At 34.3% G+C, this 115,343-nt stretch carries 126 protein-coding genes, 2 tRNA genes, 5 pseudogenes and 1 riboswitch (2 of these 134 running past the window's edge); of the genes and pseudogenes, 99 read left to right on the top strand and 34 right to left on the bottom strand.

What is annotated here, in order from left to right; all coding sequences use genetic code 11:
- On the top strand, nt 1-329 hold the end of the coding sequence (locus tag A4G25_RS04990) for an MFS transporter (RefSeq protein ID WP_047131671.1). The gene continues 910 nt to the left of window position 1, outside the view; the window shows 329 of its 1,239 coding nt (coding positions 911-1,239); its start codon lies beyond the left edge, outside the window; its stop codon occupies nt 327-329.
- A 32-nt stretch (nt 330-361) separates the two neighbouring features.
- Here A4G25_RS04990 and A4G25_RS04985 read toward each other — a convergent pair whose 3' ends face one another.
- Complete coding sequence (locus A4G25_RS04985) at nt 362-736, bottom strand: DUF3899 domain-containing protein (RefSeq protein WP_047131672.1); 375 nt, start codon at nt 734-736, stop codon at nt 362-364.
- A 270-nt stretch (nt 737-1,006) separates the two neighbouring features.
- Here A4G25_RS04985 and opp3b point away from each other — a divergent pair, with 270 nt between their 5' ends.
- The 7 genes from opp3b (at nt 1,007) to thiC (ending at nt 10,096) form a co-directional block, all read left to right on the top strand.
- Entirely contained in the window at nt 1,007-1,933 is a 927-nt protein-coding gene (gene opp3b / locus A4G25_RS04980; protein ID WP_047131673.1) for an oligopeptide ABC transporter permease, read from the top strand.
- A complete protein-coding gene (opp3C, locus tag A4G25_RS04975) occupies nt 1,933-2,997 on the top strand; it encodes an oligopeptide ABC transporter permease (RefSeq protein ID WP_047131674.1) in 1,065 nt (354 codons plus the stop codon). The genes opp3b and opp3C overlap by 1 nt, the downstream gene beginning before the upstream one ends.
- A gap of 14 nt (nt 2,998-3,011) precedes the next feature.
- A complete protein-coding gene (locus A4G25_RS04970) occupies nt 3,012-4,094 on the top strand; it encodes an ABC transporter ATP-binding protein (protein WP_047131675.1) in 1,083 nt (360 codons plus the stop codon).
- Nucleotides 4,084-5,130 (top strand): ABC transporter ATP-binding protein, encoded by a 1,047-nt coding sequence (locus A4G25_RS04965; RefSeq protein WP_232011930.1) that lies wholly within the window; start codon nt 4,084-4,086, stop codon nt 5,128-5,130. Before A4G25_RS04970 ends, A4G25_RS04965 begins: the two co-directional genes overlap by 11 nt.
- Nucleotides 5,131-5,145: 15 nt before the next feature.
- Nucleotides 5,146-6,810 (top strand): peptide ABC transporter substrate-binding protein, encoded by a 1,665-nt coding sequence (locus A4G25_RS04960; RefSeq protein ID WP_047131676.1) that lies wholly within the window; start codon nt 5,146-5,148, stop codon nt 6,808-6,810.
- 160 nt (nt 6,811-6,970) lie between these two features.
- Nucleotides 6,971-7,963, top strand: coding sequence for an MsnO8 family LLM class oxidoreductase (locus A4G25_RS04955; RefSeq protein ID WP_047131677.1), 993 nt, complete (start codon nt 6,971-6,973; stop codon nt 7,961-7,963).
- Nucleotides 7,964-8,068: 105 nt separating this feature from the next.
- Nucleotides 8,069-8,167, top strand: a riboswitch (TPP riboswitch).
- 183 nt (nt 8,168-8,350) lie between these two features.
- Complete coding sequence (gene thiC / locus A4G25_RS04950; protein WP_047131678.1) at nt 8,351-10,096, top strand: phosphomethylpyrimidine synthase ThiC; 1,746 nt, start codon at nt 8,351-8,353, stop codon at nt 10,094-10,096.
- Between the two features lie 523 nt (nt 10,097-10,619).
- On the opposite strand, the gene trpS is transcribed toward thiC, so the two are convergent.
- A complete protein-coding gene (gene trpS, locus A4G25_RS04945; protein WP_047131679.1) occupies nt 10,620-11,615 on the bottom strand; it encodes a tryptophan--tRNA ligase in 996 nt (331 codons plus the stop codon).
- Nucleotides 11,616-12,011: 396 nt separating this feature from the next.
- Here trpS and spxA point away from each other — a divergent pair, with 396 nt between their 5' ends.
- The 3 genes from spxA to pepF all read left to right on the top strand — a co-directional run bounded on the left by spxA (nt 12,012) and on the right by pepF (nt 15,526).
- Entirely contained in the window at nt 12,012-12,410 is a 399-nt protein-coding gene (gene spxA, locus A4G25_RS04940; RefSeq protein ID WP_002481951.1) for a transcriptional regulator SpxA, read from the top strand.
- 303 nt (nt 12,411-12,713) lie between these two features.
- Nucleotides 12,714-13,430: an adaptor protein MecA gene (mecA, locus tag A4G25_RS04935; RefSeq protein ID WP_047131680.1), complete on the top strand. Its 717-nt coding sequence runs from the start codon at nt 12,714-12,716 to the stop codon at nt 13,428-13,430.
- 287 nt (nt 13,431-13,717) lie between these two features.
- Nucleotides 13,718-15,526, top strand: coding sequence for an oligoendopeptidase F (pepF, locus tag A4G25_RS04930; RefSeq protein WP_047131681.1), 1,809 nt, complete (start codon nt 13,718-13,720; stop codon nt 15,524-15,526).
- A 322-nt stretch (nt 15,527-15,848) separates the two neighbouring features.
- Here the strand turns inward: pepF and A4G25_RS04925 are convergent, their stop codons facing one another.
- The 5 genes and pseudogenes from A4G25_RS04925 to A4G25_RS04905 form a co-directional block, all read right to left on the bottom strand.
- A complete protein-coding gene (locus A4G25_RS04925) occupies nt 15,849-16,178 on the bottom strand; it encodes a cysteine protease inhibitor staphostatin B (RefSeq protein WP_047131682.1) in 330 nt (109 codons plus the stop codon).
- A 30-nt stretch (nt 16,179-16,208) separates the two neighbouring features.
- Entirely contained in the window at nt 16,209-17,390 is a 1,182-nt protein-coding gene (locus tag A4G25_RS04920; protein WP_047131683.1) for a C47 family peptidase, read from the bottom strand.
- Between the two features lie 384 nt (nt 17,391-17,774).
- Nucleotides 17,775-18,560, bottom strand: a complete 786-nt coding sequence (gene yjbH / locus A4G25_RS04915) for a protease adaptor protein YjbH (RefSeq protein ID WP_047131684.1) — start codon at nt 18,558-18,560, stop codon at nt 17,775-17,777.
- A gap of 15 nt (nt 18,561-18,575) precedes the next feature.
- Nucleotides 18,576-18,948 (bottom strand): annotated as a pseudogene (locus tag A4G25_RS04910) (truncated hemoglobin YjbI).
- Between the two features lie 102 nt (nt 18,949-19,050).
- Entirely contained in the window at nt 19,051-19,623 is a 573-nt protein-coding gene (locus tag A4G25_RS04905; protein ID WP_047131685.1) for a CYTH domain-containing protein, read from the bottom strand.
- A 152-nt stretch (nt 19,624-19,775) separates the two neighbouring features.
- Between A4G25_RS04905 and A4G25_RS04900 the strand changes: the two genes are divergently transcribed.
- From A4G25_RS04900 to A4G25_RS04865, 8 genes are all read left to right on the top strand, one after another.
- A complete protein-coding gene (locus A4G25_RS04900) occupies nt 19,776-20,123 on the top strand; it encodes a UPF0738 family protein (RefSeq protein WP_047131686.1) in 348 nt (115 codons plus the stop codon).
- A 16-nt stretch (nt 20,124-20,139) separates the two neighbouring features.
- The gene (gene yjbM / locus A4G25_RS04895; protein ID WP_047131687.1) at nt 20,140-20,775 is read left to right on the top strand and encodes a GTP diphosphokinase; all 636 of its coding nucleotides are present in this window, start codon (nt 20,140-20,142) and stop codon (nt 20,773-20,775) included.
- An 8-nt stretch (nt 20,776-20,783) separates the two neighbouring features.
- Nucleotides 20,784-21,593, top strand: a complete 810-nt coding sequence (locus A4G25_RS04890) for an NAD kinase (protein WP_047131688.1) — start codon at nt 20,784-20,786, stop codon at nt 21,591-21,593.
- Nucleotides 21,593-22,483 carry an RluA family pseudouridine synthase gene (locus A4G25_RS04885; protein WP_047131689.1) on the top strand — a complete coding sequence of 297 codons (891 nt, stop codon included), beginning with the start codon at nt 21,593-21,595 and terminating at the stop codon, nt 22,481-22,483. Before A4G25_RS04890 ends, A4G25_RS04885 begins: the two co-directional genes overlap by 1 nt.
- 37 nt (nt 22,484-22,520) lie before the next feature.
- Nucleotides 22,521-23,879, top strand: coding sequence for a magnesium transporter (gene mgtE / locus A4G25_RS04880; RefSeq protein WP_103163173.1), 1,359 nt, complete (start codon nt 22,521-22,523; stop codon nt 23,877-23,879).
- 10 nt (nt 23,880-23,889) lie between these two features.
- The gene (locus A4G25_RS04875) at nt 23,890-25,746 is read left to right on the top strand and encodes a monovalent cation:proton antiporter family protein (RefSeq protein WP_047131691.1); all 1,857 of its coding nucleotides are present in this window, start codon (nt 23,890-23,892) and stop codon (nt 25,744-25,746) included.
- Nucleotides 25,747-25,957: 211 nt separating this feature from the next.
- The gene (gene fabI, locus A4G25_RS04870; protein ID WP_047131692.1) at nt 25,958-26,728 is read left to right on the top strand and encodes an enoyl-ACP reductase FabI; all 771 of its coding nucleotides are present in this window, start codon (nt 25,958-25,960) and stop codon (nt 26,726-26,728) included.
- A gap of 142 nt (nt 26,729-26,870) precedes the next feature.
- Complete coding sequence (locus A4G25_RS04865; protein ID WP_047131693.1) at nt 26,871-28,109, top strand: MFS transporter; 1,239 nt, start codon at nt 26,871-26,873, stop codon at nt 28,107-28,109.
- Between the two features lie 130 nt (nt 28,110-28,239).
- On the opposite strand, the gene cozEa is transcribed toward A4G25_RS04865, so the two are convergent.
- The gene (cozEa, locus tag A4G25_RS04860; protein WP_047131694.1) at nt 28,240-29,325 is read right to left on the bottom strand and encodes a lipoteichoic acid biosynthesis protein CozEa; all 1,086 of its coding nucleotides are present in this window, start codon (nt 29,323-29,325) and stop codon (nt 28,240-28,242) included.
- Nucleotides 29,326-29,571: 246 nt separating this feature from the next.
- Entirely contained in the window at nt 29,572-31,218 is a 1,647-nt protein-coding gene (locus tag A4G25_RS04855) for an alanine/glycine:cation symporter family protein (RefSeq protein ID WP_047131695.1), read from the bottom strand.
- 306 nt (nt 31,219-31,524) lie between these two features.
- Here A4G25_RS04855 and A4G25_RS04850 point away from each other — a divergent pair, with 306 nt between their 5' ends.
- A complete protein-coding gene (locus A4G25_RS04850) occupies nt 31,525-32,259 on the top strand; it encodes an esterase family protein (RefSeq protein ID WP_047131696.1) in 735 nt (244 codons plus the stop codon).
- A gap of 96 nt (nt 32,260-32,355) precedes the next feature.
- Nucleotides 32,356-32,865 carry a YjcG family protein gene (locus A4G25_RS04845; RefSeq protein ID WP_047131697.1) on the top strand — a complete coding sequence of 170 codons (510 nt, stop codon included), beginning with the start codon at nt 32,356-32,358 and terminating at the stop codon, nt 32,863-32,865.
- A 201-nt stretch (nt 32,866-33,066) separates the two neighbouring features.
- Here the strand turns inward: A4G25_RS04845 and ltaA are convergent, their stop codons facing one another.
- A complete protein-coding gene (gene ltaA / locus A4G25_RS04840; protein ID WP_047131698.1) occupies nt 33,067-34,272 on the bottom strand; it encodes a lipoteichoic acid biosynthesis MFS flippase LtaA in 1,206 nt (401 codons plus the stop codon).
- Entirely contained in the window at nt 34,250-35,425 is a 1,176-nt protein-coding gene (locus A4G25_RS04835; protein WP_047131699.1) for a diglucosyl diacylglycerol synthase, read from the bottom strand. The genes ltaA and A4G25_RS04835 overlap by 23 nt, the downstream gene beginning before the upstream one ends.
- Before the next feature lie 395 nt (nt 35,426-35,820).
- Here A4G25_RS04835 and A4G25_RS04830 point away from each other — a divergent pair, with 395 nt between their 5' ends.
- The 8 genes from A4G25_RS04830 to merA all read left to right on the top strand — a co-directional run bounded on the left by A4G25_RS04830 (nt 35,821) and on the right by merA (nt 45,513).
- On the top strand, nt 35,821-37,305 hold the full coding sequence (locus A4G25_RS04830; RefSeq protein ID WP_047131700.1) for a UDP-N-acetylmuramoyl-L-alanyl-D-glutamate--L-lysine ligase: 1,485 nt from the start codon (nt 35,821-35,823) through the stop codon (nt 37,303-37,305).
- Entirely contained in the window at nt 37,286-37,549 is a 264-nt protein-coding gene (locus A4G25_RS04825) for a YueH family protein (RefSeq protein ID WP_047131701.1), read from the top strand. The genes A4G25_RS04830 and A4G25_RS04825 overlap by 20 nt, the downstream gene beginning before the upstream one ends.
- The gene (locus A4G25_RS04820) at nt 37,539-39,101 is read left to right on the top strand and encodes a peptide chain release factor 3 (RefSeq protein ID WP_047131702.1); all 1,563 of its coding nucleotides are present in this window, start codon (nt 37,539-37,541) and stop codon (nt 39,099-39,101) included. Before A4G25_RS04825 ends, A4G25_RS04820 begins: the two co-directional genes overlap by 11 nt.
- Before the next feature lie 248 nt (nt 39,102-39,349).
- Complete coding sequence (locus A4G25_RS04815) at nt 39,350-40,189, top strand: TerC family protein (RefSeq protein ID WP_103163172.1); 840 nt, start codon at nt 39,350-39,352, stop codon at nt 40,187-40,189.
- A gap of 173 nt (nt 40,190-40,362) precedes the next feature.
- Nucleotides 40,363-42,102: a S1C family serine protease gene (locus A4G25_RS04810; RefSeq protein ID WP_047131704.1), complete on the top strand. Its 1,740-nt coding sequence runs from the start codon at nt 40,363-40,365 to the stop codon at nt 42,100-42,102.
- Nucleotides 42,103-42,119: 17 nt separating this feature from the next.
- Entirely contained in the window at nt 42,120-43,478 is a 1,359-nt protein-coding gene (locus A4G25_RS04805; protein WP_047131705.1) for a TrkH family potassium uptake protein, read from the top strand.
- Nucleotides 43,479-43,741: 263 nt separating this feature from the next.
- Nucleotides 43,742-44,161: a redox-sensitive transcriptional regulator HypR gene (gene hypR, locus A4G25_RS04800; protein WP_047131745.1), complete on the top strand. Its 420-nt coding sequence runs from the start codon at nt 43,742-43,744 to the stop codon at nt 44,159-44,161.
- Between the two features lie 29 nt (nt 44,162-44,190).
- Nucleotides 44,191-45,513 (top strand): hypothiocyanous acid reductase MerA, encoded by a 1,323-nt coding sequence (merA, locus tag A4G25_RS04795; protein WP_047131706.1) that lies wholly within the window; start codon nt 44,191-44,193, stop codon nt 45,511-45,513.
- A gap of 63 nt (nt 45,514-45,576) precedes the next feature.
- On the opposite strand, the gene hisIE is transcribed toward merA, so the two are convergent.
- From hisIE to A4G25_RS04745, 10 genes and pseudogenes are all read right to left on the bottom strand, one after another.
- A complete protein-coding gene (gene hisIE, locus A4G25_RS04790) occupies nt 45,577-46,206 on the bottom strand; it encodes a bifunctional phosphoribosyl-AMP cyclohydrolase/phosphoribosyl-ATP diphosphatase HisIE (RefSeq protein ID WP_047131707.1) in 630 nt (209 codons plus the stop codon).
- Complete coding sequence (gene hisF, locus A4G25_RS04785) at nt 46,197-46,961, bottom strand: imidazole glycerol phosphate synthase subunit HisF (protein ID WP_047131708.1); 765 nt, start codon at nt 46,959-46,961, stop codon at nt 46,197-46,199. The genes hisIE and hisF overlap by 10 nt, the downstream gene beginning before the upstream one ends.
- Nucleotides 46,958-47,661 (bottom strand): annotated as a pseudogene (gene hisA, locus A4G25_RS04780) (1-(5-phosphoribosyl)-5-((5-phosphoribosylamino)methylideneamino)imidazole-4-carboxamide isomerase). Before hisA ends, hisF begins: the two are co-directional and overlap by 4 nt.
- Nucleotides 47,654-48,235, bottom strand: coding sequence for an imidazole glycerol phosphate synthase subunit HisH (gene hisH, locus A4G25_RS04775; protein WP_047131709.1), 582 nt, complete (start codon nt 48,233-48,235; stop codon nt 47,654-47,656). Before hisH ends, hisA begins: the two are co-directional and overlap by 8 nt.
- Complete coding sequence (gene hisB, locus A4G25_RS04770) at nt 48,232-48,813, bottom strand: imidazoleglycerol-phosphate dehydratase HisB (protein WP_047131710.1); 582 nt, start codon at nt 48,811-48,813, stop codon at nt 48,232-48,234. Before hisB ends, hisH begins: the two co-directional genes overlap by 4 nt.
- Entirely contained in the window at nt 48,791-49,795 is a 1,005-nt protein-coding gene (locus A4G25_RS04765; RefSeq protein ID WP_047131711.1) for a pyridoxal phosphate-dependent aminotransferase, read from the bottom strand. Before A4G25_RS04765 ends, hisB begins: the two co-directional genes overlap by 23 nt.
- On the bottom strand, nt 49,792-51,051 hold the full coding sequence (gene hisD, locus A4G25_RS04760) for a histidinol dehydrogenase (protein WP_047131712.1): 1,260 nt from the start codon (nt 51,049-51,051) through the stop codon (nt 49,792-49,794). Before hisD ends, A4G25_RS04765 begins: the two co-directional genes overlap by 4 nt.
- Nucleotides 51,041-51,658 carry an ATP phosphoribosyltransferase gene (hisG, locus tag A4G25_RS04755; RefSeq protein ID WP_047131713.1) on the bottom strand — a complete coding sequence of 206 codons (618 nt, stop codon included), beginning with the start codon at nt 51,656-51,658 and terminating at the stop codon, nt 51,041-51,043. Before hisG ends, hisD begins: the two co-directional genes overlap by 11 nt.
- Before the next feature lie 12 nt (nt 51,659-51,670).
- The gene (locus A4G25_RS04750) at nt 51,671-52,501 is read right to left on the bottom strand and encodes an ATP phosphoribosyltransferase regulatory subunit (RefSeq protein WP_047131714.1); all 831 of its coding nucleotides are present in this window, start codon (nt 52,499-52,501) and stop codon (nt 51,671-51,673) included.
- A gap of 172 nt (nt 52,502-52,673) precedes the next feature.
- A complete protein-coding gene (locus tag A4G25_RS04745; RefSeq protein ID WP_047131715.1) occupies nt 52,674-53,489 on the bottom strand; it encodes an alpha/beta fold hydrolase in 816 nt (271 codons plus the stop codon).
- A gap of 195 nt (nt 53,490-53,684) precedes the next feature.
- On the opposite strand from A4G25_RS04745, the gene A4G25_RS04740 reads away from it, so the two are divergent.
- Both A4G25_RS04740 and A4G25_RS04735 read left to right on the top strand, forming a co-directional pair.
- Nucleotides 53,685-54,233, top strand: coding sequence for a TetR/AcrR family transcriptional regulator C-terminal domain-containing protein (locus A4G25_RS04740; RefSeq protein ID WP_052766742.1), 549 nt, complete (start codon nt 53,685-53,687; stop codon nt 54,231-54,233).
- Between the two features lie 86 nt (nt 54,234-54,319).
- Nucleotides 54,320-55,039: a Fic family protein gene (locus tag A4G25_RS04735; RefSeq protein ID WP_047131716.1), complete on the top strand. Its 720-nt coding sequence runs from the start codon at nt 54,320-54,322 to the stop codon at nt 55,037-55,039.
- Nucleotides 55,040-55,723: 684 nt separating this feature from the next.
- On the opposite strand, the gene A4G25_RS04730 is transcribed toward A4G25_RS04735, so the two are convergent.
- The 3 genes from A4G25_RS04730 to A4G25_RS04720 all read right to left on the bottom strand — a co-directional run bounded on the left by A4G25_RS04730 (nt 55,724) and on the right by A4G25_RS04720 (nt 56,608).
- A tRNA-Ser gene (locus A4G25_RS04730) sits at nt 55,724-55,812 on the bottom strand.
- A 1-nt stretch (nt 55,813) separates the two neighbouring features.
- Nucleotides 55,814-55,888, bottom strand: a tRNA-Asn gene (locus A4G25_RS04725).
- 147 nt (nt 55,889-56,035) lie between these two features.
- The gene (locus A4G25_RS04720) at nt 56,036-56,608 is read right to left on the bottom strand and encodes a competence protein ComK (protein WP_047131717.1); all 573 of its coding nucleotides are present in this window, start codon (nt 56,606-56,608) and stop codon (nt 56,036-56,038) included.
- 211 nt (nt 56,609-56,819) lie between these two features.
- Between A4G25_RS04720 and A4G25_RS04715 the strand changes: the two genes are divergently transcribed.
- Complete coding sequence (locus A4G25_RS04715; protein WP_047131718.1) at nt 56,820-57,038, top strand: IDEAL domain-containing protein; 219 nt, start codon at nt 56,820-56,822, stop codon at nt 57,036-57,038.
- Nucleotides 57,039-57,115: 77 nt separating this feature from the next.
- Here A4G25_RS04715 and A4G25_RS04710 read toward each other — a convergent pair whose 3' ends face one another.
- Nucleotides 57,116-58,102 (bottom strand): lipoate--protein ligase, encoded by a 987-nt coding sequence (locus A4G25_RS04710; RefSeq protein WP_047131719.1) that lies wholly within the window; start codon nt 58,100-58,102, stop codon nt 57,116-57,118.
- A 199-nt stretch (nt 58,103-58,301) separates the two neighbouring features.
- Between A4G25_RS04710 and A4G25_RS04705 the strand changes: the two genes are divergently transcribed.
- Together A4G25_RS04705 and A4G25_RS04700 are read left to right on the top strand one after the other, a co-directional pair.
- A complete protein-coding gene (locus A4G25_RS04705; RefSeq protein ID WP_015899900.1) occupies nt 58,302-58,487 on the top strand; it encodes a YkvS family protein in 186 nt (61 codons plus the stop codon).
- 6 nt (nt 58,488-58,493) lie between these two features.
- The gene (locus A4G25_RS04700; protein ID WP_047131720.1) at nt 58,494-59,096 is read left to right on the top strand and encodes a CPBP family glutamic-type intramembrane protease; all 603 of its coding nucleotides are present in this window, start codon (nt 58,494-58,496) and stop codon (nt 59,094-59,096) included.
- A 58-nt stretch (nt 59,097-59,154) separates the two neighbouring features.
- Here the strand turns inward: A4G25_RS04700 and A4G25_RS04695 are convergent, their stop codons facing one another.
- Nucleotides 59,155-59,361, bottom strand: coding sequence for a hypothetical protein (locus A4G25_RS04695; RefSeq protein ID WP_047131721.1), 207 nt, complete (start codon nt 59,359-59,361; stop codon nt 59,155-59,157).
- Between the two features lie 12 nt (nt 59,362-59,373).
- Nucleotides 59,374-59,583, bottom strand: coding sequence for a TM2 domain-containing protein (locus tag A4G25_RS04690; RefSeq protein WP_047131722.1), 210 nt, complete (start codon nt 59,581-59,583; stop codon nt 59,374-59,376).
- A gap of 238 nt (nt 59,584-59,821) precedes the next feature.
- Between A4G25_RS04690 and A4G25_RS04685 the strand changes: the two genes are divergently transcribed.
- Entirely contained in the window at nt 59,822-60,391 is a 570-nt protein-coding gene (locus tag A4G25_RS04685) for a GNAT family N-acetyltransferase (protein ID WP_047131723.1), read from the top strand.
- Between the two features lie 28 nt (nt 60,392-60,419).
- Here A4G25_RS04685 and A4G25_RS04680 read toward each other — a convergent pair whose 3' ends face one another.
- The gene (locus A4G25_RS04680; protein WP_047131724.1) at nt 60,420-61,358 is read right to left on the bottom strand and encodes a 1,4-dihydroxy-2-naphthoate polyprenyltransferase; all 939 of its coding nucleotides are present in this window, start codon (nt 61,356-61,358) and stop codon (nt 60,420-60,422) included.
- A 221-nt stretch (nt 61,359-61,579) separates the two neighbouring features.
- On the opposite strand from A4G25_RS04680, the gene A4G25_RS04675 reads away from it, so the two are divergent.
- The 5 genes from A4G25_RS04675 to A4G25_RS04655 all read left to right on the top strand — a co-directional run bounded on the left by A4G25_RS04675 (nt 61,580) and on the right by A4G25_RS04655 (nt 66,962).
- Nucleotides 61,580-62,932 carry an isochorismate synthase gene (locus A4G25_RS04675; protein WP_047131725.1) on the top strand — a complete coding sequence of 451 codons (1,353 nt, stop codon included), beginning with the start codon at nt 61,580-61,582 and terminating at the stop codon, nt 62,930-62,932.
- Nucleotides 62,925-64,592: a 2-succinyl-5-enolpyruvyl-6-hydroxy-3-cyclohexene-1-carboxylic-acid synthase gene (gene menD, locus A4G25_RS04670; protein WP_047131726.1), complete on the top strand. Its 1,668-nt coding sequence runs from the start codon at nt 62,925-62,927 to the stop codon at nt 64,590-64,592. Before A4G25_RS04675 ends, menD begins: the two co-directional genes overlap by 8 nt.
- A complete protein-coding gene (menH, locus tag A4G25_RS04665; protein WP_047131727.1) occupies nt 64,585-65,400 on the top strand; it encodes a 2-succinyl-6-hydroxy-2,4-cyclohexadiene-1-carboxylate synthase in 816 nt (271 codons plus the stop codon). The genes menD and menH overlap by 8 nt, the downstream gene beginning before the upstream one ends.
- Complete coding sequence (gene menB / locus A4G25_RS04660; protein ID WP_047131728.1) at nt 65,393-66,211, top strand: 1,4-dihydroxy-2-naphthoyl-CoA synthase; 819 nt, start codon at nt 65,393-65,395, stop codon at nt 66,209-66,211. Before menH ends, menB begins: the two co-directional genes overlap by 8 nt.
- Nucleotides 66,212-66,521: 310 nt before the next feature.
- Nucleotides 66,522-66,962 (top strand): MarR family winged helix-turn-helix transcriptional regulator, encoded by a 441-nt coding sequence (locus A4G25_RS04655; protein WP_047131729.1) that lies wholly within the window; start codon nt 66,522-66,524, stop codon nt 66,960-66,962.
- 141 nt (nt 66,963-67,103) lie between these two features.
- Here the strand turns inward: A4G25_RS04655 and A4G25_RS04650 are convergent, their stop codons facing one another.
- Both A4G25_RS04650 and A4G25_RS04645 read right to left on the bottom strand, forming a co-directional pair.
- Entirely contained in the window at nt 67,104-68,267 is a 1,164-nt protein-coding gene (locus tag A4G25_RS04650; RefSeq protein ID WP_047131730.1) for an aminotransferase class I/II-fold pyridoxal phosphate-dependent enzyme, read from the bottom strand.
- 148 nt (nt 68,268-68,415) lie between these two features.
- A complete protein-coding gene (locus tag A4G25_RS04645) occupies nt 68,416-69,420 on the bottom strand; it encodes an acyltransferase family protein (protein WP_047131731.1) in 1,005 nt (334 codons plus the stop codon).
- Nucleotides 69,421-69,770: 350 nt separating this feature from the next.
- Between A4G25_RS04645 and A4G25_RS04640 the strand changes: the two genes are divergently transcribed.
- Nucleotides 69,771-70,190 carry a MarR family transcriptional regulator gene (locus A4G25_RS04640; protein ID WP_047131732.1) on the top strand — a complete coding sequence of 140 codons (420 nt, stop codon included), beginning with the start codon at nt 69,771-69,773 and terminating at the stop codon, nt 70,188-70,190.
- 108 nt (nt 70,191-70,298) lie between these two features.
- Here A4G25_RS04640 and A4G25_RS04635 read toward each other — a convergent pair whose 3' ends face one another.
- The 4 genes from A4G25_RS04635 to A4G25_RS04620 form a co-directional block, all read right to left on the bottom strand.
- Complete coding sequence (locus tag A4G25_RS04635) at nt 70,299-74,327, bottom strand: glucosaminidase domain-containing protein (protein WP_047131733.1); 4,029 nt, start codon at nt 74,325-74,327, stop codon at nt 70,299-70,301.
- Nucleotides 74,328-74,796: 469 nt separating this feature from the next.
- The gene (locus tag A4G25_RS04630; RefSeq protein WP_047131734.1) at nt 74,797-75,219 is read right to left on the bottom strand and encodes a GNAT family N-acetyltransferase; all 423 of its coding nucleotides are present in this window, start codon (nt 75,217-75,219) and stop codon (nt 74,797-74,799) included.
- A gap of 105 nt (nt 75,220-75,324) precedes the next feature.
- Nucleotides 75,325-75,795, bottom strand: a complete 471-nt coding sequence (locus A4G25_RS04625; RefSeq protein ID WP_047131735.1) for a DUF2538 family protein — start codon at nt 75,793-75,795, stop codon at nt 75,325-75,327.
- A gap of 21 nt (nt 75,796-75,816) precedes the next feature.
- A complete protein-coding gene (locus tag A4G25_RS04620; RefSeq protein WP_047131736.1) occupies nt 75,817-77,118 on the bottom strand; it encodes an LCP family protein in 1,302 nt (433 codons plus the stop codon).
- Between the two features lie 401 nt (nt 77,119-77,519).
- Here A4G25_RS04620 and A4G25_RS04615 point away from each other — a divergent pair, with 401 nt between their 5' ends.
- The 58 genes and pseudogenes from A4G25_RS04615 to A4G25_RS04365 form a co-directional block, all read left to right on the top strand.
- Complete coding sequence (locus tag A4G25_RS04615) at nt 77,520-79,172, top strand: phospho-sugar mutase (protein ID WP_047131737.1); 1,653 nt, start codon at nt 77,520-77,522, stop codon at nt 79,170-79,172.
- Nucleotides 79,173-79,235: 63 nt separating this feature from the next.
- Nucleotides 79,236-80,363 (top strand): serine hydrolase domain-containing protein, encoded by a 1,128-nt coding sequence (locus A4G25_RS04610; protein ID WP_047131738.1) that lies wholly within the window; start codon nt 79,236-79,238, stop codon nt 80,361-80,363.
- A gap of 189 nt (nt 80,364-80,552) precedes the next feature.
- Complete coding sequence (locus tag A4G25_RS04605) at nt 80,553-81,167, top strand: PepSY domain-containing protein (protein WP_047131739.1); 615 nt, start codon at nt 80,553-80,555, stop codon at nt 81,165-81,167.
- Nucleotides 81,168-81,467: 300 nt separating this feature from the next.
- On the top strand, nt 81,468-81,797 hold the full coding sequence (locus A4G25_RS04600; RefSeq protein WP_047131740.1) for a PTS lactose/cellobiose transporter subunit IIA: 330 nt from the start codon (nt 81,468-81,470) through the stop codon (nt 81,795-81,797).
- A gap of 15 nt (nt 81,798-81,812) precedes the next feature.
- A pseudogene (locus tag A4G25_RS04595) lies at nt 81,813-82,247 on the top strand (PTS transporter subunit EIIC); the annotation flags it as partial.
- A 45-nt stretch (nt 82,248-82,292) separates the two neighbouring features.
- Nucleotides 82,293-82,514: pseudogene (locus A4G25_RS13150) on the top strand (RusA family crossover junction endodeoxyribonuclease); the annotation flags it as partial.
- Nucleotides 82,511-82,687, top strand: coding sequence for a hypothetical protein (locus A4G25_RS12975; RefSeq protein WP_156483158.1), 177 nt, complete (start codon nt 82,511-82,513; stop codon nt 82,685-82,687). The pseudogene A4G25_RS13150 and the gene A4G25_RS12975, both read left to right, overlap by 4 nt.
- Before the next feature lie 5 nt (nt 82,688-82,692).
- Nucleotides 82,693-83,283: a hypothetical protein gene (locus A4G25_RS04590; RefSeq protein ID WP_047131742.1), complete on the top strand. Its 591-nt coding sequence runs from the start codon at nt 82,693-82,695 to the stop codon at nt 83,281-83,283.
- Nucleotides 83,274-83,516 carry a hypothetical protein gene (locus tag A4G25_RS04585; RefSeq protein WP_052766743.1) on the top strand — a complete coding sequence of 81 codons (243 nt, stop codon included), beginning with the start codon at nt 83,274-83,276 and terminating at the stop codon, nt 83,514-83,516. The genes A4G25_RS04590 and A4G25_RS04585 overlap by 10 nt, the downstream gene beginning before the upstream one ends.
- A gap of 22 nt (nt 83,517-83,538) precedes the next feature.
- Nucleotides 83,539-84,261, top strand: coding sequence for an HNH endonuclease (locus A4G25_RS04580; RefSeq protein ID WP_047131743.1), 723 nt, complete (start codon nt 83,539-83,541; stop codon nt 84,259-84,261).
- A complete protein-coding gene (locus tag A4G25_RS04575) occupies nt 84,248-84,442 on the top strand; it encodes a hypothetical protein (protein ID WP_063164622.1) in 195 nt (64 codons plus the stop codon). The genes A4G25_RS04580 and A4G25_RS04575 overlap by 14 nt, the downstream gene beginning before the upstream one ends.
- The gene (locus tag A4G25_RS04570) at nt 84,429-84,839 is read left to right on the top strand and encodes a hypothetical protein (RefSeq protein WP_047133049.1); all 411 of its coding nucleotides are present in this window, start codon (nt 84,429-84,431) and stop codon (nt 84,837-84,839) included. Before A4G25_RS04575 ends, A4G25_RS04570 begins: the two co-directional genes overlap by 14 nt.
- Complete coding sequence (locus A4G25_RS04565) at nt 84,836-85,240, top strand: YopX family protein (protein WP_063164621.1); 405 nt, start codon at nt 84,836-84,838, stop codon at nt 85,238-85,240. The genes A4G25_RS04570 and A4G25_RS04565 overlap by 4 nt, the downstream gene beginning before the upstream one ends.
- A complete protein-coding gene (locus tag A4G25_RS04560; RefSeq protein WP_047132963.1) occupies nt 85,230-85,424 on the top strand; it encodes a hypothetical protein in 195 nt (64 codons plus the stop codon). The genes A4G25_RS04565 and A4G25_RS04560 overlap by 11 nt, the downstream gene beginning before the upstream one ends.
- On the top strand, nt 85,421-85,663 hold the full coding sequence (locus tag A4G25_RS04555; protein WP_047132962.1) for a hypothetical protein: 243 nt from the start codon (nt 85,421-85,423) through the stop codon (nt 85,661-85,663). Before A4G25_RS04560 ends, A4G25_RS04555 begins: the two co-directional genes overlap by 4 nt.
- Entirely contained in the window at nt 85,664-85,885 is a 222-nt protein-coding gene (locus A4G25_RS04550; protein ID WP_047132961.1) for a hypothetical protein, read from the top strand. It abuts the gene before it with no gap.
- Entirely contained in the window at nt 85,878-86,177 is a 300-nt protein-coding gene (locus A4G25_RS04545) for a MazG-like family protein (RefSeq protein WP_063164620.1), read from the top strand. The genes A4G25_RS04550 and A4G25_RS04545 overlap by 8 nt, the downstream gene beginning before the upstream one ends.
- Nucleotides 86,178-86,221: 44 nt before the next feature.
- On the top strand, nt 86,222-86,395 hold the full coding sequence (gene rinB, locus A4G25_RS12970) for a transcriptional activator RinB (RefSeq protein ID WP_103163170.1): 174 nt from the start codon (nt 86,222-86,224) through the stop codon (nt 86,393-86,395).
- A 62-nt stretch (nt 86,396-86,457) separates the two neighbouring features.
- Nucleotides 86,458-86,781: a hypothetical protein gene (locus A4G25_RS04540; protein ID WP_126498525.1), complete on the top strand. Its 324-nt coding sequence runs from the start codon at nt 86,458-86,460 to the stop codon at nt 86,779-86,781.
- Between the two features lie 11 nt (nt 86,782-86,792).
- Nucleotides 86,793-87,176: pseudogene (locus tag A4G25_RS13200) on the top strand (RusA family crossover junction endodeoxyribonuclease).
- Nucleotides 87,177-87,314, top strand: a complete 138-nt coding sequence (locus A4G25_RS12965) for a hypothetical protein (RefSeq protein WP_156483157.1) — start codon at nt 87,177-87,179, stop codon at nt 87,312-87,314.
- A 15-nt stretch (nt 87,315-87,329) separates the two neighbouring features.
- Nucleotides 87,330-87,734, top strand: a complete 405-nt coding sequence (locus A4G25_RS04530; protein ID WP_052766777.1) for a sigma-70 RNA polymerase sigma factor region 4 domain-containing protein — start codon at nt 87,330-87,332, stop codon at nt 87,732-87,734.
- 246 nt (nt 87,735-87,980) lie between these two features.
- Nucleotides 87,981-88,202 carry a hypothetical protein gene (locus tag A4G25_RS04525; protein ID WP_047132635.1) on the top strand — a complete coding sequence of 74 codons (222 nt, stop codon included), beginning with the start codon at nt 87,981-87,983 and terminating at the stop codon, nt 88,200-88,202.
- Nucleotides 88,203-88,224: 22 nt separating this feature from the next.
- The gene (locus A4G25_RS04520) at nt 88,225-88,494 is read left to right on the top strand and encodes a hypothetical protein (RefSeq protein WP_047132636.1); all 270 of its coding nucleotides are present in this window, start codon (nt 88,225-88,227) and stop codon (nt 88,492-88,494) included.
- 88 nt (nt 88,495-88,582) lie between these two features.
- Entirely contained in the window at nt 88,583-89,014 is a 432-nt protein-coding gene (locus A4G25_RS04515) for a terminase small subunit (protein ID WP_047132637.1), read from the top strand.
- Nucleotides 89,011-90,267 carry a PBSX family phage terminase large subunit gene (locus A4G25_RS04510; protein WP_047132638.1) on the top strand — a complete coding sequence of 419 codons (1,257 nt, stop codon included), beginning with the start codon at nt 89,011-89,013 and terminating at the stop codon, nt 90,265-90,267. The genes A4G25_RS04515 and A4G25_RS04510 overlap by 4 nt, the downstream gene beginning before the upstream one ends.
- Nucleotides 90,268-90,272: 5 nt before the next feature.
- Nucleotides 90,273-91,679, top strand: a complete 1,407-nt coding sequence (locus A4G25_RS04505) for a phage portal protein (RefSeq protein WP_047132639.1) — start codon at nt 90,273-90,275, stop codon at nt 91,677-91,679.
- The gene (locus A4G25_RS04500) at nt 91,651-92,595 is read left to right on the top strand and encodes a phage head morphogenesis protein (protein ID WP_047132640.1); all 945 of its coding nucleotides are present in this window, start codon (nt 91,651-91,653) and stop codon (nt 92,593-92,595) included. Before A4G25_RS04505 ends, A4G25_RS04500 begins: the two co-directional genes overlap by 29 nt.
- Nucleotides 92,596-92,721: 126 nt before the next feature.
- Nucleotides 92,722-93,315, top strand: coding sequence for a phage scaffolding protein (locus tag A4G25_RS04495; protein WP_047132641.1), 594 nt, complete (start codon nt 92,722-92,724; stop codon nt 93,313-93,315).
- An 18-nt stretch (nt 93,316-93,333) separates the two neighbouring features.
- Nucleotides 93,334-94,158, top strand: a complete 825-nt coding sequence (locus A4G25_RS04490) for a N4-gp56 family major capsid protein (protein WP_015978113.1) — start codon at nt 93,334-93,336, stop codon at nt 94,156-94,158.
- Between the two features lie 12 nt (nt 94,159-94,170).
- Entirely contained in the window at nt 94,171-94,452 is a 282-nt protein-coding gene (locus tag A4G25_RS04485) for a Rho termination factor N-terminal domain-containing protein (protein WP_015978146.1), read from the top strand.
- Nucleotides 94,452-94,748 carry a phage head-tail connector protein gene (locus A4G25_RS04480; protein WP_002480801.1) on the top strand — a complete coding sequence of 99 codons (297 nt, stop codon included), beginning with the start codon at nt 94,452-94,454 and terminating at the stop codon, nt 94,746-94,748. The genes A4G25_RS04485 and A4G25_RS04480 overlap by 1 nt, the downstream gene beginning before the upstream one ends.
- Nucleotide 94,749: 1 nt before the next feature.
- Nucleotides 94,750-95,085, top strand: coding sequence for a phage head closure protein (locus tag A4G25_RS04475; protein ID WP_047132642.1), 336 nt, complete (start codon nt 94,750-94,752; stop codon nt 95,083-95,085).
- A complete protein-coding gene (locus A4G25_RS04470) occupies nt 95,072-95,485 on the top strand; it encodes an HK97-gp10 family putative phage morphogenesis protein (protein ID WP_047132643.1) in 414 nt (137 codons plus the stop codon). The genes A4G25_RS04475 and A4G25_RS04470 overlap by 14 nt, the downstream gene beginning before the upstream one ends.
- Nucleotides 95,486-95,495: 10 nt before the next feature.
- The gene (locus A4G25_RS04465) at nt 95,496-95,918 is read left to right on the top strand and encodes a DUF3168 domain-containing protein (RefSeq protein WP_047132644.1); all 423 of its coding nucleotides are present in this window, start codon (nt 95,496-95,498) and stop codon (nt 95,916-95,918) included.
- 3 nt (nt 95,919-95,921) lie between these two features.
- Entirely contained in the window at nt 95,922-96,485 is a 564-nt protein-coding gene (locus A4G25_RS04460; RefSeq protein ID WP_047132645.1) for a phage major tail protein, TP901-1 family, read from the top strand.
- Nucleotides 96,486-96,542: 57 nt separating this feature from the next.
- The gene (locus tag A4G25_RS04455; RefSeq protein WP_002480806.1) at nt 96,543-97,040 is read left to right on the top strand and encodes a tail assembly chaperone; all 498 of its coding nucleotides are present in this window, start codon (nt 96,543-96,545) and stop codon (nt 97,038-97,040) included.
- A 65-nt stretch (nt 97,041-97,105) separates the two neighbouring features.
- The gene (locus A4G25_RS04450; RefSeq protein ID WP_047132646.1) at nt 97,106-97,381 is read left to right on the top strand and encodes a hypothetical protein; all 276 of its coding nucleotides are present in this window, start codon (nt 97,106-97,108) and stop codon (nt 97,379-97,381) included.
- Nucleotides 97,382-97,391: 10 nt separating this feature from the next.
- Entirely contained in the window at nt 97,392-100,397 is a 3,006-nt protein-coding gene (locus A4G25_RS04445; protein WP_047132647.1) for a phage tail protein, read from the top strand.
- A gap of 18 nt (nt 100,398-100,415) precedes the next feature.
- Nucleotides 100,416-101,330: a phage tail family protein gene (locus A4G25_RS04440; protein ID WP_047132648.1), complete on the top strand. Its 915-nt coding sequence runs from the start codon at nt 100,416-100,418 to the stop codon at nt 101,328-101,330.
- A gap of 8 nt (nt 101,331-101,338) precedes the next feature.
- Nucleotides 101,339-102,841, top strand: a complete 1,503-nt coding sequence (locus A4G25_RS04435) for a tail tube TT1 domain-containing protein (protein ID WP_047132649.1) — start codon at nt 101,339-101,341, stop codon at nt 102,839-102,841.
- A 2-nt stretch (nt 102,842-102,843) separates the two neighbouring features.
- Nucleotides 102,844-104,922, top strand: coding sequence for a tail fiber domain-containing protein (locus A4G25_RS04430; RefSeq protein ID WP_047132650.1), 2,079 nt, complete (start codon nt 102,844-102,846; stop codon nt 104,920-104,922).
- Nucleotides 104,919-106,355, top strand: a complete 1,437-nt coding sequence (locus A4G25_RS04425) for a BppU family phage baseplate upper protein (protein WP_052766778.1) — start codon at nt 104,919-104,921, stop codon at nt 106,353-106,355. The genes A4G25_RS04430 and A4G25_RS04425 overlap by 4 nt, the downstream gene beginning before the upstream one ends.
- A gap of 10 nt (nt 106,356-106,365) precedes the next feature.
- Nucleotides 106,366-106,740 (top strand): hypothetical protein, encoded by a 375-nt coding sequence (locus tag A4G25_RS04420; RefSeq protein ID WP_052766779.1) that lies wholly within the window; start codon nt 106,366-106,368, stop codon nt 106,738-106,740.
- On the top strand, nt 106,733-106,864 hold the full coding sequence (locus A4G25_RS12825) for an XkdX family protein (protein ID WP_103163171.1): 132 nt from the start codon (nt 106,733-106,735) through the stop codon (nt 106,862-106,864). Before A4G25_RS04420 ends, A4G25_RS12825 begins: the two co-directional genes overlap by 8 nt.
- An 11-nt stretch (nt 106,865-106,875) precedes the next feature.
- Nucleotides 106,876-107,319 (top strand): hypothetical protein, encoded by a 444-nt coding sequence (locus A4G25_RS04415; protein ID WP_047132651.1) that lies wholly within the window; start codon nt 106,876-106,878, stop codon nt 107,317-107,319.
- Nucleotides 107,312-107,701 carry a hypothetical protein gene (locus A4G25_RS04410; RefSeq protein ID WP_015978139.1) on the top strand — a complete coding sequence of 130 codons (390 nt, stop codon included), beginning with the start codon at nt 107,312-107,314 and terminating at the stop codon, nt 107,699-107,701. Before A4G25_RS04415 ends, A4G25_RS04410 begins: the two co-directional genes overlap by 8 nt.
- Before the next feature lie 49 nt (nt 107,702-107,750).
- The gene (locus A4G25_RS04405) at nt 107,751-109,670 is read left to right on the top strand and encodes a glucosaminidase domain-containing protein (protein ID WP_047132652.1); all 1,920 of its coding nucleotides are present in this window, start codon (nt 107,751-107,753) and stop codon (nt 109,668-109,670) included.
- A gap of 12 nt (nt 109,671-109,682) precedes the next feature.
- Nucleotides 109,683-111,023: a BppU family phage baseplate upper protein gene (locus tag A4G25_RS13145; protein ID WP_052766780.1), complete on the top strand. Its 1,341-nt coding sequence runs from the start codon at nt 109,683-109,685 to the stop codon at nt 111,021-111,023.
- 11 nt (nt 111,024-111,034) lie between these two features.
- Complete coding sequence (locus tag A4G25_RS04395) at nt 111,035-111,535, top strand: hypothetical protein (RefSeq protein WP_052766781.1); 501 nt, start codon at nt 111,035-111,037, stop codon at nt 111,533-111,535.
- 1 nt (nt 111,536) lies between these two features.
- Nucleotides 111,537-111,677 (top strand): XkdX family protein, encoded by a 141-nt coding sequence (locus A4G25_RS12820; RefSeq protein WP_075140968.1) that lies wholly within the window; start codon nt 111,537-111,539, stop codon nt 111,675-111,677.
- Between the two features lie 37 nt (nt 111,678-111,714).
- Complete coding sequence (locus A4G25_RS04390; RefSeq protein ID WP_063164619.1) at nt 111,715-111,897, top strand: hypothetical protein; 183 nt, start codon at nt 111,715-111,717, stop codon at nt 111,895-111,897.
- Between the two features lie 77 nt (nt 111,898-111,974).
- Nucleotides 111,975-112,502, top strand: a complete 528-nt coding sequence (locus A4G25_RS04385) for a S1 family serine peptidase (protein WP_063164618.1) — start codon at nt 111,975-111,977, stop codon at nt 112,500-112,502.
- Nucleotides 112,502-112,669, top strand: coding sequence for a hypothetical protein (locus A4G25_RS12955; protein WP_156483156.1), 168 nt, complete (start codon nt 112,502-112,504; stop codon nt 112,667-112,669). The genes A4G25_RS04385 and A4G25_RS12955 overlap by 1 nt, the downstream gene beginning before the upstream one ends.
- A 250-nt stretch (nt 112,670-112,919) precedes the next feature.
- Entirely contained in the window at nt 112,920-113,165 is a 246-nt protein-coding gene (locus A4G25_RS13195) for a hypothetical protein (protein WP_232011929.1), read from the top strand.
- The gene (locus A4G25_RS04375) at nt 113,152-113,550 is read left to right on the top strand and encodes a hypothetical protein (RefSeq protein ID WP_063164617.1); all 399 of its coding nucleotides are present in this window, start codon (nt 113,152-113,154) and stop codon (nt 113,548-113,550) included. Before A4G25_RS13195 ends, A4G25_RS04375 begins: the two co-directional genes overlap by 14 nt.
- Nucleotides 113,551-113,597: 47 nt before the next feature.
- The gene (locus A4G25_RS04370) at nt 113,598-114,074 is read left to right on the top strand and encodes a phage holin (RefSeq protein ID WP_047133038.1); all 477 of its coding nucleotides are present in this window, start codon (nt 113,598-113,600) and stop codon (nt 114,072-114,074) included.
- Nucleotides 114,071-115,343, top strand: partial view of an SH3 domain-containing protein gene (locus tag A4G25_RS04365; protein ID WP_063164616.1) — the 5' portion only. It continues 194 nt past the right edge of the window; 1,273 of the gene's 1,467 nt are visible here — the first part of the coding sequence; the start codon lies at nt 114,071-114,073; its stop codon lies off the right edge, out of view. Before A4G25_RS04370 ends, A4G25_RS04365 begins: the two co-directional genes overlap by 4 nt.

Here is a 115,343-nt window from a genome sequence, read left to right as displayed (position 1 = left end):
TTGGTTATGTCATGATCACATCAGCTAATGTCTTATTTTTTATTTTAGTTTTTGCATTTATTGCAACAATTGGTGAAATTATTTATTCACCAATTTATAACTCAGAAAGATTTGCATTAACACCAGAACATGCTAGAGGTGTGTATAGTTCAATCAGTTCATTAGGTTTTACTACTGCAAAAGTACTTTCTCAATTAGGTTTAGTGATTGGCGTATTCTTAACACCATGGATGATGTCTGTTTATACTGGTGTAATTGTATTAATTGGTTTTGCGTTAATGTATCTCGTGCTGTTTAAAATGCCGAAGATACAACAAGTTAAAGAATAATAAATTAAAAACGGCGACGCTAGTTGCCGTTTTTAAAAAGTAAATATTGCGCATAAACATAAAAGAATTAAAACTGCATTGATAATTGTCATTCTTTTTGCCCATGCCTCTACTAAATAAAAGTCTCTTTTTGCTTGCTTAGGGTTCATAAATTCATCATCTTCCCAAGCCTTACGATGCTTTTTTCCTCCCATTTGATAACGGATACGTCTGAATCCATAGCTTGTCGCATCAAAAATCCCATCTTGAACTAGGATTACTACGAATCCTGCAATAAACAAAATCATACTTACAATAAATAAAATATCTATATAATTTGACCAAGTATGTGTTCTGAATCCCCATATTATTAAACTGAGAACAGGTGCAAACAACACCCAAATTAACCATTGTAAATATTTGTTCATATTTTTCTCCTAAATTAAAAATTATATACTTTTCCAACTATTAACCATATCTATAAATATTTTTTTAATAAAAAACTGACGTTAGAAAGTAGAAAATACCTTGTTAATACTAAGTTTATTATACATGTTTTACGGAACATTTTGTTGCAACAATTAAAATATTCTAAAAATTGTGTTGATTTAGAATGCAAATTATAGCTATAATAATATTAAAATATTTCTGAAAATTTTGAAGGAATGTTTATTTTGAATTCATAAGGGGGATTGTCTATGTTTAGATATATACTCAAACGTTTTGGATATATGCTGATCTCTTTGTTCATCATTATGACTATCACTTTCTTCTTAATGAAACTGATGCCAGGTTCACCATTTAATGATGCAAAGTTAAGTGCAGACCAAAAGGAAATTTTAAACGAGACATATGGTTTAAATGATCCAGTTATTGTTCAGTATCTGCATTATCTTAAAAATGTTGTGACAGGAGATTTTGGGGTGTCATTCCAATATCATAACCAACCGGTTTGGGATTTAATCCAACCTCGTCTAATACCATCGATGGAAATGGGATTAACGGCAATGGTTATTGGAGTTATTTTAGGATTAATTTTAGGGGTTGCTGCTGCAACGAAACAAAATACTTGGGTGGACTACTCTTCTACAGTTATTTCAGTTATTGCTGTATCAGTTCCATCATTCGTTTTAGCAGTATTATTACAATATGTTTTCTCAGTAAGATTGAGATGGTTCCCAGTAGCAGATTGGGAAGGTATTTCAACAGCCATCTTGCCATCACTTGCACTTTCAGCGAGCGTACTTGCGACAGTCGCACGATACATACGGGCGGAAATGATTGAAGTGTTGAGTTCAGATTATATTTTATTGGCAAGAGCTAAAGGTAACTCTATGATGCGTGTACTTTTCGGTCATGCACTTAGAAATGCGCTTATTCCAGTTATTACAATTATCGTTCCGATGTTAGCAGGTATTTTAACAGGGACACTAACAATCGAGAATATCTTCGGGGTTCCAGGACTAGGGGATCAATTCGTCAGATCGATTCAAACGAACGATTTCTCTGTCATTATGGCCACTACACTGTTATTCAGTACGTTATTCATTGTATCGATTTTCATTGTAGATATTTTATATGGAATTATCGATCCGCGTATTAGGGTGCAAGGAGGTAAAAAATAATGGCAGAAAATAAAGATCATTTGCATGGAGACTATTCCAATGCAGCACTCACACATACAACTGATGGGGAAAATGCACCGGATTTTTTACTTGTTGAACAAGATATTGAAAGAGAACCAGAAATTCAACGTGAAAGCAAAAACTTCTGGCAAGATGCTTGGAGTCAGTTAAGACGTAATAAATTAGCAGTTATCGGTATGATCGGCTTAATACTCATTATTATTATGGCTCTAGTTGGACCATTGATGAGCGGTCATGATTATGCAGAACAAGATGTAGACCGACGTAACCTTCCAGCTAAAATTCCAGTACTTGATAAGATTCCATTTTTACCATTTGATGGACAAGGTGCAGATGGAACAAATGCTTATAAAGATGCAGGAGTAAAAGAAAACTTCTGGTTCGGTACAGACCAATTAGGTCGTGATTTATGGTCACGTACATGGCAAGGTGCGCAAGTTTCACTATTTATCGGTGTAGTAGCTGCAGCACTAGATATTTTCATAGGAGTGGTTTATGGCGCAATATCCGGCTTCTTTGGCGGCAGGGTTGATGACATAATGCAAAGGATTATTGAAATCATCGCTTCTATACCAAACTTGATTGTCGTAATTTTATTCGTATTAATTTTTGAACCATCTATTTGGACAATTATTATTGCGATGGCAATTACAGGTTGGATAGGAATGAGTCGTGTGGTACGTGGTGAATTTTTAAAATTAAAAGGACAAGAATTTGTTTTAGCATCTCGTACATTAGGTGCTTCAAAAACTAAATTGATTTTTAGACATATTTTGCCGAATACATTAGGTGCAATTGTTGTAACTTCAATGTTTACTGTACCAAGTGCGATTTTCTTCGAGGCTTTCTTAAGTTTCATCGGAATCGGGGTACCAGCACCGAAAACATCGCTCGGTTCATTAGTAAATGATGGGCGTGCCATGTTATTGATTCATCCACATGAATTATTTATTCCGGCATTAATTTTAAGCTTATTAATCTTATTCTTCTACTTGTTCAGTGATGGATTGCGTGATGCATTCGATCCGAAAATGCGTAAATAAGGGAGGCAGTTCGTATGGCAGAAAGAATATTAGAAGTAAACGACTTGCATGTCTCCTTTGATATTGACGCAGGAGAAGTGCAAGCAGTTCGAGGAGTAGATTTTTATTTAGACAAAGGGGAGACACTTGCAATTGTAGGTGAATCTGGCTCTGGTAAGTCTGTGACTACAAAAGCTTTGACAAAATTATTCCAAGGTGATGTTGGTCGCATCAAGAAAGGCAAAATCAACTTTTTAGGAGAAGACTTAGTTGAAAAACCAGAAAAAGAATTAATTAAATTAAGAGGAAAAGATATTTCAATGATTTTCCAAGATCCAATGACTTCTTTGAATCCTACGATGCAAATTGGAAAACAAGTCATGGAACCGCTTATGAAGCATCGTGGATATAGTAAATCGCAAGCTAAAAAAAGAGCGTTAGAAATTTTGGATATGGTTGGATTGCCGAATGCTAAAGAGCGTTTTAAAGCATATCCTCACCAATTCTCTGGAGGACAAAGACAGCGTATCGTTATTGCTACAGCCCTTGCTTGTGAGCCGAAAGTATTAATCGCAGATGAACCAACAACAGCTTTAGATGTTACAATGCAAGCTCAAATTTTAGATTTAATGAAAGAGCTGCAAAAGAAAATCGATACGGCTATTATCTTTATCACACATGACTTAGGTGTCGTTGCAAATATTGCGGATAGAGTTGCTGTAATGTATGGAGGTCAAATGGTAGAAACAGGCGATGTTGATGAAATCTTCTATGATCCGCAACATCCTTATACATGGGGACTATTATCGTCAATGCCTGATTTAGAAACTGGTACTGAAACAGAACTTGTAGCTATACCAGGTACACCACCTGATTTATTGCATCCGCCAAAAGGTGATGCATTCGCAGCTAGAAGTCAATATGCTTTAGGTATTGATTTTAAAGAAGCACCTCCATGGTTCCAAGTTTCACCGACACATTTTGTAAAATCGTGGTTGTTAGATGAACGTTCTCCTAAAGTACAGCCGCCTGAATTGGTTGTGAGACGTCAAAGAGAAATGCCGAATAAATTTGAGCACGCTGAACGTGTAGAAAGGGTGGCGTTCAATGAAGGATAACCAAAATAAAGATTTTGAAGAAACAAGCGGTGCATTAGAAAAGCAAAATGAGATTGAAAAAGAACAATCAGAATTAAACGCACAACGTCAACAACCTGCTGGAGATAAAGAAGTATTAGTAAGTGTTAAAAATTTAAAACAATACTTTAATGTCGGAAAGCGTAATGAAGTTCGTGCAATAGAAGATATTTCTTTCGATATTCTCAAAGGGGAAACATTTGGCTTAGTTGGAGAATCTGGTTGTGGCAAGTCTACAACAGGAAAAGCATTAATTAAACTAAATGATGCAACAAGCGGAGAAGTGTATTACGAAGGGGTTAATATTCAGGATATTAAAAACCGCAAAGATATGTTGAAGTTTAATAAGAAAATTCAAATGATTTTCCAAGATCCATATGCTTCACTTAATCCAAGATTAAAAGTAATGGATATTATTGCGGAAGGTATTGATATTCATAAATTAGCAAAAAGTACAAAAGAACGTAAAAAACGAGTGTATGACTTGTTAGAAACAGTAGGATTAAAAAAAGAACATGCCAACCGATATCCGCATGAGTTCTCAGGAGGACAAAGACAACGTATCGGTATCGCACGTGCATTAGCAGTTGAACCAGAATTTATTATTGCAGACGAACCGATTTCAGCATTAGACGTTTCGATTCAAGCACAAGTTGTTAATTTACTGTTGAAATTGCAACGCGAAAAGAATATTACATTCTTATTCATTGCGCATGACTTATCTATGGTTAAATATATTTCAGACCGTATTGCTGTGATGCACTTTGGAAAAATTGTAGAAATCGGTTCAGCGGATGAAATTTATAACCATCCTTTACATCCTTATACACAATCTTTGTTGTCAGCAGTGCCACAACCTGATCCGGAAAGTGAACGTACAAGAACACGTATTACTTATAAAGAAAATGCTGAAGAAAATCCAAACCGTTCTTTACAAGAGATCAAACCAGATCATTATGTATTTGTGACAGATAAAGAAGCGGAAGAATTGAAACAAAGATTAAAACAAACGGTGTAAAGGGGGAGAAGCATTATGAAGAAAAAATTAATTTCATTCGCCTTAATGCTTGGAATTGCAGCGTTAGTTTTAAGCGGGTGCAGCCAAGGCGGCGGTATTTATGATGGGAAAGGACAAGTGTATCGTTCAGTATTATCACAAGATATGAGTACATTAGACACTGTTCTTGCAACAGATACAGTTTCGTTCAATGTTTATAATCAAGTTTACGAAGGTCTATATTCTTTAGACAAAAAAGACCAAGCTGTTCCAGCAATTGCTAAAGGAATGCCTAAGAAAAGTGATGGCGGTAAAACATTAACAATCAAAATGCGTAAAAATGCAAAATGGTCAAACGGTGATCCAGTTACTGCCAACGATTTCGTGTATGCTTGGCGTAAGGCATTAGATCCTAAAACAGCTTCTGAATATGCATATATCATGTATGATATTAAAAATGCACAAAAAATTAATGAAGGTAAAATGCCTGTTAATAAATTGGGTGCAAAAGCGTTAGACAAATATACAGTACAGATTAAACTGAACAAGCCGTTACCATACTTCAACCAAATGTTAGCATTCGGTACATATATGCCGCAAAATGAAAAAGTTGCGAAAAAATACGGCAAACAATATGGAACGACAGCTGATAAAGCAGTATACAATGGTCCATTTGAACTGACAGATTGGAAAGTTGAAGACAAAATTTTGATGAAAAAGAATCCGAAGTATTGGGATAAAAAAGCTGTTAAGTTAGATAAAATCAATTTCAAAATTTTGAAAGACCAACAAGCAGGTGCATCTTTATATGATACAGGTTCAGTAGATAATGCTGGTATTACATCTGAACAAGTTGATAAATATAAAGATAGTCCAGCACTATTTAAACGCTTAAAAGCTTCTACATTCTTCTTAAAGATGAACGAAAAAGAACAACCTGAATTCAAAAATAAAGATATGCGCTATGCAATTGCACAATCAATTGATAAAAAAGCATATGTTGATAATGTATTAGGAGATGGCTCGAAACCATTTGATGGTTTTACTTCTAAAAAGACAGATATCCTTCCAGATGGTAAAGATTATGCTGATTTAGTAAAATCTCCATTGAAATTTAATAAATCAGAGGCAAAAGCACATCTTGATAAAGCGAAAAAAGCTTTAGGCAAAGATCAGTTTACATTTACACTGAACACTGAAGATACTCCAAGTTCTAAAATTTCAGCACAATTTATCAAATCACAAATTGAGAAAAATCTGCCAGGAGTAACTGTAAATATCAAACAATTACCGTTTAAACAACGTGTAACTGCAGAATTAACAATGAATTATTCAATGTCTCTATCAGGTTGGGGACCAGACTATCCGGACCCGATGACTTATTTAGATACTATGACAACAGGCAATGCCCAAAATAACACAGGCTGGGGCAGTAAAAAATATGATAATATGTTGAAAGAAGCAAACGGATCATTATTGAAAAAGCCTGATGAACGTATCAATAAACTAAAAGATGCTGAAGAGTTTATGTTAAGTGAGGCGCCAGTAGCACCAATTTATCAACAAGGTGCAGCAAGTCTTCGTAACCCTCAATTGAAAGGTATTGTATATCATGAAATTGGCGGAGAAACTACACTTAAACATGCTTATATCGATAAGAGCATCGATAGAGAAACAGGAAAGAAAAAGAAAGATCAATAAAGTGAGATTTAATGGGAGAAATTCACTTCAAAAAGAAATTTATATAATAATGCACACAGTCTATACGGCTGTGTGTTTTTTTAGAGAGAAAACTATTAAATTGACTTTAAAAACAAATAAATCTAGCATTTAAGAAAAGAAATAGATTGGGGTGGATATAATGTTGCCGATAAGTATTTTAGATCAAACACCAATTAATAAAGGACAAACTGTTACAGAAGCTTTGAATCATACGTTAGAATTAGCACAACTTGCAGATCAGTCAGGTTATACACGTTATTTTCTATCTGAACATCATAATCTTAAAGATGTGGTAGGAACTTCTCCAGAAATATTGATTATGTATTTGCTTGATCATACAAAACAAATGAGGATTGGTTCTGGAGGCGTTATGTTGCAGCACTATCATCCTTTAAAAGTAATTGAACAATTTCATTTAATGGATAAACTATCAGATCAACGTGTGGATTTAGCAGTAGGTAAAGCACCCGGCGGATACCCAAAAGTTGTTGATTTATTACAAGAGGAACTACAAAAACCATTAAAGCATTTTGATGAAAAGTTCTCACTTTTAAACCAGTTGAACACTCAAACATATACTGGTCATAGTGAATATGAAGGAATTCGTACTGCACATCGTGATGAAACAGACGGACCTGTGCCAGTATACTTGTTAGGAACAAGTGAACATTCCGCAATTCAAGCAGCAGAAGCACAAACAGGTATTGTCTATGCATATTTCATCAACTCTGATTTGTCAGAGTTGGAAAAAGCGTTAAAAGCATATAAATCACGTTATCCAAAAGGGCGATTCATCGTATCGATACCTGCTGTGGTTACAGCAGATGGAAATCAAAAGCTACCTTTCAGATTTTCACAAAGACATTATGAATTAACATTTGAAGACGGCAGCAGAATTGTATTAAATACGAAACAACAAGTGGATGAATATCGTAGTGAGTCAGAAAAAAGTTTTGAAGTAGTTGAGAAAAAAATGAAAATTATCAGTGGTAGCAAAGAAGAAGTAATAAATACATTGAATGAGATTAACAGAAGCGGTTTAATTGATGAATGGATGCTGCACATGCCTGTTCAAAGCCATAAATTAAGAATGAATACAGTCAGAGAATTGGCACCAGTGAATTCAAAATAAAAATTGCAACTACTAAAAAAATCGAATGATATTAATTGTATTTCATTTTAGATTTTGACTTGAACATTAAAATAATGAATGTTAATATAAATTTGTAAATTAAATATTCATTGCTAGGGGTGCCGTATAGGCTGAAAGATATATTATCAACCCTTTGAACCTGATCTAGTTAGCACTAGCGTAGGGAAGCGTGTAAACATGATAAGAGAAATTTGAATTCGAAAATATGTATAGTCTGTATTAGGCTAGTCGTTACATAATTTTTTCGAAGTTATAAAAATAGATTCTTTTCTACGCATTCATAAATTAAATGAATGCGTTTTTATTTTTATTATGTGTTTTTCGGCAAATGCGTCTCCTAGCATTGATTTGAGGAGGCTATTTTTAATGAAACAAGATGAAATTGAATTGAAAAAAGGATTCCTAGCAAGTCGCAGAATTTTTAAACAAGGTGAGGAAGATGATATACGTGTTCCTTTTAGAGAAATCGAATTAAGTGATACTGTGACTGAATATGATACACAAGTTAATGAACCTTTTGTGGTTTATGATACTGCAGGTCCATATCATGAAGAAGAATATGAAGTAGATGTACAACGCGGTATTCCAGATATACGTTCAAAGTGGATTCTTTCGCGTGATGATGTTGAAAGTTATGAAGGTCGCAGAGTGCAATCAATCGATAATGGATTTAAAAAAGAAGGTCATAAAAAATTTGTTGAAACACCATTTAAATATCAGCCTAAACGTGCTCAAAATGGTAAGCGAGTTACACAAATGCATTATGCAAGACAGGGTCTAATTACAAAAGAAATGAAATTCGTAGCACTACGTGAAGGTGTTGAACCTGAATACGTTCGTGATGAAATTGCCCGTGGACGTGCTATTATTCCTAATAATGTCAATCATCCTGAGTCAGAACCAATGATTATTGGAAAAAATTTCCAAGTTAAAATCAATGCGAATATCGGAAATTCTGCTGTGTCTTCATCTATTGAAGCAGAGATTGAAAAATTGGTATGGGCAACACATTGGGGTGCAGATACAATCATGGATTTATCTACAGGAAAAAATATTCATGCGACACGAGAATATTTATTAAGAAATTCACCCGTACCTGTCGGTACAGTTCCGATTTATCAGGCTTTAGAAAAAGTGAATGGTGTCGCTGAAGATCTGACTTGGGAAATTTATAGAGATACACTGATTGAACAAGCAGAACAAGGTGTAGATTACTTCACCATTCATGCAGGTGTTTTATTACAGTACGTTCCATTAACAGTTGATCGTTTAACAGGAATTGTTTCGCGTGGAGGTTCTATCATGGCGCAATGGTGCCTTGCACATCATGAAGAAAGTTTTTTATATGAGCATTTCAGTGATATTTGTGAGATCTTGAATCGTTATGATATTGCAGTCTCTTTAGGAGATGGGTTGCGACCAGGTTCTATTTATGACGCGAATGATGAAAGTCAGATTGCTGAATTGAAAACATTAGGAGAATTAACAGACATTGCTTGGGAACATGATGTACAAGTAATGATAGAAGGCCCAGGACATATTCCAATGCATAAAATTAAAGAAAATCAGTATTTAGCTGATTTTTATTGTAAGGAAGCACCGTTTTATACATTAGGACCACTCACAACAGATATTGCACCAGCGTATGACCATATTACTTCAGCAATCGGGGCAGCTCAAATTGCGAGTCATGGTACAGCAATGCTTTGTTACGTTACGCCTAAAGAACATCTTGGATTACCTAATAAAGACGATGTTAGAGAAGGTGTGATTACTTATAAAATTGCAGCGCATGCTGCTGATTTAGCAAAAGGACTTCCTGGTGCAGCAGAACGAGATGATGCAATTAGTAAAGCTCGTTTTGAATTCAGATGGATTGATCAATTTAATCTATCGTTAGATCCTGAACGTGCACGTGAATACCATGATGAGACATTGCCGAAAGAGTCTGCTAAAGTTGCTCATTTCTGCAGTATGTGCGGTCCTAAATTCTGTTCAATGCGCATTTCACATGATTTACGTCAAAATCATTTTGATGAAAAAGAAAGACAAGAAGCGATGAAAGAAAAAGCACATGACTTTATAGAGCAAGGCAGTCGAATTTATCAATAAAAATAAAAGTCCTCTATTAACATTCCGCATTTTCAGCGATTGCTTAATAGAGGACTCTATTATTTAATTTGCAGTTGTTAATGATGAATTACTGCGAGCAGCATTGTTTCAACATATAATATCAGGCTCGTGATAATCCAAAAAGCATCTGAGTTTTGGATAGATCTTAGTGTTTGAGAAGCGGATTTTTCAGTTGTTTTTTTATTACTGAAGTGAAAATGACCGCCATGATATAGATTTTTAATTAAAATACCCGCAAATATTACAAATGATAAAACAAAGTGTAGTTTACGATAGCGTGATAAGCTACGAATAAGTTAAAAAGTAAATATAAGATTAGCGCGATGTATAAAAGAATTCTAAAAGGATGTAATTTCAAGATGTCTCACTCCGATTCTATGTTGTAATTTTATTATACAACGTTTTCATTACTGCATAAATATAAAATTGTGTAATTTAAAAATAATTGTAAGATTAAAAAATGCACCCTAAAAATTCAGGATGCATTTCAGTGTTTAGTATGTTATTTTCTGCGTTTACGTCCTAATCCCATAGCACGTTCCATCTTTTCTAAAGTACGTTCAGAAGCTTTGATAGCTTTGTCGCGTCCAAGATCTAAAATGTCGTCTAATTTTTCAGAGTGATAATAGCTTTCGTAGCGTTCTTGGAAATCAGTAAGGAATTGCTTAACAACTTCTGCTAGATCTCCTTTGAATTTACCGTAACCTTCACCTTCATAACGTGTTTCTAAATCAGCAATAGATTCGTCTGTCAGGCTAGAGTAGATACTTAATAAATTACTGATACCTGGTTTATTATCTTTATCATATTTAATAATTCCATCTGAGTCTGTTACAGCACTTCTGATTTTTTTAGCTGCTGTATTTGGATTATCTAATAAAGAGATGAAGTTTTTAGCATTGTCATCACTTTTACTCATCTTTTTAGTTGGATCTTGCAAGCTCATTACACGTCCGCCTATTTTTGGCATGCGTACTTCTGGCTTGATTAGGATATCGTTATAACGGCTATTAAAACGATCCACTAAATTACGTGTTAATTCTAAATGTTGCTTTTGGTCTTCACCGACAGGAACAATATTTGTATTATATAACACAATATCTGCTGCCATTAATGGTGGGTAAGTCAACAACCCGGCTGGAATACCTTCTGTTTGTTTTTGAGACTTATCTTTAAATTGTGTCATTCTTTCTAATTCACCAACAGAAGAAATTGTCGTTAGCATCCAACCTGCTTGAACATGTGCAGGAACTTCAGATTGAATAAATAATGTAGATTTTTCCGGATCAATACCAGAAGCTAAATAAATTGCTGCTAATTGACGCGTACGTTCGCGTAATTTAAGTCTATCTTGAGGGACTGTAATCGCATGTTGGTCTACGATGCAGAAGAAACAATTATAGTCATCTTGAACTTCGCTGAATTGTTTTAATGCACCGATGTAATTTCCTAAAGTCGGAATTCCGCTTGGTTGGATTCCTGAAAATAGAGTTTCCATTTTTGATGCCCGCTTTCTATGTAGATTATGATATTTATTTCATTATACCAGTATTTTCATTGTTTGTAAGGTGTGTTAAAATATATACATAGACAGTTTTTTACATGTCTCACTGCTTGGATTTTAAAGCAGACTATGAGCAAATTGATCAAATAGTCGATGTGTTTGAAATTTTCTATAAATAATTTCCCGATTCTCATTTAATTTTAATGTAGAGAGGGTATAATTCAGATATAGAGTTAAGAGAAAGAGAAATTTGTAGCGTATAGTCAAGATAAATGATAAGTATACTTAACTTAACATAAACAAGCACTACGTTTAAATTTAGAATGATTTTCTTAACCAATTCATTTAAAATCAATGAATTTAATTCATGATAATAGGAGAGTGAGATGTATGGTAACACTATTCACATCACCAAGCTGCACATCTTGCCGTAAAGCGAAAGCATGGTTACAAGAACATGACATTCCGTATACGGAGCGTAACATTTTTTCAGAACATTTAACAATTGATGAAATTAAACAAATTTTAAAAATGACAGAAGACGGAACAGATGAGATTATCTCAACTCGTTCTAAAACATATCAAAAATTAAACGTCGATATCGACTCTTTACCATTGCAAGAATTATACACAATCATTCAAGATAATCCAGGATTATTACGTCGTCCAATTATCTTAGATGAAAAACGTTTGCAAGTTGGTTATAACGAAGACGAAATTCGTCGTTTCTTACCAAGAAAAGTGCGTACGTTCCAATTACAAGAAGCACAACGAATGGTGGACTTATAAGAAGCAAGTTCTAACTAAATTACCATGTAAGGAGCTGCAGTACAGTTGTGCTGTGGCTTTTTATGATTTTAAAATGCAAACCGTTTTCATAGAGTATTACAGGGTAATATGTTAGTATAATAAGTCAACGGTACGTCACTCTTCATTAGATAACTTATAAACAAATAAATTGTAATTTGCATACCGTTTTAATACAATATGGGTACTATTCTAGGTTGTCGAAAAAGTAGACCATACCTAGACTCTAGGAAGTTTCTCTAAAGTCTAGTTTTGCTATTCATCGACTGTAAGGAGTGAGATGATATGAGAATAGAGCGCGTAGATGACACAACAGTTAAACTTTTCATAACGTATGGTGATATTGAATCAAGAGGCTTCAAAAGAGAAGATTTATGGACAAACCGTCAACGTGGAGAAGAATTCTTCTGGTCAATGATGGAAGAAATCAATGAAGAAGAAGACTTTGTAGTTGAAGGGCCATTATGGATTCAAGTTCATGCTTTTGAAAAAGGCGTGGAAGTTGTCATTTCTAAATCAAAAAATGAAGAAATGATGAATATGGCTGATGACAATATGAATAATGAATTCGATCGACAATTAAATGAATTACTAGAGCAATCATTTGAAGATGATAATGAAGAAAGCGCACAAGCAAATCAACAACAAAGAAAATCACATACTTCTGATCATTCTAAACGTGCACGTCATACAAATGGACGTTTAGTAATTGTAAAATTTGAAGATTTAGAATCAGTAATTGATTATGCTCATCACAGCAACCAACCTACTGACGACTTTGAAGATTTATTATATATGCTGAATAATGAATACTACTATGCTATTCACTTTGATGATAATGTAGGTGAAGAAGTAATTAACGACTTCTATAGTCAATTACTTGAATTTACACAACCAAGCGACAGATCAGAAGTGTACTTGAATGATTACGCTAAAATCATTATGAGCCATAATGTTACAGCTCAAGTTCGTCGTTTCTTTACTGACACTGAAGAAATTTAATTTGATATAGATAAAATCTTTCTATAATATATTGAACTCCTAAAATCGAGTGTGAAAAATTCGGTTTTAGGGGTTTTTTAGTTATAAATAAAACAAATTTCAGATGTGAATTGAAAGTTTAAGGTGCTTTTATTTATTGTTCTATTTTTAGCAGTGAGGATTAATTAAAGATATCAGTAAATTCTAATAAATAAGGTGGGCGTAGTTGTAATGACGTGCAAATTAGCGGGATAAATGAGAAAATTAAGTTATTACTATTTTTAATTATTCAAGGAGGCTTTTTGAATATGGGTCAACAATTGACAAGAGAACAACAAGAACAAAAACATCCTGAGTACACTTGGGATTTAACAACTATTTTTGAGAGTGATGAAGCGTTCGAGAAAGCTTTCAAAGATGTTGAAGGCTATTTAGGTGCTGAAGAAAAATATAAAGGCCATTTAGCTGATAGTGCAGAAACATTATATGATGCACTTGCATTAGAAGATAAAATCGAAACAGAATTAGAGAAAGTTTATGTATATGCTCATCTTAAACAAGACCAAGATACAGGCAACGACAAATATACAGGGTATGAAGCTCGTGCCCACCAATTAGCAATTAAATTAAGTTCTAGCTGGAGTTTCCTTGTGCCAGAAATTCTACAAATCGATGAAGATAAAATCCAATCATTCATTGAGGAAAATGAAGATTTAGAACGTTATGCTTTTGATTTGAAATTAATCAATGAACAACGTCCACATATTTTAAGTGCGGATAAAGAAAAATTATTAACAGAAGCACAAGATGCATTATCTACGCCAAGCAATGTTTATGGCATGTTCAGTAATGCGGATTTAGAATTTGAAGATGCAGTGGATAAAGATGGAAATAAACATCCGCTTACTCAAGGTACATTTATTAAATATCTTGAATCTGATGATCGTGAATTACGCCGTTCTGCATTCCGTAACTTATACAAAGCATATGGTGCATATAATAATACTTTAGCTGCTACGTTAACAGGCGAAGTGAAAAAACATGTATTCAATGCACGTACACACAATTATAAAACTGCACGTGAACAAGCGTTAAGCAACAACCATATTCCTGAAGAAGTATATGATAACTTAGTTAAAACAGTTCATAAATATCTTCCTTTACTTCATCGCTATACTGCTTTGCGTAAAGAAGTATTAGGTTTAGATGATATGAAAATGTATGACTTATATACACCGCTAGTAAAAGATATTAAATTTGAAATGCCTTATGATGAAGCGGTAGAGTGGATGTTAAAAGCGTTAGAACCAATGGGTGATGAATACTTAGAAGTGGTTAAAGAAGGGCTGAACAATCGCTGGGTAGATGTTTATGAAAATAAAGGTAAACGTTCAGGCGGTTATTCATCTGGAGCTCATTTGACTAATCCATTCATCTTATTAAATTGGTCAGACACTGTATCTGATTTATTCACGTTAATTCATGAATTTGGTCATTCTGCTCACAGTTATTTCAGCAGAAAAAATCAACCATCTAATCATAGTGATTATTCTATCTTTGTTGCAGAAGTAGCTTCTACTACAAACGAAGCATTACTAAGTGATTATATGGAAAAACATTTAGATGATGAACGCCGTTTATTATTATTGAACCAAGAATTAGAACGTTTCCGTGCTACTTTATTCCGCCAAACAATGTTTGCAGAATTCGAACATAAAATTCATCAAATCGAAGAAGCAGGAGAACCATTGACTGCTAATAGAATGAATGAAGAATATGCGAAACTTAATCGAGAATACTTTGGCGATATTGTAGATACTGATGAAGATATCAGTAAAGAGTGGTCACGTATTCCTCATTTCTATATGAATTACTATGTATATCAATATGCTACAGGTTATAGTGCAGCACAAAGTTTAAGTTATCAAATCTTAAATGAAGGGGAACCTGCAGTTAAACGTTATATTAATGAATTCTTGAAAAAAGGCAGCTCAAATTATCCAATTGAAATTCTTAAAAATGCAGGTGTAGATATGAAATCACCTGAACCAATTGAACAAGCGTGTCAAACTTTTGAAAGAAAATTAGACGAATTTGAAAAATTAATCAAAGCTTAAACATTGTGAAATCGTTTACAATATGACAAGTTTGTGACAAAAACGTTTTCATAATACAACCGTCTTGAAAAGGGGGTTTCTGCATGGTATATTATGACCATGAAATTAATCACATAACAAACATACCCCTTTGTTTGAAGTGAAAAATTTCTCCCATCCCCTTTGTTTAGCGCCGTGTCTGAATACACGGCGTTTTTTTATTGGAATTTTTTAATTGATATAAAATAATACCGGCAGTGCATGAATTCAATTCATGCTCCTGCCGGTATTTTAACTTCATTGTATAGGTGAGAGAGGCTTTTGGTATTAGAAAAAAGTGGGGTTATCCTTTTTCTAATAAATAAGGCTTAGAACTTCCGATACCTTCAATATTCATAACTTCATAAATGATATGTTGTAAATCCTTCTTTTTTAAACAAACTACAAAATCTTGAGATGAAGTTTGTGACAGATTTAATTCGTTATCCGTAGTGCTTATTGTTTTGATATCATAAATATCTTCTAAGTCGCTAGGTGCTGCATAAAGTATACGTATATTAACTGAAAGCGAATCATCTTGGCTGATCCATTCGCCTTTAAAGTGATTCAATAATTCTTCTGCTGCTTTTGATAAAGATTCGAGATATTTCACATTAAAGTTTATTTTTTCCATATTACAAGTCATTCCTTTTCAATAACCAGTTTAGTAACCAGGGATAGATGCAAACCATCTAAAGTGAGAACCGTCTGAAACTGGAATGATGTTACTATCTACTGGTTGTAATGATACATCACTATCCCATGGGTTCCAAAATACAATTACTTTTTGATTGTTTGCGAGTACAGCATTTCCTACTACAGCCATTGCATGACGGCCATGTAATCCATTAGTTGACTCTACTCTTTCGCTTAGTATAGCTATACCCTTATTATCTGATGTATATTGGTCTACCATATCATAACTTGGCATACTGTTATAATAAGTTGGGTTTTTGCCTTGTGAACGACCATATTGAATCATTTCATCAGGTGTTAGACCTGTAAATTGGAATCGTTGTCCTGATAAACCAGGATGGATCGTTCTCATAATATCTTGTGCTCTATATTGGTTAGTGTTTTTAGTAGCATTTAATAATGCGGCCATCGTGAATCCTGCGCACCAGCCATTATTGCCTTGAGTTTCACGAATTTGGAAGTGAGGTAATGTGTTGACATATTTTGTAGCGACACTTCTTTGTTGAGAAATTGGTTGTGAAGCATCTACTGTTTTATTCATTTGCATTTTAGGGGCAGCCGGTGTACTTGGTGCAGTTTTATCATCAGCTAATTTTGTTTGCTTAATCATTTCAATTTTATGATTGTGTTCTGCAAAGTAACCATCTTTATTTGTAAATATAGTGATTGGTGTATTTGCCTGACGATATTGGTTTAATGAGTCTGCGATAAATTTAGAAATACGCACACTGTAATTTGCACTATTTTTATCTGCATTGACATCATTTTCATTTTTAGGAGTGACAGTCAATACATATTTAATATGTTCACCTTGTAATACAGGGAAGTAATAGTTGCCGTCTTCTTGTCCATTAAATTTATAAATTTTAAACGGTTTACCTAATTTATATTCTCCATTTGTACCTGATTTGTCAATTTGAGATAGTGCTTGCGCGTAGCTGGAGAATTGTGATTCAGCTTGTTGTTCAGCATTCGCAGGAACTTCAGTATTGCTGACTTTTACTTTTAGAGATGCTTTGCTTGCAGCTTGTGCTTGGTTTGGTGTTGAAAAAGTAAGTAATCCGCTCAGTGCCATAATCAATGAGAATAAAATAATAGTAAAGCTTTTTAAAAGAGACTTGGTGTTATTAAAAATAATTCCTCCAATCATTTTTAATAATTAATAATGCAAAATATCTCAATTCGAATATAACATATAATTTGTTATATAAAAAATTTGTTTTCGAATGATAGAATTAAAGTATAAACGAATTATTTGGTATAGGATAAATTGATAAATTAAAGATAAAAATTGAATTATGAGCAATTGAATAGCGGAGACCTTAATGAAGTGAAAGAATCTGGTTATAAAATGTATTGCTAGTAATATAAAATTAAAAGTGGTTTTGTGATAATAGAAGGGATGTATATGTTAAATGCAATCCAATCCAATACATATATCGAATAAAAAAAGCACTTGCATTAAAAAATAGTTTAACCAAAAGTTGAACTTTTTGGTTAAACTACGTAATGTGCAAGTGCTTAAGTAAATGACTTATTTTGCTTTCCAGAAGTCTCCTTCAGGATTGCTAAGTTTTTCTATTTTTTGTTGCAGAGCTAATTTCTTCAACTCTTTCAATAACATCTTTTCTGGCCATTCATATATCGTTAATAATTCTTCAAATGTAACAAATTGTTGTTCTTTTATATAAGTCTCGAGCTTAGGTGGTAATTCTTTTTCGATAGGTGTACCCATCAATTCATTAATAATATAAGTATAAATATGATAAGGATATAAACCTTCAACTTTTAACCCTTCTTCAGTAACATCTTCATTGAAGAAAACAAGGGAAGGGGCTTGATCTATTTCCATTTCCCGTGCAATGTGTAAATCAACTTTCAAGCTTTCTTTAAGTTTTCCGCTCTTTAAGTCTTCCTTGAAAACTTCATAATCTAAACCTGCATTTTTAGCAGCTTCCTTTATCATTTGTTCTGTAATAATATCTCGCTTAGGTATTATTTCATTTTGCATCAAATGGATGAAACGTTCCGCGCGAGAACGACCTTGTAACTCTGCTGCTTTGTATGCCAACGCGATATTATCATTTTCAGAGCTGCTTTGTGCTTGACACTTCGTCAAAATTCTCAATGATGGGTTTAAAATATGACGAATACGGATATATTGTTTATATTCAACTCTTAATTTTGACAAGATTGCTGAAAGTTTGAAGCAATCTTCATCAAAAGGATCGAAGAAAGAATAAATTTCAATTTTACTCACAGGTGAAAGGTTGGTTTCATCTTGTCTATTGTTACATATTAATTTCAATTCTTCAGACATCTAATTCACCTACAATTAATTTTCAGAATTAACCATATGATGTGCGGTCATGCGCAATCTTTCATATAGATATTCACCAACAACCTGCAGGCAGTTCTGCATGTTGAATCGCTTTATTCATATTATCTAACCAAGCATCTCTTTCAAACGGCGTAATTCTAAATTCCATATGCCGCATTTTTAACATAGGGTGACCATGTTCTTCAGTATATAATGCTGGTCCGCCTAGAAATTGTGTTAAAAATTGTTTTTGTTTTCGGCTGGTTTCAGCAAAATCCCCAGGAAATAGATAATTTATTCTTTCGTCTTTTTCAACAAGCGAATAAAAGTAATCTATCATACTATATAATCTCTCTTTACCTATGACTTCATATGGTTTTGGAGCCATAACATCACCCTGTTCCTTAAATATATATCTAATATAACATGAATTTTTACATTTTAAAGTAATACGACTTTTGATGTAGAGGATTATACATTTTCCGTGAATTTATTTACTTTTAACTTCGAAAAATCGTGCAACTTTATTTTTTGGAATTTCTGATTTAATATTGAATTCTTTTAAAATCTCTTGAAACTTTTTTAAACCAATTTCAGGGTTATCAACTTCGAATTCTAATTCATAATCTTCAGTTCCTAAATATTCACTGTGGTCTAAAACCAGCAATCCTTCTTTAATTTCAGTTTCGATACGGTGTGTCGTAAGATTACCTAATATATTGAGTTGTTCAAAATTAATGTTGTTTTTTTGCAAAACTGAATAAATATCATCTGGTAATTGTTCAGGTTGAATATGTAGTCCTTCTTCTGGCACAATTTCAGTTTCATGATTGTATTCGGTCAAGCCAACTTTGGCAGGCACTTTCAATGTCATTTCATAATTATTATCAATTTGACGAATACGCAAAGCCATTAAATGTTCTGCTAATTCAAAATTAGGTGTATCAATATAATAGTTAGTTTGTGTGAAAGCATTTTGCCCATTGAAAAAGGCACTTTTTATTTCATTGTATTGGTTTTCAGATAAGAGTTGTTTGTATTCAATTTCTTGATTAATCGCCATATTATCACCTCTTTGTCTATCTATTATGGATGATTTTTTTATTGATTGAAAGTAATTCAAATTCTTTATAAATAGAGTAATGGTTTAGGTTATGTAATGGACTCTGTACATATGTTAAAATAATGAGGAATAACACAAGGAGGAACAAAGGTATGCGAATTTATGTGAATGAAATCAAGGTGAAAGACGATGGCATCTATTGCTATACTGATAAATCTACAGAAGGTTTAAAAGAGGCAGGACAAATGCTTGTAGATAGCGATAATTATGGATTTGCCTATATATTAGATGATGGTCAATCCTATTCGTATCTTATCTTTGTGAAAGAAACGTGGTCGATGCTTCATGAAAATAAGGGTAAAACAATATATATCAATGATGATTTAAAACTAGAAGATTTTGATCAAGAGTTAGACTATATTTTAAGTAATATTAAAGGCAACTCAAATTACGGCAAAGACTTTGTAGCAGAAGTTGAAGAAGCATTTGAGTTGGAGTGAAGCGGAGTGAATCACTATGAATCAATGGGACCGATTTTTAACCCCTTATAGACAAGCAGTTGATGAATTAAAGATAAAGTTGAAAGGTTTGCGCAAAATATATGACTTAGAACAAGATGCGTCGCCAATTGAATTTGTGACCGGTCGTGTTAAACCTTTAACAAGCATTATTGAAAAGGCTACAGAACGAGGAATTCCGTTTGATCGCCTGCATGAAGAAATGTACGATATTGCAGGGTTGCGTATTATGTGCCAATTCGTTGATGACATAGAAATTGTTGTAAATTTATTACGCCAAAGAAAAGATTTTAAAGTGGTAGAAGAAAGAGATTATATTAATAATACAAAAGAGAGCGGTTATCGTTCATATCATGTTATTATTGAATATCCGATTGAAACATTGGAAGGCCAAAGCAAAATCTTAGCTGAAATACAAATACGTACATTAGCGATGAATTTCTGGGCTACAATTGAGCACACTTTACGCTATAAATATGATGGCGATTACCCTCCAGAAATTCAGAAACGTTTAGAAAATGCAGCTGAAGCCGCTTTTTCTTTAGATGAAGAAATGTCTGAAATAAAAGATGAAATTCAAGAAGCGCAGCGATACTATTCAAAAAAAAGGGCGAAAAAACATAATCAAGAGTGAGGTGCAGCATGCGATATAATATTGTGTCAAAGGGAGATCATAAATCCAACAGCATCAAAGAAAATATGGAAGCACAAATGCAAGATACAAAGATGATAAAAGATACTGAAACGCCTGAAATTGTCATTTCAGTCGGTGGGGATGGAACACTTTTAGAAGCTTTTCATAAATATAGCTATAGATTATCGGAAACAGCATTTGTTGGGGTACATACAGGACATTTAGGTTTCTATGCTGATTGGCTACCGCATGAATCAGATAAGTTGATAAGAGAAATTAATGATGGAGATTATGAAGTAATTAAATATCCTTTAATTGATATCACAGTCCATTATAATGATGAAAAAAATCCGTCACATCATATTGCGTTGAATGAAGCGACCATGAAAACTGAGGACAATACTACATTAGTTGCAGATGTTAGTTTGAGAGGAAAACACTTCGAACGTTTTAGAGGAGATGGCTTATGTATCTCAACACCTTCAGGATCTACAGCCTATAATAAAGCGCTTGGTGGAGCTTTAATCCACCCATCATTACGTGCAATTCAATTAACAGAAATTGCATCTATCAACAACCGTGTATTCCGAACAGTAGGTTCGCCATTAGTATTGCCGGCACATCATTATTGCCTAATTACACCTGTAGATCAAAAGACAATTATGACTTCAATCGATCATGTTACAACAAAACACCATAATGTGAAGAGTATTGAATATAAAGTGTCTGAAGAAGAAATTCGTTTTGCACGTTTTAGACCGTTCCCGTTCTGGAAACGAGTACATGATTCGTTCATTTCTGATGGACGCGATGAGTAATGGAATTTAAATATAAAATATTATCGTCGGTAGTATTAAAAAACTTTTTACAACAAAATCAATATTCCAAGAAAATGATAAGTGCCATTAAACGTGATGGCGCTTTAATTGTGAACGAAGTACCTGTTACGGTCAGAAAAATATTGGAAATTGGAGATATTTTAGTAGTGAAATTGCCAGATGAACAAGCTAGTGAGAACCTATTGCCTGATTTTCAGCCGCTTGATGTTCTCTTTGAAGATCAGTATTTTATAGCTGTTTCAAAAGGCAAAAAACAAAATTGCGCTCCTTCTCGTGAACACCCTCATGGCAGTTTAATTGAGCAAGTTATGGGATATCTGAAAGCTCAAACTGCTGATACAAATGTTCAACCTATACCACATATTGTTACGCGTTTAGATCGTGATACAAGCGGTATTGTTTTGTTCGCGAAACATGGGCATCTTCATCATAGAATAGCTTCAACTGAGATGAAGAAAATTTATCATTGCATTTGCAAAGGAAAGTTAGAAGCACCTAGTAAGATAATTGCTCCCATCACTAGAGCTGGAGACAGCATCATTGAGCGTAAAGTAGATCGATTTGGAAAATATGCAGCAACAAGTTACAAACCTGTTAATATTTCGGAGCAATATACATTATGCGAGGTACAGCTGCATACAGGAAGAACACACCAAATACGCGTTCATTTCCAATATATTAATCATCCCCTTATAGGAGACGGTTTATATGGCGGATTACATGATTTTGCAGATGGACAAGCGTTAGCGTGTTGTTCTTTAAGTTTTAAGCATCCAATCACTCACGCACAAATCGAGGTAAGAGATGATGCGAAAAGGAAAGAATTAGATAATCTTTTCCAACAACTTTGTAAAAAAATTGAGATGTGAGGAGGTCTACGATTTGGCAAAAGACGATAATAAATTCATGGATGAAAAAGAAGTATATAATAAGGCTTTATTAGATCATTTATTGTTAAATAATGATATCGATAAATTCCGTGAAGAGTTCTTATCGATGCATACTTATGAACAAAGTGAATACTTCGAAGATAGCGACAATGAAATTCACCAAAAAATGTATCATTTATTGTCTCCTAAAGAAGTAGCAGATTTCTTTGATCAATTAGAAATAGACGATGATGAATATGAAGAAATCTTTGACCAAATGAAAGTAAATTATGCCGCAAATATCTTAGAAGATATGTCTTACGATAACGCAGTAGATATTATGAACCATTTATCTAAGCGTAAGATTGCAACTTTGCTTGCAATAATGGATAAAAATGATGCTAAAGAAATTAAAGCTTTAATGCATTATGAAGAAGACACTGCCGGCGGTATCATGACAACGGAGTATATTTCATTAAAAACAACTACGCCGGTTAAAGAAGGGCTGTTGTTAGTAAAAGAACAAGCGCCTGAAGCAGAGACGATTTATGTTATTTTTGCTGTGAACGACGATAAACAATTAGTAGGCGTGCTTTCATTGCGAGATTTAATCGTTGCTGAAAATGATGATTATATCGAAGATATCATGAGTGAACGTGTTGTCAGCGTAAATGTAGCTGATGACCAAGAAGATGTCGCGCAAACAATGCGTGATTATGACTTCATTGCATTGCCGGTAGTGGATTATCAAGACCATTTACTGGGTATTATCACAATTGATGATATCTTAGACGTTATGGATGAAGAAGCATTAGAAGACTACTCTGGTTTAGCCGGTGTTTCTGATATCGATTCAACGGATGATTCTATTGTTAAAACTGCCTCTAAGCGTCTTCCTTGGTTGCTCATCCTAACGTTTTTAGGTATGATAACTGCAACCATCTTAGGTTCATTTGAAGATACATTAGAAAAAGTAGCTTTACTTGCAGCATTTATTCCAATTATCAGCGGAATGTCTGGGAATTCAGGAACACAATCACTTGCTGTTTCAGTACGTAATATTTCAACTGGTGAAATAGAAAACCAAAGCAAATTTAAAATAACATTACGTGAAGCAGGTGCAGGTTTCTTGTCTGGATTAGTCTGTGCTATCGTGTTATTTACAATTATTATGATACTTTACCGCACACCGCTCCTCGGTCTAATTGTCGGCGGCAGCTTGACAATCGCCATGACAGTCGGTACGATTATGGGCTCGATCATCCCACTGATAATGAATAAATTAAAAATTGATCCGGCAGTTGCCAGCGGTCCTTTTATTACTACAATTAATGACATTGTAAGTATGTTAATTTATTTTGGTTTAGCAACATCATTTATGTCATATCTCACATAAGGAGGGACACATGGAGTTTGTATCACTCGTAATTGTTGTCATGGCGGCGTTTTTAACCCCGATTATTGTCAACAGACTTAATATTAACTTTTTACCAGTTGTAGTTGCTGAAATTCTGATGGGGCTTATTATAGGTCAATCAGGTTTCCACTTGGTAGAACGAGACAACGTTCTAAATATACTTTCTACATTAGGTTTTATTTTCTTAATGTTCCTTAGCGGATTAGAAATAGATTTCAGTGCTTTTAAAAGCCAACCTACACAAAACACTAAGAAATCTAAAAATAAGAAAAAACAACCGACCCATTTACAATTAGCTTTATTTGTATTCGGACTTATTATGGTTATTTCTGTAATCTTGGCTTATTTATTCAAATGGTTCGGTTTGGTTGACGATGTACTATTAATGGTAATTATCATCTCAACGATTTCTTTAGGTGTCGTAGTACCGACGTTGAAAGAAATGAATATCATGCGCACGAGAATCGGTCAATTCATCTTATTGACTGCAGTCTTAGCTGATTTATTCACAATGATTCTTTTGACTGTATATGGTGCTTTAAACGGTAAAGGCGGAGCTACATTATGGTTGATTAGTATCTTGGTTATTTTCACTGTCATCTTTTATTTCTTAGGCGGTATGTTTAAGAAAGCGAAATTTTTACAAAAATTAAATGATGGGACAACGCAAATCGGTGTCCGTGCATGTTTTGCACTGATTATTTTACTCGTTGCACTTGCTGAAGGTGTAGGTGCCGAAAATATTTTAGGTGCGTTCTTAGCAGGAGTTATTGTTTCCTTGCTTGGACCGAACGAAGATATGGTAGAGAAATTGGACTCATTCGGATATGGTTTCTTTATTCCGATTTTTTTCATTATGGTAGGGGTAGATTTAAACATTCCTTCTTTAATAAAAGAACCGTCCATTTTGATTATCATTCCGATTTTAATTGCAGCATTCTTGATCTCAAAAATCATACCGGTGTATGCAATACGACCTTGGTTTGATCAAAAGACGACAATATCATCAGCATTTTTATTAACCTCAACACTATCTTTGGTTATCGCAGCTGCAAAAATCGCTGAACAATTAAAAACGATTACACCAGAGATTTCAGGTATTTTAATTTTAAGTGCTGTTATTACATGTGTCTTTGTTCCAATCATATTTAAGAAAACATTCCCAATGCCAGAAGAAGCAACACGACGTATTAATGTAAGCTTAATTGGTAAAAACCAATTGACCATTCCAATCGCTCAGAACTTAATGTCTGATTTATATGCCATTACATTATATTATCGTAAAGACTTAAGCGATCAACGTAGTCTATCTAACGATATTACAACTGTCGAAATTGCAGATTATGATGAAGCAATGTTAGATAAATTAGGGTTGTTCGATAGTGATATAGTAGTATGTTCAACAAACGATGATGATATTAACTTCAATGTGGCTACGATGGCAAAAGAACATGGAGTCAATCGTGTGATTTGTCGCTTTGAAGAAGGTGGAGAAAGAGAGACTAACTTGCGCGAAGAAAGTATCGAAATCTTCAGTAGTTTCTTAAGTAATAAGATTTTACTTACAGGTTTAATTGAAACACCGAACATGTTGAACTTATTAAGTAACGTTGAAACATCACTTTATGAAATTCAAATGCTCAACTATAAATTCGATCATATTCAATTACGTAATTTCCCATTCGATGGCGATATTATATTTGTTCGAATTGTAAGAGATAACGAATCTATTGTGCCGCATGGTGACACAACACTTCGTTATGGTGATCGTTTGATTGTTACAGGCTCAAAAGAGTATGTAGATGAATTGAAACGAGACTTGGAATATTACGCTTTTAATTCTTAATAGATATGAAAAGTTTAGGAATCCTTCGTATATTGAAAAGTATACGGGGGGTTTCTTCGTTATATACAATAGTTGTGCTATACATGATAGAAGTGATAAAATATTTCTATTGCCAATAACTAGAATAGCTCTAAGCAGTGTAAACTGCTTAAAAATGTTATAATATTTTTAATCGTGAATGAAAATAATAATGAAATGAAGGAGAGTTTTCATGTTCAGTTTAGAAGGTAAAACTTATGTCATTATGGGAGTAGCAAACAAACGCAGTATTGGTTTTGGTGTTGCTAAAGTATTAGATCAATTAGGAGCGAAACTTGTATTTACATATCGTAAAGAACGTAGTAAAAAGCAATTAGAAAAATTATATGATCAATTAAATCAAGAACAACAGCACATGTACCAAATTGATGTTCAAAGCGATGATGATGTTATCAATGGTTTTAAACAGATTGGTGAAGATTTAGGAACTATCGATGGTGTTTACCACTCAATCGCATTTTCTAATGTAGAAGATTTACGCGGCCGTTTCTCAGATACATCACGTGATGGTTTCTTGTTGGCGCAAGACATCAGTTCGTATTCATTAACAATCGTTGCACGTGAAGCGAAAAAATTAATGCCAGAAGGCGGAAGTATTGTAGCAACAACTTATCTTGGCGGTGAATTAGCTATCCCTAATTACAACGTAATGGGTGTAGCTAAAGCAAGCTTAGAAGCGAATGTACGTTACTTAGCATTAGATTTAGGTGAAGAAAATATTCGTGTAAATTCTATTTCTGCTGGGCCAATCCGTACGGTAAGTGCGAAAGGTGTAGGCGACTTAAATGTGATTTTAAGAGAAGTCGAAGAACGTGCACCATTAAAACGTAATGTAGATCAAGAAGAAGTTGGTAAAACAGCTGCTTTCTTATTAAGTGATTTATCAAGTGGTGTAACAGGCGAAAACATTCATGTTGACGCTGGTTTCCACGCTATTAAATAATAAATATGCATCTATTGCTCTGTACCTATTTTAAGGTACAGAGTTTTTTTGTATAAAAACATCTATCCAATAGGTTTTGAAAAGTGTATGATATGTAACAGAGAAAATTTAATCATACATATTATTGAAATGGGTGACTACTATGGCAAAAAGAGTTGATCAACAAGATAAGTCATATACTAACAAGATACTTACATCTTCTATGCTGGGATTTGGTCTTGAAAATATGGACGTTATGTTTTTAGCATTTGCCTTATCAAGTATCATTAATGAATTCCACATTACATCTGCAGAAGCGGGACTTATATCATCTATCACTAACTTTGGTATGCTTTTTGGCGGTGTAATTTTTGGAGTGCTTGCTGATAAATATGGGCGTATTCGTATTTTTACATATACGATATTTTTATTTGCGATTGCAACTGCACTGCTCTCAATCGCGCATAACATTTATATTGTCTATATTTTACGTTTCATTGCCGGCATGGGTGGCGGCGGCGAGTTTGGAATTGGTATGGCGCTCGTAGCAGAAGTATTCGCATTAAAAAAATTAGGAAGAGTATCATCGGTTGTTGCTATTGGTGGTCAAGTTGGAGCTTTAACAGCAGCGTTGCTTGCAGCAGCAATTTTACCTTTATGGGGGTGGCGTGCACTCTTTTTAATTGGTGTAATTCCAGTCATCTTAGCTTTTTATATTCGTCGAAACCTTGATGAAACAGATGCTTGGAAACGTACAAAAGCAAAACAGTCGTTAGAAAAGAAAAAAAGTTCTCCGATTACGCTTTTATTTAATTCGAAGAATAAAGCACATACGACTATTGCATTGACGGTAATGTCTAGTGTTCAAGTAGCAGGTTACTTTGGACTTATGAACTGGTTGCCTTCAATTTTACAAAAACAGCACGGGTTAAGTGTTTCTAATTCATCGTTATGGACGATAAGTACAATTATCGGTATGAGTCTTGGTATGTTGTGTTTTGGACAAGTACTTGATAAATTTGGGGCGAAGATATCATACAGTATTTTCTTAATTGCATCTGCTGCTTCTGTGTTCCTTTATGTTTTTGCACAAAGCGCCATTGCTTTATTAATCGGCGGCGCATTTGTCGGATTCTTCGTAAATGGAATGTTTGCCGGTTATGGTGCTGTTATCAGCAGTTTTTATCCAACACATATAAGAAGTACGGCTAATAATGTCATTTTCAATGTTGGACGTGCAGTAGGAGGATTATCGCCGATTGCGATTGGTTTCTTGATGGATCATTCTGGTATGTTAGGTACTATGATTTTCCTTGCTTGTTTGTATATGGTTTCCCTTGTAATGCTATTATCGTTAAAACATATTCCTTTACGAGGAAGACGTTATCTAGAAAACGCATAAAGTTAAGCGCTGCATATTCCTTTAAACAGGAGTATTACAGCGCTTAATTTTATAATTAATAAGGTGTGCATACTGTTATAGATCAAGTATGCACACCTATTATAGTTTTGCTTTTTTTATTGTATAACTTTTAATCTTTAACGTCGCTTTGCGCTTTCATCATAATAGACTGTCGATATTTAAAGACATTACGTACAATCGTTTTAATCACTGCATATAAAGGAACAGCAACTAAAATTAATACGAATCCGCCAAGATTACCAGCAGCTAAAATGACAACGATGATTGTAAGCGGGTGAATGCTTAATGATTTACCCATTACATTAGGTGTAATGACATTACCTTCTAATTGCTGTGCTACTAATGTAACCACACAAACCCAGATGAATGCTGAAGGGCTTTGAATGATACCGATAATTGCAGCAGGAGCAAAGGACATCCACGGACCTAAGAATGGAATCATATTGGCAACCCCAGCAAAGAGTACAAGTAGTAATGTGTAATCTAATCCGATGATTGAATATCCGATATAAAGAATCACACCTAAGATAAAGCTGACTGTTACTTGTCCTTGGATATATGATTGCAAAGTATGGTTTAAATCTTTTAGCAAGTTTACTACGAATACTTTACGGTCTCCATTGAATAATTTAGCAATAGATGGAATGAACTTTTCATGATCTTTCAACATATAAATTAAGAAGAAAGGAACCATTATTAACAAGAATAAAGTAGAAATGATTTGCGATACAATTGAAATAGAGTTTGTTAAGACATTTGTGACGTTATCGCCAAATGATTTTACAACTTTATTAACACGATCTGTTACATCATTAGGAAGTTTATCCATTTGATCTAAAGCATATTTAATCATTGCTTGAGTTTCTTGTTGTAATTGCGGTGCTTGTTTAATCAAGTTATTAATTTGATTCATAATTAATGGCGCTACAACGGTAACGGCAGCTGTAATGATACCAATTAAGATTACAAATATAATTGTAATGCTTCCCCAACGAGGAATGCGATATTTTTCTAATAGTTTTTGAAGCGGCAGGAATACGTAAAATAAGAATCCGCTCAAAATAAATGGCAATAATACTGATTTAACAATGATGATAATGGGATTGAAAATAACATGTACTTCCATTATCAACTTAATCAGTACGAACAGAATGATAAGCATTATACCTGTCCTGAACCATACTTTGTTAAGCATAATTATTTCCTCCTAAAGAAATAGACTTACACATAAGTATATCCTATTTAATAACACTCAAAAAGTAATATTTAAAAAGAATTTGTAAATGAAAACAGATATATCAAAATAGGTTGGTTTGGTCTGTAATAAAAAATGAGCTCCGAAAGAAACAGATTGTCTTTTGGAACTCATTTCATATAAGGATTTAATATTATATTTACTTTGTGGTTTATAGACCTAATGATGAAGGATAATTGAAATTAATTAAACTTCTTTCAAATTTTTGCCTAGAGGTACATCAGGTCCTGGGTTTTGATCATTATCTTTATCATTATATTGTTCTTCATTGAAATGCGCTTTTTTCAAACGTTTTGGATAATCTTCAAGCCAGAATGTCGCATTTGGTAATTTTTTCGGGTCAGGGTGGTAAATAGCATAATTACCTGAACCTAAGCGTTTCATCTGACTTTCATAATCTTTAAGTGCATCGATAGCCGGTCGATGAAGGATCCAAATGGCAATAATATTTAACCAAGCCATCATACCTACACCTAAGTCACCCATACTCCAAGCGACATCAGCTGTTTTAATTGAACCATATACAGTTGCACCGATTAATACAATACGTGCAACATTAATCCAAATCGTAGTAGTAAAGCGTGAACTGTTTCGTGTCATATATGCAATATTTGTTTCGGCGATATAGTAATATGCCAAAATAGTAGTAAAAGCAAAGAAGAATAATGCAATCGCAATAAAGTATGAACCTACCCCTGAGAATGTCGGATCAAAATGATAACTGCCTCCTTGCAAGGCTTTATCAATACCTGCTTGTGCATACATCGCAGTACCGGAATAGTCTTTTGTTCCATCTGCTGATTGTACGAATATTCCGTTATCTTTAATCAGTTTTGGTAAACCGCCAGGTCCAACATCACCATTTGTCGTGTTATAAGTTCCTGAAATCAAAATAATTAATGCAGTCGCTGTACATACAAATAATGTATCAACATAAACTGAGAAAGCTTGTACAAGTCCTTGTTTAGCTGGATGAGAAACTTCTGCTGCAGCAGCTGCATGCGGTCCAGTACCTTGTCCTGCTTCATTTGAGTAAAGCCCACGCTTTACTCCGATTTCAATCATTGCACCAAAGATACCCCCAAATGCTGCTTGCATCCCGAATGCTGATTTAAAAATAAGTGCGAATAATGCAGGAACTGCTTGTATATTAAGAATGATAATAAAAACAGCCATTAAGATATAAATAATAGCCATAAATGGAACAACTGCAGTTGCTACGTTTGCAATCCATTTTACACCGCCGAAAATAATTAAACCTAAAACTACAGCTAAAATAACAGCAATAATCCAACTTGGAACTTTAAAAGCATTATGCATTGAGCTCGCGATTGCATTGGATTGAACTCCCGGTAAAAGAAGCCCAACAGAAATGACTGTTACAATCGCAAAGACAAGACCGTAAATTTTACCTAAACGCCCTTTAATCCCATACTGAATGTAGTAAGCGGGACCGCCTCGGTATTCTCCTTTTTCTTCTCGCTTAAAAATTTGACCTAAAGTGGACTCGATGAATGCACTACTTGCACCTAAGAATGCTGTAACCCACATCCAAAATACTGCTCCAGGCCCCCCAATGAAGATGGCAGTAGAAACTCCGACAATGTTACCAGTTCCAACACGTCCAGCTAAAGATAAGGCAATCGCTTGGAAACTAGAAATTCCAGTTGGTGATTTTTCACCATGGAACATTAAACGGATCATTTCTTTAAAATGCCTGACTTGGAAAAATTTCATCATCAGTGAGAATAATATACCAGTAATCAATAAACCATAAACAAGCGGTTTACTCCATACTACTTCATTAAACCAAGCTACAATACTTTCTAGCATAATGACTTCCCCCTTATAAAATCGAAAAAATAAGACGCTTATATCCATCCCTAAAAATAACCGCTTATCTATTCAATTTATTTGTATATGTTCGAGATGCATTAGTTACAATGATTTTTCATAATTATACTGTTATAAAAAGTTCCGTGCAACAATTTTAATAAAATTAATTAATAAATTAACAATTCAAATTCGCAGTAATCTTATCGGAATGAGCTTGAAAAAGCACTGTGTATCTAGCTTAATACCATATCATTAAAAAATTGTTACAATGAAGAGCATATATTAATTGAGGAGAGATAAATCATGACTGAATTTAAAATAGGTACTGTAAATAAGACAACTTTCCATAGTGATCTTTTAGAACGCGATATTACATTTTCTATTTATCTTCCTGAAGATTACACACCTTTATTTAAATATAAAGTGATTTTTTGTTTTGATGGGTTAGACTTTTTCAGGTATGGCCGTATTCATCGTACATATGAAAACTTAAGAAAAGAAGAAAAAATTGAACGAGCGATTATTATTGGATTTCATTATGAAACAGTGGATTTGCGCAGAGAAGAGTTTTCGCCTGATGGAAGCAAGGCGCCATTGACTGTAAAAGCGATGGCAAAAGAAATTCTGCCATACATTGATCAAAAATTTCCAACGTATAAAGTTGCAAATGGTCGTATTTTATTAGGAGATAGTTTAGCGGGCTCCATTGCGTTAATGACTGCATTATCGTACCCGAGATTGTTTAGTCAAGTTGGTATGTTCAGTCCGATGTTTAATGAAGTTGTCGATGTATTAGCAGATCGTTGCCAATTTATCGACCATTTGAATGTTTGGCAAGCAGTAGGGAAAGAAGAAATCGATTTTGCATTGCCAACTACAGGTGAACATGCTGACTTCTTAACGCCGAACCGAGAATTAAATGCGCTATTGGACCAAAAAGAAGTGACGCATTATTATGAAGAATTCGACGGTACACATCGATGGAAATCATGGAAAACATTAATGGAACCATTGTTATTATACTTTTTAGCAGAATGAATTATTCAGTTAATTCTGTAAAATTATTGTTTTTGGTAACGATTTCATTAAATGTTTGCTATAATGGCAATATAGTTAAATTAAGGAGGAATTCAAATGATCTTAGGGTTAGCATTAATTCCATCAAAAACGTTCCGTGAAAAAGTCGATGCATATCGTAAACGTTACGATGAGCGTTATGCACAAATTCCACCTCACATCACAATTAAAGATTCGTTTGAGGTAGAAGATGGGGATTTCGATAAAGTAAAAGAAGAAATTAAAGAGCGTGTGCAAGGGATTGAGCCGTTGCATATTCACGCAACTAAAGCGTCGAATTTTGCGCCGATCAACAATGTTATTTATTTTAAAGTTGAAAAAACACCAGAATTAGAAGAGTTGGACAATCGCTTTAATAATGGCGATTTTTATGGCAAACCAGAACACTCATTTGTTCCGCATTTTACAATTGCCCAAGGTTTAACTAGTCAAGAATTCGAAGATATTTTTGGTCAAGTTGCACTTGCAGGTATCGATTATAAAGAAACAATTGATGCATTGACATTATTGCAATATGATAGTGATGCTGAAAAGTGGAAAGAAATTGACACATTTAGCTTTAAATAATGAATAAAATGCATTCGATTTTGAATGCATTGATTAAAACAATCTAAAGTACGAGGCTAGGACATTGTACAGAAATAGTGGGCTTTTTATAGAAATGAAAATGAATCTGAAAGATTTCAAATTCAATGTCCCGACCTCATACTTTCATACATAACAAAAGCGGTGCTGATTCGAAATGAAATCAGCGCCGCTTCATTATGTTTATGAAGAGATTCTGCGTCGTCTTAATTTTATGAAATAAAGACCATAGAAAATAGCAAGAAATATAAACACACCTGCTGAGAAATAGAATGTATTATTGACGGAACCTGTAAATTGATAAAGCATTCCACCGATGATAGGGCCAATCATCGCACCGAACCCTTGAATACTATTGAATACACCCCATGTTTCTTCTTGTTCATCTTTATGAATAAAGCTTGCCATAAATGTATTCCATGCAGGAAGCAAGAATCCATACATCAAGCCGATAAAGAGTGCGATGCCCCAAACAATATAAATATTCGTAATTAAAGAGAGTCCGAATATACCTAGAGTATAAAGTAAAAAACCGATAAAGATTGTTAGATACATAAACGATTTTCCGTGATTATCAATAATCTTAGATAAAAACAGCATTGAAATCGCACAACCGAGACCGCCAATTATAAGCGCCACGGTATATTCTACGGTGCTTACTTTTATTACTTTCGTTGCATATATAGGTAAAATTGGAACAAGGGCACTAATTGAGGCACCCTGTAAAATAATGCCGGGAAAAAGTACGCCGTTTTTCTTAGCCACCCCACCGATTTGCTTCAATTGCTGGCTCACTTTACGTGTGTTGTAGTTTGTTAATCTTATTTTTACAAAGTAATAAAGTATCCAAGCAATCAAAACCATTAATGACATTAAGAATGCAAAAGAAGTCGGATGAACTTTCATAATCAAATTCATGCCGATCATACCAAGCAAGAGTCCGAATAACCATGCAAAGTATACATGTCCCATTTGTTTACCACGTGTTTCATCACGAACACTTGATAACATAATAACCCATATCGGACTAGAGGCAATACCTAATAAGATTGCACTGATAAAGAGGATATATGGATTAAATGGGAACCATATTACTAAGAAAAGACTACCGAATGCCATTAAAAATCCTAATGTTAAAACAGGTTTAGCACCAAACCGCTTTAATAAGAACCCAATTACAAAGTTAGTTGCCGCATCTGAAATATAATGAACAGAAACTGCCGCAGAAGTAAGACCAACCGCAACTGATGAGACAGTCGGTAGAATTGGTAAGTAACTCAGAACAAACATTCCTCGTGCAAATTCTATTAAAAATAAGATAACAAGCATAATTATGAAATTACGTTGATAGTTAGTGTTGTTATAACTATTTGATGAAGAGCTTTGCATACATAGGTACCTTTCCATAAATTTCTTCGGATTGTGACGAACGATCTAACAGGTGTAAAAGATCTCGACATAATTTATAGGTAGGGTACTTAACTTTTAACTCTTGCATCTGTTCTGCCATACGTGCTAATGCATCTTCATCTTGAGTTAACTCAGTGATGAGTTGGATTGCTTCTTCGGATGTGTTGGCAACTTTTCCCATTCCTTTAGATTGGAAATAAAGCGCATTTTCTAATTCTTGACCTGGTGCAGGGTCTAAGAATATCATGGGTACTTTTCTGGCTAAAGCTTCTGAAATTGTGATGCCTCCAGGTTTTGTTACCATCAAATGAGAGGATGCCATCCATTCGTTCATATGATGTGTATAACCTAAAATTAATACATTAGCATGTTCTTTGAATTGTTGGCGCAACGTACGTTTCAACTCTTTGTTACGTCCGCATATCATGACAATTTGTGTCTCTGGAGAACGTTCTAATATATCGGAAATCATTACATCAAATCCTTTTGATACCCCAAAAGCACCTGCAGACATCAAAATAGTAGGGCGGTTTGGATCAAGGTGGTTTTTATGCATCCACGCCTTAGTGTCTATCTCTTCGTCAAATTGTTCAGAAATAGGTATTCCTGTGATTTTTATAATATCTTCTGGTACACCAACATTAACAAACTCTTGTTTCAAGTCTGGTGTGGCTACATAATAACGAGAAGAATGAGGTGTGACCCAGTTTTTATGTAGTCTATAATCTGTCATTACTGTTGCAATAGGTATGTTCATGTTGAATTGTTCTGTTAAAACAGACATAACAGGTGTAGGGAAAGTCAGTAATATTAAGTCTGGCTTTTCTTTTATCAGCAAGTTAATAAGCTTATTTAAACCGTAGTATTTGTAAAAGCATTTATCTACATCTTCTGGGCGGCTGTAATAAAACTGTTTGTATGAATTTCTAAAATATTTAAAACTATTGATGTAATACTTTTTGCAAATAGAAGTTAAAATAGGATGTGCTTCCATAAATAAATCATGCTCTATCACAGAAAGATGTTTTAGATTCATTTCGTTTAATTGATTCACAACGCTATTGGTTACTTGCAAGTGGCCATTACCGAACGAGCCCGTAATAATCAATATCTTCTTATTTTGAGTAACCATGTGAGTAGCCACCCTCCAGTTATTTGAATTTATAGTTTTTTCCTATATGTCGGGAAGAAAAAATTTGTCCCTTCACCGCTTGCTTTGAGTTTAACGCATATTTAAAGAACGTTAAACCGGATTCACGTTAACATCACTGAATTATAACATTTATTAATAAGAGATAAAAATATTTTCATACTGACTTAACATTTCCTGTATAATAAATTAGATATATTACACTAACATATTGCCTAGTTCAGTCTTTTTCAAACTTTAAAAGAGATAATTAGAACAGATAGAAATCAATATGTGTATCCACAAAAAATCTGTACAATAGAATTAAACATCAGTATGTAGATTTATGCGAAAAAAATGTATAAAATAGTAGTATTGGAAAAAAAGGAGCGATCGATGTGAAAGCGAACGAATTGTTCGAAAAGATAAAATCGAAACAAGTGCTGGGCAGTTTGGATAGAGAAATTACTGACATAACTACAGACTCTCGTACCGCTGAAGAAGGCAGTATTTTTGTAGCTACAAAAGGCTATACAGTCGATAGTCATAAATTCTGTCAGGATGTAGTAAATCAAGGTTGCAAACTGATTGTAGTAGAAAGTGAACAAGAACTTGAAGGTGATGTAACACAAGTAATTGTGCCGCAAACACGCCGTGTCGCAAGTTTAATTGTACATAAGTTATATAACTATCCGAGCGAACAACTGACAACATATGGTGTTACGGGTACAAATGGGAAGACTTCTATAGCAACAATGATTCACCAAATTCATCGTAAGTTAGGCAAAGGCAGTGCATATTTAGGAACGAATGGTTTTCAAATTAACGAAACTGTGACTAAAGGAGAAAATACAACACCAGAAACTGTGACTTTAACAAAAAAAATACATGAAGCGGTTGAAGCAGATGCAGAATCAATGACGCTTGAAGTTTCAAGTCATGGCTTAGCCTTAGGACGTTTGAGCGGAGTTGAATTTGATGTCGCAATTTTTTCTAACCTGACTCAAGATCATCTTGATTTTCACGGCACTATGGAAGCATACGGTCATGCTAAGTCATTGCTATTCAGCCAACTTGGTGAAGATCTGCGCAAAGAAAAATTTGCAGTAGTCAATGCAGATGATGATTTTTCTGACTATCTCATAAGTGTCACACCATATGAAGTATTCACTTATGGTATCCATCATCCAGCTCAGTTCAAAGCTGAACGTATACAAGAATCGTTAACAGGTGCTTCTTTTGACTTCGTAACACCAGATGGAACGTTTCATGTAGATTCTCCATATGTTGGAAAGTTCAATATTTCTAATATCATGGCTGCAATGACGGCAGTATGGGGAACAGGAACACCTATGCAGGAAATTGTGGATGTAGTCAGTCAGTTAGAGCCTGTTGAAGGGCGTTTAGAAGTATTGGATCCTAGTTTACCGATAGACTTGATTATTGATTATGCACATACTACTGACGGTATTGAAAAGTTAATTGATGCAGTTAAACCATTCGTTAAGCAAAAATTGATTTTCTTAATCGGTATGGCGGGAGAAAGAGACCTTACTAAAACACCTGAAATGGGAAAACAAGCAAGTCGAGCGGATTATGTTATTTTCACACCGGATAACCCAGCTAACGATGACCCTAAAATGTTAACAGCAGAACTTGCCAAAGGTGCAACACATGATAATTATGTAGAATATACAGATCGTGCAGAAGGTATACGTCATGCGATTGACGTAGCTGAACCTGGAGATACAGTCGTATTGGCATCAAAAGGACGCGAACCCTATCAAATTATGCCAGGACATGTTAAAGTACCACACCGTGATGATTTAATCGGTTTAGAAGCGGCTTATAAAAAATTCGGAGGTGGACCTTCTGAAGATTAGAACACTTCAACATTTAGAAGGTGCAACTGCTTATATAAATGAAGTAACAGCAAAAAATTGTATATTGGTTGCTATACCTGATATTAATTGGTCTGCTGAGTTAGATATAAAGGAGTCTGCAGAAGATGTAGAAGAAAATTTGATAATGTATCTTTTTAATTTAATGGATGAAGACAAGGCGGAAAGTCTTGCACATGAACTTACTTTAATGATTTTTGAAAAGGAGATAGATGATGAGTATTAAGGATGAAATAGAATCCAGAAAAACCTTTGCGATAATTTCTCACCCGGATGCTGGTAAAACCACATTAACAGAAAAATTATTGTTATTCGGCGGTGCCATTCGCGAAGCGGGTACTGTTAAAGGTAAGAAATCTGGAAAATTTGCGACAAGTGACTGGATGAAAGTAGAGCAAGAGCGTGGTATTTCAGTAACCAGTTCAGTGATGCAATTTGATTATGATGATTATAATATTAATATTTTAGATACACCAGGACATGAGGACTTCTCTGAAGATACGTATCGTACATTAATGGCAGTCGATAGTGCTGTAATGGTAATCGACTGTGCTAAAGGAATCGAGCCTCAGACTTTAAAATTGTTCAAAGTATGTAAAATGCGCGGTATTCCTATTTTTACGTTTATCAATAAGTTAGACCGTGTCGGTAAAGAACCGTTTGAATTGTTAGATGAAATTGAAGAAACATTAAATATTAAAACATATCCAATGAACTGGCCAGTTGGAATGGGGCAAAATTTCTTCGGAATTATTGATCGTGAACAACGTACGATTGAACCGTTCAGAGATGAAGAACATTTATTGCATCTCAATGATGATTATGAATTAGAAGAAGCACATGAAATAACAAAAGACAGCACGTATACACAAGCGATAGATGAGTTTATGCTAGTAGAAGAAGCGGGTGAAGAATTTGATAACGAAATGTTATTAGCGGGTGAATTAACACCAGTATTCTTTGGTTCTGCTTTAGCAAACTTTGGTGTACAAAGTTTCTTGAATGCTTATGTTGACCATGCACCAATGCCTAATGGACGTATTACAAAAGAAGCAGAGGAAGTAAGTCCGTTTACACCAGATTTTTCAGGATTTATCTTTAAAATCCAAGCTAACATGGATCCTAAACACCGTGACCGTATTGCTTTCATGCGTATTGTCAGTGGTGCATTCGAACGTGGTATGGATGTGAAATTGCAACGTACGAACAAAAAGCAAAAGATTACACGTTCTACTTCATTTATGGCAGATGATAAGGAAACAGTTAACCATGCGGTTGCTGGTGATATTATCGGTTTATATGATACTGGTAATTATCAAATTGGAGACACTTTAGTTGGTGGAAATCAAAAATTTAGTTTTGAAGATTTACCGCAGTTTACACCTGAACTTTTCATGAAAGTATCAGCTAAAAACGTTATGAAACAAAAACATTTCCATAAAGGTATTGAACAATTAGTTCAAGAAGGTGCGATTCAGTACTATAAAACATTGCATACGAACCAAATCATTTTAGGTGCAGTCGGTCAATTGCAATTTGAAGTATTCGAACACCGAATGAAAAATGAATATAATGTTGATGTTGTTATGGAACCAGTAGGCCGCAAAATTGCGCGCTGGGTAGAAAATGAAGATGACATTAAAGATAAAATGAGCACATCACGTTCAATTTTAGTGCAAGACCGATATGAACAAAAAGTATTTTTATTTGAAAATGAATTTGCGACACGTTGGTTTGAAGAAAAATTCCCAGAAATTAAACTTTATAGTTTATTGTAAGACCTGCATAGGGTATAATAGTTTTAAATAACTGAATACCTATGACAGCAATGTCAGAGGGGAGTAACTTAGATGGACAAGCAGTAAGCTTGCCGGTACATTTTATCGTCATTACGAAGTAATCTACTTCCGGTAAAATGGAATGTTATATAAAGAGACATTCAAGTGAGACCTTTGCTATTTATTTAGCATAGGTCTCTTTTATTGTGTAAAAGCGGGTATACAACATGTATTACTTGCGATATTTGATGAAACAAGGAGTTGGTTTCTTAATGGATCCCAGTTTAATTTTACCTTACTTATGGGTATTGCTCGTATTAGTATTTTTAGAAGGTTTATTAGCAGCAGATAATGCTGTTGTAATGGCCGTTATGGTTAGACACCTACCACCTGAACAAAGAAAGAAAGCATTGTTCTATGGTTTACTTGGTGCATTTGTATTTCGTTTTGCTTCATTATTCTTAATCAGTTACTTAGTAAACTTCTGGTTTATTCAAGCAGCTGGTGCTGTTTATTTACTTTATATGTCAGCGCGTAATTTGTATCAATTTTTCAAATCCAATCAGCATGGGCCTGAAAGTCCAGAAGCAGGTGATGATCACCACTATGATCAACATGGAAATGAAAAGAAAGTCGGACCAAAAGCTTTCTGGGGTACTGTAGCGAAAGTTGAATTTGCAGACATCGCCTTTGCAATCGACTCAATGCTTGCAGCAATGGCTATTGCGTTTACATTAAAACCAGTAGGTGTTCACTTTGGAGGAATGGACTTAGGTCAATTCTTAGTAATGTTTGCAGGTGGAATGATTGGTGTTATTTTAATGCGTTTTGCTGCAACTTGGTTTGTAGATCTACTTAACAAATATCCAGGATTAGAAGGTGCAGCATTCGCAATCGTAGGTTGGGTAGGTATTAAATTAGTTGTTTTAGTACTTGCACATCCGCAAGTACACCTGATTCCAGAAAACTTCCCGCATACAATTTTATGGCAAAGTATTTTCTGGGGCGTTATGATCGGCTTAGTTGTTATCGGTTGGTTAACATCATTACGTCATAATAAAAAAGCAGCACAAAATAAAGATAAATAATAAGAACGTAAAAATGCTTTCTGATAAATCACAAAAGTGTAATCAGAAAGCATTTTTAATTTTTGAAGGAATAATCTCAAATTATTTGTGTAAATAACAAGGATTTACAAGAAATTCATAATTAGTTATGTCATAATAAGACATAGGTATATTGTAGTAAAGGAGGCGTTAATATGGCAGAAGATAATCATTCAAATGATAAGAAAAAGCATAAGGATGGAAAACAAGTCATACCTAAACGTCATTATAAACGTAAACGTCGTTCATTCTTCCATAACGAGGAACGAGAAGAGCGTGTAAAAAAAGAACAAGAAGCAAAAGAATTAGAGAAAGAGCGTGAAGCAAAGCTTGCTAAAAACAACGAAGAGCGTGTAAAAGATAATTTGAGAAAAGCAAGAATTGAAAAGCTGACGCAAGAAGAAATTCAACATCAGAAACAAAAAGCGCATGAGAATACTAATGAAAATCCAACCGCTGATAACTTACATAGCGCTGCAAGTGAAAACAAAAAAGATAAATCAGAATTTGATACGGCAGAATCACCAAAACATCCTGAAAATGATAAAAAGACCACGGTTGCAACTAGTGCAGCTGCTGCTCAAATAGGAGACTCAGACAAAGCTACTAAACAAAAAGATAAAGTAGCTGAAACAGAAAGCGAAAACAAACAAACATCAAACCAAGATAAGACACATACGTCAAAATATAAGGAATCTAAAGATAAAGAAATGAATTCTAAAAGGAATGATGTATCTAAAAACGAAGGAAACTCAAGAATGTCAGACTTTCTACGTCAAAATTGGGCTAAAATTGCTGTTGTAATCGGTGCGATTATCTTAGTATTGCTGCTATTTGCGATTTTCCATAATCTGCAAGATAGAGATGGCACATCTTCAGGCCAAATTTCTTCCTTAACTGGCGGTACTGATAAAAAACAAACTACTATGATGAAAGCTGCTAAAGAAACGATTCACTCTGTGGTAACAGTTGAAAATAAAGGAAGTAATAAAAGCTCAGTAGAAAAAGAAGCACCAAAATCTGACGGAGAAATCGGCTCAGGTGTCGTCTACAAAAAAGTAGGCGACTCTATTTTTATATTGACAAACGCACACGTAGTAGGAGATAAATCCGATCAGAATATTTTATATGACGATAAACAAGAAGTAAACGGCAAAGTAATCGGAAAAGATAAATACTCTGATATTGCAGTTGTCAAAGCTAAAGTAGATAAGAACAGCAATGTTAAACCGATAGCAATCGGAGATTCTAATCAATTGCAGTTAGCTGAACCTATTATTACAGTTGGCAACCCATTAGGTGCTGATTTTAAAGGCAGCGTTTCTAGCGGAATTATTTCTGGCTTAAACAGAAACGTTCCAGTCGATATCGATAAAGATGGTAATTATGATACTTTAACAAAAGCATTTCAAATTGATGCACCGGTCAATCCTGGAAACTCAGGCGGGGCAGTAGTGGATCAAAATGGTAAATTGATTGGTATTGTGTCATTAAAAATTGACATGCAGGCAGTTGAAGGGATGGCTTTTGCAATTCCTGTTAACCATGCACTTGATTTAGCAAAACAATTAGAAAAGCATGGACATATTGATTATCCTAATACAGGTGTCCAAATTTCAAATGTAAGCGACCTTTCAGATAGTGAACGTCAGCAGTTTGATTTGCCTAGCAGTGTAAAACAAGGCGTTGTTGTTAGAGCAGTAAAAGATAGTTCAATTGCAGAAAAAGCAGGCTTGAAACCGGATGATATTATAGTAAAATTAGGTAGTACTAAAATAGAAGATAGTTTGCGTTATCGTCAAATCATTTTTGAGCATAAAGATGATAAAAAACCACTATCGGCAAAAATCTATAGAAATGGTAAACTAAAAGATATTACGATTAAATTGAAGTAACGTTGGGGTGAAAAAAGTTGTCCATTTTTAATCAATTATTTAAAAGAACCAGTCCTCAACAAGGTATAGTAATGTATTATCTGATTGCCATTGTCGCTGCATTCTTAATGTTGAACTTGCCGTATGTACACAAACCAGGTGTACATGTTAATCCCATAGATACACTTTTTGTGGCAGTCTCTGGAATCAGTGTGACTGGGCTAACACCTATTTCCATTGTGGATACTTATTCAACATTCGGTCAAATCATTATCCTTATCATCTTGAATATCGGTGGTGTAGGTGTCATGGCGATGGGTACAGTTTTATGGTTAGTACTTGGAAAGCGTATCGGTTTGCGGGAAAGACAATTAATTATGTTAGACAATAACCGAAATACGATGAGCGGTGCTGTAAAACTGATTATTGAAATCGTTCGAGCGATTCTGTTGATAGAATTAGTCGGCGCACTTTTATTGGCGTTTTATTTTTACAGAGATACGTCAGATATTCAATATGCATTAATGCAAGGGTTCTTTGTAGCTATTTCATCTACTACAAATGCTGGATTAGATATCACAGGTAATTCTTTGATTCCATATGCAGATGATTACTTTGTACAAACCATTGTAATGTTCCTGATTACACTAGGGTCGATAGGGTTTCCTGTATTGTTGGAAGTGAAAGCTTATATTAAAAATAGAATTCCAAACTTCCGCTTCTCACTTTTCGCTAAAATTACAACAATTACATATTTTGTGTTATTCGCATTCGGCACAATTGTAATTTTGTTATTAGAAGCAAACCATGCATTTCAAGGTTCAAGCTGGCACAAAGCATTATTTTATGCGATGTTCCAATCGACAACGACAAGAAGTGCTGGACTGGAAACCATCGATATCACACATTTTTCAGATGCGACTAATATTTTGATGGGCTTATTAATGTTCATCGGTTCATCACCAAGCTCAGTCGGCGGTGGTATTCGTACAACGACTTTTGCAATTTTGATATTATTTATCATAAACTTCAGAAATGATACTAACAACACGACAATCAAGGTGTTCAACCGTGAAATCCAACCGTCAGATATTCAAAAAACATTTACAGTATTTGGAGTGGCGACAATCCTAACGTCTGTTGCTATCATATTAACTTCAGCTTTTGAAGGAACGAAATTAACATTCTTGCAAGTGTTCTTTGAAATCATGTCAGCTTTCGGAACATGCGGTCTTTCACTCGGTGCTTCCGGAGATGGTAATGATTTCACAAAAGTAGTTTTAATGATACTGATGTTTATAGGACGTGTAGGATTAATTTCCTTTATTATCATGATTGGCGGCCGTAAAGATCCGGTTATGTATCATTATCCTAAAGAAAAAATTCAAATTGGATAATTAAACAACAAATTAAATAGATGAAGCATATTACAAAATACGCGCTTTATTGTAAATTCTGTCAACAGAAGAACGATAAAGTGCGTATTTTTTATATCGAACCATCAATCATTCTTTAGACGTTATAAAAGGCTTACTGACTTGTAATAATCAAAAGGGAATAACGTGTCTTAAAAAGCTTATTAACCGAGTAAGTTAATTGCTTTTAAGATAGGTATATGCTTAAATGTAATTATAAAAGTTACATTAAGAAGGTGGACACTATCAATTTAGAATTTAATATCGCAGTACACTTCCTTACTTTTTTAGCGAAGCATGCAGATGAACGTTTCAGCAGTAAAGCATTATCAGAATTGATTTGTGTTAACCCTGTACAATTACGACGTGTGACAAGTCAATTGGTCGAACATCAATATGTGGAAACGATTCGAGGAAAATATGGCGGGTATCAAGCTAATGAAAGTACAGCAACTGCTAATCTGGGTGATTTATTTCAGATTTTTACAGCACATAACGCACAAGGACGTCTATACACAGGCACTAAAGAGAGTGAATGTGAAATTTCTCGAAAAATTGAAGGTACGATGAAAGCGCACCATGCGAAAGAACACGCATTATTAAAACAGTATTATGAAAATTTTACAATTCAAGATATTTTAGAAGAAACAGTAACAACAATATAAAGTTATTCAACATTTGAGGAGGACAAAAGATGGAACATTATGATTTAGCAGTAATTGGTTTTGGTAAAGCCGGAAAAACATTAGCAAAATTTGCAGCATCGCAAGGTAAGCGCGTTGCTATGATAGAAAGAGATCAAAAAATGTATGGCGGTACTTGTATTAATGTAGGATGTATTCCTTCAAAAACATTAATTCATGATGGTTTAGAAGGTGATTCATTTGAAAGTGCTTTTGACCGAAAACGTCAAGTTGTAGGTGCATTAAATCAAAAGAATTATCATATGTTAGCAGATGAGTCTTCAATTGATGTTATTGATGCAGTTGCACAATTCAAATCGAATCATGAAATTGTATTATTAAATCACGAAAACCATGAAATTGGCGTTGTAACTGCCGATGATATTTTAATTAATACAGGTGCAACACCTGTAGTACCGGATATTGAAGGTATTGAAACATCAGAGCATTTATATGATTCAGCAGGTATTATGGATTTGCCGTTTAAACCTAAGCAATTAGTTATTGTTGGTGCAGGGTATATTGCTTTAGAATTTGCTTCTCTGTTTGCACATTTAGGTGTAGACGTAACTGTGCTTGCAAATCACGACGATATTTTACCGAAAGAGGATCCTGAGATTGTTGGATTAGTAAAAGAAGATTTAACAACAGCGGGTGTGAATTTGGTATTTAACGCTGAGACAAAACGTTTTGAAGATGTCGAAAATGGAACAATTGTTTATACGTCTGAAGGTGCGTATGAAGCAGATGCTGTATTGCTTGCAACAGGACGCCAACCGAATACACAAGGATTAGGTTTAGAAAACACAGATATAAAAGTAGGAGAACGTGGAGAAATTGTTGTTAACGATTATTTACAAACGGATGTACCGCATATTTATGCAGCAGGTGATGTTGTCGGCGGCATGCAATTTACGTATATTTCATTAGATGATTTCAGAATTATAAAAGACCAATTATTCGGTACAGGAGAACGCAGTACTCAAAATCGCGGAGTTGTTCCTTATACATTATTTATTGATCCTCCATTATCTAGAGTAGGTATGACAGGAGATGAAGCGAGAGAAGCGGGTTATAGCGTGTATGAAACAAAATTACCTGTTAATAATATTCCGCGTCATAAAATAAATAATGATGGTCGAGGTATGCTGAAAGCAGTCATGGATGAAAAAACTGGTTTAATTCTAGGGGCTACGCTTTATAGTACAGGTTCTGAAGAACTGATCAATTTAGTTAAACTAGCAATTGATCAAAAAGTACCATACAGTGTATTAGGCAATAACATTTATACACATCCAACAATGGCAGAAGCATTTAATGATTTATTCAAATAAGTAAAAACAAAGCGATGGTGCTACTTTTTAGTGCAACATCGCTTTGTTTTTGTATTATAGTAGTTACCATTTTTCAATATCTTGTCTTTCACCTTTAAAATTGCCGCTTTTTTGGTGTCTTGATTGTAATACTGCTTTGACTTCTGAAATAGAAACACCGCAAGCATTCAATAAAACAAATAAATGGTATAAAACATCTGCAGTTTCGTTAGTGAGTTCTTCTTTGTCTTTTTTCATTGCAGCAATTACAACTTCAAAAGCTTCCTCACCAAACTTTTTAGTAATCTTTTCAACACCTGATTTCAATAAATACTGTGTATATGATTTTTCATCATCGCTATTTACGCGAGAAGTTACGATTTGTTCTAAAGTATCAACAAAGAAGGGAACTTCTGTGTTGAAGCAGCTCGTACTTCCAGTATGGCAAGTAGGACCATCTGGTGTAACCATAACCAGTATGGTGTCTTGGTCGCAATTGAGGCGAATATCATCTACATGTTGATAGTTTTTAGAACTTTCGCCTTTTTTCCAGAGGCGTTCTTTGCTGCGAGAATAGAACCAGCATACTTTATCACGCAAGGTTAACTCATAAGCTTCTTCATTCATATAACCTAACATTAATACTTGTTTGGTTTGAGTATCTTGTAAGATTGCTGGTACAAGCCCCTTGGAGAAGTCTGGTTTTAGTGCCATCTGACATCCACTCCTTTATCTTTTAAATACGTTTTAACAGCACCGATAGTTGTTTCTTTATCATGAAAAATACTTGCAGCTAATCCGGCAGAAACTTTTGTTTGTTGGAAGAGATCTGCAAAATGCTGTGCATTACCTCCGCCTCCTGAGGCGATAACAGGTATAGATACTACCGCATTAATCTGATTCAGCAGTTGATGGTCAAAGCCTTGTTTAACGCCATCGTAATCCATACTTGTGACTAATAATTCTCCAGCTCCTAAATCTTCTACTTGGCGTACCCAGTCAAGGACGCGGATATCTGTCGGCTGTTTGCCGCCATGTGTATAACAAAACCAATCATTACGTTCGTCTTCCCATTTCGCATCTACAGCAATACAAATACATTGAGATCCGAATTTTTCGCTGGCTTCTTTTACTAACGAAGGGTTGCGTAAAGCACTTGAATTCAATGAAACTTTATCTGCACCGTGTTTGAGCAATGTTGATATATCATCAGTAGAACTGATGCCACCGCCGATAGTGAGCGGGATGAATAATTTTGATGCTGTTTCTTCAATAATATCTAACATCATTTGATGACCATTTTCAGTACGAGAAATATCTAGAAAAACCAATTCATCAGCCAGTTCTGAATTATAATAAGCTGCTAATGCGACAGGATCCCCGATATCACGCAGTCCTTTGAATTGAACACCTTTTACAACACGGCCATCTTTCACATCTAAGCAAGGGATAATACGTTTTTTAATCACGATAATCCCTCCCAAAAGTTTTGTGTATTAGCTGCTTTACCTACAATCGCTGCAGCAACCCCTGCTTTTTCTAGCTTCTCTAAATCTTCCTTGCTTCGAATCCCGCCAGAGGCGATGACCGGTAGTTTAGTTGACGCTGCGAGTTTTGCGGTTAATTCGAAATTAGGACCTTCTAATTTTCCGTCTTTAGAAATATCGGTATAAATAATACCGCCTAAAGGTGCACTATCAATTTGTTGAACATAATCAAACAAATTCAATCCAGTATCTTCCAACCACCCGTTGACTTTAATTTCATCGATGTAGGCATCTACAGAGATATAAATACGTCCAGGGTATTTCTCTGCAACAGTTTTCAGCCATTTAGGATCTTGGATGCCTTTAGTTCCTATAATGACGTTTTGAATGCCTATTTCAAAATAAGTTTTAATTGTTTCAAGTGTACGGATGCCGCCGCCAACTTCAAAAGTAATTGCGTTAATCCGACAAGTTGTTCGATGTAATCCGTTTCTAAAGACGTTTGCTGTTTTGCAGCAATTAAATCAATGACATGGATTCGTGTGACGCAGTCATATTGACTGTAAAATTCAATAGCTTCTTCTGCTGTACGTGACATTGCTTCTTTTGTCTCGTAATCGCCTTCGGTTAATCTCACACTTGTAGAGTCAATAAGATCGATTGCCGGCCATACTTCAATCATGAATAAAACCACCTTTCAATGCTTGATTTAAAATTTCCAAACCGTAGTCGCCGCTTTTCTCAGGATGAAATTGAATGCCGATTTTATTACCAGATTGTACAATCGCGGTTATAGGTAAACCGTAATCTGCTGTGGCTACAATCGGTGCATCTGTTTGAACATAATAAGAATGGATAAAGTAAACATCTTGATTGAGTAAAGGATGTTTACTTTCTAAATTGTTCCAACCAAGGTGGGGGACTGGATAATCTGTTTTGATAGGTACGACTTCACCATTTATCATGCCGAGGCCATTTGTATCTCCTTCTGCACTATGATTGAACATCAACTGCATGCCGAGACATATACCGATAAAGGGTTTGTCATTTTGCAATTCAATTAAAATTTTATCTAAACCTGAACCTTTAAGTGCTTGCATGGCATCTTTAAAATGACCGACTCCTGGCAATACGATATGAGAGCTTGAACGAATAACCTCAGGGTCATTTGTCAAAGCTGTTTCATAGCCCAGGTGATGAATTGCACGTTCAACATTTTTGATATTACCCACGCCATAATCAACGATTGCTATCATTCAATCACGCCTTTCGAAGAAGGGACACCTGTTGTGCCATCATTGGATAATGCGATTTTTAAACTTCTAGCAAATGCTTTGAAAATCGCTTCGATTTCATGATGTGTATTACCTCCGCGGATTAAATCGATGTGTGTCGTTAATCGAGCGTTAATTACGAGCCCTCGGAAAAATTCTTCGACAAGTTCAGTATCGAAAGTGCCTACCTTTTCTTTAGAAAATTCAGCATTAAATGAAAGGTACGGGCGACCGCTGATGTCTGTTACGACACGTGCTAATGTCTCATCCATCGGAATATAGAAAGTGCCATAGCGTGTAAAAGATTGTTTACCTTTGATAGCTTCTAAGAGGAGTTGGCCCAATACAATGCCAATGTCTTCTGTTGTATGGTGGTCATCTACTTCAGTATCGCCTTGTACGTTGATTTGCAGATGGATACCGCTATGGAAACTGAATAATGTCAGCATGTGATCAAGAAAACCGACACCTGTATTGATTGAGGATTCTTGATTGTTGTTCAAGTTCATGACAATATCGATTGATGTTTCTTTTGTTTTACGTTGTTTTTTGTAATTCAAATTGATCACTCCATTCTTTTACAATCATTTCCAATTGATCGAGTTCTTGTTCTGTTGCGATAGAATAACGTACAGCTTCTGATAATAAAGGTTCTTTATAAATACGAGGCAAGAAGCCATGTGCTTTGACATATTCACCTAGTTCACGCGCATGTTTGCCATATGTGAATACAAAATTAGCTTGTGAAGGAATGATTGTAATTTTATCGGCAACATATTGGTTGAAAATATCTTGTAATTTACGGCACAAGAAACGTTGTTCAGCAATTAATTGTTTGACACGTTTTTGGTCTTTGAAAAGTGCTTCAGCGAGACGCAAAGATAAAGTGCTCATTGGATAGGGGTGTGCAAGTCGATTAAGCTGCTTTATTGTTTCTGGTGTTGAAATGACGATACCGATACGCAATCCTGCTAAAGCAAAAGCTTTACTTAGTGTTTTCATGATGATGAGATGGGATTGAAGCGGAATGTCAATTGTTTTTCCGAATTCAATATATGCCTCATCCAAAACAAAATAGCTTCCTATACTTTTCAATTTATCGCTAATTGCGAGTAAAAACTCTGTAGGATACTGTACGCCAGTCGGATTATGCGGCACACTCATGATGAAGAAAGCAGGCTGTACTTCTTCGATTCGTGAGAGTATTGTATCAAGTGAAAATTGGAAGTTTTCATCGCTTTCTACATATTCGATAGGGCGGTCAGTTTGTTGTGCAAACTCTGTATACATCACGAAGTCCGGATTCAACGCAAGAACAGGTCCTTTAGGTAATGTGAGCATACATTTTTGAATCCATTCATCTGATCCATTCGCTGCTAAAACCTGGTTGACGTTTAAATTATAGTAATCAGCATAAGCTTGTAAAAAATCATGATATTGTCCCTCTGGATATACTTTGAAATCAGAAGTGCTCACTATATTTATGATCTCTTCTTGCGTCAAAGCAGGGATAGGACTTTCATTTTGGTTAATGTTAATCATTCTTCCTGCACCTCCTTATTCACTCTGACATGCACAGATTCTTCATGTTGGTATAATCCTTCGGTATGTGCAATTTCCATCGCACCTTCTGCAAGTTGATTAAACGTTGATTTGTTATAGCTGATAACTGAATGACTTGTTAAAAAGTCATTGACTGTAAGACCGTTTGTAAAACGAGAAGTTTGATTTGTCGGCAATACATGACTTGGACCAGCATTATAATCGCCAAGTGCTTCTGGAGCATAGGGTCCTAAAAACATCGCACCTGCATATTTGATTTTATGAATGTATTGTTCAGGGTTGCTTGATTGAATTGATAAATGTTCAGGTGCTACAAAATTAGCGATTTCGATATTTTCTTCGTTATCTTTTGTAAATATTGCATAATGGAAATTTTGGATGCTTGGTTCAATTATTGCTTTTCTTGGCGCTTTATTTATAGCTTCAGGTAACAATACTTCCACTTTTTCTAAGAGTTTTTTACTTGTAGAAAGTAAGAAGGTACGCGCATTTTCATCGTGCTCAGCTTGAGCGAGAATATCTTGTACAATAAACTCAGGTTCTGATGTTTCGTCAGCTATTATCATAATTTCACTCGGTCCTGCAATCTGATCGATGCCGACTTGCCCATAAAGTAATTGTTTGGCTGTAGCGACAAATTGATTGCCCGGACCAACAATTTTATCTACTTTAGGAATGGTTTGTGTTCCGAACGCTAATGCAGCTATACTTTGTGCGCCGCCAACTTGGAATACACGGTCTACACCTGCAATTTTACAAGCAGCTAGGATGCTTGGTGCGATACCATCAGGTTGGGGTGGTGTTACAACAATGATATTTTCGACACCTGCTGCTTCAGCTAATGTTGCAGTCATTAATACAGTGGAAGGATAAGCAGCTTTGCCGCCAGGTACATAGATGCCGACACTTTCTAATGGGTTATAAATTTGACTTGTATTCTCTCCAATGACGTTTTCATGTTTAATTCGTTCTTGAAAGGCTTTTATATTTTCATAACTTTCTATAAGCGCATTTCGTAAATCGGGAGAAATTTTATCTAAGCTTTCATTAATATCGGTCCGTGATATTTCAAGCTCTGAAAGCTCGACATTATCAAATTGTTGATTATATTGAAAAAGAGCTTTATCTTGATGAGTTCGAACATTTTCAATAATATTTTGCACATTATTAATTAAATCTTGATTTAAAGCTGAAGCTGTTTCAAACTGACGGTAAAATTCGTTCTTATTGATCATGTATAGAAACCCCCAATTGTTGGATGAAATTTTCAATCGCTGTTGATTTACTGAAAAATGCGTGCTTGTTCGTAATAAGGCGGGCATTGATTTCCCCGATTTGTTCTCTTTCTTCTAACCCATTTGATTTAAGCGTTGTACCTGTTTGTACGATATCGACAATCGCATCTACCATATCAACTACAGCAGCTAGTTCTACTGAGCCGGATAACTGAATAATACTGATATCTGTACCTTTTTGATTAAAATAATCACGTGTTGTTTTAACGTATGTCGTGGCTACACGCTGTATATTTGTAATATTAGGTTTCGCTGCTACAGAAAAATGACATTCTCCAAAAGGGAGATCAATATAATTATTTATATTATGATTAGGTCTTTCTTTTAATATGTCACTGCCAGTAATCCCAATATCTGCAATGCCTTCTTCTACATATGTTGGAACATCTGAACCTTTTACTAATATGAATTTAATAGAGCCGGCAGTGATTTGTAATTTACGTTCACGATTAATAAGTGCATTTGCCCACACGTTATTATTATTTCTTTCTAAGAATTTGATAAAGTCTTTGAGTAATCTTCCTTTGCTGAGGGCAACAGTTAACATAGTATTTTCCTCCTAATCCACTTTAATACCAAAGCCGAAACCTTCAATTTCACCATCATAATGTCCGCCTGACATAATAGGTTCTGACTGGTCGTTTTTAAATATTTGCATAAAACTGCCGATATAATATGACTTAGGCGGCATCGTTGTAATATCCAGGTGAATGCTTTCAATACCTGCACGCTTTAATTCCTCAGACCAGCGTAAAATTGATAAATAAGTAGGGTGATCATTTGGAATAAGGGATGGAATATAATCTAGCTGCAAATGTGTGGGTTGTTTCAGTAAATTTACCAGAGGGTGTGTTTCTGATAATTTTCTGCTCAGTTCCGAAATATTACGTTCATTTATGAGTTGTAATATTTCTGGTGTTTGCTCTGTATCTGATAATAGCAAGTTTAGTAATTGGTAATGACCGATAACCGCAAAGTCGACTGGTTGTTGCATTTCTTCTTTTATGAATTTCAGCATGTATTGAAAGCTTGTCAGCATATCTTCGTAAGATGGATTGAAAACTTCAATACCAAGATTGGTGCTTATATGTTCATTATTAGCAATTGGACCTGCATAGACTGCACGTTTGAAATTCAAATCAAATGTTCTTGCATAATGTTGCAACTGATCTGTCCAGTCATTGCGCAATGCAAAGAAGTTTTGACCGTTTTTCCATATGCTTCTAGTACTCATACTCTCTAAATCATCTTGAGTTAACTGCTGCCAATTTAATCGTTCGATAAAATGTAAATCAATTACTGTATATTGATGATTTTTAAAGTAATTTAAAAATTTGAATTCTAAATCTTTTCGTTCCAGCACTTTGTCTTGATATTCGATGTAGTTCATTTCATAGCCTCGCTTTCACATACACTTTTACTCTCTACCGAACTAAAGTAAAAATGAATTAATGACAGTATCATAGCATGAAAGAATCTCCATTTCAATAGAAAATTCTGAATATTAATGAAAATAAAAAAAAGAGACGCATGATAGCGCCTCATAAATAAATATTAAAGAGTTATTTTTTTAAAGCTTCTAATAATAATCTATTTACTTCATCTTTTTTCTCGAAGAATAAAGCATGTCCTGCTCCTTCAACTTTAGAAAGTGTATAGTCAGGTGCTTCTTTTTCAAGGTATTCAGAGAATTCAATAGGGCAAACATGGTCTGCTGTACCATGGATTCCGTAAACAGGTAAATCTAGAGATTTGATTTCTTCACGTAAGTCTTCATCTCTTAGTGATTCAGCAAGTTTTACTGTACCAATTAGTGAAGAAGTTAAAGTCATATTATTAAAGTAGTTTTTATATTCATCTGATACTTCAATATCTGAATTGAAGAAAGAACTTTCACCAAAGTCACCAATTGCTTTAGGTTGATCATCATTGATTGAATCAATTAATGCCGTAACGTCTTCTGCTTTTAATCCGTACGGGTAGCCATCTCGTTGTACGAAGCTTGGTCCTGCTGGTCCGAGTAATACCATTTTTTTCAGATTATCATTATTATGTTTAACGCCGTATTTCAATGCTAAAGCACCGCCTACAGAGAAACCTACAACAATATAATCTTTCAAGTTTAATTCGTCTACTACTTTTTGAATGTCATCTGCAATAGTATCATAATCATATCCATCTGCTGCTCTATCAGATAAGCCGAAGCCACGATGATCAATACCGATATAGCGGTAACCATTTGCAACTACAAAGTCAGCTTGATATTCAAACATTGTATTATTTGCTGGCCAGCCGTGTAAGAAAACCAATGGTTGACCTGAACCGAAATCATCTACGTTTAATGCAACTTCATCGCTTACTTGTATTCTGTGTTTCATAAATTATTGCCTCCATTCATTTATTGTACGAAGAATACTATACCCCAAGCATGCTTTTGAGAAACTTAGGCAACCTTATATAGCAACTTCTTATGATTATGTTAAGATATGAAAACAAGAAAACAAAATAATTAAAATATTAAGTGAGAATTAATGCTCACTTTTCATAATTGTGGGTTGTAAATGAGGTGAATTATGAAGAAAAAAGAAGATTTAAGAGTAATTAAAACTAAAATGAATATTGAAAATGCTTTTTTAAATCTGTTTTATCAAAAGGAAATAGAACAAATTTCTGTGAAAGAAATTACGACAGCAGCTCAAATAGCTAGAAAAACTTTTTATCTTCATTATTTAGATAAATATGATTTATTAGAGAAGATATTCATCAGAAGATTAGAAGAACTAAGAGGAATTTGTCGAAATTTAAAAGTTGAAAATTTGAACCTAATCATTGATGAATGGTTCGAGTTCTTTTACCAGCATCAAAAATTCTATATCTCTTTATTTGTAAATAAACACTCCATGGGTAGTCGCCATGACTTAATCCAATTTTTACAAAGAATGTTATCAGAGGTTGTGTCTCCTAATGTTTGTGCACAAAGAGGAATGGATTTCAATATGACATTAAATTTTCTCGGCTATGGGTTGATTGGAATGATTGATCAATACTTACTGGATGGAGAAAAGGGGAGAATAGCAGTAAAAAAACATATTATGACATTATTGAGTACCTATAGGGATTAAAGTTCTGTGGAAAAGTTGAAAATCAATAAACAAGTGTTATTTTAAGGAAATTAAAAAATTCAGCCTGATATAGGGAAGTGAACATCATGAAGATGACAGGAAAGCAATTATTTTGGTTAAAAAATTCTAATAATGGCATTTATAATAGGTTGAAAACAGAATTTTTGTTTCATTCTAATAAATTAGAAGGTAGTAGGTTTAGCAAAGATGAAGTAATGAAATTAATTACGGATAGTGAAGTCTCTGGCCCACACAAACTAAAAGATGTTATAGAAACAGCCAATTCATTAGAAGTATTTGATTTCATTGTAGAAACGCAGAATGAAAAGTTAACGGAGAGGTTAATAAAAGAATGTCATAGTATTTTATTCAAAAACACTTTAAATATTTTTGATGATAAACTTGCTGGAACATATAGACCTGTAACATCTAGATTAAACAAGGTAAATTTAGAATTATCAAGTCCAGAAACGATACATTTTGATATGGAACTGTTAATCCAAAAATATAAAGAAACTAAGATGGATATCAATAAAATCGCTGAGTTTCATAGTAAATTTGAAAAAATACATCCATTCCATGATGGAAACGGTAGAATTGGACGATTCATTATTTTAAAACAATGCTTAGATAATGATATAGAGTTAATTGTAGTAAACAGCGAATATGAAAAAGAATATAAAGAAGCACTTTATATTGATCAAACTGGATATGCCATTGATGCATTAGTAAATATATTTGGTAAATTTCAAAGAATTTTTGACAAGGAAGTTGAAATATACTGGGATAACAAAGAGACAAATTAGATAAAAATATACCATCTGACATTTAAGGGATAACAATTTCAACGATTAAAACCATACTTAATAATAAAGTGGAGATTAATGAAGCTTCTTTTGGAATTAAAGTCGAATTGACTCATGCATATGAATTTCTGGTAGAAAACAGCAAAAGAAGGCTCGTATTTCAAAAGGTAATTAAAAATGCTATCTATGTATTGCCAAAAATATAACAACAGATGCAGAAGTTGATGAGCATGTAACAAAGCGTTGAATATATTAATATATTATAATTTTTGAATTTAGGAGAATTCGTATGAAATACAAAATAACAACAGGAATATTCTTCATAATATTGATATTCATATATACTTTCAAAGTAGAGCCATTTTTGAAGAATGACAATCAGTTTTTAAACTTTTTAATTATAATTATTATATTTATAATTGGAACTTTATTAGGGATTTTAGGAAGAAAATTAGATAAGAAATAAAAACCTTAATGCAATAAATTATTCGATGGGTTTCTTATGAAAAATCATTTTTAATTGAGACTTTTGCTAAGAGTGTTGCTAAAAAGAAAAAAGAAGTAATAAAAATGATAAAACTTCAAAACTTGCAGTAAATCTTTATGTATTAAAGGTTTTAGAGGACAATAAAAAATAGCTAGAAGCAATTATTATAACTGCTTCTAGCTATTCTATGTAATTTACGGAAACGGAGGGATTCGAACCCTCGCGCCGCTCTCGCGACCTACACCCTTAGCAGGGGCGCCTCTTCAGCCAACTTGAGTACGTTTCCATGGCTCCACAGGTAGGACTCGAACCTACGACCGATCGGTTAACAGCCGATAGCTCTACCACTGAGCTACTGTGGATTAATCTGATTTATTCAAGCACAAGTACTATTATAACAAGACCTTTAAAAAATTCAAGAGAAAATAACAAAAAATAAGCGGAACATTTACACCATATTAATATGAATATCCCGCTTATTAACTTACTACTATAATTATAAAATGAAGCTATGATTTTTTGGATTGATTTATAATAAGATAAGTACACAGTGTTTCATAAACATCTAAAGTTGGTTTTGAATAGTCGATTGGTTGTTCAGTATTCCATTTAATTGTTTTTACACGTTTTTTAAGAAGATGTTCATAATAGATTGCATTTTTATATTGATGATTAATAGTACGTGTTGTAACAGGGGCGGTAATAAATTGACCATCAATAAAGTTAATACGTGTTTCTTTAGCACCTATTGATTTGATGTCTTTAACATATTCAATATTTATCCAAATATTTGTTAGTGAACTGATAGATTGGGTTGAGAATAGTATGAGAGAAATGATAGGTGAGAGCAATATGGGAGGTTTACTTTTGATATCTGTTATTCGTATAGTATCAGAGCGCAAAATAGAGAATTTTGATCCATAAAATTCACATGAACTTTCTAATGCTTTTCGAGGGGGGATGTTTATTATTCGAGGTTCTTTTTCATAAGTAAGAATTTTGGTGACAGGATAATGTCCGTTTTCTTTGACGATGGGCATAATAGCGATGTCGTTGCTTTTGAAGATGTATTGTTCTTCCATATTCAATGTCCTCCTATTAAGTTGTTTGATGTTGAATTACAAAAAAATCAAAATCTATAATTATTGTATACTAGCACCTGAAAAAGTCAATAGAAACTTTAGTGTTAAAATTACACTATTTATTTTTTAAAAAGTCAGAATATTCATTGATTTTAGAATAAATACGAGGTATACTCTTAATTACATAAAAAAGAGAAAGGTAGTGATTACTATGAATCACAATATCAATGTAAAAAATGGGACGCTACAAGCATTTGTGGCAAATGTGAATGATTTAGGAGTAGAACTTGTAATTGATCAAGCATTACGTAATGTTCGAAAAGAGAAATTGACTGAGCTTATTGATCAAGCACTTGTTAATAAAGACGAAGAAGCTTTTAATCGATATACTGCAGAATATAATCAATTGGAGGATGTTTTAATTGGATAATTCATCATCGTGTTCCTGGGTAAAATAAAGGACTATTCATTACGAATTAATAATGAATAGTCCTTATTTTTTATTTATTAAGACATCAGTCTGATTAATTCTTCGCGCGGTATATCTCCGAAATAATGATATAAATCAAATTCCGAAAGCGCTTCTTCGATACTTTCAAAATTATGCAAGCTGCCGATTAAAGCTTCTTCTAAATCAGTGACATCTCCTACGCCGAAGAAATCTCCGAATATTTTAGCGTGTTCGATACGACCTCTTTTAACATGTAATTTAATTTGAACAAAGCCTTTTTCAAATTTCTCTTCACGTTCGAAGTTATATTTAGGATTTTTACCGTAATTCCAATCCCAAGTGCGGTATTTTTCATCACTTAAAGCTTCAATATTTTTCCAGTCTTCATCAGTTAATTTATATTCTTCAACTTCATGTTCACCAAAGATATGTTTCAAAATAATTTGTTTAAAAGCTTCGATATCAATTGGTTCTTCAAGGAATTCAGATATATTAGCAACTCGTTTTCTAACTGATTTGATACCTTTAGACTGGATTTTAGCAGGATTTACACGCAATGCATTTTGAACTTCATCTAAATCACTATCAAGCATCAATGTTCCATGACTGAACATACGATTTTTGACTTTAACCATTGCGTTACCTGAAATTTTGGCTTGACCAACTTGAATATCATTTCTTCCTGTCATTTCAGCATCTACACCCATACTATTTAACGCTTGAACAATAGGTTGAGTAAATTTTTTGAAGTTATGGAAACTGTTTCCATCATCATCAGTGATGAAGCTGAAATTTAGATTGCCGAAATCATGGTAGACTGCGCCACCGCCTGATATTCTGCGCACTACATCTATATTATGTTCTTCTACATAGTGTTGATTAACCTCTTCAATTGTATTTTGGTTTTTTCCAATAATAATTGATGGGCGGTTAATATAGAATAAGAAATAATCACTATCTTGAGGAAGGTATTTTAAAACATATTCTTCCATTGCTAAATTAAGTTTGGGGTCTGTTATATTATTATTGCTTACAAATTTCAAATGTTCTCTCTCCTTTATGCTTACTATTCCTTAATACTTTATTTATCTCGTATTTTGAACTAAAATGCCAATGAAATAGTTGGAATTTCACAATTAAGTTAGAATTTAGTATAATTATATCGCTTTCATATGATATTTGTTTATTTAAAGCACAAATTTTAGTACAATGTAACTTAGTATAATTCGAGGAGGACCTGTAATGACTGTTGCAGAAGTAGGAGATATTGTAGAATTTTATGATGGACTTAGAGGTCGTGTTGAAAAAATTAATGATAATTCAGTGATTGTTGATTTAACAATTATGGAAAACTTTGAAGAATTAGATTTACCGGAAAAAACGGTGATTAATCATAAACGCTATAAGATAGTTGATCAAGAAGGTTAATAAACAATGAAAACAAATACTAAAGCTTTGTTGTGGTTTATAATCAGCTTTATTATATTCCACACCATATTATTTATCATGTGGGGAGAACGACAAGAATACTGGTATCTATATACTGGAATCATGTTGTTTGCTGGAATCAGTTATGTGTTTTATCAACGCGATATTGCATCTAAACGATTATTGCCATCGATTGGTATTGGACTAATCACAGCTGTTGTTTTAATAATTGTACAACTTATCATGTCATTGATGTCTCAAGAAGTGACTTATACGTCATTAATAAAAGACTTATCACGATCAGGAGTATATTTTAAATGGCAGATTTTAGTTACGTTATTATTTGTAATCCCTTGTCATGAGCTTTATATGCGTACTGTATTGCAAAAACAACTATTAAACTTAAAATTGCCTGCATGGGCAGCAATTGTGATTACTGCTTTATGTTCAGCATCTTTGTTTTTCTATTTTGACAAAATTTGGGTATGTATATTTGTTTTTATTGTTCAAATTATTTTATCTCTCAGCTATTTTTATACACGCCGTATTATTACAACTTCAATTGCACAAATTGTGGCAGTTGTATTATTGCTGATTTTTCATGGTTAAATAATAAAACCTGGAATATTCCATTTTCGGAATATCCCAGGTTTTTTAATTATCAATCTTAATAAGTAGAACGTTGCAATATTTCAAAATGTGAGATTTTTGAAATATTTACTACATACTCTGCGGGCTCTGTTACATGAAGAACCCCTTCGTCTGTGTCCTCATTAATGCCTTCAACTGAAATTTCTGCTTGGTTGTCCATATATAAAATCAAATATTTACTAGGAAATGATTCTAAATACGATAAAATAGTAGATTTGTTCAAATAAATCTCTCCTTAATTAAAAGCAATATTTCCGTCTTCATCTGCAGGTTTAAAGAATAATGTGATAATAGCATCAATAATTGCAATAATATGCGGGATACCTGTCCAGAAGAATAGCAAGAAAATAATCCCTAATCCTTTTTGGCCAGAATAAAACTTATGAATGCCGAAGCTACCTAAAAAGATTGCAAGAGCAATATAAATCACTTTATTTACTCGCATTACAAGTTCTCCTTTTTGTATAATTTTAATTAACTTCCAACTATATTATGTAATAATTAAGATAATATTTCCAATTTAGATGCTTATTAACAGGGTAATTAAATTGAGAAAATATATATGGTCATTTTTTGAATGATACTAAATTCATCGATTTGTACTATCTATACATATACATCTTTCACAAAAGGTGTGCAATATTGATAAAATATAAGTGATTAATAGAAAAAGAGGGGACATTATGATACGACAAGCTAAATTTGAAGATCAACATGAGATTGCAGAGTTATCTTATATTATTTGGGAGGATATGGAATTACCTATTGTAAAAAAATTTGAGAAAGCACAAGTTATATCATGGTTAGAACAAGCCATTACAAAAGTGCCATATCGAACTTTTTATGAAAATGTATTGGTTTATGAAATAGATGGAGATGTTGCAGGCATTATTGTCACATATAAAGGTGAAGATGAAATGCATTTAGAAAAAAATTGGTTAAAACTTGATTTGCCTGAAAAAGTACGTAAAATTGGAACGCCTTTACCTTTAAAAGAATCAAAAGATGATGAATTGTATATTGAGACTGTAGCTGTTTTTCCTCAATACCGCGGCAAAGGAATCGCAACACAACTTATGCATTATATTATAGAAGAACATAGAGATAAAAAGTTGAGTTTGAGTTGTGATTATGAAAATAATGGTGCATATCAACTTTATCAACGATTAGGTTTTGAAACGGAGGGAACGATAGATTTGTACGGTCATGAGTATCGTCATATGATTATAAATAAGAAAAACACTGAACAATAGTCGCTCAGCGTTTCAGTCCGATAATTAATTAAATTCCGCCTAATAAGGCACTGATATAAATACCTAAAGCATAAAGCAGACCAAATACAGTATTTGTTTTGCCTGTAGCCGCCATTGCAGGCATCATTTCAGCAGGTGTGTCGTTTTTCTTGAAACGGCGAATCGCTTTTACTGGGAATGGGAATGATAATAATGCAAGTAGGTAAAAGATTGAACCGCCTGGAACAAAGAAACCTGTATAAATGACCCAAACATAAGCAACGATATACATGACTGCCATAAAGCGAATAGAATTATTTTTACCTAATAAAATCGGTAAAGTTTTACGTCCGCTTTGTTTATCTTTAACACGGTCGCGGATATTATTTGCCATATTTATAAGACCAATTGTAATAATAATCGGGACACTGATCCAAACTGCATAACCTTGGATATTATCAGTTTGAATAAAGAATGAAATTAAGATTATGATAAGCCCCATAAACACACCGGCGAATAATTCTCCAAATGGTGTCCAAGAAATAGGGAATGGTCCGCCTGTGTAAAGATAACCGACTGCCATGCAGACAATTCCAACTGGTATTAATAAGAATGATGATTGTATGGCGATAAAAAGACCGAGCAATCCTGCGATAACATAAAATGCAATAGCAAGATTCATAACCAGTTTTGGACTCATACCATTACGTACAATCGCGCCGCCGATACCAACGGAAGTATGATCGTCTAGACCTTTCTTAAAGTCGTAATATTCGTTGAACATATTAGTGGCAGCTTGAATAAGTAAACATGCAAGTAACATTGCTAGAAATAGACTGAGTTTTAAATGATCTTCACTGCCTAATAGAAAAAGCTTAGCAGTTGCAGTACCAACCAGAACAGGAACAACTGAAGCTGTTAGTGTGTGGGGACGCATTAAATGCCAGTATTTTCGTACAGTAGAATATTGCTGATATTGATTTGACATTTTTTCTCCTTTTTATTCTTTAATATAACAAATTTCAGAGTGCGGATAATAATTGTTAAAATGCAATCTGATTAACAAATTTATTTTAAGCAATGAAAGTGGAAAGGTCAAATCTTGTTAAGTTTTCAACTAATTTATGGGCAAAACAAAGTACAGTAGAAGATAAAAAATGATACAATGAGATAATGTGAATAATTTGAATGATGAAAGAAGTGAGATAGATGACTGTAAGTGTTAAGGATGATCAAATTCTCGACGCCATTTATGAAAATTCAGAGTCCTGGGTTTCTGTCGAGATTAAAATTGACCAGCCGACAAATCCGATTATGCTCTTTCAAATGACTGAGGGACAAGCTCAAGACCGTTTTTATTTTAAAGACAACTCTGGGAAAACAGCATTTTTCGGATATGATGCACTATTAAAATTGAAAAATAATCATGAAAATAAACAATCTATTTTTCGAGAATGGGAGAAATATAAAGAAAATATTGCACTCATCCATCCGGATACACCTAAACACCATCTGAAAGTTTGCGGTGGTTTTCAATTTTCAAGTCACAAATCAGATGATGAATGGCGCCAATTCGGATTGAATCACTTTGTATTGCCGAAAGTACTGATTACAATGGAAAAAAATGAAACAATTTTAACCTATACAGTACCTAGAGAGACATTTGACATAGAGGATTTAAAAGCGCTTGCGAATAAAATTGCGAGTACAGAAGTTCAACCGACACATGCGAATGGAGATATTAAACGCAGTGAAGATATTTATAAAGATGAGTGGTTGAATATTGTTCGAGAAGCAATTGATACAATGAATGAAGACGAAAAAATCGTTCTAGCACGTCGTCGCATGATTCAATTTAAAAAAGATATTGATATTGCTTATGTATTAGAAAATGCACTGAAAAATGAATCAAACAGCTATATTTTTGTGATGGAGTCTGATCAATCTATTTTCTTTTCACAAACACCCGAACAATTGATGGAAGTAGAAAATAATGTTTTATCAACAAAAGCAGTCGCAGGTACAATTAAACGTACAAATGATGAAGCAGAAGATAAAAAACATTTAAATGCATTTTTACAAGATGAAAAGAATTTACATGAACATCGCTTCGTTGTTCAAAGTATTTTGGATGATATTGAACCTTATGTTGGTGATGTAGAGTATAATAAACACCCGAAAATTTTAAAAAATGACCATCTTTATCATTTATATACTGAAATTTCTGGTGAACTCAAAGATAAAACGTATATCGGCCTATTAGATCGTTTGCATCCTACGCCCGCTCTTGGCGGATTTCCGAAAGAAAAGGCTGTTGATTTTATAGAGCAGAAAGAGTTTGGTACGCGTGGATTATATGGATCACCTGTAGGTTATATTGATATGGATGATAATTGTCAATTTATCGTCGCAATACGTTCTATGTTGATTAAGAAAAATCAGGCAACATTATTTGCTGGCTGTGGAATTATTAAGCAATCAGAACCGGAAAGTGAATTAGCAGAGACAACACTCAAGTTTACACCGATGATGAATGCTTTAGGAGTCGAAAATCATGGATAACCATCAAAATTTATTAACTAAACAAGTATTTGCAATGGCATCTGAGATGTATGCTTATGGAATAAGAGAAGTAGTTATCAGTCCAGGGTCACGATCTACTCCGCTTGCTTTAGCATTTGAAGCACATCCAAATATAAAAACGTGGATTCATCCAGATGAACGAAGCGCATCTTTTTTTGCGCTGGGATTAATTAAAGGAAGTAATCGCCCGGTTGCTATTTTATGTACCTCAGGAACAGCAGCAACTAATTATTCTTCGGCTGTTGCTGAAAGTGATATCAGTAACCTGCCGCTTGTTGTTTTAACGAGCGATAGACCCCATGAGTTACGTGGAATTGGTGCGCCGCAAACTTTGAATCAAGTCAATATGTTTCAAAATTTTGTGCGTCATCAATTTGATATGCCGCTTGCCGATGATTCAGATGGAGCGGTTGAAGTTGTAAAATATCAAATGCAAATTGCAAGTCAATTTTTCCAAGGGCCACAACGAGGACCTGTACACTTTAATTTACCGTTCAGAGAGCCGCTTACACCTAATTTCGATATGACAGATTTATTACTATCAGAAAAAAAAGAGATACCGACTTATCAAAAGACGGCTTCAATTGATAATATCATTCCAATACTGAAAAGAAAGAAAGGTATTATCATTGTAGGAGATATGCAACATCAAGATGCACGAGAATTGTTGCCTTTTGCCACTGTACACGATTTGCCGATACTTGCAGGTCCTTTAAGCGGGTTGAGACAATCAGAGCATCCTAATGTTATTTCGACTTACGATTTATTGTATCGTGCTGGTTTTAATCCTGATGTTGATTTTGTTATTAGAGTAGGCAAACCTGTTTTGTCTAAAAAATTGAACCAATGGTTAAAAACTTCGGATGCGTATCAAATATTAGTACAAAATAGTGCGCTGCCTGATGCTTTTCCAGTTCCTTCAAATATTACATTTGAAATGTCTGCAAATGATTTCTTCAGATCTCTTGGAGAAGTACCGGTTGTACATCGCCAATCATGGTTGACACAATGGCAAAAGATGAATTATCAAGCTATCGCAGAAGTTGAAAGTTATGTAAATCATGCAACAGATGAAGCTGCGAATATAGGTGTTTTATTAGAGAAACTAACTGAAGAAGATACATTGTTTGTCAGCAACAGCATGCCTATTAGAGATATAGACAATTTATTTGTGAAAGGCAAAGTACAAATCTATGCGAACAGAGGTGCAAATGGCATTGATGGTGTCATTTCAACTGCGCTCGGCATGGCAGTACACAAAAAAGTCACGTTGCTTATCGGCGACTTAGCTTTTTATCATGATATGAATGGCTTGTTGATGGCCAAATTGAATGATATTCATATTAATATTGTGTTATTGAACAATGATGGAGGAGGCATTTTCTCTTATCTTCCTCAAAAAAAATCAGCTGCACAATACTTTGAACGTTTATTCGGTACACCAACTCATTTAGAATTTAAACATGCTGCGTTACTTTATGATTTTGGTTATAAATATTTGGAAACAGTGGAAGATTTTAAATACACATCATTATCTCAACTGGATTCTTATATTTACGAACTGCGTACAGATCGTGAAGATAATCTTCAACAACATCAAATTTTATATAAGAAATTGAGTGAAATTGTTAATGCTTAATTATAATTTTTATGAAAATAAGTCTGAAGAACATTCTAACCATCTATTGGTTATGTTACACGGTTTTATAAGTGATGCGTCTATGTTTGATGCACATATTGAAAAATTAAGAGAACAAGTTTCGGTCTTAACAATTGAATTGCCAGGTCATGGAGCAGATTATAGCTTAGATACAGAGACTTGGGATTTTAATTTTATTCAACAGCAATTAGATGAGGTACTGCAGAAATTTCGCAAGTATAATATTACTATGCACGGTTATTCTATGGGCGGACGTACCGCTTTATATTATGCACTCCATGGAAAAATCAAATTAGAGGGACTAATCTTAGAAAGTGCTTCACCAGGTATTCAAGACAATGCATCGCGCAGTGAACGTATACAAGTGGATGAAGCACGCGCTAAGGTATTAGAAATAGCAGGTATTGAAGTGTTTGTTAATGATTGGGAAAAACTACCATTATTTGCAAGCCAAGCTGAAATGATGAGTGAAAATGAACGAAAACGTATCCGTAAGATGCGGTTAGCGCAAAATCCTCAACGATTAGCAAAAGCATTAAGAGATTATGGTACAGGTAATATGCCTAATCTATGGCCAGAACTGAATGAACTTTCTATTCCTGTATGTATCATAGTCGGCGAGCGAGATGAAAAGTTTGTAAATATTGCAGAAAAGATGAAAGATTGTATTTCACATTGCGAAGTACACATAGTATCACAAGCAGGGCATACAGTTCATGTGGAAGATACAGCACAATTTGATATAATAGTATTAGGTTTTTTAAATAAGGAGGAGCAAAATGACTAGACAGTGGGAAACAATTAAAGAATATGAAGAGATAAAATATGAATTTTTTGAAGGTATCGCTAAAATTACGATTAATCGTCCAGAAGTTCGTAATGCATTCACGCCTAAAACTGTTCAAGAAATGATTGATGCTTTTTCACGTGCACGTGATGATCAAAACATTTCAACTATTATTTTAACAGGAGAAGGCGATTTAGCATTCTGTTCAGGCGGAGACCAAAAAGTTCGTGGTCACGGCGGTTACGTTGGCGATGACCAGATTCCTCGTTTAAACGTACTTGATTTACAACGTTTAATCCGTGTCATTCCTAAACCAGTTGTCGCTATGGTAAAAGGTTATGCAATCGGTGGCGGTAACGTATTACAAGTTGTTTGTGACCTAACAATTGCTGCAGACAATGCTAAATTCGGTCAAACAGGCCCTAAAGTTGGTTCATTCGATGCTGGTTATGGTTCAGGCTATTTAGCAAGAATCGTTGGACATAAAAAAGCTCGTGAAATCTGGTACTTATGTCGTCAATATGATGCACAACAAGCATTAGATATGGGTATGGCTAATACTGTAGTACCATTAGATCGTATAGAAGATGAAACAGTACAATGGTGTAAAGAAATGATGCAACATTCTCCAACTGCTTTACGTTTCTTAAAAGCAGCAATGAATGCTGATACAGATGGATTAGCTGGCTTGCAACAAATGGCTGGAGATGCAACATTACTTTATTATACAACTGATGAAGCAAAAGAAGGTCGTGATGCGTTTAAAGAAAAACGCAAACCTGATTTTGATAAATTCCCTAAATTCCCTTAATTAAAAAAATAGATTATATTTTTAAGCTCCCTTATTAGGGGGCTTTTTCTTTTTCATCAATTCCAACATTTTATACTTTGTATCAAATGGTATTTGATAACCATTTATATATAATTAATAAAGTACACGTTTTTATTTTTAAAAAATCAAGGAAAAACTCATATATCTTGATATGCAATCAATTAATTAAATAAAATAGTTGCTTAAGTTAAACAAATTGTAAAAAACTGGTTTAAAATAACTTCTAAAATTAAAGTATTATATTGACAATCATTGAAAAATTGAATATATTTAAATGGAGGTGAATATATTGGCTAATAATCAGAATAGCAAATTTGATCAAGACTTATGCTTTCTTTTTTACATTACGACTAAAGAAATAGTAAATCGTTTTAATAAGTATTTAAAGCAGTATAACATCAGTTTTCCGAATTATATTGTATTATCTTACATAAAAGATGGCGAAGAAATATATGTAAAAACACTTTGTGACAAATTGCATTTAGATTCTGGAACTATCAGTCCGATTGTTAAAAGATTAGAAAAGAAAAATTTAATTAAAAGAATGAGATTACCAGAAGATGAAAGAAAAGTTATGCTGCGTTTAACACAAAAAGGTACTTCTCTAAAAAAAGAATTTTCGGATATTTCAAGTCATGTAGTAGAGCGATTGAATTTAACTGAGGATGAAAAATTAAGTTATTATAACTTGATGCAAACCTTCGTTGATAAAAACTTAGCTGAAGTTTAAGTTGTTTAATAATCTTAAAAAATGAATATAAATAAGATTGTGTATAAATGTTATATAATAATTATTTATATGTTAATTGTGTTTTCCAATAGAACTCAAAAAATGAGAGCGTATCTTAAATTGATAAGCTCTCATTTTTGTTTATTTGACATAACTATTTAAAAAGTTTTCTAAACGGTCCATGCCTTCTTTTATTGTTTCAAGATCATACGCATAAGAAATACGGATATGGCCACTGCCAGCATCTGTAAATGAAGAACCAGGTACCATGGCTATATGTCCTTTTTCTAAAGCATCTACACAAAATTGAAAATCATCATCTATACCAAACTGTGCTAAACTAGGAAAGATGTAAAAAGCACCTTCTGGTTCAGCATCTAATTTAAATCCCATTTTTAATAAGCGAGATTTCAAATATGCCAAGCGTTCTTTGTATGCTTCGTTCATATTTTGAGGTGCATCTATTCCATCTGTTAAAGCAGCAATAGTAGCGATTTGAGCAGGTACATTTGCACAGATTGTATTATAAGCATGCATGAAAGTCAGTTTTTCAATTAAATATTCTGGTCCTAATAAAAAACCGATACGTATTCCAGTTGCTGAATGAGATTTGCTTAAGCCGCTAATTAAGAGCAACTGGTCTCGAATTTCTGGGAATTCTGCTAAAGAAGTATGTTGTCCTTTAAAAGTATTCTCAGCGTATATTTCATCACTTAAAATAAATATTTCGTGTTGCTTTAATTCTTCAGCAAGCGCAGCAGCCTCTTCATGACTTAAAATTACGCCTGTTGGATTGGTTGGATAATTAAGCATAATTGCTTTGGTCTTTGGTGTTATATTATTTTTAATTGCTTCTGGAGTAATTTTAAAATTAGTTTGTGTTGTATCAACGTAAACTGGATTTCCACCTAAAGTTTCGATTAAAGGTATATAACCTGCATAAATAGGGCTTGGGAGTATAATTTCATCACCAGGCTCTAAGATACTTCTTAAAGCTGTATCGATAGCTTCGCTTGCGCCATTCGTAACAATAATTTCTTCTTCTGTATAATCAAAGTCATAACGTTGTTTAAAATAGTTTCTTATCGCTGTTCTTGTTTCCATTAAACCTTTATTGTGAGAATAACTCGTTTGGTTTTCTTTGATAGCTTTGATGTATGCTTCTTTTACAACATCAGGCATCGGAAAATCAGGTTGTCCAATAGTAAGGTTGATACAATCAGGTATATTTTTAATGCGGCTTGAAAATTGACGAATACTTGGAGCACGTAAAAATTTAGATTGGTTATTTAAAGATAGTTTCACTGTGTTACACCTCTATTATTAACTTCGATATGTATATAAATTTCATCTTATCATATTTAATAGTAAAAAATCGAATAGTTATCTGAAGATAAGCAATTTTGGAATAAAATAAAAACAGCTGACTCATAAAATATGAGCCAACTGCAAACTAAGGAACAAATTTTGAAGGTGATTTCAAATTGATAACAGGGTTTGCCCATTTTGCTACAAAATTGGTAGATAATACGTAAACAATAATGGCAGAAGTACCAAATAAATAAATATAAGTGAAAATTGAAATAGGATCTTTAAAAGGATAAAGATCGAATCCGCGAATAATACCAATCACTAGGCCATGTAAAAGATATACATACATTGTTCGTTGACCTATATAAGTGTAAAAATGTTTTTTAGATGACATCAAATTCATAAAAGAAAACATCGTTATACAGATGATAAAATATAATAGCAGTCTTTTAAGCGGACTAAATATATTTTCGCCGTCTAAAGAGCTATAAGGCGAACTTCCCAATAACCAATCTGAATTGATAGGGTGAATTGTATAAATGACAAAAAATGCGATTAAAATCGAAATAGAAATTGGCAACCATCGTTTATTACGTAAAATCATAGTTTGATGTTTGTTCATTAAATAACCTAGATAAAAAATTGGGAAAAAGACAATTGTTCTAGAGTAACTCATGTAACCATCAATATTTGAAGAAAATCCAGCAAACATTGCGACTAAAATCGCAATAGGCATTACATAATATGGCTTATAATTCTTTACGATGATTAAAATTACATGGAACATAAATAATGTAAGTAAAAACCATAAAGCAAATACCGGATTAAATGGATCTAATTGTAAATCACTGCTTTTCCCTGTTAAATAGTAATAAACTGAAAAGAAGCAGAAGAAACAAATGTATGGTACAAGTAATTTTTTAGCTACTTTTTCTAGATGACCAGGTTTGCCTGCATTTTTTGAAAAATACCCTGAAATAAATAAGAATGAGGGCATATGAAAGCTATAAATCAATAAATATAGCGACCCCATAAACTTATGGCCTTCTACATAAGGGTTAATAAGATGGCCAAGTACTACGAGGTATATAAGAAACGCACGTGCATTATCGAAAAAGTAATCGCGATGATCTAGAGTCTTGTGCATAACGATATGTATTCTCCTTTAAATAATTAGGATAATCCTAACGTATTACATATATAGAGTAAATTGCAAGATAAACAACTTTTAGACACTTTGTGTCTTTTATTTTATTTAGGGAAGTTGTAAAAAGTCATTAAATATAGAAATAGCTAACTTTATAGATAAGGTTAATTGCGTTGCATAGAAAAATATAATAGGATTTCGTTTAAGAACAAATTTATATTAATTTATAAAACACTGTTGCTATATCTTAAAATTAACGAATCAAAATATACGTGTTCTTAGAAACTCTTTACTTCAGTTGCGATGTAGTTCATAATATAAATAATTAAAATGAGTGGAGTAGACAGCTTATGTATAAACAACTTGAACAACAAATTACTGTTACAAATAATGATTTAATCATAGTAAACAAACGTTTTGGACAACGAGCAAATTTAACAATAGAACAAATTGAGCTTTTGAGAACACTAAATGAATACCATCGCTTGTCACAATTTGATTTAACGATGAAAGTAGGGAAAGAACAATCTATTGTTTCTCGCTGGATTAAAAAATTGGTCAATCTTGGCTATGTAGTTCGTCATCAATCACATCAAGATCTACGATGTAAAGAATTAGAAATCACAGACAAATCACGTATTTTGATCAACCAAATAAATGAGGCTAGGCAAGAATTGATAGAAGCACGATGTGAAAAATTGTCTGAAGACGATGTTAAACAATTAAATGAATTATTAGTAAAATTGAATAAAAAAAGTTTTGTCATATAATTGATAGAAGCATAAGTTGCTTTATATTGAAAAAAACTTGTGGTTTCAAACAAATAAAAAGACCGCCCTTCAACATTCTTTAGTTGAAAGTCGGTCTTTTTGTAGTTATTAACCTTTATAGTTATCTACATCAAAATATTTACCTGATTCGCCAATAGAATCATACATTGTTTTCATACGTGTTGCATTGTGGCTTGCCCAGTTAATATCAGTTGCATATTGATGATTACCTGGAGCGCTTGGGTTCCAACGCATACGATATAATGTGTTTTGTCCTTGATTAATATAAGCATCTTTAATGAATTGGGCGCCTCCAACAATTGCTTTACTTACTGTGTCCCAGCCGTAATTTTGAGCTGTTTTGAATCCACCGCGAACAGCGTCAGTGTCAATCGCACCAATTCCGAACATGTTGTAGTATTTTTTATTGCTGTTTGTAACAACTTTATTATTATTATCTACATAACCGCCATTTGCTAGGGCAGATGTACCGTTTCCAGTTTCTAATAGCGCATGAGAGATTAAGTAAATTTCATTAATGTCATATTTTTGTGCGGCTTGTGCAAATGCTGCTCCTTGTCCTTCTAAAATGCCTTTTCCTTTCAATAACTGATTAACACTGCTTGTTGAAAGGTTTTGTGCTTTATCTAAACGTAAGAATTGATATTTTTGTGTAGCGTCTTCAGTTATAGTTTTTGGATCCATTGCAGTTTTGACTTCATCTTTAGTCGCATTTACCCATTTACCAGGTGTGTGTTGAACCTGTGGTGGCCAAGGTGAGCTTGATTGAATGTTAGCTGCTTGGTTTAGTGAGTAATTAGAAGTTGTTGTTCTAGTTAACGTGTCGCGAACATCGGCTGCTTTAATCCAAATTGTTTTACCATTTGCTAAAGTTCCATGATACCAAGTAACACCATTTACAAGTTGTTTTTCATAAACAGAAATGATATTGCCATATTGATTTCTCAATGAACCTAAAATTTTACCGTTTGGTGTATTGTAATAATTGCTTCCAGCATTAGCAACAATGTAATCATGTTTATAAGCTGTAGCTGGTTGTGCTTTAACAGGAGTAGTCGCAGCTTTAGCATTTGATTGAACTAAGTCTTTTTCTGCAATCCATCCAGTTTTGCCATTTACAGTACCATAAACATAAGCTGCACCATTCACTAATTTGCGTTTAGAAGCTTGGAAAGCACTATTAGTTTGTTTTAAAGTGTCAATTTGTTGTTTAGATGTACCCCAAGGCATTGTATAAAGTCCATTGTTACCTTGTTTAACATTATATTTTGTTGAAACAGGTGTTGCGTTGCTTTGGTTTACAACTTTTACGTCTTTAGCGTTTACCCATCCAAGCGGAGTTGAAAGACCGTTATTTTGTAATAGATAGTAAAGTGTACCATCTTGGTTACGTTCTCTTAAAATATCATATGTGTAACCTAAATATTTAGCTGCATTAGCTCCTTTAGCATCATAAACAGAAGCACGTAAACCATATTGATTAGAAACATATTGTCCTAATTTATTTACAACAACAGTTTGATTAAGCGGAGAAGTACTCTTACCTTTAGTAGCAGTTGTTGTCTTCGCTGCAGGTTTTACAGCAGCGTTAGTAGCTGTTTTAGCAGCAGGTTTAGCTGTAGTTGCTGCTTTAGCTGTTGGTTGAACTGCTTTTTTAACTGCAGTTGCAGCTTTAGTTACAACATTAGGTTTGGCAGTAGTTTTAGTTGCTGTATTAGTCTTGGCAACTGGTTTAGCCGCAGTTTTAGTTGCTGTATTAGTTTTAGCAACTGGTTTGGCTGCAGTTTTAGCTGTTGCTTTAGTATTTGTTGTTGGCTTAGCCGCAGTTTTTGCCGTTGTTTTAGTGTTTGTTGCTGGTTTAGCAGCAGTAGTTTTGTTTGATTTCGATGGTGTTGTTGTAGTTGCTGCTTTAACTTGTGTTTTTGGAGCCGCAACAGATTTTACTGCAGTTTTAGGTGCAGTATATTTTGATAATTTTGCACTATCAACCCAAGCGTTTTTACCATTTACAGCGCCATAAACATAAGTTGATGTACCTACTTCAGTTTGTTTTTGAGCTTTAAATTGTTGTGAGCCTGTTCCTGTCACTGAACCGATTGATTGACGTTCAGAGCCCCATGGCGTGTGATAAAGTTTTGTTCCTGGTTGAACAGAATATGTTGTTGTATTAGTTGTTACAGGTTTACCTACACGATAGTTGATATCACTAGTTTGAACCCATCCAACATTAGTGTTTTTATTATAATCTGTGATTAAATAGAACGATTTATCACCTAATAAAGCTTTTTTAGTTAAACGATAAGTTCTGTCATTAACTGAAGGTTTTTGTACACCAGCTTTATCATATACAGATGTATATACACCATGATTATTTGCAGCAACACGACCGATTGAATCAACAGGAATTACTTTTAATTGAGAATTAGTAGGTGTTGTTGATGGTTTTGGTGTATTTGATGTATTTTTGCTAGGCGTTGATGGTGTACTTGCTGTTGTACCCCAAGGAGCCACTTGACCTTGCTTAATTAAATATTTTTCGTTAATTAAATCGTATAATTGATCATAACTATAATTATGCGCTTGTAAGTAACCGTGTGGATCTGAATGATCTGTTCCACCTAAATATTTTGAAATTGCATAGTGTGTCCATACAGTACCTTGACCGTCATATTCAGCACTATCCGGTTTCAAACCATAATATTGCAAGTTAGTAGCTGCATAATCAGCATAGTTATTCATTTGGCGAGCGAAACCATCATAGCTATGTTCATGAACAAGTTCGATATGGATAAAACGTTGGTTAGCTACTGGACCAGCTCCCCATGCAAGATAATCAGTATTTGCAGTTTCTACAATTCGGTTGCCGTCAATGAAGCCATGAACAAACGCATTTTGCCAATTATTTTTCATATAACTGATTTCGCCGTTAATATTTGAATTATCATTAGCTGTATCATGAACTACAATACCTTCTGGTTTACCGTAACGATAATCATATTTAGGTAGATATGAAGAAAAATCTTGTTCATATGTTGGCGCTTTATAATTATTTTTACGAATATAATCATTAATAGACGAGTTTACAGCTGGCTTGTACTTCGGTAATGAAGAAGTAGCCGTTGTTTTTGCTGCTGTAGTTGCAGGTGCTACTGAACGGTTTGCTGTAGTTGTTGCAGTTTTCGCCGTTGGTTGAACTGCTTGTTTTTGAGTTGTAGCCGCAGTTGTTTTAGCCGTTTGAGCAGCAGGTTGAACCGTTTGTTTTTGTGCAGTAGCTGCCGGTGCTTTAGCCGTTTGAGCGGCAGGTTGAACCGTTTGTTTTTGTGCAGTAGCTGTCGTTGTCTTAGCTGTCTGAGCAGCAGGTTGAACTGCTTGTTTTTGAGTCGTATTAGTTGTTGGCTGAGCAGCGAAAGAACGCATAGCTAACTTAGGTGCGGCTTTGCTTTCAGTATTTGCAGTGTTTGTCTGCACAGATTGTTGCGCATCATTGTTTGTCTGTTCAGGTTTTTGTTGCTCTGCATTTACAGATGCAGTATTACCAATTTGGTTTTTATTTTGTTCAACTGCGTTTTGTTGATTATTTGAATTGTCTAATTGATTAGAGTCGGATTGTGATTGAACCACATTTTGTTGAGATTGATTATTTTCAACTTTAGTTTGGTTTGTTGGATTTTGAACAGTATTTTCAGCTGATTGATCAGATTGCTGAGTTGTATTTGTAGAATTATCTGCTGATGATTCAGGTGTGTTAGATACATTTGATTGCTGTTCATTAGAAGTTTGTCCTGTAGCAGTAACATTACTATTATCTGCTTTAGAATTTAAGTCCTCAAGTTTTGAATCATAGTTCAAATTTTGATTATTATTTACAGGTTGTACTTGGGCAGGATCTTTATATGTTTGAGTACCTGCAACTTTAGTATTTGAATTATTCGTTTGAACTTGAGTGTCTTTTGTTTGGTTCGTCGGTTGTTGTGTCTGATCTGCAGTACGATTGCTATCTGTGTTTGTATTAGTTCCAGTTGAACTATCTGCAAAAGCTTGGTGCGTAGTGATTGCAGTGCCTGCAATAGTGAGTGCTATGATAGCGGGTGCTTTGTAATGAAACTTTTTAGACATGAAACTACTCCTTTTTACCATATATTATATTTGGATATATTACAGTCTGTAGACAAACGTTTCGAGTTGTATTTTCTGTCCTCGAAGAAGTTTGTTAATCATGGCCTTAATAAAGGTCTGGTGTAATGTCAGAAAATATATAACGTGATATAGAAGTAACAGAATCGCTGTATGTAAACAGACTCTCCAAGTTTATATATCCAAATCAAAGTGACTTAACACATGATAGTTTAATAGAGTGAGAGGATATAATGACTTGTCATCACTATGTAATATATCATTTTCATACAGTATAATACTTCTTAAGTCGTAGATTAGCCTTTTTAATCATTTTGTAATCAAACCTTAATATCTTAAATCCATTATGAAATTCATTAAATGATAGATTAATAGATTTTTATGTTGATTTTACAAAAGAAAAAGGGCTTTAAATATAGCCCTTTTTCTTGAGATTATTAAAAATGTTAAATTAAAGTTGTTTTTGCATTTTGATATGTTTGATTTCTTCCTCTATAAATATTTCACCTTGTGGATGATAACCTAAGGATTCATAGAATGATTGTGCTTGAATTTGTCCATTTAATACTGCTTCTTTAAAGCCGTCTTTTTGAGCTGCTTCCTCTATAAATTGCATTAACCTACGTCCGATACCATGCATTCTTTGATCTTTAACAACGACAACCCGCTCGATTTTAGCTTTGCCTTGATAGGAACGATATCGAGCAGTTGCAAGGGGTCTTTTATCATTATCATATACAATAATATGAGTAGACTCATCTTCAAACTCGTCAAATTCATTTTCTTGAGGGACATTTTGTTCATCTACAAAAACTTCTTTTCTTAGTTCGAAACAATCATTCAACTCTTTTTTGCTGTCTGCTATTTTATACATAATTTTACCAACCTTTTATTTTTAGTAATTTCAATCAGTTTTTCCAAGGATACAAAAAAATCGCTGTAAATGCACTTGATTTGTTGCACTTACAGCGATTGATTTTTATTGAGCATATTTTCTTACAATAGCAGTATATTGCCAGAAGATACGCATTTGAGCAATATTCCAGTTGTTCATTCCCATTGTAAACCCAGAAGGTTTAAAGATATTTACATCAGTTACTTCTAAAGCAGCTGCAATAAGGTATTGAATAGGGACACTGATTTTTTGCATCGTTTCCGTCACGCCATTTTCATCATAAACCCATGAGAATGGTAATTCTGCTTGGAATACATCTACACGATCGAATATTTCAGGAAGTGCGACGATATAACAAGCGCCATCGATGAATGGGTTTTCTACACTATCTTTATAATATAATAGCAACGCTTCATAATTCTCTCGATGTTCATGGTTTACATAGAAAAATTCATTGCGAAAATGCGCCATATCTTTGCTATGAATAATTTGTTGTTCTAAGATGCCGAACATTCCATTAATATTGTTAAGTTTTTCATATGTTTTTCGCGTCATCATGTTCTCTCCCTTCTATAATTAATAATACCCTTGATTAGAAGGCGCTTGTTGATAGTTGTTCATATCAGGTTGTTGATTTTCTTGTTGTTGTGATTGATCAGGTGCTTGTTGTTGATCCTGATTATAACCATATGGGTCTTGTTGAGCATTTGGATCAATTTGATCTTGTTGATTTTGATTGTTCTGCTGCTCATCACCTTGACCTTGGCTTTGATTATTATCATTATTATCTTCACCAACGTCAGAGTTATCGTTACCTTTGGAAGTATCATGTTGATTTTTCCGTAATAAACTTTTATCAATTTCAGTTAATGGTATAAGCTCTCCATATTGATCAATAACACGTTGGTTTAAGAAGTCATCATCGTTTTTAATTTTAGATAACCCTAAATCTCCACGCAATAAATTAGAGAATTTCTTAATACTCTTCATGTCTGGATTGTAATAATAAACACCATTCAGCATGTCATTCTCGCCTTTTAATTGGTTGGTTTTGATTTTAATGTTAGTTGAAAGATATGTACTTAATAAACTTTGAATATCTTTGTTGGATAAATCATGTTTAGAATTCTTACCGACAATTTCTACTAGGTTATTCAGTTTATTAACAGAATCTAATTTTTGAGCTTTTTTAAATAGAATTTTAATCAATTCCATTTGTCTTTGTCCACGTTTCAAGTCAGAATCTTGATGTCTTGTTCGGGCAACAGCTAAAGCTTGGTCGCCATTTAATTTGTGATAACCTTTTTTTACTTTAGTACGGCCATCATCATTCGTGTTCGGTTCGTTTAAATCATAAGGTACATCGTAATAAATACCGCCCAATTCGTCCACAGCTTGAACAAAAGCATCCATATCTACACGGACATAATAATCTACGGGCACATTCAGTGTACCTTCTACTGAATCCATTGCTGCAACAGGTCCGCCATATGCATGTGCGTGCGTTATTTTATCATAATATCCGACTTTAGGGATGTAACTAATTGTGTCACGCGGAATACTTAGCATTCTGACTTGATTCTTGTCAGGATTAAGTGTAGATAAAATCATTGCGTCTGTTCTGGAATGTTCAGTAGACTGACCATTTTCTCGTCTTCCTTTATTATCATCTATTCCTAAAAATAAGATGGAAACAGGATCTTTAGAAGGATTTACTTTTTCACTTCTCAAATTTGATTTTCTGTCTGTATTATCTCCGCTAAAAGAAGTATTGATAGCATTTTGAGATGTTTTTAAAAGTATCACTGCAAAAATGATAGGAATAATGACCAGGACAAGCGAGAGTAAAATTAAAAAATATTTAAAGACTTTGTTCATTATTTTTTACCCCTGGTTTTTATTTTGTATACACAGTAATTACCATAGGAAGAATCACAACACAAATAATGGTAATTACTACTAAATCTGTTCATTATAACCATATATTTTAATACGCTAATGGTCAAATTACAAACTTATAATACCACCTATTATTTCACAAACTTTAATAATACTAAAGAAAATCAGGAGTTAAATTCGAATGTTTACATTATTTTAATAAATATAGTTAATTAACTGACCACCTTAATAGGAGATGTAGATTATTTAAGCATGCTTGATTATAAATCCGTTGATTCCATAATGAATTAATTTTCTTGTTAAGATATAATAGAAATGTTGAAAATACTCTGATCTGTTAGAAAAAAATCAAATAAAAAAGGTCTGAGAGGAGATAACTAATGAGAATTAATTGGGAAAATAAACTTGAACAAAGTTTGGTTTCAGATTTTTATAATGAACAAAGTGAAATGTTACGTGCGGAAGGGTTCGAAGAAACGTTAGCATTTGGTACAGCTGGTATCAGAGGATTATTAGGCTTAGGGCCTGGACGTCTGAATGCATTCACAATACGTAAAGTAGCAGAAGGTTTAGCTAATTATCTTAAAGAGCATAAGCCGAATTCTAAAGTGGTTATTCATTTTGATACACGATTTTTATCAGAAGAATTTGCTCATGAAATTGCAGCAATATTAGCAGAAAACGGTGTACATACAATAGTAGGAGATCGTTATCGTTCAACTCCGGAACTTTCATTTGCAGTAAGATATTTGAATGCTGATGCCGGTGTGATGATAACTGCAAGTCATAATCCCAAAGAATATAATGGAATTAAAGTTTATGGAGCAGATGGAGGTCAATTACTTCCTGAAGCTTCAGAAATGTTGAGCAGCTATATTAATCAAATTGAAAATCCTCTTGAGTTGGAAGGAGGGGACTTCGAAGATGGTTTGAATAAAGGGTTGATTACGTATTTAGATAATGAGGTCAGTGAAGCATATCGTGATGCTGTTGAATCTCTTGTTCAAAATATTCCATCTCAAAAAGATAAAGTTGTACTCACTAGCTTACATGGTACGAGTTTGCCGTTATTATCTGAAATTCTAGATGATTTAGGCTATCACAATTATGTGATTGAAGAAGAACAATCTAAACCAGATGGCAGTTTTCCGACTGTAGCATACGCTAATCCTGAAGAAGAACAAGCGTTTGAATATAGTTTGCGCTTGGCAGAAAAAGAAAATGCTCAACTTATTTTAGCAACTGATCCGGATGCTGACCGTTTCGGTATGATTGAACGTTATGAAAATGGAGAGTATTGTTATTTCAACGGAAATGAAATCGGTTTGATTTTATTGAAGTTACGTTATGACAATATTAAAACAGCAAAACCGAATACACCACTATACTTGGTGAAATCTATAGTGAGCAGTGCAGCAAGCGATCGATTAGCACAGGCACTAGAAATTGAAAGTAATACTGTTTTAACTGGATTCAAATATATCTCTGAAGTCCTTCAGAAAAAAGAAAACTCAGAAGAGGAACTTGTGTTAGGGTACGAAGAAAGCCACGGTTATTTAGCAAGTCCTTTTTCAAGAGATAAAGATGCTATACAAATGATTCCTTTAGTTGTAAAATATAAAAATCAATTAACAGAAAATGGAATGAATTTCCAAGATTTGTTAAATGAAATATATAAAGTTACTGGTATATATAAAGATTGTACGATTTCTCCAAAATTTGAGGGACAAGCTGGACGTCAAAAAATGGATGATTTACTTGAAAACTTTCGTAATAACTCGCCTCATGAAATTTGCGGTTTAAAAGTAAAAAGAGTTGAGGATTACCAAACTGGTTTAATTACAGATATAGATAGTGGTGAACAAAGTGCTACGGTTCTGCCAACAGCAAATCTGATTCGATTTATTTTTGAAGAGGGCTTTATTGCATTAAGACCTTCTGGCACAGAACCTAAAATCAAAGTTTACTTTTCTTTAAATGTAGGGGACTTAAACAAAATGGTAACTGAATTTAAAGCAACTTATTTATCCTAGTTGATGAATATACTTATTGAATGACTACCCAAATAAAAACACCGGTACAAAAAAGAGGAAAACATGAAAAAAATTCTAATTTTTGTAGTTGCTGTTATTGCGCTTGTATTTGTTATTACTTATGGATTGAGCCGTCATAATCATGTTGAACCGAATGATAAAAATGAAAAGAAAATATCAGGACGTGTTGCAGAAGAAGATATTGATTATAAGACAATTGAAAACAAAAAAGATCCTGTGTATAAGAAAATTGATGAGTATTTAAAAAAAGAAAACTTTAATGGAGCTATTTCAATTTACCATAAAGGAAAATTGAAAATGGATAAAGGATATGGATTTCAAGACTTTGCTACAGCAAAGAAAGCATCGCCTAATACATTGTATTTAATCGGGTCAGCACAGAAATTTACAACTGGCTTAATGTTGAAAAAGTTAGAGACTGAAGGGAAAGTCAATATTAATGACCCTATCACCAAATATCTGCCATGGTTTAAAACAGAAAAGCCGATTTATTTAAAAGATTTGATGCTCCATAGAAGCGGTTTGAAAAAATATAAACCAATTGATCAAATTCACGATATAGATGGTGCTGCGAAATTGTTGCATAGAGAAGGTATACAACCAGGTATGTACCATAAACATATGTACAATGATGGTAATTACATTATATTAGCACGTGTTATTGAAGCGGTCACAAAAGAATCATATGCAAAAGCTTTTAATCAAATGATTGCAGAACCTTACCAACTTCATCGTACGGCGTTTTATAATGATTTAGCTTTCGACCCTTATATGGCCAAAGGCTATAACGAAGTAAAAGATTTAGAAACTCCTAGATTTTTAGATCAATATTATGGTGCTGGAAACTTATATATGGCACCAAAAGATATGGCTAAATTAGTGATTGAACTTCAACGTGATAAAATATTCTCTAAAAAGGTTACAGATCCTTTATTGAATGAAGTGAAAACAAAAGATTATCCAGGTTCGTATCGTTATGGATTTTATTCGTATGGGAAAGAGCATCGAATTAATGGTAATTTCTTTGGTCAACAGATGACATCTTACTTTAATAATGATTATATTGTTGTAATGGGCAATAATTATCAGAATCCTGTCGGCAAAAATGAAGATATGCTGCACCACATATATGTAGATATCCTACATCAAACTTCTCCTTATAAAAAATAACATAGAGATAGTTGAATAAAACATCAGACAACACTTTCGTTGTTTGATGTTTTTATTTAATTACGGAGTGTTATTGAATTTAAAAGTGAAAGTATAGTTTTACAATGTATACCTACACAAATTTATAAATCATATCTTAATATTTCCTTTACAAACGGGTAGATGTTTAATAGATGAGGAGGAATCGATATGAAGACAAAAATGTTATCATTACTACTTGCCTCTGGAGTTGTTTTAGCAGCTTGTGGTCAAGGTGGTTCAAGTGATGAAGGTAAAAAATCAGATAATGATTCTAACAAAACAGAACAAAAGCAATCCGGTGACACTTCAAGTACTTCTGAAACAGGTAAAAATAGTAAAACAATCAAATTGAATGATATTAAAACTTCACCTGAAGAAGCAGTGAAAACTGCTAAAAAGGAATATGACGGAGAGGTAAAAGAAATCTCATTCGAAAAAGAACAAGGCAAATGGGCATATAAAGTAGATTTACAAAAACAAGGTGAAGAAGCTGAAGTTGTAATTAACGATAATGACGGCAAGCTAATGCATAAATCTACTGAAAAAGAAGACGATTATGATAAAAATAAATCCTTTGAATATAAAGATTTTAAGTCTTATAAAGACATAATTAAAAAAGCCCAAGATGATTTTGATGGAGATATTCATGAATGGTCACTTTCTAAAGATGATGACCAAGGTAAATTTGTATACGATTTAGATTTACAAAAAGGTAATAACAAACATGAATTCAGTTACGATGCCAAAAACGGCAAATTATTATCTAATGAAAAAGACAATTAGATATGAGTATTTAAACAGCTGCTTAGGAGTAATCCTAAGCAGTTTTTTTATGACAAAAAAAGTATTGTCAGCTTTTTTACATATTATGTACTTTATTTGTCAAAAGTTGTTGCAAACCAGACTATTTTTTAAATTTTGAATTGACTATATCATAGGAAAAAGTTACATTATTATTGTGAACAAAAACGAACATTAACGAACAAATAAAAGCTGCGATTTCAATTTTAGATATTGATTGTTGAGGTTCGTTTTCGTTGATAAACAACACTACTATATACAACATCATGAGGGGGAAAAACCATGAGCAACAAAGAAGAAAATATGATGATTGGCTTTACAATCGTTGCTATTGCAGGTGATGCACGTCGTGAAGTTATGGCTGCTTTAGCTGCTGCTAAAGATAACAACTTTGAACAAGCCCGTCAACATATTGTAGAAGCAAATGAATTCATCACTGAAGCACACAAAGAGCAAACACAAATGCTAGCAAAAGAAGCAGCCGGAGAAGCATCTGATATTAGTTTTATCATGGTACATGGTCAAGACCATTTGATGACAACAATGGCATTACGTGATGCAGCAAATTACATGATTGATCTTTATGAACAACTACATGATTTAAAACAATAATAAGCAGGTGACAGCATGAATAAAATAATCAAAATGATTGAAAAAATGAAACCATTTTTTGAAAAGATTGCATCTAACCCGTATTTATCTGCAATACGTGATGGTTTCGTAGCTTTAATGCCAGTAGTACTATTTTCATCTTTATTTATCTTAGTAGCATATGTACCGAACGTTTGGGGCTTCCATTGGCCAAAAAATATTGAAGATATCATCATGAAAGTTTACAACTTTACAATGGGTATGCTTGCTGTATTCATGGCAGGTACTGTTACTAAATCTTTAACAGACAACCGAAATTTGAAATTACCAAAAACGAACCAAATCAACGTTATTTCAACTTTTGTAGCAGCAGAATCTTCATTATTGATTTTAGCTGTTAAACCTATTAAAGACGGTATCAGCATCGAGTTATTAGGTACTAAAGGATTAATCGCAGCATTCTTAGTAGCATTTATTGTACCTAATATCTATAAATTCTGTATTGGTAGAAATATCTTCTTATTTATTCCACCTTTGAGTTGGAGTAACAAAAAGCGACTAGCAATGGTAGGTCAGTATAAACGTACGAAACCAGATATAGATAATTTGATTAAAACAGTACTAGATGCTGCAAATAATCACTTGTGGCATGACGATAATCAAATTGTAGAAGTTAAAAGTTTTAAAAAGTATGGAGAAACTCCAAAAATCATTATGAAAGTTGAGATGGTCGAATGATAGTAAGAATGCAATACACATTAACTTTCGAGAAAGATATTGAAGTAGACACTAATGACATATATTTAGCAGAGGAAAAAGCAGTAGATGAGATTTATAAAAATAAAGAGGACCATGCAGACGGCGAAGTTATTGAAGCAGATAACATCACGATGAAATGGGCAGTGGAGTGAGAGAAATGGGAGTTAAAACAGAGTTGTACGTAGGTAAAAGAATTATCGAATTGAAGCCTAAAGATAAAAAAATAATCCAAACCAGAGGATTAAATTATGAAACAGTTGAACAACGTTTGCGTGAGGGCTGGAGTTTTAAGAATGCAATCAGCCTTACTAACAAATATGTAACAAAAAAAGGCGATATTTACTGGTGCAAAGTATTTCCGGAAGAGACATTGTATATACCGTTGAAAGTTATGAAAGAAATTCAAATTCAAAAATACCAATTAGAAAAAAACTATTCACTCGGTAAGGATATAGAAGAAATCTTGAATGACGACTTCGAATATATTATCGAAGCTAATGACCGAACTCATTATGATCTAGCTTTAGAAGATATTGAACGCAAAAAGAAAGCAGCTAAGTTAGAAAAAGAGCGTCATAAGCGTTTGAAACCTCATTTATACAATGGCACACCGCAAGCAGTCAAACCTACTGCCAATATGCTGAATTTGGAATATACAGCACTAAGCATGTTTATGACAGAAGAAGAAAAGCGCGAGAAACGTATTGAAATCTTCAAAGCAAGAGAAGAGGAACGCCAATGCCGATGACTAAAATTATGCAGCTCAACAGAAATGACCGTATCGTAATTTGGCAATCAGACAATAAATTAATTGAAGATGAACAGTGCGCTACAGTAATACAACGTGTTATACGTGCCGGTGAAGAAGATAAAGTGATAGTTCAGTTAGACGGTACAGGAATAACAACATTCTTAACTGATAGAGATTACTTTGATAAGCTACCGATTTCTTTTAAGAAAATTGAAGATTGCGAAGATTAGGAAAATTAAGGGAGGAAATGACGTGTCAGAAACTATATATATGTATGATCCTAAATTAAATATCACAACAGAGGTCAACATAAAGTACGTTGCAGACTTATTAGACGTATATCCCAGCATTATTAGACACAAGATTAAAAAACGTACGTTTGTACGCAGTCTGCGTTGTTATTTTCTTGATGAACCATTGCCATATACAGAAAAGCGAAGAATACTTTCTGAAATGGAATTAGAAAATGAATACTGGATTGAATCGAAAAATAAAGGATTATTCGTAAGCAGTGAAGGCAGATTCAGAGTTATCAGAGACAACGAATATGAATACAGACTGCCATGCAAAAAACATGCAGCCCTGTTCATTAAACATAACAACAAAATAATGAACGCTAAGAAGTTGGTGTTTGAAACTTTCAACGGTTCGATACCTAAAGGAATGACAGTAGATTTTGTTAACGGTGTTGCTAACGACATTAGAGCGAACAATCTTAAACTTATCACAGAAAAAGCTATGAAAGTTAAAGTAGCATCTATTGCTAGAAAAAAAGCGGTCGTACACATTGACCAGCAAGGAAAAGTAATCGACGAATACACAAGTGTGAAAGAAGCGTCAGAAAATTTATATGTATCAGATCATACTATCAGAATATCTTGCAACGGAACAGCTAAGAGGTACCAAGCATTCGGTTACAGAGCATTTATGTGGGCGGATGAATACTTTGGAGGTGGCGTGCATGGAATCGCTTAAACAAACCGATCAAAGTTTCAAACTAAATACCGTAGGACGTTCACCAAGCGAAATACAGCGTGATTTAGAGCAGATGGGCGTAAAGGGATTCGTAGTATACATGAGTCCCTCTCGCGTCACTGTGTTAGCAGATAGAGCAGACTATGAAAGTAACAGGAGGAAATGGAATGGTAAAAATTAAAGTGAAGAAAGAATTTACAAAGAGAGAATTTATCAAATACCTGTTGGAACAAGATGATATAGAAGTGGATTTGGAAAATTATCATATTGAATATCACGAAGGTATTAGAACAGATGTAATCAAACCTGAAATTTCAGGCAAGTTCCCTATCAGTTTTAATCATGATACGAAAATGATTGAACTGTATGTCGAAGAAGAAGTTACAAAATATTCAGAGATACCTAACTTAGTTGAACTGTACGACTTGGAAACAGGAAAAGGACCAGAGACACTTATGCATCAAAAAGCACTCGTAAATAACTTTATTGAAAATGAAGCAGTAATTGCACTTTATGCAATGAATGATGATTACACTCTCGCCCTACTGTGGACGAGAGAAGGAGGTATGGTGGAATGATACCTAAATTTAGAGTATGGGATATAGACGAAGAAGAAATGCTTTATACCGAAGAGAGTTTAGTCGTGTATTTTTGTGATGCAGGAATTGTTGCTACAGAGCCCGAAAATCCTAATAAATTTTTTATAGAAATAGAGAATTTCGAACTCATGCAATCAACAGGACTGAAAGATAAAAACGGTACAGAAATTTATGAAGGCGATATTATTCAACATTCAGAAAAGCCTAATCCGGTTTTTAAATATCCTTTTGAAGTTGTTCAATTTAAAACAGGTGAATGGAGATTAGATAATTTTAGAGGCGGTACAGTGTTGGCTTATTGCAACCAAGATGAATTAGAGGTAATCGGTAATATTTTCCAAAATTCCGAATTACTGGAGGCTGATAGTCATGAGCGATAAAGAACGTGCAGACAAATACCGCAAGGCGTATTACGAATTACTTGATGATATTAAGATGTACCGCAGCGAATGGGCAGAGTTAGAGCATTACATCAGACTGAAAATACAGTGGAATCCTAGCAGTTCACAGTATAAGAATGTGAGACATGAAATGGATCGAATTAAGGGAGGAATTGTGGAATGAAACCACGTGATTACGAAAAAGCTTGGCACACGCTGAAAGAAGATATGATGGACGACTATGTTTGTGTACACAAGCAAGCAGATAAGATTAAACATCGTGTAAGTCAATGTTATGAATCGCAAGTAGCGAATCTTATAGTTGCCAAGGATGAATTACAAACTTGGTTAATGCACATGGACTATTTAGACGGCACACATGAGTTCAGTAATTTAAAGCATGATTTAGAGAGGGGTAATTAAATGGATTACAAATATGAAAAAGCAATAATAAATCAAAGTGAATTAAATCGTGAGTCTGGGCGTAAAAAGAACATGGAACTTATTGATGAGTTGAAAGAAGTCTATCGTAAAGCAAAAGCATTTGATGAAGTCTTAGATGTATCTAGTTGGAATGCTATGGACGTAGGCGACGCAGTACACAGTATAGTTAGAGAATATGAGGAGGAAAATATTAATGAATAATTTAATCAAACAAGTAGAACAATGGAGTAAAGATAAAGGATTAGATAAAGGTAATCCGGACAGACAAGCACTTAAATTCTATGAAGAAGCCGGGGAAGTAGCAGCAGCATTATCACGTGGGCAATCAGAAGCATTGAAGGACGGTATCGGGGACACAGTAGTTACGCTTATCATTCTTGCACAACAACATGGTATGACGTTAGAAGAATGCTTGCAGTTTGCATATGACGAGATTGCTGGACGTAAAGGTAAGATGATCAACGGAACATTTGTTAAGGAATCAGATTTATAAATTGCTTGGCGGTTCGTCCGCCTTGCTTTTAAGGAGGAAGATAAATGAAAAACTTCAAACACACATTAATACGCAACTTACTTATTATCGCAGCGTGGGAACTTGGTAAGTACTTAGGCGAACAATTAGTTATCTATACTGAACGCAATGATGATGTGGATATACCTTTAGACTTTAATATTGATGATCATAAACATTTGAATGAGGTGAGCGGATAGAAATATTTATAGATGTATTGACGATGGGGATATTTGTTATTACTATGACGGTTCTCTATATTATGAGAAAAGAAAAATATGATAGAAGCCATGACTACTGCGACAAACTTATTCTACAAGAACAACTGGATAGAATAGAAAATATAGTTAAGACATTGGAATCAGAATTGTGCACAGATGAATGGCACAGAAGTAAGGGGCATAAACCAGTAGTTATTGACGAATTTACAAGTAGCTATATAAAGCGTTTACAAACAGAAGCAATAAACGTTAAACAAGAATTAGAATATGAAAAAGAATTAAGGAAGAATATAGAAGAAAATATTGTCAAAAATAAATTCAATACTAAAGGGGATTATGAATATTGGAAATCACCTTTAAATTAGACATCAAAGTTATGGGTGCTGTGCGTATGACTAGAAATGGGAAGTGGGTCAACAAGAACGCACAACGTTACTTAGCTTATAAAGATGAAATCAGATTACAAGTTAACGCGTATATGAAGCAGAACGGACTAGAGATGTTAAGAGGTCCAATACATGTAGATATGAAAGTTTATATGGCAGTACCTAATTCATACAGTAAGAAACGCAAAGCAGCATGTTTGAATGGCGAGTAATATCCTACAAAGAAACCTGATATAGACAACATGTTCAAAGGGATTACAGACTCACTTAATGGAATATGCTATGAAGATGACAAACAGATCATAACTGGAACAATGGGCAAGTTTTACGCAGAAAAAGATTATATGGAAATTACAATTACGGAGGTTGGATAGATGACAGGTTATATACTATTTGGATTAAGTATAGGAGTGGTAGGTTTACTTACAACTAAACTTAAAGAGAAGAACGATGTTATCGAGATTTTAGAGTACGATAGAGAACACTTATTCAATCAATTACACGAGAAGTAACGGGAGGCAGAGCTAGTGATAGAGTTAATTAACTTATATAGACAAAACAAACTTGAATTAGAAAGTTTAGAGTTGCAAAAGGATATTTGCATTGATGAGATGGAAAACTGGGGAGCGGTAACACCTACTGATTATAAAGCTAGGCTAGGTAAGAAACATGACTTTTTCACTAGAATTAGACAAACAGATGATTTAATTAAAGAAGTTAACGCGATCAATAAGCGTATAGAAGAAATTGAATACAGACAAAAACGTATACTTAATGTGATTAACAAGTTCAGCGGATTAGAACATAAGATACTTAAATACAAATACATTGATGGATATACATTACAATCAGTAGCAGAGAAAACAGGATATTCCGAGCAGTACATTCGCAACAAGCATGCTGAATTGAAAAAACGTATAGAGTTTGTATAATGTCACATTTATGTAAGGTACAAACATGTGATAGCGCCTATTTACAATTGATAATATACTTGTAGTGTGAAGTAAATCTACTTCTACAAGCCATTAAATTCAATTTTTCTCATACGATGACACTCCCTTTCAATTTGATGAACGATTAAATTTTGACATGATTGATTTCTCCCTATAAGGCATCCGATAGCAAAATCGGGTATCTTTTTGTATTATAGATATAATACGGTTAAGGGAGGGGAAAATTTGTCAGATGAAAGAAGATACGAATTGCTAAAACACACAGTTAGTCCTACGGAAGAAAGTAGAAAGAAAATAGCTTTAGATTTTTTTAATTTGGATAAAGACATTATCAAATTAGATAAAGAAGAGTTGTTAAAAGTTAGTTTAGATAGTAAGGGTCGTGTTTCCACTTGGACTATAACTGAAAAAGGCAATAAGTATATAGAAGAGTTCGAAGTAAATTAAAAATTAGAAAGAGGGATGTATTATGTATGAAAGAGGGAAAATTGAAGATTCGTTTTATATTTTGAAAGAAAGCGGTACGAGTTACAAAAATGCTTATAAAGTAGATATAGTGAGTTTATCAGAAGATGAAGATTTAAATAACACTTGCAAATATTTCGTAATAGTCTCAATAGACGGAATGTCTGCCAGAGAAGATGCTGATAATCTATCGGAAGCGCATGCTTTTGCGGATAAAGCTGTAGAGCAATTGGAAAGAGAATTAATATTAAGACAAAATAGATTTGATAGCTAATAAAAAGATATTGCCACCTATTATTTTAGGTGGTTTTTTTATGTGAAAATACAAAGAGTGAATAACGTGAAGTGGGTGGTAGTATAAGATGAAACTTACAGTAAAGCAACAGAGATTTGCAGATGAGTATATTAGATTAGGCGAAATAACAAAGGCAGCAATTAACGCAGGTTACAGTACAAAAACGGCATGTTCAATAGGGCAAGAAAACCTGAATAAACCTGCTATAAAAGCCTATATTGACAAGCGAATGGAAGAATTGAAGAAACAATCCATTGCAGAACAAGACGAGGTGCTACAGTATCTCACTGCGGTTATGCGTGGCGAAGTCACAGACCAAGAGTTGATACCTGTTGGAGTCGGACAAGGTGCTATGGAAGTTGAGAAGTTAGAAAAACGTTCTGATACTAATGCTAGAACGAAAGCGGCTGAATTACTAGGCAAACGCTATCGACTATTCACGGATAAACAAGAAATTGAACACACTGGATCTGTTCAGTTTATAGACGATATTGAATGATTAAGTTAAGTAAGTTGATACCGAAGCACTTCCATCCGTTATGGAAAGCAGCTAAAGATAACAGTAAGTTAAACATTGTAGCTAAAGGTGGACGTGGTTCGGGTAAATCATCTGACATTGCAATTATCATTGTTCAGTTAATCATGCGTTATCCAGTGAACGCACTGATACTGCGTAAGATAGATAACACGTTAGCATTATCAGTATTTGAACAAATCAAGTGGGCAATCAATGTCCAAGATGTATCACACTTATTCAAGATTAAGGTATCGCCAATGGAAATCACTTATGTTCCTAGAGGAAACAAAATGGTATTCAGAGGGGCGCAGAACCCGGAACGTATCAAATCATTGAAAGACGCTAACTTTCCTTATGCGATAGCGTGGATAGAGGAATTAGCAGAGTTTAAAACAGAAGATGAAGTAACGACCATTACTAACTCACTATTACGTGGTGAATTAGATAATGGTCTTTTTTATAAGTTTTTCTACACTTATAACCCGCCTAAGCGTAAACAGTCGTGGGTGAATAAAAAGTATGAGTCATCATTTCAACCAAGTAATACGTTTGTACACCATTCAACATACTTAGATAATCCATTCATAGCAAAAGAGTTTATCGAAGAAGCAAACGCTGCTAAACAGATTAATGAGCTACGTTACCGTTGGGAATACTTAGGCGAAGCTATCGGTAGTGGTGTTGTACCATTCAACAATTTACGTATAGAGAAGATACCACAAGAGTTATACGACTCATTCGACAACATACGTCATGGTTGCGACTTTGGTTATGCTACTGACCCTTTAGCGTTTGTTAGGTGGCACTACGACAAGAAGAAACGGATTATTTATGCTATGGATGAACACTACGGTGTGCAGATAAGTAACAGAGAGTTAGCTAACTGGATTAAGAAGAAAGGTTATCAGAATGAGGACATCTATTGTGATAGTGCAGAACCTAAATCTATTGCAGAACTCAAAAAGGAACAGAATATTCCACGTGTTAAACCAGTTAAGAAAGGTCCTGACAGCGTGGAATACGGCGAACAGTGGTTAGATGATTTAGATGCGATAGTTATTGATCCAAACAGAACACCTAACATTGCAAAAGAGTTTGAAAACATTGATTATCAGACGGACAAAGACGGCAATGTTAAGCCGAGATTAGAAGATAAGGACAATCACACCATAGACGCTACAAGGTATGCGCTAGAACGTGATATGCGTCAAAACAAAGTATCTATTTTAACGTAAGGAGGTTGATTAACATATTTTGGCCGAATGAAAAACCATATCACGAGAGAGTGATTGAACAGATTAAACCGCAATACGAAACGCAAGAAGAAATGATACTTCGATTGATTAACAAGCATAAAGAAACAGTAGATGACATTACAGTGGGCGAACGTTACTACAATCATCAACCAGACGTAGTATTCAATGCACCTAAACGCAATGTTAAAGGTGAAATTGACCCATTTAAACCTGACTGGCGTATGTTTACCAACTATCATCAAAACTTAGTTGACCAGAAAGTTGCTTATGCAGTGTCTAATCCTGTTACATACGGTACTGATGATGATAAGTCGTTAAAGACTATTCAACAGGTGCTTAATCATAAATGGGATGACAAGTTAGTGGATATTCTAACCGCTGCAAGTAACAAAGGTATTGAATGGATCCAACCATATGTTGATGAACAAGGCGAGTTCAAAACATTCAGAGTGCCAGCCGAACAAGCTATTCCAGTTTGGACGAATAAGGAACGTGAGGAACTTAAAGCATTTATTCGTTTATATGAGTTGGACGGTGGCGAAAGAGTTGAGTATTGGACTGAACATGACGTTACATTCTATGAATTAAAAGATGGTCAACTCATTCCTGATTACTATCAAGGTGACGACCACATCCAACCTCATTATTACTTAGGAAATAATTCAATGAGTTGGAACCGCGTACCGTTCATTCCTTTTAAGAATAATCCGCAAGAGATAAGCGACTTATTCATGTACAAGACAATCATTGACGCTATGGATAAACGCTTATCTGATACACAGAATACATTTGATGAATCGACTGAACTTATCTATGTGCTTAAAGGATATGAAGGAGAGGACTTAGAAGAGTTTATGCACCATCTTAAATACTACAAAGCTATCAATGTAGATGGCGACGGTGGCGGAGGTGTAGACACTATTCAAATTGAAGTGCCTGTACAGTCCGCTAAAGAGTATTTGGATATGCTGCGTGATTATGTAATCGAGTTCGGACAAGGTGTAGACTTCCAACAAGACAAATTCGGTAATAGTCCTAGCGGTATCGCACTTAAATTTATGTACAGCAACTTAGACCTCAAAGCGAATAAGTTGAAGAATAAAACGCTCACTGCATTACAAGAGTTGTTGCAGTACATTATCGACTTCTACAAACTGAACATCAAAGTGCAAGATGTTGAGATTACATTCAACTTCAATGTCATGGTAAATGAATTAGAACAATCTCAAATTGGTGTTAACTCACAATACTTATCTAAAGAAACAGTTGTGACTAATCATCCATGGGTTAATGATCCAGTTGCAGAAATGGAACGTATCGACCAAGAAGAACTAGCTTTACCTTCTATTGAGGAGGGATTGAATGGACAAGAGAATAACGAACCAACATGATATAGATAAGTTGATTGAGTTATTAATCAAACGTGCAGAGGGCGAGCTGCAAACCTTGTTCTCTAATCGTTTGAAAGTGATTAAACAAGAGATTGCAGAAATGTATGCAAAGTATGATAAAGGCGAACCGTACGCTACATGGACTGAATTTAATAAGTATAACAGGCTCAACAAGGAACTGACACGCATTGGATTGATGTTGAATGAGGATTATAAGAAAGTCGCTAAATCTATTCAACAAATGCAACAGAATGCGTATATCGAAAAGTATTTGATGAGCCTTTATTTATATGAACAGGCTAGTCAAGTGCCTATGACCTTTGATGTACCTGATGCACAAGCAATCAGAACCGCAATTGAACAACCTATCGAGTTTATTAAGCTGGTACCCACACTGCAAAAACAACGTGATAACGTACTTAAAAAAATACGTATGAACATTACACAAGGGATTATGAGCGGTGAGGGCTATTCGAAGATAGCGCAAGCATTGCAGCATGATATTGGAATGACACAGAAACAAGCTATGCGTGTAGCACGTACCGAAACAGGGCGGGCGCAGTCACAAGCTGGATTAGACAGTGCAAAGGTAGCTAAGAACAATGGTTTGAATATGACTAAGCGGTGGATAGCTACTAAAGACACACGCACACGTGACACACACAGACACCTTGACGGTAAAGCAATCGATATTGAAGATAACTTCAAATCAAACGGTTGTATAGGACAAGCACCTAAACTATTTATCGGTATTAACAGTGCTAGAGAAAATATTAACTGTCGCTGTTCCTTGTTGTATTACATAGATGAAGATGAGTTGCCTACTGTAATGCGCGCAAGAAAAGATGACGGTAACAATGAGGTGGTACCTTTTATGACTTATAACGAATGGCAGAAGTCAAAACGGAAAGGTTAAGGTGATCCAATTATCTCGTTGGTAACATACGTCAGTTACTCAACCTGAGTACGTTGTAAAACTGCTTCTTTTTATTAAATTCTTCGTGGCGTTGCACGTAAAAAACGTAAAAAGGAGTAGTTAAATATGGACTTACAAGCATTATTAGAGAAATTTAAAAACGGTGAAGTAGACGCACATAAAGTTATCGACGCAGTAGACGAATCAAAGTTTGGTATGGTTCCTCGTTCTCGACTTAACGACAAAACAGAAGAAATCAAGGACTTGCAGACAGAGATTGAAAACCGAGATAAACAAATTTCTCAATTAGAAAAATCTGTGAAAGACGAAAGCGAGATTCAAAAAGAACTCGAACAAGTTAAACAACAAAATGCAGATTGGCAGAATAAGTACCAGCAATCACAACTTAATAACGCTATCAAGTTAGCAGTAGCGAAAGATGCTAACGACGCAGATGATGTTTTAGCACTTTTAAACAAAGAAGGGTTAGAACTTCAAGATGACAACACAGTGAAAGGTTTAGACGACGCAGTTAATCAACTACGTGAAGCTAAACCTTATTTATTTGTGGATAATAAGCCTACAGGACGTACACCTAACGATGGTGTAAGTCCACAAGGTGGATTAACACAAGAACAGTTCGACAATATGAGCGTAGCAGAACGCACGGACTTGTTTGTAAATGACAGAAGCACATACGATAAATTTGTAAGTAAATAATAGGAAAGAGGTAATTTTATGGCTCAAGGAACAACAAAAGTAAGTAATTTAATTGTACCGGAAGTATTAGCGCCAATGATGCAAGCGGAATTGGATAAAAAATTACGTTTCGCACAGTTTGCAGATATTGATTCAACATTAGTAGGACAACCAGGAGATACTTTAACTTTCCCAGCATTCACATACAGCGGTGACGCACAAGTGATTGCAGAAGGCGAAAAAATTCCAGTGGATCAAATCGGAACTAGTAAACGTGAAGCGAAAGTACGTAAAATCGGTAAAGGTACTGAATTAACTGATGAAGCAGTATTATCTGGTTTCGGCGACCCACAAGGTGAAGCAGTACGTCAACATGGTTTAGCGATTGCTAACAAAGTAGATAATGACGTATTAGAAGCGTTGAAAGGTGCAACATTAACAGTAGAAGCAGATATCACTAAATTAGATGGATTACAAACAGCTATTGATAAATTCAATGATGAAGATTTAGAACCAATGGTACTATTTGTTAATCCATTAGATGCGGGCGGTTTACGTACATCTGCATCAGACAACTTTACACGTCCAACGCAATTAGGCGATAACATTATTGTTAAAGGTGCATTTGGTGAAGCGTTAGGTGCAGTGATTGTACGTTCTAACAAATTGAACAAAGGCGAAGCTCTATTAGCTAAGAAAGGTGCAGTTAAGTTAATTACAAAACGCGACTTCTTCTTAGAAAAAGACCGAGACGCATCACGTAAATCAACTGCATTATATTCAGATAAGCACTATGTAGCATATTTATACGACGAATCTAAAGTTGTTAAAATCACAAAAGGTGCAGGCGACGAAGTAATGTAAGGAGTGATATAAATGCTCTACAAAGTTATTACAAGATTTAAAGATGCTGATGATGATAATTATTTATATGAAGTAGGCGATTTATATCCGCGTGAAGGATACTATCCAACAGATAAGCGTATTGATGAATTATCAACTACTAATAATCGTCGCAATGTTGTGGGTATAGAGCCTATTATGCTAAATGCATTGAAGGTATCAGAACTGAAAGATATTGCTGAACAACTTGAAATTGAACAATATTCATCTATGAAAAAAGCTGAATTAATAGAGGCGATTGAAGGTGTTGCGTAATGGAACCGAAAGAGGTAAAACAACTTAATCTTATGCCGATTGAAGATACTTCAAATGATGATGTCTTAGGCGATTTAATTAAGTTTTATAAAGGTATTGCAGAAGAATACTGTAATAAGACATTTGAAGCGCCCTACCCGTTTGGGGTAAGGAAGTTTATTGCTGAGTGTATCAAATACGGTACAAACAGCAATGTTTCCTCACGCACTATGGGTACGGTATCTTATACCTTTGTAACAGACTTACCAAAAGCAACATACAGACACTTGAAACCTTTCCGTAGATTGAGGTGGTAACATGTATGATCCATTCGATGAATATCCTCATACCATTGAAGTAGGTAAGATGCAATTAGTAGGTAAATATCCTAACCAAAGAAAAGATTTTGTCCCTGAAAGGCAAATGCAGGGGTTTATGGATACACCTACAACATCCGAAACACTTAAATTTCATCAGATGAATAAAACTTTCGACCGTAACCTGTATACAAGATATGAATTGCCAATAAATAAAGATGATGTATTTAAATACGAGGGCAGAATCTATCAAGTAGTAGGTTATCCTGTTGACCAAGGCGGAATGCATGAGGTCAACTTAACAAGGTTACAGGAGGTGCCTAATGGCCAAAGTTAAATATGGTAATTGGGACTTAGTCGCAGAGTTGGAAGATTATCGTGATGAAATGGAAAAATGGGTTGAAAAAGGGATATTAAAGACTACATTAGCCATTTATAATACAGCGGTAGCATTAGCACCTGTTGACTTAGGTTTCTTAAAAGAAAGTATAGACTTTAAGATAAATGACGATGGATTTTCTAGTGTTATAAGTGTTGGGGCAGGGTATGCAGTTTTTGTGGAGTACGGTACAGGGGTACATTCCGAGGGCCCTGGTGGTAGTCGTGCACATAAGATACCTTGGACTTACAAAGGTGATGATGGTGAATGGCACACTACCTACGGACAACAAGCTCAACCATTCTGGAACCCTGCCATAGATGAAGGTAGAAAAGTGTTTAACAGATACTTTAGTTAGGAGTGTTGGTATGTGGGTAACTGCTGAACCGTTACTATATAACAAAATAATGAATAATTTAATCGAGAACCCTATCACTGACAAATTAGTCGGCGGTAGGGTTTTTGATTGTGTTCAAAAAGACGTAGTTTACCCATATATCGTAGTGGGTGAATCTAACGTTACTGAAAGCGAGCGTTCGCCTGGCATGCGTGAAATTATTGCTATTACATTTCATGTATATAGTCAATATGAAAACGGTGCTGAAGCACGAGAGTTACTGAAGTATCTCAATCACGCTTGCAGAATGAACATCAATTTCAGAGATTACGAACTAGAGTGGATTAAAAAAGATAATTCACAAGTATTTACAGATATTGATCAATACACAAAACACGGTGTGCTGAGATTGCTATACAAGGTACGCCATAAAACATTACAAGAAAGGGTGTAGCACATGAGTACAGGCTATATCGCTGTTGTAGAGCCGACTAATAACACATTAGGTGTAATGGGGTTATTAGTATCGGACTTACAAGAAGGCGAAACTAAAATTTCAGCTGAGCTATCAGAAAAGATTGTAGCAGGTAAAACTGACTACTCATATCAATCAGTCGCAGAAGAACTTAATTTAACGTTTGGTCGTATTCCAGGGGATAAAGGACAAGACCAATTCAAACAAGCAATTAAAGACCGAAAACAAGTAAAAGTGTGGTTGATTGAGAAAAAGAAACGCACAGACGGTTACCACGCGGTATTTGGCTATGCGGTAGTAGAAGAATATGGAAATTCATTTGACGATGAAGAAGATACAATTGAAGTGACTGTAAAAGTTAAATTCAATACTGCTGACGGTGTGTTTAGCGAGCTTCCACAATCATGGTTAGATGCTTCTGTTGCAGGTACTACTGTTGAATTCGAGAAACCTGGTGAATACACTGGTGATCTTGAAGAAAGAGAATCAACAAGTAAAACATTTACTGCAAGCAGTGCTGTTTCATCAGATTCAGAAAGTATGTAATTTCAGGGTGCATTACGCACCCTTATTTTTATATAAATAACTAAGTGAGGTAATTAAATGACTGAAAAAAACGTATTCCAAGCAGAGAAATTTGAACCTATTACTGAATTAGAGTTTAAAGATGCTAAATTAAAAGCAAAGTGTACATTTTTCTTCGATATTCATGCACAAAAGTACGCTAAAAAAGATGAAAACGGTAACGAAACAAGCGGTTATCATGAGATTTTACAAGGTATCTTAAATCGCAAAACAATTTCTATCGTACATTTTTGGGACTGTGCATTAGCTCATGTCAAAAATCGTCCTTCAATTCAAGAAATTCAAGATGTTATCCAAGATGTAATTGATAAAGAAGGTACAACGCTTGGCTTGTTACAAGGTGCGGTACAAGAATTAGGTGAATCAGGTTTTTTCAAGGAAGAGTTCAAGATGTTCTGGTTCCAATTCAATCAAGCACCGAAGTTAGTGAAGGAAGAAGACAAAGAAGAAGCCAAGAACGCACTTCCGTTCATGAAAGAAACTTACAGAACCTTAACGGGCAAAGAACCTTATTAAACTATAGCGAGATACGTTCAAAAACCGCACAATATCTTGGATATATCAAAAGTGAAGAATTATTTATGATGACTCCTAAAGAATGGCAAGATTGGGTCAAAGGAGCGCGTGAACGTGAATTAGACATGTTGGAATTTAACTTGCACCTAGCTACTGCAAACGCAATGGCACAAAGTAAAAAAGGTGTAAAACCTATGATGAAACAAATTCAAAAAGCGCGTGAAAACTTATCTAAAGATGAAGTGCAAATTAGAAATGACAAACAAGCTCAAATTGAACAACGTAAGCAATTAAGACAACGACAAATCGAAGAAGCAGAAGCAATGTTTGGTAAAAAGTGAGGTGCAATGAATGGAAAAGAACTTTTTCGCTCGTATTAATGCGATTATTAAAGACTTTGAACGTGGTGTACGTAAAGCGCAACGTCTAGCTAAGACTTCTGTACCTAATGAGATAGAAACAGAAATCAAAGCTAATACAACAAAGTTTCAACGTGCATTAACAAGAGCAAAAGCAATGGCACAGAAATGGCGTGAGCATAAAGTAGAAATTGACGCGGATGCATCACCTGTTAAACGTGCTATTTTAACTACTAAAGCATTATTAAGGACTATTAGAAAACATACGATCAAGATTGATACAGATGTTAATAAATTTGATGTTTTAAAAGCTAAAATGATTAGAACTTGGCATGACGGTGGTCGTGCTTTAGGTGATTTCAGTGATAAAATGGACCACTTAGCAGGACGCATCCGTTCATTCGGTACTGTGTTCGGCCAACAAATCAAAGGTGTAATCGTTGCTTCATTCCAAGCATTGATTCCAATTATCGCGGGTCTTGTACCAGTCATTATGGCCGTTGGTAATGCGTTGAAAGTAGTAACTGGTGGTGCGATTGCTTTAGCTGGTGCTGTAGGTATTGCAGCAGGTGGTTTTGTCGGATTTGGTGCAATGGCTATTAGTGCTATTAAGATGTTAAACGACGGTACACTACAAGTGACTAAAGAAACACAGGCGTATCAACGTGCATTAGATGGCGTGAAGGACACATGGTCTGACATCATAAAGCAAAACCAAGCTCAGATATTTAATGCAATGGCAAATGGATTAAATGCTATTAAAGTATCTCTTAAAGGCTTAACGCCGTTTTTAAGTGGTGTATCGAATGTAATGGAAAAGGCTAGTCAAGACATGCTCGAATGGGCTAAGTCTAGTAAGGTTGCAAAAAAATTCTTTAATGAAATGGGTACAACAGGCGTATCTATTTTTGCTGATCTAGTAAAGGCTAGTGGTCAATTCGGTTCCGGCCTCATTAGTATGTTCACTCAATTAATGCCTTTATTCAAATGGTCTTCTCAATGGCTGCAAAGATTAGGCGAAGACTTTAATAAATGGGTTAACAGTGCTAAAGGTCAAAATGCAATCAAGCAATTTATGGAATATACAAAGACTAATTTACCTATTATCGGTAATATCTTTAAAAATACTTTTGCTGGTATTAATAACTTACTCAAAGCATTTGGTCAAAACTCCACAAACATATTCAAATGGTTAGAACAAATGACTGCAAAGTTCCGTGAATGGTCTGAAACCGTTGGTAAATCAGAGGGCTTTAAAAAGTTTGTGCAATATGTACAAGAGAATGGACCAGTCATCATGAAGTTAATCGGTGATATTGTACGTATATTAGTAGCCTTTGGTACTGCTATGGCACCTATTGCTAGCGCGTTGCTTAAATTAATTGGTGCAGTCGCTAGTTTCACTGCTTCATTACTTGAAAATCATCCAAATGTAGCTAGATTCTTCGGTATATTAACCATTCTTGCAGGTGCTTTTTGGGCATTGCTTGCTCCTATTATGTTCATTAGTTCAGTTTTAACTAATGTGTTTGGAGTGACTTTGTTACAAGCTCTCGGACATATTGTGAAATTCATGAAAACAAGTAGTTTACTAAAAGGAATCCTAAATATTGTAAAAGGTGCTTTTAGTTTATTACTCAGCCCAATAGGTAACCTCACAAGGCTATTACCAATTCTTGGCACTGTATTCAGCGCATTAACGGGTCCTATCGGTATTATTATTGGTGTGATCGTTGCGTTGATTGGAATTATAGTATGGCTTTGGAAAACGAACGAAGGCTTTAGAAATATGATTATCGGTGCTTGGAATGGAATCAAAGAAGCAATAGGTAATGCTATACAGGGAATCATAGACTGGTTTATGCAGTTGTGGCAAAATATCCAGCAAACATTACAACCTATTATTCCATTGTTGCAGTTAGTAGGTAACTTTATTATGCAAGTATTAGGTGGAATTGTATACGCAGCAATTATGGGTGTGATTTTTGCGTTCCAATCACTATGGAATGCAGTATCGATTATCTTTACTGCAATAGGCGGCATAATTTCAGTAGTAGTTCAAATAATAGTTGGTTTATTCACAATTTTAATTCAACTGTTGACTGGTGATTTTTCTGGTGCATGGATTACATTACAAACTACAATTTCAAATGTAATGAATACTATTTGGAGTACATTAACATCTATATGGGACCAAATTTCGACATTTATTTTCAACACACTAAATAACATTTTAGGAACCAACATCACAAGTTGGGGTCAAATATGGTCAGCAATTACTGGTTTTGTAACTAAAATCTGGAACTCTGTTTCTAGTTGGTTTAGTAGAACAGTTGAGGCGGTCAGACAGAAAATGTCTGAAGCATGGAATGCAGTTGTATCAAAAGGTCAACAATGGGTTGATTCCATCAAACAAACAATGAGCAACTTTTTAAGTTCAGTAAAACAAAAGTTCTGGGACGTTGTAAATGCTTGTCGTCAAGGTATGGAGGATGCAGTCAATGCAATTCGTAACTTCTTTGGTAAATTCGGAGAAGTTGGAAGATATTTGATGGAAGGTTTGGCAAATGGTATTAAAGATGGTATTGACTGGGTTGTTAATGCAGCTAAAGGAGTAGCAGAACGTGCTGTAAGTGCTGCTAAAAGTGCTTTAGGTATTCATTCGCCATCAAAAGTATTTAAAGGTATCGGACAATTTGTATCGCAAGGTTTAGGTATCGGTATTGCTAATCAGGCTTACAAGGCGGTAGATGCTGTAAAAAGTATGTCTAACCAGATGGTGAATGCATTTGATGCAGATTTAGAACCTTCGTTTGATGTAGGAGGACTTGGTGCATCTATTGCAGGGCAAGTTGACGGTTTCATTACTGATGATGTACGTCATTCTATCCAAGAAAACAGCAGACCAATCGTTAATATAGAAGTACGTAACGAAGGCGATTTAGAATACATCCGTTCTGTAATCAAAGATATGGATGCAAAAGACTATTACACATAGATTGTGAGGTGATAACACTTGATTTATAGAGATATTGAAATCGTAAGAGGTAATAAAACTTATAAATTAAGTGATAACCCTATCACTTTTAACAGATTGAAGGTTAAAACTTATAATGTAAGTGATATTGAGCGCGAACATAATTACGAATCTATCGATAGACTCAATGGTCGTTTTAATACCGGGATAATAGAAACATCACGTATCGCTACATTAGTTGTTGAGTATGAAGTTGATAAAATCGCACATGCTATTCATTTAAGGAATCAATTAGCTGATTTGTTCAGGGATAAATTTTATATTCGTGAGTTAGTACCTTCTCTTGTAGAAGTGCCATTCCAGACTTTTGGAGATCCTGATTTTGAGTTTCCGCTGAATTATGCGAGTGGTATGCAATTAGAATTGAAGTTAACAAATATCGGGGATTATGACACTAATCAAACGAGCGGAGAAATCGAGATTACATTTGAAACATCTGAAAAACCATATTACGAAAGTATAGGGCGAAGTCTACAACTAGAAAAGGTAGACTCGCCTTATTTATGGTCGTCTGATATGGGGATTAATTTACCAGTTAATAGCGATAGAAGGCAATATACATTTACAAATACCGATTCAGGAAACGTGTATTATCATGGGACACAAGGTATCAACCAATTTACTTTTGATAGAGTTATAACGATTGTGTTAGGAGCTGATACGAAAAAGTTCAGCTGGAACCTAGAACATTCAGAAGTTATGACAATTGAAGGGTTGAATTTAAAAGCAGGAGATGTAATTAAATTCAATGGCCTGCAAACCTATAGAAACGGCGTTTCAATAGATGATTATACAAGAATGTCACAACCTTTCTTCGAACATGGTTATAACTACTTTACGATTAACCAAACAGTACAAAAGATTACATTTGATATGAAGTTTTATTATAAGTAGGTGAGTTTTTGGCAATTTTAATAAAAAATAGGATTGGTAAAGGCTATCCTATTTATACTTCAACTGTTTTAAATGAAAAGTTGAGTGATGAAGGTAACTTAACCTTTGATATTTTAGAAAATGAAAACACATATGATTTAATTTCTGCAGTAAGTAAAATGTGGACTGTTCACAATGTAGCAGGTCCAGATGATAAAAGAGTATTTGTCATCACTATTATTGACAGACAATCAAGAGGCGAAAAACAATATGTTTCTATTACGGCTCGTCAAAAAGAAATAGATGATTTAATGACTCAACGTATTTATAGTAATGTGACTGGTAGTTTTACGGTCGAGAATTATTTTAAAATCGTTTTTCAAGGTAGTGGATATAAATACAAAATTCCAATAAAAGTACCTTCTTCACGTTGGGAAAACGCAGGTGATGGCGATAGTAGATATGAAATGTTTAAAAATGGTTTGGAAAGATACGGGCTTGAATATACGTACGATCCTTATAATAAAACTTTCACGCTTGAACCATTTGTAGAAAAGAAAACTTCATACTATATCTCGAGTAAAGTCAATGCTAATAATCTAAAGTTAGAAGAAGATGCAAGCGAATGTTATACGTACATCCGAGGTTATGGTGGTTTTGAAGAAGATGAATCATTTATGCAAGGTAGTGTACAAGTTGAATTCACTCACCCATTAGCAAAAGTGATTGGAAAGCGAGAAGCTCCCCCTAAGATAGACGGTCGTATAACTAACATAGAGACCATGAAAAGAGAAATTGAGGCAATCATAGCTCAGTCGCTTAAAACGTCACTATCGCTCGATTTTGTAGCTTTGAGGGAAGTGTTCCCAAGCGCAGTACCTAGAATTGGAGACCTTGTACCAGTACGAGATGACATTATCGATATTAACGATAGTGTACGTATCATTGAAATCAAAACAACACGCGATGCGCATAATAAAATCATTAAACAAGACGTTGTATTAGGTGATATTCGAAGACGTGATAGATACACAAAAAGTGTTAATAATGCTGCGACACTTGCTAGCGGTTTAGGTGGTGGCAGTGAAGGCGTACGTTCATTTAATAATATAGCTAAACGAATTGACACTACTGCCAAAGCAGTAAATAACGTAACAAATTCAGCATCTTCTTTAAAATATGATGGATTAGGAATTCATGGTAAAAGCGGTAGTTCAGTTATTTCATTTATGGAAGATGGTTTTAAGAGCAGTAAAGATGCAGGCGAAAACTATATCACCCTTATTACCGGCGACGGTTTCAATATGGAGGCAATGCCTACTGCAACAGCAGTCGCTAAAGGGCTAATGTCAACAGAAGACAAAATTAAATTAGATGATATTAAACCTGAGAATTTTATTACAACAGATGAGCGTAACAAGTTAAAGAACATTAATACTAATCTTAAAGGACTAGTCATTACTGGTGAAAATGGTAAAAAATATAACTTAACAGTTGATGTTGAAGGTCAACTGAAAGCTAAGGAGGTTTAACTTTGAAATTAAATCTTTTAAAGAAGTTAGACACAATTTTTAATGATAAATTTATAGGGCAAAATGAACAAAACTACGAAAAGATAGAGAAAGCTATAAATGGACAGAATGATGATATTGAGTATCATAGAAACAATGAAAAAGATGCTCATAAGAGTGAAAACATTAAACATAACTTAACAGATAAGGTATCTACAAATGTTAGCCAAGAATTAAAATATCAACGAAATCAGATATTAGAATTAGTCTTAGGTCATAATGGTGATGGTATACAAGAAGTGAGAGCATCACGTATTGCAATGGATGGTACTCGTTCGGGTGATTTATCCAATCGTTTATACTATGACTTTACTTACTTAAAAAATGATTACATTAAGCGTATTACTGATTTGAAAAACTCACTTGATTACTATATAAATATTAAAAGTGTTGGTGCGGTTGGAGATGATAAAACAGACAATAAAAATATATTCACAAAATTTAAAGATGACCAAATCTATTATGTTCCTAATGGTATTTATAAAACTTCAGAGTTACCTAAGGGACTCTTTTTCGGTAAAGGTACAATTAAATACGGTGATGAAGTTATTCCGATTTCACAGCACGTTGCTCAAAAAGTACGTATAAATGTAGATAAAAAAACAGTGGAACGTTATCAAAATTTCACCGCTGGACAAAATGTTGCCACAAAACAAAATCAATATAGTTACGCTAATACCGGTGTTGGATACAGTGTTTTCAAAGATAACATACAAGGCAGACGATTGACTGGTTTTGGCAAAGGTGCATTGAGCAATATGATTAATGGTTATTCTAATGATGCTTTTGGTGCTGACGCTTTAGGACAAGGTAAGTTTGGTAGCAGAAACACAGCATTAGGTGCCAATGCTTTAAAATGGGGAGGTTCCAGTAACCCTGTTGAGACATTACACGATTTTTGGAAAGATAAGGGCGATAAAAATTTCGTCAATAAATATTTCAAGAAAAAGTGGAATAGTGTGTGGTCAGTGTTAGGTTCTGAAAATGGACCATTAAGCTCAATTATTCCTAAATCAGACTCTGATTTATCAAATAATGTTGCAATTGGACGTAACGCCCTTGTCCATTTGATGAAAGGTAATAGTAATACGGCTATCGGATACAATTCTCAAGCGCATACGGTAGATGGTAATGGCAATACTTCAATTGGAGATAGAGCTTTACGTGATAACCTTATTGGTTCAAGAAATAGTGCACTTGGTATCTATTCTTTAACGAATAATATCACTGGAAAAGACAATACAGCTTTAGGCGCTAATAATTTACAACAAACACTTCATGCATCAAACAACACTGCAATTGGTTATGGTGCTATGCACTTTTTTAAAGATGATAAAAACAAAAATACTGATGGTAGTTATACTTACGGTTATCGTAATACAGCAGTTGGTACACAAGCAATGCAAGATGGTAAAAATGCAAGTTACAGCGTTATGTTAGGATCATACGCAGGCCGTTTTGTAGAAGGTGAATTTAACGTTGGGATAGGTGCTGGTACATTTCCAAGTTTAAAGACGGGTGACCGTAATGTTTCGGTAGGTGGTAACACCAACAGAAATGTAATAAAAGGCGATGATAATATAGCGGTAGGGTATACAGCAGGTCCTAACTCAGATTATACCAACACAGTTTCTTTAGGTGCCAATGCTCATGCAAATGGCAATAATCAAATACAAATAGGATCTAATGAACATACTGTATATACGTTCAATGCAATCAGGCAACGTTCTGATAAACGTAATAAGGAAAATATAAAAGATACCTCTTTAGGTTTAGATTTTATTAATAAAGTGAGAGCGGTTGATTATAATTTTATCGGTTCGAAAGATATACATCATGGTGTGATTGCACAAGAAATTGAAAATACTGGATATACCTTCGGTGGCGTACAAAACTCTAAGTATGAAGGTGGCGATGACATTTATACAGTATCTTATACAGAGTTAATTGCTCCACTTATTAAGTCTGTACAAGAATTAACTACAGAAAATAAACTACTGCAGGAAAGATTAAATAAAATTGAAAACGGAGGGGTAAAATGACTCAAGAGTTATATAAAGAGGCGTTTTTAAAATCAAATAAATCACCATTTTTAAAACCAATTTCTGATTTAGAGATTGGTTTTTATAATATGGATTTAAACACTGCTATATTGACGTTTCAAGTAACAGAAAGTGGTCGTCCCTTGTTAATAAGTAATAAAAATGTTGAAACGTTTGCATTTTGCAAGTCGTCAAATGGTAGTGAATCAGGTGTTTTAAGCGCGGAAATAAAAGATCCGTTAAACGGCATCATTACATTCACAGTGCCAAATGAGTTCTTGAAGGCTGCTACAAATAGCCGTGTTACATGTCAGATTTATATTACTGTAAATGGCGTTGACGATACTGTTGCATTGAGAGAAATTACTTTCAATGTTAAAGATGCATTAATCAATCAGATTTCAGGAGAAATAAAGATTAATCACATTAGAATGTTTTATGAGCTTCGTGCAACTATACAAAAACAAGCAGATAACCTAAAAGGGCGTTTAGATGAAATCAACAATGATTTTAATGAAAAAGTCAATACGTTTAATGATATTTATAATGAAAATGTTTATGATTTTGAACAAAAGTTTACAGATTTGAAAAATCAGCTCGAAACAATTTATAGTAATACTAAAAATATTTTGAACGAAAACGGAAACAAAGTTTTAACTGAGGCTAACGAAACTATCCAAAACATTAATAATTTGTATAATCAAATACAAGGTTTGATTGACACTAAGAACGAAGAATTGGATTCAAAAATCCAAGATGTTTTAAGTACAATTGATACAAGTAACTTTGTAACATTGGATAGATTACAACAACAACTTGATGATGTTGCAATCTATTTAGATTGGCAAAAATATAGGTTAACTGATAATGACGGTAATGCTAAAACTTTATCTGTTGAATATGATATTGAACGAATTAAAAATACACCCACTGGCTTTTATTATGCTGAGGGAGTTCCTGGCATAACTGAAGGTGAAGATTATGGATTTTTAACAATTATAGCTAAGGATATTGATAAGAGAATTGAGTTTAGACCATATAATACTAAATCAATTTTTATTTTAATAAATGATGCTTGGGAGCCTCTAGTTACTGCTATCAGTGATACAGGATGGTTGCCAATTAATTTAGTAAATGGAACAGTGAATTTAGGCGGTTACCCAGAAAGCAGTTACAGAGTAATTATTAATAACGAACAAACTTTTGTTTATTTCAGGATAGCTGTAAAGAATATTACAACCGCTACAACCATTGCTACGATGCCGAAAGAATATGTAGGGTATCCTCACCTTCTTAATGCGGTAGGAAAAGTTAATAAAAAGTCACAAAAGATAAAGGTTTCTAATTCTGGAGATATTACCTTTTATAAAAATATAGATGATACTATTGATTCTGAAGATTATGCTGTTGCAGAGGCCCATTGGACAATTTAGGAGTGATAACGTGGATATACTAACTATTTATTTAAAAGAAAATGGTTATCCTAAAATCATTTTTGATAAAGGTAACGGTTTTTCTTACGATGATCGTTTTTACACAGAAGTCAAACCTCCAGAAGGTATTTATTTACCTTGTGAATTTATAGATGGTCAATGGATAGGAGCTTCGAAAGAGGAATTTGAAGTTGAAGCAAAAGAAATCCAAAAATCATTTGAGGTAGATTTAAAAAAACAAGAATCAGAAAATAAAACAGATTATTTTATGTCTAACATACTACTTAAGCAAGCTGAGTTAGAAGAAGAAATCAAAAGAACTAATGAAGTTAACGCTTCATTATTATTAATGTTAGCTAATAAAGAAGGTGTCTATGATGTTTAAAATAATAAAGCATTATTATGAATTGAAACTTTATAATGTACAAAATGTTGAAACATTCGTGCGAGCACAGTGGATTACTGAAAAACAATTCGAAGAAATTACAGGGTTTGATTATAGAAGTTAAAGGTGTTGCTTATGAAAAAAAAGAAGGGTCTTGATTACTTTCAAAAAGTTTCGATGTTATGGTCAATATGTTTTGGTATCGCATCAGTTGTACGTGGTTCATATTGGATTTTTAATGCTGATATAGCACAACATGACAGCAAGTTATACGATACAATGCATGATGTATTACCATTGACTTTTTGGGGGCTGCCTTTTGCTCTTTCGGGTATTCTTTTAATTGTGTCCGGCTTTTTAACTCCTTATTATCAAACTAGTATTAATTATTTTAGATTTAACCTTTGGGGATATGCAATTGCATGTCCCTTTTACTATATATTCTCTGTAGCTGGCTTCAATAACAGTCTAAATATAGTGACTCCAGTGATAAACTTCAACTTTGCAATTATAAGCGGCGCTATAGCTTATATTGCTTATAGACAACTAAGAGAGTTGAAGAAACAAAAGTATGACTGAATTTGTAACGTTAAAAAAGTATTTAGAAGATGAAAAGCGCAGAGAGATAGAGAAAGGTAAAATCCATCAAAGAATAAATAACGTTGATAATAAGCACATCGAAAAGAATAATGATTTGAAGTTAATTATCATGACCTTTATTGAAAGTCAGAAGCCTTTGAATGACCACATGAAAGGGATTCGTGATGATTTAAAAGAAGTAAATGATGTATTAAAAGAATATGCAAAGAAAACAGATGAGATTGAAGATAATTTAAGAGATATACAACAAGAACAAGGAAAAGGAGCAGTAGACAGAAATAAATTTTTGTTATCAGTTCTTGCTGCAGCAACAGGTGCAGGAGGCTTTGTTCCTGTTCTTATTCAAACATTCTTTAAATGAAGTCGGCGCATTAAGCGCCGTCTTTTTATTATGAAAGTGAGTTGATGTCATGGCATTGCCGAAAAGCGGTAAACCAACTGCGAAAAATGTTGTGGATTGGGCTTTAGATTTAGCTAGACGTAGAAGTGGCGTTAATGTAGATGGTTTTTATGGCATGCAATGTTGGGATTTGCCTAACTACATTTTAAAAAGATATTGGGGTTTTACTACGTGGGGAAATGCGAATGCTATGGCTATAAAAAGCAATTATCGTGGATATGATTTTAAAATATATAGAAATACGGCTTCGTTTGTACCTCGACCTGGTGATTGGGCAGTTTGGGCTGGAAGCAATCCGGGACATGTAGCAATAGTAGTAGGACCTAGTACGACTAATTATTTTTATAGTGTAGATCAAAACTGGTATACAGCTAACTGGTCGGGTTCACCGGCTTATAAAATAAAACATACTTATAGTGGTGTTACACATTTTGTTAGACCACCTTATAAAAAAGAGGCAATTGTACAACCCACTCCGACACCTAAACCACCAACTACAAACGAACCTTCAAAACCAACGAATCCTGAACCAGAAAAAGAACCTGAGAAACCAGAAGTCAGATTCAAAGAAGTTACTAAAGTTGTATACACTCTTAAACGCGATGACTTCGGTAAACGAGATAAATTCGAACATAGAGTTGCTTGGGGAAATAAACGCAAAGGGAAAGTCAAAGGAATTACTATAAAAAATGCACATACAATGCGTTCAGTTCAAGAATTATACAATGATAGAAATCAGTATATATCTTCTAAAGAATATCCGCATTATTATGTTGATTATATGAGTTCATGGTCACCTAGATTCGAGGGATATGAGTACCCAGGTGATCCAGACAACATTGTTATAGAAGTTTGTGGAGACTATGCAGACGACAAAGAAGCATTTATTTTAAGCGAATTATGGGCAATGATGTTGGGATATGAGATTTTTGAATACTACAAACTGAAATTCGATGCTAAAAATATTAAGATTGACAACAAAATCTGGCGCTCTTTAAAGGAACATGTTAAGTGGGACTTTATTAAAGACGGATTCCCTCCAAAACAAAAATTGGAAGAATTTGCTAGAGCAGCAGTTGGTTTATACGCAAACAAAGATAACTTATTACAGAATGTAGGTTCAGAAAAAGTAACGAAATCTAAAATTAAAACAACAGTGAAAAACAAAAATAACGAAATTGTGCAGCAAGAAAAGCGTGCTAAAAGCAATAAAACGGCTACCTCAAAAAGTCCTGCTATTACATCTCCTAAAATTACAGTTGAAAAAAGTAAGTATACATTCATTCAAGCATTAAATGCTCAAATGTCACGAGGAATGCCAATGAAATCTGTCAGCTGGGGATGGATACATGCGTCACGCAGTCAGACAAGCAACGCTATGGAACCAAATAAAATTTGGAATAATAGTACACAGCGTTATCAAATGCTTAATTTAGGTAAGTATCAAGGTGTCCCTGTATCAAAACTAAATCAGATATTAAAAGGTAAGGGAACCCTCCATAATCAAGGACAAGCGTTTTCGACTGCATGCAAACGATATAATTTGAATGAGATATACCTAATCGCTCATGCCTTTCTCGAAAGCGGATATGGTAAATCAAATTTTGCAAGCGGTCGTTATGGTATATATAACTATTTTGGTATAGGTGCATTTGATAGTAATCCTAATAATGCAATTAACTTTGCACGTAATCACGGTTGGACTACGCCTTCTAAAGGTATTATAGGTGGGGCTAAATTTGTGCGTGAGGGTTATATAAACAAAGGTCAAAATACGTTATACCGTATGCGTTGGAACCCTAAAAATCCTGCTACACATCAATACGCTACAGCTATTGAATGGTGCCAGCACCAAGCTACAACAATAGCCAATTTATACAAACAAATTGGTTTAAAAGGTATTTATTACACTCGAGATCAGTATAAATAATGAGGTGACAAAATGATATTTAAAAATAAGGATATTAGTACAAATATTAATGAACGTGGTGTTGATATTGGTAGTATTGACGCCAACTTTTACACTGAAGATGAACAAACAGCTTCTATTAGAATTTTTGTTAAATGGAACGACAAACCCGTTAATTTAAATTTAGTAAACATGCGTCCTGTATTGAATTTATATTTACAAGACGGTTCCATCTTTGAAGATGAAGCATTACAAATTGTTATGCCTGAAAGCGGAGTTATTCAATACAACGTCCCTGTAAATGTAATAAAACATGTAGGTAAAGTAAATGCAAAGTTATTTCTTGTAAATGAAAATGAATCAATTCATGCAGTCAACTTCTCGTTTAACATTAAAGATAGCGGTATTGAAGAACCTGTGCGTAAAGAATTGAGTTTCAACTTAGTTGATGAAGCTATTAAAAGAATAATCAAAGATAATACACTAGAAATATTAGATGATGATTTTAAAGATCGTGTTAATGAAGATTTAAAAGGTTATGTTATTAGTAATCCGTCAATGTTCAAAGGCGCGAAAGGCGATAAAGGCGAACAAGGATTAGTAGGTCCGAAAGGCGAGCAAGGTCCACAAGGAGAAACAGGCGAGAAAGGTTTGCAAGGTGTCGCAGGCCCACCGGGTCCACAAGGAGAAAAAGGTGATACTGGAGAGCAAGGTCCTCCAGGTCCAATTGGAGAAACGCCAACATTACCTGACTTTTCTAACTGGCAAAAGTATAAATTAACGAATGATAGTGGGATGAGAATAGTCAAATCAGAGGTCGACGCAGTAGATTTAAGTACAGGTTATTACTTAATTTACAAAATGAAAAATGATCCTGATGGGAAAAGTGATGATCTAAGATATGTAAATGTAGATATCACAGAAGGTCCAGACCAAACGAAACAAATTCTAGCTACTATCAGTAGCACAGGGAAAACATATAAAAAAAATATCCATAAAGGTATAGATTCAGGTTGGAAAGATTTAATGCTAGAAAATTTCGATACAGGTTGGACACCTCTTACGCTCAAAAATGGATATAAAAAATCATCAACCCCAGACTTCGAACCATCTTATCGAGTTATTGATAATGGCAATTCCAAACAAGTATATGTCCGTTTAGGTGTCGAAAATCTTACGAACGGTAAAAACGTAGTAGCCACAATACCACCGGAATTTGTACCTAATAAGATATATTCATCAGGTGTATCGACTAATGCTAAAATACCGACTAAAGTTATCATTAGTGGTGGTGATATTGAGTTTCATACAAATGAAGCAGATAGTTATTCAAGTACCGATTATATTATTTACCAAGATAATTGGATTATATAAGGAGGGAGTAAATGTTTAAACAGATTTTTGATAAAACGAATGGCACACCTAAACTTATTCAATCAATTTTAGATGAAGAAACAGGTGCTGAACGTTTTGTTTATGATGAAGATAGATATACCGAAGAAATGCCATCTAGTGAATTATACGAACCAATTTCTTATAAAGATGGTAAATGGCAAGGCATTAGCTATAACGAGTGGGAATATAACCGCTCTGTTGAAGAAAGCGGCGAAGAAAAAACGCCTTATATACCTAACACTAGCGAAAAAATGTTGGCTCAAGCACAAATGCAAGTAACTAAGACAGCTAATCAGTTAATGAAGTCTCAAAAAGAACAAGCTGCTTTAGCGATAGAACTTGTGAAAAAAGAACAACGTTTGAAACAGAATGAGATTATCCAAGCACAAACAATGAAAGAATTAACCGCAAAAGAAAAACGTTTAAAAGATATGGAATTACAACAAGCTAAAACTATGCTTGAAATAACAAAATTGAAAGGGAGTAATTAATATGTATCCAGGATTCGATTCAATTAAATATTTTTATGACATTAACTGCTACACAAACGAGGATATTCAAACTTATGTAGAGTTAGACGCATTGACTAAAGAAGAATACAAAGAAATTACTGGTGAAGATTATCCAGAGTAAATGATATAATACCCTATAAAGAATAGGGGGCAATATAATGAATAGAATTGATAAAATGACTAAGAGTGTAGTAAGAATAACTACCGAAAAAAGTATAGGAACAGGTTTTTTCTTTGTCTTTCAAATAGACAAAAGTGATTATCCTTTTATAATAACTAATAAGCATGTACTAGAAAATTGTAATAGTATGCAAATAACTGTTTCTAAAAAAGAGAAATAGATAATCCGGAATCTGTTGTCTTTAAATTTGACGGTATAAAGTCTATTAAGTTAGACCATTCTAAACATAATGTTGATTTGTGTGCAATTCCTGCGATTGATTTATTTAATGATGATTTTGAATTAGATATTGCTTATCTAACTCAAAGTGATATACGTACAAATGAAATCAAGAATCTTAACTTCGTTGAAGACATATTAATGGTTGGTTATCCTAGGGGTGTAATTGACGAATATAATAATCTACCCGTATTTAGAAAAGGCATAACAGCTACTCATCCTGGTATTAAGTTTAATAATCAAAAAATATTTTTAATAGACATGACTATAACCAATGGTTCAAGTGGGTCCCCAGTTTATTTGTATAATCCAAATGGTTATACAGATAGATTCGGTAATTCATTTTTAGGACAAGAAAGATTTTTATTTTTGGGAATTAATCGTGCAGATCATATTATGAAAAACAAGAGTTATATATATAAAGACAATAATGTTGACAATACCTCTTATGGTGTTTCTGAAATTGGAATTAACTTAGGGGTCGTTATTCATGCAGAAGAATTACTGGATTTTGAAGAACAAATTAAGAATATGGAGGGTTTCTGATGAAAATAAAAATTAACAGTCATACCATTGAAGGCGAAGAAAAAGATGTTTTAAAAATCGCCGCACATCTTATAAATAGAAAAGAAAAAGAGTTCGTAAAAATTTCTTATGACGAAAATTTACCTTTAAAAGACATTAGGTTAACAAAAGATAAAGTTACATTATAAATAAATCACAAGGCGCTTACTTATGTAGGTGTCTTTTTATATATAAATTATTTAGATGGAAGTAGGTGAACACATGAACGAAAACTTCACAATACACGATAAACTAGCCACTTTATCTTTGTTTGGGTTAGGTGTGTTTGTAGATATACGAGGTGTCTATTGGCTCATAAGCCAAGAAAAGGTTATTAACGAAAGTGATTTCTACCGAGCGCTAAACGAAGTCATGCCTATTTGGATATGGGGTTTGCTGTTGCTTTTATTTGGTACTTGTCTAATTCTATCTAGTCTATTCTTTGGTAAACGGTCTGTTAATAACACTTCAAACTATTTTATGTTAGTAGGTGGCGTAGGAAGTGCCATCATACACTTCTTAATGTCGTCAGCGAGTGTATATAATGCCATCAATTGGATAACCCCAGCACAATTTATCGCTATGACAGCGTGGCTAGGATTTGTCGGTTTCTTAGGTGGTTTGGGTATCTATGGACGAAGATAAATATGTACTAAAACACGAGTGGGAAAAATCAAGGGGCAAAATACACGAACGCATAAATGAAGTGGATAAGAAACATACAGACAATTTCAATAGTTTGCTGAATAAAGTAGATAGACAGACATTGCTACAAGAAAAAGCATTTGAATCACAAGCTAGATCAGAAAAACACTTAGAAAAAATGAGTGAATCATTAGCAACGGTAGGCACTAGGGTAACTGATTTAGAATACGAAACGAAGGACCACGAAAAAGAAATCAAGAGTTTGCAAGGAATTGTAGAGGCAGAGGCGAAAGGTAACAGAGAAGTAATCGGCTACTGGTTGGGATTTGCAGGGGTTGTATTAGTCCCGCTTATCTCTTTGGTAGCAAACATCTTCTTTAAATAAGTCGGCACATATGTGTCGGCTTTTTTATTTTATTTGGAGGTTTTTAAATGAAGAGTATAAATTGGAAAGTGCGTTTCAAAAGCAAAACATTCTGGGTAGCTATCTTATCGGCAGTTATTCTTTTTATTAATAATGTAACACAAGCTATCGGGGTAGATTACACAAGTCAGTTAGAACAATTTAGTAATGGCGTTAATGGATTACTTGCTGTATTAGTCGCATTCGGAGTAATACAAGATCCTACAACGAAAGGAATAAAAGACAGTGGTATTGTACAGACTTATACAAATCCGCGTGATGAAAATGTTGACCCAGTTGAGTATCAGAAAACAGTTGACGATGATAGCGTTACACCAGAACGAAAAGAATTGACTCCTCAAGAATTCGACACATCACAGCCATTTACTGATGATAGTGACGAAGTTGTTTTCGATGTTGCAGAATATGAATATGATGAAGAATTACCACGTGGTGCAAGCAGATACCACGATGATGAAGTGTTGAAGGAAGGTGAAAAAGAATGACAGCTAAGATGACCTACAATCAATTTAAAAAGTGGCTTAATGAATCGAACGGAAAGCAGTATGACACAGATGGCTATGCGGCATTCCAATGTTTCGATTATGCAAACGCTGGGTGGATAGAGTTGTTTGGACACAGTTTGAAAGGCGAGGGTGCTGTGAATATTCCTTTCGATAATAATTTTAAAGGCGAAGCTGTTGTCTACCAAAACACACCGGAGTTTCTTGCTAAAACAGGCGATTTAGTTGTATTTAACAACAAATATGGTGGTGGTTATGGTCACGTTGATTGGGTAACGTCAGCAACACTCGACTACATTTGGGTGCAAGAACAAAACTGGCTTGGCGGCGGCTGGACAAGTGGCGATATTTGGCACGGCACTGGTTGGGAAAAGGTAACCAAACGTAAACATAAATATGATTTCCCAATGTGGTTCATTCGTCCAAACTTCAAACCAGAGAACGCAAAAAAAGAGAGTGTAGAAAAATCTTCACCACAATCTGCTACAAAAGCTACTGCCAAGAAGCAACCGGCAGCTAAAAAGAAAATGAAGAAATTAAGTTATATTCGTGACGAAGTAAGAGGTTATCGCCTACCTAATCGTGGATATAAACCAACATCAATAACGCTACACAATGATGCAGGAAGTGTTGGTGCTACAGCAGAAGCATATCATCGTGGTTTAGTGAACGCTCCTTTATCACGTTTAGAGGCTGGTGTAGCTCATTCATATATAAGTGGAAACACAGTATACCAAGCGCTGCCAGAAAGTCGTATAGCGTGGCATACAGCTAATCAGAATGGTAACAAAAATTCGTATGGTATTGAAATATGTCAGTCAATTGGTGCAAGTGATAAAATGTTCCTTGCCAATGAGCAGGCAGCTTTCCAAGAAGCAGCAAGACTGTTGAATAAATGGGGATTAAAAGCTAATAGAAATACAGTGAGACTTCATATGGAATTTTCACAGACTTCATGCCCTCATCGAAGTATGAAGCTCCATACTGGCTTCGATCCAGTGACACAAGGTGTACCTTCACAAGGAATTAAACTCAAACTTAAAGACTACTTCATTAAGCAAATAAGAGCTTATCAAGCAGGTAAGGTACCGACAGCTACTGTGTCTAAAAACTCAAGTTCTGCAAGTAATACTAAGTCAACCGTAGCTGGGGCATGGAAACGTAATAGTTATGGCACTTGGTATATGAGTGAGGAGGCAGTGTTCGTAAATGGAAATCAGCCAATAATCGCTAGAACTGTTGGTCCATTCA

The organism is Staphylococcus condimenti, assembly GCF_001618885.1.
In the GTDB taxonomy this organism is placed as follows: Bacteria; Bacillota; Bacilli; order Staphylococcales; family Staphylococcaceae; genus Staphylococcus; species Staphylococcus condimenti.
Note: the sequence above shows the minus strand (reverse complement) of the source record. Positions and strands in the feature narration are given on the sequence as shown.

Coding starts and splice junctions, on each gene's coding strand:
- hisH (WP_047131709.1), bottom strand. CDS start 48,235: ATGATAGCAATCGTTGATTATGGCGTGGGTAATATCAAAAATGTTGAA.
- A4G25_RS04475 (WP_047132642.1), top strand. CDS start 94,750: ATGTATGATCCATTCGATGAATATCCTCATACCATTGAAGTAGGTAAG.
- A4G25_RS04465 (WP_047132644.1), top strand. CDS start 95,496: ATGTGGGTAACTGCTGAACCGTTACTATATAACAAAATAATGAATAAT.
- A4G25_RS04445 (WP_047132647.1), top strand. CDS start 97,392: ATGGAAAAGAACTTTTTCGCTCGTATTAATGCGATTATTAAAGACTTT.
- A4G25_RS12965 (WP_156483157.1), top strand. CDS start 87,177: ATGACAGGTTATATACTATTTGGATTAAGTATAGGAGTGGTAGGTTTA.
- A4G25_RS04470 (WP_047132643.1), top strand. CDS start 95,072: ATGGCCAAAGTTAAATATGGTAATTGGGACTTAGTCGCAGAGTTGGAA.
- mecA (WP_047131680.1), top strand. CDS start 12,714: ATGAGAATAGAGCGCGTAGATGACACAACAGTTAAACTTTTCATAACG.
- fabI (WP_047131692.1), top strand. CDS start 25,958: ATGTTCAGTTTAGAAGGTAAAACTTATGTCATTATGGGAGTAGCAAAC.
- A4G25_RS04480 (WP_002480801.1), top strand. CDS start 94,452: ATGGAACCGAAAGAGGTAAAACAACTTAATCTTATGCCGATTGAAGAT.
- A4G25_RS12975 (WP_156483158.1), top strand. CDS start 82,511: ATGATAGTAAGAATGCAATACACATTAACTTTCGAGAAAGATATTGAA.
- A4G25_RS04570 (WP_047133049.1), top strand. CDS start 84,429: ATGGTAAAAATTAAAGTGAAGAAAGAATTTACAAAGAGAGAATTTATC.
- hisG (WP_047131713.1), bottom strand. CDS start 51,658: ATGTTAACTGTTGCCCTCAGCAAAGGAAGATTACTCAAAGACTTTATC.
- A4G25_RS04415 (WP_047132651.1), top strand. CDS start 106,876: ATGAAAAAAAAGAAGGGTCTTGATTACTTTCAAAAAGTTTCGATGTTA.
- opp3C (WP_047131674.1), top strand. CDS start 1,933: ATGGCAGAAAATAAAGATCATTTGCATGGAGACTATTCCAATGCAGCA.
- thiC (WP_047131678.1), top strand. CDS start 8,351: ATGAAACAAGATGAAATTGAATTGAAAAAAGGATTCCTAGCAAGTCGC.
- A4G25_RS04765 (WP_047131711.1), bottom strand. CDS start 49,795: ATGATTAACATTAACCAAAATGAAAGTCCTATCCCTGCTTTGACGCAA.
- A4G25_RS04740 (WP_052766742.1), top strand. CDS start 53,685: ATGAAGAAAAAAGAAGATTTAAGAGTAATTAAAACTAAAATGAATATT.
- A4G25_RS04555 (WP_047132962.1), top strand. CDS start 85,421: ATGAAACCACGTGATTACGAAAAAGCTTGGCACACGCTGAAAGAAGAT.
- A4G25_RS04970 (WP_047131675.1), top strand. CDS start 3,012: ATGGCAGAAAGAATATTAGAAGTAAACGACTTGCATGTCTCCTTTGAT.
- A4G25_RS04390 (WP_063164619.1), top strand. CDS start 111,715: ATGAATAGAATTGATAAAATGACTAAGAGTGTAGTAAGAATAACTACC.
- A4G25_RS04905 (WP_047131685.1), bottom strand. CDS start 19,623: ATGGCGATTAATCAAGAAATTGAATACAAACAACTCTTATCTGAAAAC.
- trpS (WP_047131679.1), bottom strand. CDS start 11,615: ATGGAAACTCTATTTTCAGGAATCCAACCAAGCGGAATTCCGACTTTA.
- A4G25_RS04715 (WP_047131718.1), top strand. CDS start 56,820: ATGAATCACAATATCAATGTAAAAAATGGGACGCTACAAGCATTTGTG.
- A4G25_RS04635 (WP_047131733.1), bottom strand. CDS start 74,327: ATGTCTAAAAAGTTTCATTACAAAGCACCCGCTATCATAGCACTCACT.
- A4G25_RS04490 (WP_015978113.1), top strand. CDS start 93,334: ATGGCTCAAGGAACAACAAAAGTAAGTAATTTAATTGTACCGGAAGTA.
- A4G25_RS04680 (WP_047131724.1), bottom strand. CDS start 61,358: ATGTCAAATCAATATCAGCAATATTCTACTGTACGAAAATACTGGCAT.
- A4G25_RS04705 (WP_015899900.1), top strand. CDS start 58,302: ATGACTGTTGCAGAAGTAGGAGATATTGTAGAATTTTATGATGGACTT.
- A4G25_RS04845 (WP_047131697.1), top strand. CDS start 32,356: ATGATCTTAGGGTTAGCATTAATTCCATCAAAAACGTTCCGTGAAAAA.
- A4G25_RS13145 (WP_052766780.1), top strand. CDS start 109,683: ATGATATTTAAAAATAAGGATATTAGTACAAATATTAATGAACGTGGT.
- ltaA (WP_047131698.1), bottom strand. CDS start 34,272: ATGCAAAGCTCTTCATCAAATAGTTATAACAACACTAACTATCAACGT.
- A4G25_RS12820 (WP_075140968.1), top strand. CDS start 111,537: ATGTATCCAGGATTCGATTCAATTAAATATTTTTATGACATTAACTGC.
- A4G25_RS04460 (WP_047132645.1), top strand. CDS start 95,922: ATGAGTACAGGCTATATCGCTGTTGTAGAGCCGACTAATAACACATTA.
- A4G25_RS04605 (WP_047131739.1), top strand. CDS start 80,553: ATGAAGACAAAAATGTTATCATTACTACTTGCCTCTGGAGTTGTTTTA.
- yjbM (WP_047131687.1), top strand. CDS start 20,140: ATGAATCAATGGGACCGATTTTTAACCCCTTATAGACAAGCAGTTGAT.
- merA (WP_047131706.1), top strand. CDS start 44,191: ATGGAACATTATGATTTAGCAGTAATTGGTTTTGGTAAAGCCGGAAAA.
- A4G25_RS04645 (WP_047131731.1), bottom strand. CDS start 69,420: ATGCACAAGACTCTAGATCATCGCGATTACTTTTTCGATAATGCACGT.
- A4G25_RS04835 (WP_047131699.1), bottom strand. CDS start 35,425: ATGGTTACTCAAAATAAGAAGATATTGATTATTACGGGCTCGTTCGGT.
- A4G25_RS04640 (WP_047131732.1), top strand. CDS start 69,771: ATGTATAAACAACTTGAACAACAAATTACTGTTACAAATAATGATTTA.
- A4G25_RS04885 (WP_047131689.1), top strand. CDS start 21,593: ATGGAATTTAAATATAAAATATTATCGTCGGTAGTATTAAAAAACTTT.
- A4G25_RS04630 (WP_047131734.1), bottom strand. CDS start 75,219: ATGTATAAAATAGCAGACAGCAAAAAAGAGTTGAATGATTGTTTCGAA.
- A4G25_RS04585 (WP_052766743.1), top strand. CDS start 83,274: ATGCCGATGACTAAAATTATGCAGCTCAACAGAAATGACCGTATCGTA.
- A4G25_RS04545 (WP_063164620.1), top strand. CDS start 85,878: ATGAATAATTTAATCAAACAAGTAGAACAATGGAGTAAAGATAAAGGA.
- A4G25_RS04370 (WP_047133038.1), top strand. CDS start 113,598: ATGAAGAGTATAAATTGGAAAGTGCGTTTCAAAAGCAAAACATTCTGG.
- A4G25_RS04925 (WP_047131682.1), bottom strand. CDS start 16,178: ATGGAAAAAATAAACTTTAATGTGAAATATCTCGAATCTTTATCAAAA.
- A4G25_RS04520 (WP_047132636.1), top strand. CDS start 88,225: ATGTATGAAAGAGGGAAAATTGAAGATTCGTTTTATATTTTGAAAGAA.
- A4G25_RS04815 (WP_103163172.1), top strand. CDS start 39,350: ATGAAACAAGGAGTTGGTTTCTTAATGGATCCCAGTTTAATTTTACCT.
- A4G25_RS04745 (WP_047131715.1), bottom strand. CDS start 53,489: ATGAAACACAGAATACAAGTAAGCGATGAAGTTGCATTAAACGTAGAT.
- A4G25_RS04685 (WP_047131723.1), top strand. CDS start 59,822: ATGATACGACAAGCTAAATTTGAAGATCAACATGAGATTGCAGAGTTA.
- A4G25_RS04900 (WP_047131686.1), top strand. CDS start 19,776: ATGCGAATTTATGTGAATGAAATCAAGGTGAAAGACGATGGCATCTAT.
- A4G25_RS04735 (WP_047131716.1), top strand. CDS start 54,320: ATGAAGATGACAGGAAAGCAATTATTTTGGTTAAAAAATTCTAATAAT.
- A4G25_RS04495 (WP_047132641.1), top strand. CDS start 92,722: ATGGACTTACAAGCATTATTAGAGAAATTTAAAAACGGTGAAGTAGAC.
- A4G25_RS04565 (WP_063164621.1), top strand. CDS start 84,836: ATGATACCTAAATTTAGAGTATGGGATATAGACGAAGAAGAAATGCTT.
- A4G25_RS04375 (WP_063164617.1), top strand. CDS start 113,152: ATGGACGAAGATAAATATGTACTAAAACACGAGTGGGAAAAATCAAGG.
- A4G25_RS12955 (WP_156483156.1), top strand. CDS start 112,502: ATGAAAATAAAAATTAACAGTCATACCATTGAAGGCGAAGAAAAAGAT.
- A4G25_RS04620 (WP_047131736.1), bottom strand. CDS start 77,118: ATGAACAAAGTCTTTAAATATTTTTTAATTTTACTCTCGCTTGTCCTG.
- A4G25_RS04560 (WP_047132963.1), top strand. CDS start 85,230: ATGAGCGATAAAGAACGTGCAGACAAATACCGCAAGGCGTATTACGAA.
- A4G25_RS04500 (WP_047132640.1), top strand. CDS start 91,651: ATGGACAAGAGAATAACGAACCAACATGATATAGATAAGTTGATTGAG.
- A4G25_RS04510 (WP_047132638.1), top strand. CDS start 89,011: ATGATTAAGTTAAGTAAGTTGATACCGAAGCACTTCCATCCGTTATGG.
- A4G25_RS04575 (WP_063164622.1), top strand. CDS start 84,248: ATGGAATCGCTTAAACAAACCGATCAAAGTTTCAAACTAAATACCGTA.
- A4G25_RS04405 (WP_047132652.1), top strand. CDS start 107,751: ATGGCATTGCCGAAAAGCGGTAAACCAACTGCGAAAAATGTTGTGGAT.
- A4G25_RS04540 (WP_126498525.1), top strand. CDS start 86,458: ATGAGAAAAGAAAAATATGATAGAAGCCATGACTACTGCGACAAACTT.
- A4G25_RS04550 (WP_047132961.1), top strand. CDS start 85,664: ATGGATTACAAATATGAAAAAGCAATAATAAATCAAAGTGAATTAAAT.
- A4G25_RS04615 (WP_047131737.1), top strand. CDS start 77,520: ATGAGAATTAATTGGGAAAATAAACTTGAACAAAGTTTGGTTTCAGAT.
- A4G25_RS12825 (WP_103163171.1), top strand. CDS start 106,733: ATGTTTAAAATAATAAAGCATTATTATGAATTGAAACTTTATAATGTA.
- A4G25_RS04965 (WP_232011930.1), top strand. CDS start 4,084: ATGAAGGATAACCAAAATAAAGATTTTGAAGAAACAAGCGGTGCATTA.
- A4G25_RS04750 (WP_047131714.1), bottom strand. CDS start 52,501: ATGAACTACATCGAATATCAAGACAAAGTGCTGGAACGAAAAGATTTA.
- A4G25_RS04690 (WP_047131722.1), bottom strand. CDS start 59,583: ATGCGAGTAAATAAAGTGATTTATATTGCTCTTGCAATCTTTTTAGGT.
- opp3b (WP_047131673.1), top strand. CDS start 1,007: ATGTTTAGATATATACTCAAACGTTTTGGATATATGCTGATCTCTTTG.
- A4G25_RS04515 (WP_047132637.1), top strand. CDS start 88,583: ATGAAACTTACAGTAAAGCAACAGAGATTTGCAGATGAGTATATTAGA.
- A4G25_RS04875 (WP_047131691.1), top strand. CDS start 23,890: ATGGAGTTTGTATCACTCGTAATTGTTGTCATGGCGGCGTTTTTAACC.
- cozEa (WP_047131694.1), bottom strand. CDS start 29,325: ATGCTTAACAAAGTATGGTTCAGGACAGGTATAATGCTTATCATTCTG.
- menD (WP_047131726.1), top strand. CDS start 62,925: ATGGATAACCATCAAAATTTATTAACTAAACAAGTATTTGCAATGGCA.
- A4G25_RS04410 (WP_015978139.1), top strand. CDS start 107,312: ATGACTGAATTTGTAACGTTAAAAAAGTATTTAGAAGATGAAAAGCGC.
- A4G25_RS04865 (WP_047131693.1), top strand. CDS start 26,871: ATGGCAAAAAGAGTTGATCAACAAGATAAGTCATATACTAACAAGATA.
- A4G25_RS04455 (WP_002480806.1), top strand. CDS start 96,543: ATGACTGAAAAAAACGTATTCCAAGCAGAGAAATTTGAACCTATTACT.
- A4G25_RS04720 (WP_047131717.1), bottom strand. CDS start 56,608: ATGGAAGAACAATACATCTTCAAAAGCAACGACATCGCTATTATGCCC.
- A4G25_RS04610 (WP_047131738.1), top strand. CDS start 79,236: ATGAAAAAAATTCTAATTTTTGTAGTTGCTGTTATTGCGCTTGTATTT.
- A4G25_RS04920 (WP_047131683.1), bottom strand. CDS start 17,390: ATGATTGGAGGAATTATTTTTAATAACACCAAGTCTCTTTTAAAAAGC.
- A4G25_RS04955 (WP_047131677.1), top strand. CDS start 6,971: ATGTTGCCGATAAGTATTTTAGATCAAACACCAATTAATAAAGGACAA.
- A4G25_RS04395 (WP_052766781.1), top strand. CDS start 111,035: ATGTTTAAACAGATTTTTGATAAAACGAATGGCACACCTAAACTTATT.
- A4G25_RS04810 (WP_047131704.1), top strand. CDS start 40,363: ATGGCAGAAGATAATCATTCAAATGATAAGAAAAAGCATAAGGATGGA.
- A4G25_RS04890 (WP_047131688.1), top strand. CDS start 20,784: ATGCGATATAATATTGTGTCAAAGGGAGATCATAAATCCAACAGCATC.
- A4G25_RS04450 (WP_047132646.1), top strand. CDS start 97,106: ATGATGACTCCTAAAGAATGGCAAGATTGGGTCAAAGGAGCGCGTGAA.
- menH (WP_047131727.1), top strand. CDS start 64,585: ATGCTTAATTATAATTTTTATGAAAATAAGTCTGAAGAACATTCTAAC.
- A4G25_RS04820 (WP_047131702.1), top strand. CDS start 37,539: ATGAGTATTAAGGATGAAATAGAATCCAGAAAAACCTTTGCGATAATT.
- A4G25_RS04985 (WP_047131672.1), bottom strand. CDS start 736: ATGAACAAATATTTACAATGGTTAATTTGGGTGTTGTTTGCACCTGTT.
- A4G25_RS04625 (WP_047131735.1), bottom strand. CDS start 75,795: ATGACGCGAAAAACATATGAAAAACTTAACAATATTAATGGAATGTTC.
- rinB (WP_103163170.1), top strand. CDS start 86,222: ATGAAAAACTTCAAACACACATTAATACGCAACTTACTTATTATCGCA.
- A4G25_RS04850 (WP_047131696.1), top strand. CDS start 31,525: ATGACTGAATTTAAAATAGGTACTGTAAATAAGACAACTTTCCATAGT.
- A4G25_RS04425 (WP_052766778.1), top strand. CDS start 104,919: ATGACTCAAGAGTTATATAAAGAGGCGTTTTTAAAATCAAATAAATCA.
- pepF (WP_047131681.1), top strand. CDS start 13,718: ATGGGTCAACAATTGACAAGAGAACAACAAGAACAAAAACATCCTGAG.
- menB (WP_047131728.1), top strand. CDS start 65,393: ATGACTAGACAGTGGGAAACAATTAAAGAATATGAAGAGATAAAATAT.
- A4G25_RS04960 (WP_047131676.1), top strand. CDS start 5,146: ATGAAGAAAAAATTAATTTCATTCGCCTTAATGCTTGGAATTGCAGCG.
- A4G25_RS04700 (WP_047131720.1), top strand. CDS start 58,494: ATGAAAACAAATACTAAAGCTTTGTTGTGGTTTATAATCAGCTTTATT.
- hisIE (WP_047131707.1), bottom strand. CDS start 46,206: ATGGCACTAAAACCAGACTTCTCCAAGGGGCTTGTACCAGCAATCTTA.
- A4G25_RS04485 (WP_015978146.1), top strand. CDS start 94,171: ATGCTCTACAAAGTTATTACAAGATTTAAAGATGCTGATGATGATAAT.
- mgtE (WP_103163173.1), top strand. CDS start 22,521: ATGGATGAAAAAGAAGTATATAATAAGGCTTTATTAGATCATTTATTG.
- yjbH (WP_047131684.1), bottom strand. CDS start 18,560: ATGTCTGAAGAATTGAAATTAATATGTAACAATAGACAAGATGAAACC.
- A4G25_RS04855 (WP_047131695.1), bottom strand. CDS start 31,218: ATGCTAGAAAGTATTGTAGCTTGGTTTAATGAAGTAGTATGGAGTAAA.
- spxA (WP_002481951.1), top strand. CDS start 12,012: ATGGTAACACTATTCACATCACCAAGCTGCACATCTTGCCGTAAAGCG.
- A4G25_RS04675 (WP_047131725.1), top strand. CDS start 61,580: ATGACTGTAAGTGTTAAGGATGATCAAATTCTCGACGCCATTTATGAA.
- A4G25_RS04600 (WP_047131740.1), top strand. CDS start 81,468: ATGAGCAACAAAGAAGAAAATATGATGATTGGCTTTACAATCGTTGCT.
- A4G25_RS04590 (WP_047131742.1), top strand. CDS start 82,693: ATGGGAGTTAAAACAGAGTTGTACGTAGGTAAAAGAATTATCGAATTG.
- hisD (WP_047131712.1), bottom strand. CDS start 51,051: ATGATCAATAAGAACGAATTTTACCGTCAGTTTGAAACAGCTTCAGCT.